Annotated in this window: 110 protein-coding genes, 2 tRNA genes and 1 pseudogene (1 of these 113 running past the window's edge); 57 read left to right on the top strand and 56 right to left on the bottom strand. The window is 64.9% G+C overall.

The features are described from left to right. Both WHZ77_RS33160 and tsaD read right to left on the bottom strand, forming a co-directional pair. Positions 1–803, bottom strand: partial view of an NAD(P)H-dependent glycerol-3-phosphate dehydrogenase gene (locus tag WHZ77_RS33160; RefSeq protein WP_375311766.1) — the 5' portion only. The gene continues 178 nt to the left of window position 1, outside the view; only the first 803 of its 981 coding nucleotides appear in the window; it begins with the start codon at positions 801–803; its stop codon lies off the left edge, out of view. A gap of 2 nt (positions 804–805) precedes the next feature. Continuing rightward, on the bottom strand, positions 806–1,879 hold the full coding sequence (tsaD, locus tag WHZ77_RS33155; protein WP_375311765.1) for a tRNA (adenosine(37)-N6)-threonylcarbamoyltransferase complex transferase subunit TsaD: 1,074 nt from the start codon (positions 1,877–1,879) through the stop codon (positions 806–808). Positions 1,880–2,030: 151 nt separating this feature from the next. On the opposite strand from tsaD, the gene WHZ77_RS33150 reads away from it, so the two are divergent. From WHZ77_RS33150 to WHZ77_RS33125, 6 genes are all read left to right on the top strand, one after another. Further along, on the top strand, positions 2,031–2,792 hold the full coding sequence (locus WHZ77_RS33150) for a uroporphyrinogen-III synthase (protein WP_375311764.1): 762 nt from the start codon (positions 2,031–2,033) through the stop codon (positions 2,790–2,792). A gap of 65 nt (positions 2,793–2,857) precedes the next feature. After that, positions 2,858–4,063 (top strand): COG4223 family protein, encoded by a 1,206-nt coding sequence (locus WHZ77_RS33145; RefSeq protein ID WP_375311763.1) that lies wholly within the window; start codon positions 2,858–2,860, stop codon positions 4,061–4,063. A gap of 36 nt (positions 4,064–4,099) precedes the next feature. Continuing rightward, on the top strand, positions 4,100–5,830 hold the full coding sequence (locus WHZ77_RS33140) for a heme biosynthesis HemY N-terminal domain-containing protein (RefSeq protein WP_375311762.1): 1,731 nt from the start codon (positions 4,100–4,102) through the stop codon (positions 5,828–5,830). Positions 5,831–5,930: 100 nt separating this feature from the next. Beyond that, positions 5,931–6,006, top strand: a tRNA-Thr gene (locus WHZ77_RS33135). A 183-nt stretch (positions 6,007–6,189) separates the two neighbouring features. Further along, the gene (locus WHZ77_RS33130) at positions 6,190–7,704 is read left to right on the top strand and encodes a hypothetical protein (RefSeq protein WP_375311761.1); all 1,515 of its coding nucleotides are present in this window, start codon (positions 6,190–6,192) and stop codon (positions 7,702–7,704) included. 109 nt (positions 7,705–7,813) lie between these two features. Then, the gene (locus tag WHZ77_RS33125; RefSeq protein ID WP_375311760.1) at positions 7,814–8,209 is read left to right on the top strand and encodes a hypothetical protein; all 396 of its coding nucleotides are present in this window, start codon (positions 7,814–7,816) and stop codon (positions 8,207–8,209) included. A 71-nt stretch (positions 8,210–8,280) separates the two neighbouring features. On the opposite strand, the gene WHZ77_RS33120 is transcribed toward WHZ77_RS33125, so the two are convergent. Next, positions 8,281–9,342: a polysaccharide deacetylase family protein gene (locus WHZ77_RS33120; RefSeq protein ID WP_375311759.1), complete on the bottom strand. Its 1,062-nt coding sequence runs from the start codon at positions 9,340–9,342 to the stop codon at positions 8,281–8,283. A gap of 254 nt (positions 9,343–9,596) precedes the next feature. Between WHZ77_RS33120 and WHZ77_RS33115 the strand changes: the two genes are divergently transcribed. Beyond that, positions 9,597–9,929, top strand: a complete 333-nt coding sequence (locus WHZ77_RS33115) for a hypothetical protein (protein WP_375311758.1) — start codon at positions 9,597–9,599, stop codon at positions 9,927–9,929. Positions 9,930–10,113: 184 nt separating this feature from the next. Then, entirely contained in the window at positions 10,114–10,329 is a 216-nt protein-coding gene (locus tag WHZ77_RS33110; protein WP_375311757.1) for a hypothetical protein, read from the top strand. Between the two features lie 53 nt (positions 10,330–10,382). Here the strand turns inward: WHZ77_RS33110 and WHZ77_RS33105 are convergent, their stop codons facing one another. Then, a complete protein-coding gene (locus WHZ77_RS33105; RefSeq protein WP_375311756.1) occupies positions 10,383–12,071 on the bottom strand; it encodes an MFS transporter in 1,689 nt (562 codons plus the stop codon). A gap of 151 nt (positions 12,072–12,222) precedes the next feature. Here WHZ77_RS33105 and WHZ77_RS33100 point away from each other — a divergent pair, with 151 nt between their 5' ends. From WHZ77_RS33100 to WHZ77_RS33070, 7 genes are all read left to right on the top strand, one after another. Beyond that, positions 12,223–13,593, top strand: coding sequence for a hydrolase (locus tag WHZ77_RS33100; RefSeq protein ID WP_375311755.1), 1,371 nt, complete (start codon positions 12,223–12,225; stop codon positions 13,591–13,593). 35 nt (positions 13,594–13,628) lie between these two features. Next, positions 13,629–14,996 carry a cytochrome P450 gene (locus WHZ77_RS33095; RefSeq protein WP_375311754.1) on the top strand — a complete coding sequence of 456 codons (1,368 nt, stop codon included), beginning with the start codon at positions 13,629–13,631 and terminating at the stop codon, positions 14,994–14,996. Positions 14,997–15,045: 49 nt separating this feature from the next. Further along, entirely contained in the window at positions 15,046–16,455 is a 1,410-nt protein-coding gene (locus WHZ77_RS33090) for an adenylate/guanylate cyclase domain-containing protein (RefSeq protein ID WP_375311753.1), read from the top strand. A gap of 175 nt (positions 16,456–16,630) precedes the next feature. Continuing rightward, positions 16,631–17,119, top strand: coding sequence for a TerB family tellurite resistance protein (locus WHZ77_RS33085; protein WP_014438913.1), 489 nt, complete (start codon positions 16,631–16,633; stop codon positions 17,117–17,119). Between the two features lie 227 nt (positions 17,120–17,346). Continuing rightward, positions 17,347–18,126, top strand: a complete 780-nt coding sequence (locus WHZ77_RS33080; protein WP_375311752.1) for an SDR family NAD(P)-dependent oxidoreductase — start codon at positions 17,347–17,349, stop codon at positions 18,124–18,126. Positions 18,127–18,243: 117 nt separating this feature from the next. Continuing rightward, positions 18,244–19,038, top strand: a complete 795-nt coding sequence (locus tag WHZ77_RS33075) for a glutamine amidotransferase (RefSeq protein ID WP_375311751.1) — start codon at positions 18,244–18,246, stop codon at positions 19,036–19,038. 137 nt (positions 19,039–19,175) lie between these two features. Further along, complete coding sequence (locus WHZ77_RS33070) at positions 19,176–19,988, top strand: enoyl-CoA hydratase (protein WP_375311750.1); 813 nt, start codon at positions 19,176–19,178, stop codon at positions 19,986–19,988. Between the two features lie 108 nt (positions 19,989–20,096). Here the strand turns inward: WHZ77_RS33070 and WHZ77_RS33065 are convergent. Beyond that, a tRNA-Ala gene (locus WHZ77_RS33065) sits at positions 20,097–20,172 on the bottom strand. Positions 20,173–20,375: 203 nt separating this feature from the next. Here WHZ77_RS33065 and WHZ77_RS33060 point away from each other — a divergent pair. Genes WHZ77_RS33060 through folD form a run of 3 tightly spaced genes read left to right on the top strand, consistent with a single transcriptional unit; the run spans position 20,376 to position 21,921 of the window. Then, the gene (locus WHZ77_RS33060; RefSeq protein WP_151646028.1) at positions 20,376–20,666 is read left to right on the top strand and encodes a YggT family protein; all 291 of its coding nucleotides are present in this window, start codon (positions 20,376–20,378) and stop codon (positions 20,664–20,666) included. A gap of 15 nt (positions 20,667–20,681) precedes the next feature. Further along, the gene (locus WHZ77_RS33055) at positions 20,682–21,026 is read left to right on the top strand and encodes a DUF167 domain-containing protein (protein WP_375311749.1); all 345 of its coding nucleotides are present in this window, start codon (positions 20,682–20,684) and stop codon (positions 21,024–21,026) included. A 10-nt stretch (positions 21,027–21,036) separates the two neighbouring features. Next, a complete protein-coding gene (folD, locus tag WHZ77_RS33050; RefSeq protein ID WP_375311748.1) occupies positions 21,037–21,921 on the top strand; it encodes a bifunctional methylenetetrahydrofolate dehydrogenase/methenyltetrahydrofolate cyclohydrolase FolD in 885 nt (294 codons plus the stop codon). A gap of 174 nt (positions 21,922–22,095) precedes the next feature. Here folD and ppa read toward each other — a convergent pair whose 3' ends face one another. Continuing rightward, complete coding sequence (ppa, locus tag WHZ77_RS33045) at positions 22,096–22,635, bottom strand: inorganic diphosphatase (RefSeq protein WP_375311747.1); 540 nt, start codon at positions 22,633–22,635, stop codon at positions 22,096–22,098. Between the two features lie 177 nt (positions 22,636–22,812). Next, positions 22,813–23,322, bottom strand: a complete 510-nt coding sequence (locus tag WHZ77_RS33040; RefSeq protein WP_014490714.1) for a GNAT family N-acetyltransferase — start codon at positions 23,320–23,322, stop codon at positions 22,813–22,815. A 260-nt stretch (positions 23,323–23,582) separates the two neighbouring features. On the opposite strand from WHZ77_RS33040, the gene WHZ77_RS33035 reads away from it, so the two are divergent. Both WHZ77_RS33035 and WHZ77_RS33030 read left to right on the top strand, forming a co-directional pair. Then, the gene (locus WHZ77_RS33035; RefSeq protein WP_375311746.1) at positions 23,583–24,482 is read left to right on the top strand and encodes an alpha/beta hydrolase family protein; all 900 of its coding nucleotides are present in this window, start codon (positions 23,583–23,585) and stop codon (positions 24,480–24,482) included. Beyond that, positions 24,482–24,889, top strand: a complete 408-nt coding sequence (locus WHZ77_RS33030) for a thiol-disulfide oxidoreductase DCC family protein (RefSeq protein ID WP_375311745.1) — start codon at positions 24,482–24,484, stop codon at positions 24,887–24,889. The genes WHZ77_RS33035 and WHZ77_RS33030 overlap by 1 nt, the downstream gene beginning before the upstream one ends. 49 nt (positions 24,890–24,938) lie before the next feature. Here the strand turns inward: WHZ77_RS33030 and WHZ77_RS33025 are convergent, their stop codons facing one another. The 3 genes from WHZ77_RS33025 to WHZ77_RS33015 all read right to left on the bottom strand — a co-directional run bounded on the left by WHZ77_RS33025 (position 24,939) and on the right by WHZ77_RS33015 (position 29,289). Then, entirely contained in the window at positions 24,939–26,186 is a 1,248-nt protein-coding gene (locus tag WHZ77_RS33025) for a flavin monoamine oxidase family protein (protein ID WP_375311744.1), read from the bottom strand. Between the two features lie 207 nt (positions 26,187–26,393). Beyond that, positions 26,394–28,220 (bottom strand): translational GTPase TypA, encoded by a 1,827-nt coding sequence (gene typA, locus WHZ77_RS33020; protein ID WP_375311743.1) that lies wholly within the window; start codon positions 28,218–28,220, stop codon positions 26,394–26,396. Between the two features lie 298 nt (positions 28,221–28,518). Beyond that, positions 28,519–29,289: a Crp/Fnr family transcriptional regulator gene (locus tag WHZ77_RS33015; RefSeq protein ID WP_375311742.1), complete on the bottom strand. Its 771-nt coding sequence runs from the start codon at positions 29,287–29,289 to the stop codon at positions 28,519–28,521. A 185-nt stretch (positions 29,290–29,474) separates the two neighbouring features. On the opposite strand from WHZ77_RS33015, the gene WHZ77_RS33010 reads away from it, so the two are divergent. Next, the gene (locus tag WHZ77_RS33010; protein WP_375311741.1) at positions 29,475–29,858 is read left to right on the top strand and encodes a response regulator; all 384 of its coding nucleotides are present in this window, start codon (positions 29,475–29,477) and stop codon (positions 29,856–29,858) included. 18 nt (positions 29,859–29,876) lie between these two features. Here WHZ77_RS33010 and WHZ77_RS33005 read toward each other — a convergent pair whose 3' ends face one another. Both WHZ77_RS33005 and WHZ77_RS33000 read right to left on the bottom strand, forming a co-directional pair. After that, positions 29,877–31,418: an alkaline phosphatase D family protein gene (locus WHZ77_RS33005; protein WP_375314864.1), complete on the bottom strand. Its 1,542-nt coding sequence runs from the start codon at positions 31,416–31,418 to the stop codon at positions 29,877–29,879. A gap of 129 nt (positions 31,419–31,547) precedes the next feature. Then, positions 31,548–32,993: a TAXI family TRAP transporter solute-binding subunit gene (locus WHZ77_RS33000; protein ID WP_375311740.1), complete on the bottom strand. Its 1,446-nt coding sequence runs from the start codon at positions 32,991–32,993 to the stop codon at positions 31,548–31,550. Between the two features lie 151 nt (positions 32,994–33,144). Between WHZ77_RS33000 and WHZ77_RS32995 the strand changes: the two genes are divergently transcribed. The 3 genes from WHZ77_RS32995 (at position 33,145) to WHZ77_RS32985 (ending at position 35,241) form a co-directional block, all read left to right on the top strand. Continuing rightward, the gene (locus WHZ77_RS32995) at positions 33,145–33,447 is read left to right on the top strand and encodes a 4a-hydroxytetrahydrobiopterin dehydratase (RefSeq protein ID WP_375311739.1); all 303 of its coding nucleotides are present in this window, start codon (positions 33,145–33,147) and stop codon (positions 33,445–33,447) included. Positions 33,448–33,537: 90 nt separating this feature from the next. Beyond that, a complete protein-coding gene (locus WHZ77_RS32990; RefSeq protein ID WP_375311738.1) occupies positions 33,538–33,930 on the top strand; it encodes a YkvA family protein in 393 nt (130 codons plus the stop codon). A gap of 135 nt (positions 33,931–34,065) precedes the next feature. After that, a complete protein-coding gene (locus WHZ77_RS32985) occupies positions 34,066–35,241 on the top strand; it encodes an IS481 family transposase (protein WP_375311030.1) in 1,176 nt (391 codons plus the stop codon). Between the two features lie 173 nt (positions 35,242–35,414). Here the strand turns inward: WHZ77_RS32985 and WHZ77_RS32980 are convergent, their stop codons facing one another. From WHZ77_RS32980 to WHZ77_RS32970, 3 genes are all read right to left on the bottom strand, one after another. Beyond that, entirely contained in the window at positions 35,415–36,575 is a 1,161-nt protein-coding gene (locus WHZ77_RS32980) for a TAXI family TRAP transporter solute-binding subunit (protein WP_375311737.1), read from the bottom strand. 18 nt (positions 36,576–36,593) lie between these two features. Beyond that, positions 36,594–37,439, bottom strand: a complete 846-nt coding sequence (locus WHZ77_RS32975; RefSeq protein WP_375311736.1) for a hypothetical protein — start codon at positions 37,437–37,439, stop codon at positions 36,594–36,596. Positions 37,440–37,837: 398 nt separating this feature from the next. Beyond that, positions 37,838–38,812 (bottom strand): NADPH:quinone oxidoreductase family protein, encoded by a 975-nt coding sequence (locus WHZ77_RS32970; RefSeq protein WP_375311735.1) that lies wholly within the window; start codon positions 38,810–38,812, stop codon positions 37,838–37,840. A gap of 271 nt (positions 38,813–39,083) precedes the next feature. Here WHZ77_RS32970 and WHZ77_RS32965 point away from each other — a divergent pair, with 271 nt between their 5' ends. From WHZ77_RS32965 to WHZ77_RS32935, 7 genes are all read left to right on the top strand, one after another. Next, on the top strand, positions 39,084–39,923 hold the full coding sequence (locus tag WHZ77_RS32965) for an SDR family oxidoreductase (protein WP_375311734.1): 840 nt from the start codon (positions 39,084–39,086) through the stop codon (positions 39,921–39,923). 107 nt (positions 39,924–40,030) lie between these two features. After that, positions 40,031–40,690 carry an invasion associated locus B family protein gene (locus WHZ77_RS32960; RefSeq protein ID WP_375311733.1) on the top strand — a complete coding sequence of 220 codons (660 nt, stop codon included), beginning with the start codon at positions 40,031–40,033 and terminating at the stop codon, positions 40,688–40,690. Positions 40,691–40,878: 188 nt separating this feature from the next. After that, on the top strand, positions 40,879–42,081 hold the full coding sequence (gene rlmN / locus WHZ77_RS32955) for a 23S rRNA (adenine(2503)-C(2))-methyltransferase RlmN (protein WP_375311732.1): 1,203 nt from the start codon (positions 40,879–40,881) through the stop codon (positions 42,079–42,081). Positions 42,082–42,155: 74 nt separating this feature from the next. Beyond that, entirely contained in the window at positions 42,156–42,650 is a 495-nt protein-coding gene (locus tag WHZ77_RS32950; protein ID WP_375311731.1) for a hypothetical protein, read from the top strand. Positions 42,651–42,707: 57 nt separating this feature from the next. Continuing rightward, positions 42,708–43,484 carry a phosphatase PAP2 family protein gene (locus WHZ77_RS32945; RefSeq protein WP_375311730.1) on the top strand — a complete coding sequence of 259 codons (777 nt, stop codon included), beginning with the start codon at positions 42,708–42,710 and terminating at the stop codon, positions 43,482–43,484. 93 nt (positions 43,485–43,577) lie between these two features. Continuing rightward, complete coding sequence (gene argG, locus WHZ77_RS32940; RefSeq protein WP_375311729.1) at positions 43,578–44,915, top strand: argininosuccinate synthase; 1,338 nt, start codon at positions 43,578–43,580, stop codon at positions 44,913–44,915. A 103-nt stretch (positions 44,916–45,018) separates the two neighbouring features. After that, positions 45,019–46,776, top strand: a complete 1,758-nt coding sequence (locus WHZ77_RS32935; RefSeq protein ID WP_375311728.1) for an alkaline phosphatase — start codon at positions 45,019–45,021, stop codon at positions 46,774–46,776. A gap of 65 nt (positions 46,777–46,841) precedes the next feature. Here the strand turns inward: WHZ77_RS32935 and WHZ77_RS32930 are convergent, their stop codons facing one another. The 10 genes and pseudogenes from WHZ77_RS32930 to sdhC form a co-directional block, all read right to left on the bottom strand. Then, entirely contained in the window at positions 46,842–48,944 is a 2,103-nt protein-coding gene (locus tag WHZ77_RS32930; protein WP_375311727.1) for an OmpA family protein, read from the bottom strand. Between the two features lie 180 nt (positions 48,945–49,124). Next, a complete protein-coding gene (locus WHZ77_RS32925) occupies positions 49,125–49,367 on the bottom strand; it encodes a hypothetical protein (RefSeq protein WP_375311726.1) in 243 nt (80 codons plus the stop codon). Beyond that, complete coding sequence (locus tag WHZ77_RS32920) at positions 49,367–49,852, bottom strand: pyridoxamine 5'-phosphate oxidase family protein (protein WP_143842509.1); 486 nt, start codon at positions 49,850–49,852, stop codon at positions 49,367–49,369. The genes WHZ77_RS32925 and WHZ77_RS32920 overlap by 1 nt, the downstream gene beginning before the upstream one ends. A 73-nt stretch (positions 49,853–49,925) precedes the next feature. Next, positions 49,926–50,312: a VOC family protein gene (locus WHZ77_RS32915; protein ID WP_375311725.1), complete on the bottom strand. Its 387-nt coding sequence runs from the start codon at positions 50,310–50,312 to the stop codon at positions 49,926–49,928. Between the two features lie 24 nt (positions 50,313–50,336). After that, a pseudogene (locus tag WHZ77_RS32910) lies at positions 50,337–51,160 on the bottom strand (FkbM family methyltransferase). 123 nt (positions 51,161–51,283) lie between these two features. Beyond that, the gene (locus tag WHZ77_RS32905; RefSeq protein ID WP_375311724.1) at positions 51,284–53,242 is read right to left on the bottom strand and encodes an ABC transporter ATP-binding protein/permease; all 1,959 of its coding nucleotides are present in this window, start codon (positions 53,240–53,242) and stop codon (positions 51,284–51,286) included. A gap of 62 nt (positions 53,243–53,304) precedes the next feature. Further along, positions 53,305–54,087: a succinate dehydrogenase iron-sulfur subunit gene (locus WHZ77_RS32900; protein WP_375311723.1), complete on the bottom strand. Its 783-nt coding sequence runs from the start codon at positions 54,085–54,087 to the stop codon at positions 53,305–53,307. A 104-nt stretch (positions 54,088–54,191) separates the two neighbouring features. After that, positions 54,192–56,027, bottom strand: a complete 1,836-nt coding sequence (sdhA, locus tag WHZ77_RS32895; RefSeq protein ID WP_375311722.1) for a succinate dehydrogenase flavoprotein subunit — start codon at positions 56,025–56,027, stop codon at positions 54,192–54,194. A 3-nt stretch (positions 56,028–56,030) separates the two neighbouring features. After that, entirely contained in the window at positions 56,031–56,435 is a 405-nt protein-coding gene (gene sdhD / locus WHZ77_RS32890; RefSeq protein WP_375311721.1) for a succinate dehydrogenase, hydrophobic membrane anchor protein, read from the bottom strand. Beyond that, on the bottom strand, positions 56,432–56,830 hold the full coding sequence (gene sdhC, locus WHZ77_RS32885) for a succinate dehydrogenase, cytochrome b556 subunit (RefSeq protein WP_375311720.1): 399 nt from the start codon (positions 56,828–56,830) through the stop codon (positions 56,432–56,434). Before sdhC ends, sdhD begins: the two co-directional genes overlap by 4 nt. Positions 56,831–57,333: 503 nt before the next feature. On the opposite strand from sdhC, the gene WHZ77_RS32880 reads away from it, so the two are divergent. Continuing rightward, positions 57,334–58,194: a sulfite exporter TauE/SafE family protein gene (locus WHZ77_RS32880; RefSeq protein ID WP_375311719.1), complete on the top strand. Its 861-nt coding sequence runs from the start codon at positions 57,334–57,336 to the stop codon at positions 58,192–58,194. Between the two features lie 98 nt (positions 58,195–58,292). Here WHZ77_RS32880 and WHZ77_RS32875 read toward each other — a convergent pair whose 3' ends face one another. Then, positions 58,293–59,822 (bottom strand): malonyl-CoA synthase, encoded by a 1,530-nt coding sequence (locus tag WHZ77_RS32875; RefSeq protein ID WP_375311718.1) that lies wholly within the window; start codon positions 59,820–59,822, stop codon positions 58,293–58,295. Between the two features lie 114 nt (positions 59,823–59,936). Between WHZ77_RS32875 and WHZ77_RS32870 the strand changes: the two genes are divergently transcribed. The 4 genes from WHZ77_RS32870 (at position 59,937) to WHZ77_RS32855 (ending at position 63,226) form a co-directional block, all read left to right on the top strand. Continuing rightward, positions 59,937–60,698 carry an SDR family oxidoreductase gene (locus WHZ77_RS32870; RefSeq protein WP_375311717.1) on the top strand — a complete coding sequence of 254 codons (762 nt, stop codon included), beginning with the start codon at positions 59,937–59,939 and terminating at the stop codon, positions 60,696–60,698. A 308-nt stretch (positions 60,699–61,006) separates the two neighbouring features. Then, positions 61,007–61,561, top strand: a complete 555-nt coding sequence (locus tag WHZ77_RS32865) for a fasciclin domain-containing protein (protein WP_375311716.1) — start codon at positions 61,007–61,009, stop codon at positions 61,559–61,561. Positions 61,562–61,742: 181 nt separating this feature from the next. Continuing rightward, entirely contained in the window at positions 61,743–62,372 is a 630-nt protein-coding gene (locus WHZ77_RS32860) for a cytochrome b/b6 domain-containing protein (protein ID WP_375311715.1), read from the top strand. 71 nt (positions 62,373–62,443) lie between these two features. Further along, positions 62,444–63,226, top strand: a complete 783-nt coding sequence (locus WHZ77_RS32855; RefSeq protein WP_375311714.1) for a molybdopterin-binding protein — start codon at positions 62,444–62,446, stop codon at positions 63,224–63,226. Between the two features lie 98 nt (positions 63,227–63,324). Here the strand turns inward: WHZ77_RS32855 and WHZ77_RS32850 are convergent, their stop codons facing one another. Then, entirely contained in the window at positions 63,325–64,527 is a 1,203-nt protein-coding gene (locus WHZ77_RS32850; RefSeq protein ID WP_375311713.1) for a YbfB/YjiJ family MFS transporter, read from the bottom strand. A gap of 237 nt (positions 64,528–64,764) precedes the next feature. On the opposite strand from WHZ77_RS32850, the gene leuB reads away from it, so the two are divergent. Further along, on the top strand, positions 64,765–65,877 hold the full coding sequence (gene leuB / locus WHZ77_RS32845) for a 3-isopropylmalate dehydrogenase (RefSeq protein ID WP_375311712.1): 1,113 nt from the start codon (positions 64,765–64,767) through the stop codon (positions 65,875–65,877). Positions 65,878–66,010: 133 nt separating this feature from the next. Further along, complete coding sequence (locus WHZ77_RS32840) at positions 66,011–66,649, top strand: DapH/DapD/GlmU-related protein (RefSeq protein ID WP_375311711.1); 639 nt, start codon at positions 66,011–66,013, stop codon at positions 66,647–66,649. Positions 66,650–66,723: 74 nt separating this feature from the next. On the opposite strand, the gene WHZ77_RS32835 is transcribed toward WHZ77_RS32840, so the two are convergent. Then, positions 66,724–67,116, bottom strand: coding sequence for a hypothetical protein (locus tag WHZ77_RS32835; RefSeq protein ID WP_375311710.1), 393 nt, complete (start codon positions 67,114–67,116; stop codon positions 66,724–66,726). Between the two features lie 156 nt (positions 67,117–67,272). After that, on the bottom strand, positions 67,273–68,061 hold the full coding sequence (locus tag WHZ77_RS32830; RefSeq protein WP_375311709.1) for a hypothetical protein: 789 nt from the start codon (positions 68,059–68,061) through the stop codon (positions 67,273–67,275). Positions 68,062–68,177: 116 nt separating this feature from the next. Here WHZ77_RS32830 and WHZ77_RS32825 point away from each other — a divergent pair, with 116 nt between their 5' ends. Then, positions 68,178–69,212 (top strand): aspartate-semialdehyde dehydrogenase, encoded by a 1,035-nt coding sequence (locus WHZ77_RS32825; RefSeq protein ID WP_014438973.1) that lies wholly within the window; start codon positions 68,178–68,180, stop codon positions 69,210–69,212. A 110-nt stretch (positions 69,213–69,322) separates the two neighbouring features. Here WHZ77_RS32825 and WHZ77_RS32820 read toward each other — a convergent pair whose 3' ends face one another. Then, positions 69,323–69,967 (bottom strand): carbonic anhydrase, encoded by a 645-nt coding sequence (locus tag WHZ77_RS32820; RefSeq protein ID WP_375311708.1) that lies wholly within the window; start codon positions 69,965–69,967, stop codon positions 69,323–69,325. A gap of 111 nt (positions 69,968–70,078) precedes the next feature. Here WHZ77_RS32820 and WHZ77_RS32815 point away from each other — a divergent pair, with 111 nt between their 5' ends. Next, entirely contained in the window at positions 70,079–70,960 is an 882-nt protein-coding gene (locus WHZ77_RS32815) for an HpcH/HpaI aldolase/citrate lyase family protein (RefSeq protein ID WP_375311707.1), read from the top strand. 2 nt (positions 70,961–70,962) lie between these two features. Beyond that, a complete protein-coding gene (locus tag WHZ77_RS32810) occupies positions 70,963–71,622 on the top strand; it encodes an HAD hydrolase-like protein (protein WP_375311706.1) in 660 nt (219 codons plus the stop codon). A 506-nt stretch (positions 71,623–72,128) separates the two neighbouring features. Here WHZ77_RS32810 and WHZ77_RS32805 read toward each other — a convergent pair. The 5 genes from WHZ77_RS32805 to WHZ77_RS32785 all read right to left on the bottom strand — a co-directional run bounded on the left by WHZ77_RS32805 (position 72,129) and on the right by WHZ77_RS32785 (position 75,268). Continuing rightward, complete coding sequence (locus WHZ77_RS32805) at positions 72,129–72,548, bottom strand: c-type cytochrome (protein WP_375311705.1); 420 nt, start codon at positions 72,546–72,548, stop codon at positions 72,129–72,131. A gap of 170 nt (positions 72,549–72,718) precedes the next feature. Continuing rightward, on the bottom strand, positions 72,719–73,138 hold the full coding sequence (locus WHZ77_RS32800; protein WP_339029183.1) for a DUF6455 family protein: 420 nt from the start codon (positions 73,136–73,138) through the stop codon (positions 72,719–72,721). 122 nt (positions 73,139–73,260) lie between these two features. Beyond that, positions 73,261–74,046: a hypothetical protein gene (locus tag WHZ77_RS32795; protein ID WP_375311704.1), complete on the bottom strand. Its 786-nt coding sequence runs from the start codon at positions 74,044–74,046 to the stop codon at positions 73,261–73,263. 137 nt (positions 74,047–74,183) lie between these two features. Beyond that, positions 74,184–74,789: a 3-isopropylmalate dehydratase small subunit gene (leuD, locus tag WHZ77_RS32790; RefSeq protein WP_375311703.1), complete on the bottom strand. Its 606-nt coding sequence runs from the start codon at positions 74,787–74,789 to the stop codon at positions 74,184–74,186. A gap of 80 nt (positions 74,790–74,869) precedes the next feature. After that, the gene (locus tag WHZ77_RS32785; RefSeq protein ID WP_375311702.1) at positions 74,870–75,268 is read right to left on the bottom strand and encodes a metallopeptidase family protein; all 399 of its coding nucleotides are present in this window, start codon (positions 75,266–75,268) and stop codon (positions 74,870–74,872) included. A gap of 162 nt (positions 75,269–75,430) precedes the next feature. Here WHZ77_RS32785 and WHZ77_RS32780 point away from each other — a divergent pair, with 162 nt between their 5' ends. The 3 genes from WHZ77_RS32780 (at position 75,431) to WHZ77_RS32770 (ending at position 76,723) form a co-directional block, all read left to right on the top strand. Then, a complete protein-coding gene (locus WHZ77_RS32780; RefSeq protein WP_375311701.1) occupies positions 75,431–75,709 on the top strand; it encodes a hypothetical protein in 279 nt (92 codons plus the stop codon). A gap of 63 nt (positions 75,710–75,772) precedes the next feature. After that, the gene (locus tag WHZ77_RS32775) at positions 75,773–76,030 is read left to right on the top strand and encodes a hypothetical protein (protein WP_375311700.1); all 258 of its coding nucleotides are present in this window, start codon (positions 75,773–75,775) and stop codon (positions 76,028–76,030) included. Positions 76,031–76,183: 153 nt separating this feature from the next. Further along, positions 76,184–76,723, top strand: a complete 540-nt coding sequence (locus tag WHZ77_RS32770) for a hypothetical protein (protein ID WP_375311699.1) — start codon at positions 76,184–76,186, stop codon at positions 76,721–76,723. 69 nt (positions 76,724–76,792) lie between these two features. Here the strand turns inward: WHZ77_RS32770 and leuC are convergent, their stop codons facing one another. The 6 genes from leuC to ffh form a co-directional block, all read right to left on the bottom strand. Then, positions 76,793–78,199 (bottom strand): 3-isopropylmalate dehydratase large subunit, encoded by a 1,407-nt coding sequence (leuC, locus tag WHZ77_RS32765; protein ID WP_375311698.1) that lies wholly within the window; start codon positions 78,197–78,199, stop codon positions 76,793–76,795. A 322-nt stretch (positions 78,200–78,521) separates the two neighbouring features. Then, entirely contained in the window at positions 78,522–78,902 is a 381-nt protein-coding gene (gene rplS, locus WHZ77_RS32760; RefSeq protein ID WP_375311697.1) for a 50S ribosomal protein L19, read from the bottom strand. A 109-nt stretch (positions 78,903–79,011) separates the two neighbouring features. Beyond that, positions 79,012–79,779 (bottom strand): tRNA (guanosine(37)-N1)-methyltransferase TrmD, encoded by a 768-nt coding sequence (gene trmD, locus WHZ77_RS32755; RefSeq protein ID WP_375311696.1) that lies wholly within the window; start codon positions 79,777–79,779, stop codon positions 79,012–79,014. Between the two features lie 117 nt (positions 79,780–79,896). After that, positions 79,897–80,442 carry a ribosome maturation factor RimM gene (gene rimM, locus WHZ77_RS32750; protein ID WP_375311695.1) on the bottom strand — a complete coding sequence of 182 codons (546 nt, stop codon included), beginning with the start codon at positions 80,440–80,442 and terminating at the stop codon, positions 79,897–79,899. A 9-nt stretch (positions 80,443–80,451) separates the two neighbouring features. Continuing rightward, positions 80,452–80,784 carry a 30S ribosomal protein S16 gene (gene rpsP / locus WHZ77_RS32745; RefSeq protein ID WP_014438992.1) on the bottom strand — a complete coding sequence of 111 codons (333 nt, stop codon included), beginning with the start codon at positions 80,782–80,784 and terminating at the stop codon, positions 80,452–80,454. Between the two features lie 86 nt (positions 80,785–80,870). Continuing rightward, positions 80,871–82,418: a signal recognition particle protein gene (ffh, locus tag WHZ77_RS32740; protein WP_375311694.1), complete on the bottom strand. Its 1,548-nt coding sequence runs from the start codon at positions 82,416–82,418 to the stop codon at positions 80,871–80,873. A gap of 395 nt (positions 82,419–82,813) precedes the next feature. Here ffh and WHZ77_RS32735 point away from each other — a divergent pair, with 395 nt between their 5' ends. After that, positions 82,814–83,794 carry an MBL fold metallo-hydrolase gene (locus WHZ77_RS32735; protein WP_375311693.1) on the top strand — a complete coding sequence of 327 codons (981 nt, stop codon included), beginning with the start codon at positions 82,814–82,816 and terminating at the stop codon, positions 83,792–83,794. A 217-nt stretch (positions 83,795–84,011) separates the two neighbouring features. Here the strand turns inward: WHZ77_RS32735 and WHZ77_RS32730 are convergent, their stop codons facing one another. Together WHZ77_RS32730 and WHZ77_RS32725 are read right to left on the bottom strand one after the other, a co-directional pair. Then, positions 84,012–84,713: an SIMPL domain-containing protein gene (locus tag WHZ77_RS32730; RefSeq protein ID WP_375311692.1), complete on the bottom strand. Its 702-nt coding sequence runs from the start codon at positions 84,711–84,713 to the stop codon at positions 84,012–84,014. A 5-nt stretch (positions 84,714–84,718) separates the two neighbouring features. Further along, entirely contained in the window at positions 84,719–85,501 is a 783-nt protein-coding gene (locus WHZ77_RS32725) for a GyrI-like domain-containing protein (protein WP_375311691.1), read from the bottom strand. Positions 85,502–85,705: 204 nt separating this feature from the next. On the opposite strand from WHZ77_RS32725, the gene dapF reads away from it, so the two are divergent. Both dapF and mtaB read left to right on the top strand, forming a co-directional pair. Continuing rightward, positions 85,706–86,581, top strand: a complete 876-nt coding sequence (gene dapF / locus WHZ77_RS32720; RefSeq protein ID WP_375311690.1) for a diaminopimelate epimerase — start codon at positions 85,706–85,708, stop codon at positions 86,579–86,581. Continuing rightward, the gene (gene mtaB / locus WHZ77_RS32715; protein WP_375311689.1) at positions 86,581–87,834 is read left to right on the top strand and encodes a tRNA (N(6)-L-threonylcarbamoyladenosine(37)-C(2))-methylthiotransferase MtaB; all 1,254 of its coding nucleotides are present in this window, start codon (positions 86,581–86,583) and stop codon (positions 87,832–87,834) included. The genes dapF and mtaB overlap by 1 nt, the downstream gene beginning before the upstream one ends. A 3-nt stretch (positions 87,835–87,837) precedes the next feature. On the opposite strand, the gene WHZ77_RS32710 is transcribed toward mtaB, so the two are convergent. After that, on the bottom strand, positions 87,838–88,947 hold the full coding sequence (locus tag WHZ77_RS32710; protein WP_375311688.1) for a DUF2336 domain-containing protein: 1,110 nt from the start codon (positions 88,945–88,947) through the stop codon (positions 87,838–87,840). Positions 88,948–89,061: 114 nt separating this feature from the next. Beyond that, positions 89,062–89,763: an RluA family pseudouridine synthase gene (locus WHZ77_RS32705; RefSeq protein WP_375311687.1), complete on the bottom strand. Its 702-nt coding sequence runs from the start codon at positions 89,761–89,763 to the stop codon at positions 89,062–89,064. A gap of 60 nt (positions 89,764–89,823) precedes the next feature. On the opposite strand from WHZ77_RS32705, the gene ftsY reads away from it, so the two are divergent. Next, the gene (gene ftsY / locus WHZ77_RS32700; RefSeq protein ID WP_151646154.1) at positions 89,824–90,771 is read left to right on the top strand and encodes a signal recognition particle-docking protein FtsY; all 948 of its coding nucleotides are present in this window, start codon (positions 89,824–89,826) and stop codon (positions 90,769–90,771) included. Positions 90,772–90,773: 2 nt separating this feature from the next. Next, on the top strand, positions 90,774–91,373 hold the full coding sequence (locus WHZ77_RS32695) for a septation protein A (RefSeq protein ID WP_375311686.1): 600 nt from the start codon (positions 90,774–90,776) through the stop codon (positions 91,371–91,373). A 33-nt stretch (positions 91,374–91,406) separates the two neighbouring features. Here WHZ77_RS32695 and WHZ77_RS32690 read toward each other — a convergent pair whose 3' ends face one another. From WHZ77_RS32690 to ccmA, 5 genes are all read right to left on the bottom strand, one after another. Further along, on the bottom strand, positions 91,407–92,000 hold the full coding sequence (locus WHZ77_RS32690) for a DsbE family thiol:disulfide interchange protein (protein WP_375311685.1): 594 nt from the start codon (positions 91,998–92,000) through the stop codon (positions 91,407–91,409). After that, entirely contained in the window at positions 91,997–92,182 is a 186-nt protein-coding gene (ccmD, locus tag WHZ77_RS32685; RefSeq protein ID WP_375311684.1) for a heme exporter protein CcmD, read from the bottom strand. The genes WHZ77_RS32690 and ccmD overlap by 4 nt, the downstream gene beginning before the upstream one ends. Beyond that, entirely contained in the window at positions 92,179–92,961 is a 783-nt protein-coding gene (locus tag WHZ77_RS32680) for a heme ABC transporter permease (RefSeq protein ID WP_375311683.1), read from the bottom strand. Before WHZ77_RS32680 ends, ccmD begins: the two co-directional genes overlap by 4 nt. A gap of 91 nt (positions 92,962–93,052) precedes the next feature. Next, a complete protein-coding gene (ccmB, locus tag WHZ77_RS32675; RefSeq protein WP_375311682.1) occupies positions 93,053–93,721 on the bottom strand; it encodes a heme exporter protein CcmB in 669 nt (222 codons plus the stop codon). 277 nt (positions 93,722–93,998) lie between these two features. Next, on the bottom strand, positions 93,999–94,601 hold the full coding sequence (gene ccmA, locus WHZ77_RS32670) for a heme ABC exporter ATP-binding protein CcmA (RefSeq protein WP_375311681.1): 603 nt from the start codon (positions 94,599–94,601) through the stop codon (positions 93,999–94,001). Positions 94,602–94,855: 254 nt separating this feature from the next. Here ccmA and acnA point away from each other — a divergent pair, with 254 nt between their 5' ends. From acnA to WHZ77_RS32655, 3 genes are all read left to right on the top strand, one after another. Continuing rightward, entirely contained in the window at positions 94,856–97,576 is a 2,721-nt protein-coding gene (gene acnA, locus WHZ77_RS32665; RefSeq protein WP_375311680.1) for an aconitate hydratase AcnA, read from the top strand. Between the two features lie 217 nt (positions 97,577–97,793). Further along, positions 97,794–98,570 (top strand): DUF1223 domain-containing protein, encoded by a 777-nt coding sequence (locus WHZ77_RS32660; protein ID WP_375311679.1) that lies wholly within the window; start codon positions 97,794–97,796, stop codon positions 98,568–98,570. 561 nt (positions 98,571–99,131) lie between these two features. Beyond that, positions 99,132–99,500, top strand: a complete 369-nt coding sequence (locus WHZ77_RS32655) for a DUF2794 domain-containing protein (RefSeq protein ID WP_375311678.1) — start codon at positions 99,132–99,134, stop codon at positions 99,498–99,500. Positions 99,501–99,520: 20 nt separating this feature from the next. Here the strand turns inward: WHZ77_RS32655 and WHZ77_RS32650 are convergent, their stop codons facing one another. The 4 genes from WHZ77_RS32650 to WHZ77_RS32635 all read right to left on the bottom strand — a co-directional run bounded on the left by WHZ77_RS32650 (position 99,521) and on the right by WHZ77_RS32635 (position 104,629). Next, entirely contained in the window at positions 99,521–100,051 is a 531-nt protein-coding gene (locus WHZ77_RS32650; RefSeq protein WP_375311677.1) for a GNAT family N-acetyltransferase, read from the bottom strand. 225 nt (positions 100,052–100,276) lie between these two features. After that, complete coding sequence (locus tag WHZ77_RS32645; RefSeq protein WP_014439013.1) at positions 100,277–101,068, bottom strand: Bax inhibitor-1/YccA family protein; 792 nt, start codon at positions 101,066–101,068, stop codon at positions 100,277–100,279. Between the two features lie 271 nt (positions 101,069–101,339). Then, positions 101,340–103,910 (bottom strand): ABC transporter permease, encoded by a 2,571-nt coding sequence (locus WHZ77_RS32640; RefSeq protein WP_375311676.1) that lies wholly within the window; start codon positions 103,908–103,910, stop codon positions 101,340–101,342. Further along, complete coding sequence (locus WHZ77_RS32635) at positions 103,907–104,629, bottom strand: ABC transporter ATP-binding protein (protein ID WP_014439015.1); 723 nt, start codon at positions 104,627–104,629, stop codon at positions 103,907–103,909. The genes WHZ77_RS32640 and WHZ77_RS32635 overlap by 4 nt, the downstream gene beginning before the upstream one ends. 55 nt (positions 104,630–104,684) lie before the next feature. On the opposite strand from WHZ77_RS32635, the gene WHZ77_RS32630 reads away from it, so the two are divergent. Both WHZ77_RS32630 and thpR read left to right on the top strand, forming a co-directional pair. Continuing rightward, positions 104,685–105,329, top strand: coding sequence for an arylesterase (locus WHZ77_RS32630; protein ID WP_375311675.1), 645 nt, complete (start codon positions 104,685–104,687; stop codon positions 105,327–105,329). A gap of 174 nt (positions 105,330–105,503) precedes the next feature. Further along, positions 105,504–106,040 carry an RNA 2',3'-cyclic phosphodiesterase gene (gene thpR, locus WHZ77_RS32625; protein WP_143842465.1) on the top strand — a complete coding sequence of 179 codons (537 nt, stop codon included), beginning with the start codon at positions 105,504–105,506 and terminating at the stop codon, positions 106,038–106,040. Positions 106,041–106,070: 30 nt separating this feature from the next. Here thpR and WHZ77_RS32620 read toward each other — a convergent pair whose 3' ends face one another. Together WHZ77_RS32620 and WHZ77_RS32615 are read right to left on the bottom strand one after the other, a co-directional pair. Further along, positions 106,071–106,472, bottom strand: coding sequence for a type II toxin-antitoxin system VapC family toxin (locus tag WHZ77_RS32620; RefSeq protein ID WP_339029159.1), 402 nt, complete (start codon positions 106,470–106,472; stop codon positions 106,071–106,073). Continuing rightward, positions 106,472–106,726 carry a type II toxin-antitoxin system VapB family antitoxin gene (locus tag WHZ77_RS32615; protein WP_375311674.1) on the bottom strand — a complete coding sequence of 85 codons (255 nt, stop codon included), beginning with the start codon at positions 106,724–106,726 and terminating at the stop codon, positions 106,472–106,474. The genes WHZ77_RS32620 and WHZ77_RS32615 overlap by 1 nt, the downstream gene beginning before the upstream one ends. 151 nt (positions 106,727–106,877) lie before the next feature. On the opposite strand from WHZ77_RS32615, the gene WHZ77_RS32610 reads away from it, so the two are divergent. The 3 genes from WHZ77_RS32610 to mdh all read left to right on the top strand — a co-directional run bounded on the left by WHZ77_RS32610 (position 106,878) and on the right by mdh (position 110,629). After that, positions 106,878–108,056, top strand: a complete 1,179-nt coding sequence (locus WHZ77_RS32610) for a Shedu immune nuclease family protein (RefSeq protein ID WP_375311673.1) — start codon at positions 106,878–106,880, stop codon at positions 108,054–108,056. Between the two features lie 160 nt (positions 108,057–108,216). Continuing rightward, the gene (zapE, locus tag WHZ77_RS32605) at positions 108,217–109,401 is read left to right on the top strand and encodes a cell division protein ZapE (protein WP_375311672.1); all 1,185 of its coding nucleotides are present in this window, start codon (positions 108,217–108,219) and stop codon (positions 109,399–109,401) included. Positions 109,402–109,660: 259 nt separating this feature from the next. Continuing rightward, positions 109,661–110,629: a malate dehydrogenase gene (mdh, locus tag WHZ77_RS32600; RefSeq protein ID WP_151646186.1), complete on the top strand. Its 969-nt coding sequence runs from the start codon at positions 109,661–109,663 to the stop codon at positions 110,627–110,629. Positions 110,630–110,718: the final 89 nt, after the last annotated feature.

Genomic DNA, 110,718 nt, shown 5'->3' with positions numbered 1-110,718 from the left:
GGCTGCTCGCCACGGCCGAGTGCGAGCCCGAGTGCGAAATTGCGTGATTGCGGGCTCGCGCAGGTCAGGATCAGGTCGCCGAGACCGGACAGCCCGGTGAGTGTCTCGCTGCGCGCACCCAGCGCGCGGCCGAGCCGCGTCAGCTCGGCGAAGCCGCGAGTCGTGAGTGCGGCCTGGGCGGAGGCGCCGAGCTTGCGCCCGACGGCGATGCCGACCGCGATTGCCAGCACGTTCTTGGCGGCGCCGCCGATCTCGACGCCGCGGATGTCGGTCGAGTGATATGGCCGGAACGTCGGCGAGCCCAGCGCCTGCACCAGGCCACTTGCGAGCGCTTCGTCCTGCGCCGCCAGCGTCACCGCCGTTGGCAATCCGCGCGCGACGTCGTCGGCAAAGCTGGGGCCCGACAGGATCGCCGGCTGCGCATGCGGCGCGGCTTCGGCGATCACGTCGGTCATGAATTTGTGGGTGCCGTGCTCGATGCCCTTGGCGCAGGCGACGATCGGCACCGGCTTTGCCAGATGCGAGGCCAGCATGTTGACCGCGCCGCGCAGATGCTGCGCCGGCGTCGCGATCAGCAACATGTCCGCGCGCGCGGCTTCCGCGAGCTGGTGCGTGATGATGATCTCCGGCGCCAGCCGAACGCCAGGCAGCCGTGGATTATCGCGGGTCGATGCGATCCGCGTCGCATGCTCCGCATTGCGCGCCCACAGCGTCACGCTCCGCCCGGCGCGCGCCGCCACCGTCGCCAGCGCCGTGCCCCAGGCACCCGCCCCGATCACCCCGACCGAGTCGAACGCAGCCATCTTCAATATCCCGCCCGCGTTTTGCCGTAGCCTGCCGGCGCGGTGGCGTTCGCGTCGAGCAGCCAGCGCGCGCGGGGCTGCGCTTCCATCGTATCGGTCAGGCCGAGTGCGAGGCGTTCGGCACCGGCCCAGGCGATCATCGCGCCGTTGTCGGTGCAGAGCGCGGGCGGCGGCATGATCAGTTGCGTCCCGGCTTGCCGCGCCACGTCATGCAGCGCGCCACGAATCGCCTGATTGGCGGCGACGCCGCCGGCCGCCACCAGCGCATGCGGTGCACCGAACCGTTCGCGGAAAAGCCTCAAGCCAACCCGCAGCCGGTCGGCGGTGGAGTCCAGCACGGCAGCCTGGAAGCTTGCGCAGAGGTCGCTGATGTCCTGCGGTGTGATCTCGGCGAGCCGGCTCGCTTCGTTGCGCACCGCCGTCTTCAATCCCGACAGCGAGAAGTTGGCATCGGGGCGCCCCTGCATCGGCCGTGGCAATGCAAAGCGCGTGGCATCGCCGCCGGCCGCGGCGCTTTCGACCTGCGGACCGCCGGGATATGGAAGGCCCAGCATCTTCGCGACCTTGTCGAAGGCCTCGCCGATGGCGTCGTCGACGGTGGTGCCGAGTCGCACATACTGGCCGACGCCGGTGACCGCGACGATCTGGGTATGGCCGCCCGAGGCGAGGAACAGGCAGTAGGGAAATTCAACCCCGTCGGTCAGGCGCGGCGTCAGCGCGTGCGCTTCGAGATGGTTCACCGCGACCAGCGGCGTGTCATGAACCATCGCGATCGCCTTCGCGGTGGTGAGCCCGACGATGACGCCGCCGATGAGCCCCGGCCCCGCGGCCGCCGCGACGCCATCAAGCTGGGCGAAGCCGATGCCGGCCTCGCGCATCGCGCGGTCGATGATGCCGTCGAGCAGGTCGACATGCGCGCGTGCGGCGATCTCGGGTACGACGCCGCCGAAGCGGGCGTGCTCTTCGACCTGCGACCGAACGATGTTGGACAGGATCTTGCCGCTGCCGTCAGGCGCGCGCTCGATCACGGCCGCGGCGGTCTCGTCGCAGGTGGTCTCGATGCCCAGTACCAGCATTGGCGAATTGTTATCCAATTTGCGCCTTGCGCTCATCCATAAAGCAGAGTTCTGGTACGTCCGGTAGCATTCCGGGGTCGGTTTGCGCAATCGTCACGCGCATCCATCCTCGTCAATGCGTCACCGCCACTTGGTTTCCGGAACATCTGCGATGTCCATTCTTGTCACACGGCCGCATCCCGACAACGAGGCGACGGCGGAGAATCTGCGCGCGCGGGGGCATGTGGTGCTGCTCGCGCCGGTGCTCAAGTTCGAGCCGGTCGCCTTCCATGACGAGAGCGAAGCGAACTACAGCGCCATCATCGTCACATCGGGCAATGCGATCCGGGCCGTCGCGCCGCAATTGCAGGACCCTGGCTTGACGAACCTTGGGCTGCTGAAGCTGCCGCTGTTCGCGGTCGGCGAGCATACGGCTGCCGCGGCGCGCGCCGCCGGCTTTGCCGAGGTGATCGTCGCGGCCGGCGATGCCGCAGCCTTGCGCGACAGAGTGATGCAGAGCGCGCGCGACAAGGTACTGAAGAAGAAAAGCACGCTGCTGTATCTGGCGGGTGCTGATCTGTCGCGCGATCTCGGCGCGGAACTTGGCGCCGAAGGATTCAACGTGGTGACGCAGACGACCTATCGCATGGCTCCGGTCACGGTGCTGCCGCGCGAGGTTTGCGACGGCTTTGCCACCCATGGGATCGAGGCGGTGCTGCATTACTCCCGGCGCAGCGCGCGCGCCTTCCTGGATGCCGCGCGGGACGAAGGCGTCGAAATCTCGGCGCTGGCGATTCCGCAATGCTGCCTGTCCGAGACGGTCGCCAGCGTGCTGCGCGATGCCGGCGCGTCACAGGTTCTGGTGGCCGCGAGCCCGGACGAAAATGCCCTGTTTGATGCCTTGGAGCGTGCTTTGCGCACCCGTTTGGCGTAAGAGGTCGGGCCGAATCCGACGCAATCGGGTCCGTTTAGGGCATGTAAGTGTGAGGAACCGTCACGATGGCCGACGACAAGCCTGAAGACGCAGGATTGGCTCCCGAATCCGGCCGCGCCAAGCGCACGCCGCCCACCATCGAGCTTGAGGCGACCGAAGTCTCCACCCAGCCGCGGGAGGTGGCGGGCGAGCCCGAGGCTCAACCGCCGCCCGAGCAGGTCGCGCATGAGCAGGTTGGTGCCGACGAAGCCAAGCCTGACCTGGCCAAGCCTGACCAGCAGCCCGATCACGCCGAGGCGGCGGCCGCCGCTGCACCCGCGTCCGCGCCGGTGTCACCATGGGTCATCGCCCCATTCGCCGGAGCGGCCGGAGCTGCGATCGTGATCGCGGTCGGCTGGATGCTGGGCTGGCCTGCCGTGCAGGCGCCGCCCGCCGCGCCGCAGGTGACGAGCGCGACGGTGGACGCGCTGGGTGGGCGCGTGGCCGCGATCGAAACCAGAATTGGCAAGCCCGCGGCGGATCCGGCCATGGTGGCGCGGATCGACGCGCTGGAAAAATTGGCCGGCGCGTTGCGCGGCGACGTCGCCAATCTGCGGGCGCAATCCGACAAGACCGCGAGCGCGTTGAACGATGCGAAATCCGCGCCGCGCGATGTTGCAGCATCTTCCGATCTCGCCAATCGCGTCGCGCAGCTCGAGCGCGCCAGCAAGACCGAACGCGCCGAGCTCGCACAACAGGGCGAGAAGATGGACGACAAGCCACTGCGGCATGTGGTGGCGGCGGCCCTGCTCGACGTTGCCGTTCGCCATGGCGACCCCTATCAGTCGCAGCTGTCCGCGGCGCGGTCGTTGGCGAGCAAGCCCGATGCGCTGAAGCCGCTCGACGGCTTCGCATCGTCAGGCATCCCGACGCCGGTCGCGCTGAGCCGCGAGCTGCTCAACATCGTGCCAAAACTCTCTCCGCCGCCGGAAGCTCCCGCCGCCGGCGCCGGCATCGTCGAGCGTCTCCAGGCAGGAGCTTCGAAACTCGTCCGCATCGAGCGTACCGATGGGGTCGGCAACGACCGCGGCGCCATCGTCGCGCGGGTGACGGCCGCGGCGCTGCGCAATGACTTCGTCGAAGCGCGGCGCGAGCTCAAGACGTTGCCCGAGGCCGATCGCGCGCCGGCGCAGGCCTGGCTCGACAAGGCCGATGCCCGCGATGCGGCGCTCGCCGCGTCCCGCAAATTCGCCGACGATGCCATGGCGGATCTCGTCAAGCCCGCTCAATAAAGGTTCGCGCAACAATCTGCGCGTATAGGGATCGTCATGCTTCGCATCGTCCTCTTCCTCGTTCTGATCGCGCTGGCAGGCGCCGGCGCGGCCTGGATTGCCGATCAGCCCGGCGATCTCGTCCTCACCGCGGGCGGCTTCCGCGCCTCGACGACACTTCCCAGGTTCGTGTTCCTGCTCGGCCTCTTTGCCGCGGCCGTCGTGCTGGCCTGGAGCATCCTGACGACGCTCTGGCGCACGCCGGGCCGTCTGCGCCGCCGTCGTCATGAGAAGCGCCACGCGCGCGGGCGCCACGCCATCACCCACGGCCTGCTTGCAATCGGTCATGGCGATACCGCGCTCGCCCGCCGGCACGCCGACACCGCGCGGCGGCTTGCCGGAAACGATCCGCTCGCGCTGCTGCTGCATGCGCAGTCCGCTCAGCTCGAAGGCAATCGCGACGAGGCACAGCGCGCCTTCCGCGCCATGGCCGAGCGCGAAGATACCCGCCTGCTCGGTTTGCGCGGTCTGTTCATCGAGGCGCAGCGCGCCGACGATGCGGTCGGCGCGGTGATGATCGCCGAAGAAGCGATCAGGCTGTCGCCGTCCTCGACCTGGGCCTCGCATGCGGTGCTCGGCTTCCGCTGCGCGCGCGGCGACTGGAGCGGCGCGCTCGCGATCCTCGATTCGAACCTGTCCGCGGGCCTGATCGACAAGCAGGCCTATCGCCGCCAGCGCGGCGTGCTGCTCACCGCACGGGCGCTGGAGCTCGAGACCATGGACCGCGACGTCGCGCGCGAGAGCGTGATGGAGGCGATCAAGCTGGCACCGACCCTGGTGCCGGCCGCGGTGCTCGCGGCAAAATTCGAGAGCGAGGCGCATCAGGTGCGCCGCGCGATGAAGCTGGTCGAGGCTGCATGGCTGGCCAATCCGCATCCCGATCTCGCGGATGCCTATGCGCATGTGAAGCTCGGCGATTCCGCGCGGCAGCGCTTGCAGCGGGTCGAGACGCTTGCCGCCAAGACGCCGGCCGACAAGGCCGGCCATGTCGAGGGCCAGCTCGCGATCGCGCGCGCGGCGATCGATGCCTCCGAGTTCGACCGCGCGCGAGCGGCGCTGGCGCCTTACGTCAACGATCCGACCCAGCGCGTTGCGCTTTTGATGGCCGAGATCGAGCGCACCGAGCATGGCGATGGTGGCCGCGCCCGCGCCTGGACCTTGCGGGCCGTGCGCGCCCGCCATGATCCGGCCTGGACCGCGGACGGCTATGTCAGCGATCGCTGGCGTCCGGTCTCGCCGGTCACCGGCCGGCTCGATGCTTTCCAGTGGCAGACGCCGGTCGCCAGCCTGCCCTCGGACAGGGGTACGACGATCGAATCCTCGGCGTTCGAGGAAGCCATGCTGGCAGCCCCGCCGCCCAAGCGGGTGACGGCATCACCGAGCGAAAGCCCGGTGGAACCTGCTCCAGCTGCGCCGATCCCTGCCGCACAGGACAATTCGCCTGCGGCCGCGCTGGAAGAGCCGGCGGTCACGCCCGCCGAGCCAGTCGATCCGGTCCCCGCGCCAGCCGAATCAGCGCCCGTGGCGGCAACCCCTGTGTTCCGGACCCGCACCGACCTCGGCAAGCCAGCGCCCGCCCCGATCCCCGCCGTCGTCCCGATCGTTCGCGCTCCGGATGATCCCGGGATCGATGACGAGGGCCCGAGCGACGAATTTACGGAACAAATCGGCACGCCCAAAGCCCAGGCCGGCGGCTGGCGCGGATTCTGGTCCCGCTGGGGGGCGTGAGGCGCATTTCGCGCCCCGCTTGTCCTTGCCAATTCGGGCCATGCCCGATATCAGAAGCGCGCGTATCGGGGCCGGCATCGCCCGGGCCCCGGCAGGGTTAGCCGCAATAGCTCAGTTGGTAGAGCACGTCATTCGTAATGACGGGGTCGGGGGTTCGAATCCCTCTTGCGGCACCAGCGCCCCAATTCATCCGATCGTCACAAGCCGGCATTTGACCGCGCTTCCAGCCGGCATGAGCACGCGCGTTGCACGCGCTTACGGTGTCACTACGATGCGCTGGCGACGAATTGCGCGTGATGGGGCAAGTGGTGGGCACGGAGAACAGGGACAGGACAACGAACCGGAATGTATGGTTCCGAATGTCCGGTCTCGCCATTCTCGCCTTGGGCATCACCGCCATCGTTGCTTCGCGATCGCTCGAAGCCTCATACCTGCACGGCCGGCTGTCCGCTCCTCCGCTCTATGACGACATTTCATATTTTCTCGACGCCGTGCGGTGGACGAATGCTGCAAAAGATCAAAGTATTTTCGTCAGCCTCTGGGACTTGCTGCGTCAGCACGCGCCTTTCTCGTCGCTGGTCGCCATCATCGGCCTCGGGCTTTTTCCCGGCAGCTTTATCGGGCCCTATCTCGTCCACGCCGTGGTCGTCCTTGCATTCCTGCTCGGGATCGTCTGGCTGATCTGGCGCAGACCCGTGCTAGAGATCGCGGCGGGCTTGATTGCGGCATCTTGCGCGCCGGTGCTGTGGCACACGGTCACCGAAGCACGCCCCGATCTGCCCTCGGGTCTTGCCATTGGCCTTGCCGCCAGCATCAAGCCGACGGCGTTCCCCGCCGCACTCGCATTGCTCGGCAGCGCATATGCGATCCGGCTGCTTGTCGATTGCATCCAGGCCGGTGGATTGCGGCTGTCGATGCGCACTGCGTTCGACGCGCTGCTGTGGTTCGTGCTGCCGTTGATCGCGATAGTGGCCGTGCTGATCGGGCCTGCCTTGGTCGAGACCGTCGCCTACATCTTAAATGTGTTCGTCGGCCAGCGCGATCTCTGGACAACAGGTGAAAGTTTTTGGGCTGGGTTGCTGCGCTTCTCGATCGGTGGCGAAGGACAGTTCGGCCTGCACTATTGGTTCGCCATCGGGCTGATCTTGATGCTGCTGCGTCTCGTGCTCGCGGCCATTCACGGTCAGGGCGCACTGCTGGATGCCGTCGTTCTGCTCGCGGCTGTTCTGATCTCCTACGCCATTCCTTCGGCGGCGGAGATCAAGACCTATTATTTCGGCGCAATGTTTTATGGCCTGTTCGTCGTCGCGATGGTCCTTAACGGCTGCGCCTGCCTGGCGCTCGGGGAAGCCCTCCTCGACCGCTTCGGGGACCGACATCCGCCGTCATCTTCTCACGGCTGGCCGGGTGCTTGCGCTGGTGTTTCTCGTCCAGCTGTTCGTCAGGCACGTCGTCACCGGCCAGATCAGCACGGCGACACCGGTGAGCCCGCAGCAGCAGCAGGACATAAGCCTTGCGACCGAGCGACTCTGGTCGCTCTGCGCGACATGAAACCCGAAAAACCCGGCCCGCTCTACGTCGCCTTTTCGAGCCCCTATCCGGTGACCTCGGCGACCATCCAGCTCTACGCCGAACGGGCGCGGATGAATCTTATCGTGCGCAACGAGCTGTATCATCGCACGGCACAGGCTACGGGCGATGCGCTGTTGCAGTCGGAAATTCTCGTGCTCTCCAGCTCGATCCCGCACACGCTGGTCGGACCGCGCGTTGGCGACGAGCTCATCGCCCGGATGGACGCGGAAAAAGGCCTTTGCCTGCTTGAGTCCCAAAAGTTTCCAGACGTGACGCTGCGGGTCTATCGGCGCGGATGCTGACCGCGGCCTGGCGGGTTCGAACGGATCGGCAGTCCGTGTGAGGCTGATCACATAATCCCGGCCGCATCTCCCATAATGTCCCGGTTACGCAAACACGGGGAGATTTCACATGCGCAAGATCATTCTGGTTGCCGCCATGGTGCTGGCTTCCGCGTCTGCCCATGCGGGCGACCGCAGCCTGTCGCTGTCCACGGCAACGGCGGCGCCGCCAGCCGCCACGACCACCACGCCGACGACGCAAATCAGCGAGGTCGGGCCGGCCGTCGAGGCTCCGAAATATGTCGATCGTCCGCCGGCGATCCCGGCTCCGCCTGCTCCAGCCGCGGCCCCCGCTCCTGCGCCCGCTTCAGCGATCGCGCCCGCCGTGATCACGACGGCTTCGGCGCCGGTTGCAACTCCGCCTGCGCCGAAGACGACGGCGAAGGCCAGCAAGCCGAAGCACCAGCGTAGCTCGACCGAGCGCCGCATCATCAGCGAGCTGCATCGCCACGGTATTTATTGGTAAGTCGTGGTTTCCCCACAAAAGCAAATGGCCGGGCGAAGGCCCGGCCATGCGCGGCTTGAAGAGTGATTTTGTTACTGCGAAACCGTCTGCACCACGCTCGAGATCGGACGCGTGTTGGTGCTTGCCGTCGGCACCTTCATATCCTTCAACAGCGCATCGTCGTATTCAGGCAACGACTGGAAGGTCGTCTTGGCCTTGATCTGCACGATCTTGTAACCGCCGGCCTTCAGCCGCGCGAGCAGGGTCGGCAGCGCCTCGCCCGTGTGCTTCTGGAAGTCGTGCATCAGGATGATTCCCTTGCCGAGCTTGTCGAGCTTGGTCATCACCGTGTTGACGATCTTCTCCGGGGTGGCGCCCTTCCTGAAGTCGAAGGAATCCAGATCGGTCGACCACATCGCGACGTTGCGGGTGCCGAGATAGCTCACCATGGCGGGATTGTGCTGAAGCTGCGGAAAGCGGAAGAACGGCGCCGGGTTGGTGCCGAGCGCGAGCTTCACGGCGCTGAAGCCCTTCTCGATTTCGTCCTTGGCCTGCTGCTCCGTCAACTTCTTGCTGTTGAGATTGAGGTGCGACCAGGTGTGGGTGCCGACCGTGTGGCCCTGGGCCAGCACCTGGCGCAGGATTTCAGGATGCCAGGTCGCATGCTTGCCGACCGAGAAGAACAGGCCCTTGGCGCATTCTTCCGCGAGCGCCTTCAGCACCGCGGGCGTGTTGACCGGCCAGGGGCTGTCGTCGAAGGTCAGCACGACCTCCTTGTCGGTGAGGAAGTCGAATTGCTTGAACGTTTCGAAGCCGAAGCCGGGGCCGCCGGTGGTGTCGATCTCGACCACGCGGGAAACGCCCAGCGCGTTCGGATTGGCGCAGGCCTGATTCGGCTGCACCGGCATCGCCGGAGCGGGCGCAGGGACCGCTGCCTGAGCCATTGCCGTCGGCTTGGCCGCGATCGTCGCGGTGGTTGAGACGTCATCCTTGGCGGCGAGCTTGGCCGGTGCCGGCAATGGATCGGCGACACGGGCGGCAATTGTCTTGGGAGCGCCCTGATCGGCGATCGAGGAATAATAAAACCAACCGCCGGCGGCGATCACGACCGCCGCAACTACACTGGCCAGCATCAGGCCCAACGCATTACGCATCGCTACTCTTTCCAATTACGCAACCAAACCGGCGGATTTTCCCGCGCGCCCGGTTATTAATGCGAAGGAACAGTTAACGTGACACCAACACGACAGCGTTTGCGCCGGTTTTTCAGCAGGGTGCGCCAACGTGACCAATGTCACAGTCCGGGTGCGGCCCGTGACCGTCATCACAGTAGAAAGTGTTTTGCCGGAGCATCGTCAGTCCCATCAACAACGGGCGTTCGCCACGGCGGCGCCAATGGGAGCTTCAAATGACCGCCTCGCTGAACACCAAGTCGTTCTCTACCAAGTCCCTGACTAGCAAGATCCGCGACACCAGCCTGGCTCTGGGCTTTGCCGCGATCGTCTCGATCGTCTCGATCGTCTCGACGACCTCGAGCTTCGCCTTCTCGGCCGAAGCACAGCAGCAGTGCACGGGCGACGCCTTCCGCCTGTGCTCGTCGGAAATCCCCAACATCCCGAAGATCACGGCGTGCATGATGAGGCACCGCTCGGATCTGAGCGCCGGCTGCCGCGCCGTGATGGACAAGGATCTCGCCAAGGGCGCCTCACGCAAGGTCGCTGACGCCCAGGACAGCCAGTAAGAGACAGCCAGTAACGCGCGTGACGCATCGCGCGTCGCCGTCATCGAGCTCCCCTCGCGATGTGCCCCGGCGTCAAGCCGGGGCCACGCGGCGGCGCCCCGTAGTCCGCCAATAAAGCCGTTGCGGCTGGGAGATCGTCGCACTAGCTTCGCCCGCACATCTTCCGGGTAAGAGGCATTACGCGATGACCAGATTCCTTTTCATTCTTCCTCTGCTCCTGTGCGCATCGGGCGCATCGGCGCAGCATCAGCCCGGACAGGACGCCTGCGCGCGCGATGTCACGCGCTTCTGCCGCGCCGTGATGAACAATGGCGATAGCGCCGTGCTCGCCTGCCTGAAGCAGAATCGCACGAAGCTGAGCAAGGGCTGCGAAAAGGTGCTGACCGATCACGGGCAGTAAACTACCGCCGTCATCCGGGGCGCGCGAAGCGCGAACCCGGAATGACGAGGGCCCTACGTACTGCTCCCCGCGGCGGTCGCGACCACGGGCAGCACCTCGGCGCCGGCACGATCCGGCGTCTCTTCCTTCCAGCGCACCGACCCGAACGGACGCTCCAGCATGCGGCGAATCCGCACCGGATCGGGGCCGACGTGGAAATCGATCGCCTGCTGATGCAGCGCACGCTCGGATTGGGTCGAACGGTTGCGCTGGCGCAGATAGTCGAACCAGGTCGGGCAATGATAGCGCTCGGTCCACAATTCGGGATCGGCGATGTCGCGTGCGATCGACCAGCCATAGGCGCCGTTGCGCTGCCGGGAGAGCTGCACGTCCTGCATCACGTTGTGGAAGGCGCGCGCGTTCTCTTGAGCGACTCGGTATTCGATCTCGACCACCAGGGGCCCGCTGCGGCCGGTGAGCGATAGCTTCACCTCGGGATCGGCCAGCACGTCGGCGTCCTCGTTGCGGGCGCCGACGCGCGGCATCGTGAGCCAGAGTCCGAGCACCGGCGAGATCAGCATCAGACCGGCGGCCGTCAGTAGCGCGATTTCGACGCCGGCATAGTCGGTGAGACGGCCCCAGCCCCAGGCGCCGATCGCGATGCCGCCGGAGATCGAGGCCTGGAACGCCGCGAGCGAGCGGCCGGCGACCCAGCGCGGCGCCGAGAGCTGCACGCCGATATTGAACAGTGCGATCGCGGCCATCCAGACCGCGCCCGCGAGCACCAGCGCAGCTGCGGTGAGCACCGGCTCGTTGCTGACCGCGAGCGCTGCCATCGCGAACGCCATCGAGATGGTGCAGGCGCGGATCGCGGCCTCACCGCTCATGCGCTTGCGCAGTTCGTGAATGTTGAGCGCGCCGACGACGGCGCCCATGCCGAAGGCGCCGAGCATGATGCCGTAGGTCTGCGCGCCGCCATGGAGCAGGTCGCGCGCGACTAGCGGCATCAGCGCCATCACGGCGCCGCCGATCAGCCCCATCACCAATGTGCGCAACAGCACGATCTTGATCGGCGGCGAATTGGTGATGTAGCGGAAGCCCGAGACCATGGCGCGGTTGAGCTTTTCCCGCGGCAGGCGTGACGGCTCGGTGTTGCGCCGCCACAGCAGCAACACCACCAGCAGCGGCAGGTAGAGGATCGCATTGCAGGCGAAGGCGGCCACCGCGCCGAGCGAGGCGACGATGACGCCGCCGACCGCGGGACCGAAGCTGCGTGCGATATTGTAGCTGATGCCGTTCAGCGCGACGGCCGACGGCAGGGCTTCGGGCGGAACCTGCTCGCTGACCGAGGATTGCCACGCCGGTCCGAACAGCGCATTGCCGCTGCCCACCACGAAGCAGAAGACGAGCAGCGTTTCCGGGGTGATCAGCTGAAGCCAGGCCAGCACCGTCAGCGCGGTCGCACCGATCAGCGCGATCGCGAGCGAAATCAAGGTCACGATACGGCGGTCATACATGTCAGCGATGGCGCCGGCCGGCATCGAGATCAGCATGATCGGCAGCATCAGCGCGGTCTGCACCAGTGCGACCTTGTCGGCCGAGGCCGCCATCTGCGTCATCGCCCAAGCCGCGCCCACGCCCTGGATCAGCAGGCCGAGATTGGAGAGCAGGCTGGCGAGCCAGATGCGCCGGAACAAGGTGTACCGCAGCGGGGCGGTGATGCCGTCGGCCGCAATTTTCTGACGGTTCGTCTGCTCGGTCATATCCCCTTCCATATCGGATGGCAGAAGTGCTCTGGGAGCGGTCTTTGGGTGATTCCGGCACGTTCAGTGATGCCTGTGAAAGTCCTTCGCTGTCCAGTGGTTAGGCCGGTATAAGCGGTGCAAAGACACGAGGTTTTGCCGGGAGGAACACATGAAGCTGTCGCGACGCACAATTCTGCAAGGAGCGGGCAGCCTGCCCTTCGCAATTGCGAGCTTGCGAACGGGCGCGCTGGCCCAGAGTGCGCCCGCGGCGCAAAGCGCCGAGGTGCCTCCCGTTCTGTTCGTCCACGGCAATGGCGATTACGACGCGCTCTGGATGACGACGCTGTGGCGGATGGAATCCAACGGCATTGCGCGCGATCGCATGATGGCGATCAATTTCACCGATCCCAATGCGCGCAGCGACGACAAGGTCGAGCAGGCGAACCGCTCCTCGACCGAGGACCAGCGCCGCGAGCTCGCCGCCGCCATCGCCGAGTTGAAGCGGCGCGCGGGCGCGTCCCGCGTGGCGCTGGTTGGCAGTTCGCGCGGCGGCTATGCCATTCGCAATGTCATCAAGAACGGCGGTTCCGCGGATGTCAGCCACGCCGTCTTGTGCGGCACGCCCAATCACGGCGTGTTCGCGACCGACGATCAGCCCAACAGCGAATTCAACGGCCGCGGCGCGTTCCTGCGCGGTTTGAACGAGGGCGAGAGCGAGGTGACGCCGGGTACGGCCTTTCTCACCCTGCGCAGCGACGGCATGGACAAATATGCGCAGGCCGACGGCCGCTTCATCGGCAAGCCGGGCACGTCGACCGGCGTCACCGTCGAAGGCCCCGAACTGAAGGGCGCGACCAATCTGGTGCTCGGCGCGCTCGATCATCGCGAGGTGGCGTTCCACCCCAGAGCCTTCCGCGAGATCTACAAGTTCATCGCGGGGCGCGAGCCTGCACGGATCGCGATTATGCCGGAGCAGAGCGTCCGGCTGAGCGGTCTCGTTTCGGGCACGCCGGGTGGCGTGTCGACCAATCGGCCGGTGGCGGGCGCAACCGTCGATATCTTCCGCGTCGACCCCGAAACCGGTGAGCGCAAGGGCAATGCCGTGCACAGCGCGAAGACCGGCGCGGACGGCCGCTGGGGTCCTGCGCAGGTCGAGCCGTCCTGGTCGCTCGAATTCGTCCTGACGTCGCCGGATGCGCCGATCACGCATATCTACCGCTCGCCCTTCGCGCGCTCGTCTGACGTTGTCCATCTGCGCGCTGCGCGCCCGCTCGGGACGGCGGACAAGGATGCCGGGGCGGTCGTGATCATGTCGCGGCCGCGCGGCTATTTCGGGCTGCCGCGGGACGTCGTGCTGCTGGACGGCAAGGAGCCCAAGGACGTCAAGCCGGGCGTGCCCACGGATTCGGCAACGACCCTGCGCCTTCCGGCGAGCGAGGTCGGGCGTAACATCGTGGCCCAGTTCGGCGAAGAACGAATTGTGGCACGTCTCTGGCCTGCGTCCGAGAACAGGATTGCGATTGCCGAACTGACTTATTAGCTATTTGCCTGCGTCACATCTCTCGGGAGGGAGCCATGAATATCGCCAGTGTGCGTCGGCCCATCGTCCCTCCGACCCCGCCGCGTGCGCCCGATGACATGTCGTTCCTCGGCCGGGTCGCGCTCCTCCGGCAGAACATGATCGCGACCTGGGGGCAGCGCGCCTATGAGGAAGACGTCATCAAGGGACGCTTCTTCCTGCAACACAGCTTCATCCTGAATCGTCCGGATGCGATCCGGCATGTGCTGCTCAGCAACTATGAGAACTACACGCGCACGCCGGCCGGCATCCGCATGCTGCGTCCCGTGCTCGGCGAAGGCCTCCTGATCGCGGAAGGCCAGGCCTGGACATTTCAGCGCCGCACGCTCGCGCCGGCCTTCACGCCGCGCGCGACCGCGAACCTCGTTCCGCACATGACGGCGGTGCTGGACGAGACCATTGCGCAGCTTGATGCGCAGTCGGGTGCGCCGGTCGACCTGCGCGAAATCATGCAACGCATGACGCTCGAGATCGCCGGGCGTACGATGTTCTCCTTCGGCATGGACCGGCACGGCCCGACCTTGCGCAACTTCGTCGTGGAATATGGCGAGCGGCTCGGTCGGCCGTATTTCCTCGACATGCTGTTGCCGGTGTCCTGGCCGAGCCCGATGGATTTTCCGCGCGCCCGTTTCCGCAAGCGCTGGACCGAATTCGTTGCGATGCTGATCGCCGAGCGGCGGGCCGCCGGCAAGAAGGACGGCGCGCCGCCGCGCGATCTGTTCGATCTCATGGACGCGGCGCGTGACCCCGAGACCGGCAAGGGCTTTTCCGACGAACAGCTCGTCGACGAGGTCGCGACCATGATTCTCGCCGGTCACGAGACCACCGCGACGGCGCTGTTCTGGGCGCTCTATCTGCTCGCGCTCGATCCGGACACGCAGGAAGAGGTGGCGTCCGAGACAGGCGGCGAACATCTCGACAGCATGACCGACATCGATCGCCAGAAATTCACCCGTGCGGTGATCGACGAAACGATGCGGCTCTATCCGCCCGCCTTCCTGGTCGCGCGGGCCGCGCGCGAGAAGGACAACGCGGCCGGCGTCGAGATCGGCAAGGGCGACATCGTCATGATCGCGCCCTGGCTTCTGCACCGGCACGAGAAGCTGTGGGACCAGCCGAACGCGTTCATTCCGAAGCGTTTCATGTCCAAAGAGGCGCCCGATCGTTTTGCCTATTTGCCGTTCGGCGCTGGTCCGCGCGTCTGCATCGGCGCGCCGTTCGCACAGGCCGAATCCGTGCTGGCGCTGGCGCGGTTGATCGGCGCGTTCCGCGTCGAGCTTGCCGACAGCATTCCCGTGATCCCGCATGGCGTCGTCACGACCCAGCCGGATCGTTCACCCCTCTTTCGCATCACGCGTCGGTGACAGACGTTGGTCTGGCCGATGGCGCGATCCATCCTGATAGAGTTAAGCCATGAGCGACATCCAGGCCCAGTTCTCCGTTCTGAAGCAGACCGCCGACGCGAAGGTGGTCGATGCGATCGCGCGTCTCATCGACGATGGCGAGGATCACGAGCTCAACCGCGTCAATGTCCTCGATTTTTCCAGGGAGCGCGGTCTGGACGAGGAGCGGGCGATCGCGGGCTTCCTGCATTCGGCGCGGCTCGGGCTGTTCGATCTCGGCTGGAATGTGCTGTGCCCGGGCTGCGGGGGCGTGCTGGGGGCGCATTCGACCCTGAAGGCGCTCAAGCCCGACGACTATCATTGCGCGCTCTGCGCCTGTGGCTACAAGGCCTCGGTCGACGATCAGGTCGAGGTCTCCTTCACCGTGAACCCGCGCGTGCGGCGCATCGCGGCGCACGATCCTGATACGCTTCCCGTGTGGGATTATTTCAGGCAGGTGTTCTGGAGTTCCGGCGTCGATTTCAACAAGGAATCGTTCGCGACGCTCACCAACGAGGTGACGCTCGATACGATGGAGCTGCCGGCGGGCGAAAAGGCGACCATGTCGCTGCAGCTGCCGAACGACTTCATCATCATCTTCGAGCCGGTGACGCACGCCGCGCATTTCATCGATGTGCAGGGCGAGCCGACCAAGGACCGCCAGCAGCTCGCCATCATGTACAACAAGGTGCAGGCCCCGACGGGGAACGCGACCTTCCGGCCGGGGCCGTTGCGGCTGTCGCTGGAGAACCAGGCCGGCGTGCGCGTGCTGCCGTCGGTGTTCATCGCGGCCGAGGCGCTTCATCATCTTATCGGCAGGCGCAAGCCGTTTCTCACCGCCAAGCGGATGCTGTCGAACCAGACCTTTCGCGACGTGTTCAAGGCGGACAATCTCAGCCTCGACCAGCGTCTGCAGATCACGTCGCTCACCTTCCTGTTCACCGATCTGAAGGGTTCGACCGCGCTCTACGAGCGCGTCGGTGATCTCGCCGCCTTCGATCTCGTGCGTGCGCATTTCCACGCGCTGCTCGAGATCATCTCTTCCGAGAAGGGCGCGGTGGTGAAGACGATCGGCGATGCCGTGATGGCGACCTTCGTCCGTCCCGAGCATGCCATCGTCGCCGGCCTGCGGATGCGCGCGGCGATGGACGAGCTCAACAAGAAGCGCGGCACCGACGATCTCATCGTCAAGATCGGCATCCATGAAGGCCCGTGCCTCGCGGTGATGCTCAACGAGCGGCAGGATTATTTCGGTCAGACCGTCAACATCGCCGCCCGCGTGCAGAGCCTGTCGACCGCGCAGGAGATTCACATCACGGGCCCGGTGCTCGATGCACCGGCTGTGGCGGAAGTGCTGAAGCAGCGCGAGATCAGGCCGATCCAGAAGCAGGCCGCGCTGCGCGGCATCGCCGACAAGATGGTGGTGTACGAGATTCCGTGAGCCTTAACCGGTCATTCCGGGTTCGCGCTTCGCGTGCCCCGGAATGACAGTACCCAGATTGCCGAAACGTAATGCAGCGCGCGGAACTGACGCACGTTGCGCCGGTTGAGTTTCCTGCTCATATGATGCTGGTAACGCCGCACCCCAGCGGCTTCATCGATTTCGGTAGGACCCTATGCTCGACGGCCTGCGCCAATTCATCGCCGATATTGTTGCGCCCCAGGCCGGGGACCGCGCATTCGGCGACAGCGACTACCGGCTGGCGGCGACCGCGTTGCTGGTTCACGTGGTCTCGCTGGACGGTCAGCCGACGGCGGCCGAGCAGCGCAAGCTGCACAATTTGATCGAAAGCCATTTCGGGCTCGATCGCGGCACTGCGGATCGGCTGATCGCGGATGCGACCCAGGTCGAGGGCGAGGCGGTCGACCTCTATCACTTCACCAGCGTCATCATGCGCTCGCTCGACGAAGAGGGCCGCAAGCGCATCGTCCAGATGATGTGGGAGCTGGTCTATGCCGACGGCCAGGTCACGGAGTTCGAGGACAACGTGGTCTGGCGGGCCTCCGACCTGCTCGGGATTTCGCAGCGCGACCGGATCGACCTGAAGCATGCAGTCGCGGACCGGGTCGGTGGCCAGGTCAAGGACGGCGCTGTCGGCGGCTGAACCGCGCCACCCAGGGATATTGCCGGTTGTGCGGACCACATGACAAAACTTTGATGTAGTCCGGGCCGCCCGGGTTCCGGATTCCCCTCCGAATCCGCGGGTTTCCTGGTTTCCCTGCCGCCCGCTCAAGCCGCCATGCTGTCAGCGCCGCTTGCCTGCCGCGCACGGCCTATGCTCTCGTTCCGCTATTGCCGGACCAAAAAACTTCAATTCAAGAGACTTCGATCGTGACTGAACGGGTAACGTTGATCACTGGTGCCTCTGCGGGCATTGGCACGGAGCTGGCGCGTGTGTTCGCCGCGAACGGACACCGCTTGGCGCTGACGGCGCGGCGGGCGGACCGGCTGGAGACGCTCGCGAACGAGCTCGCTACCAAGGGCGGCAAGAAGCCGATCGTGATCGCCTGCGATCTCCAGCAAGCCGACGCCGGCGAGAAGATCGCCGCCGCGCTCGCCGCCGAAGGCGTCGAGCTCGATCATCTCGTCAACAATGCCGGCTTCGGCGTGTTCGGCGATGCGATCGAGTGCGATCGCGCCGAACAGGTTGGCATCGTCGATGTCAACGTCCGGGCTCTGACGGATCTGTCGCTGCGATTTGCCGATCAGCTGATCAGGAACAAGGGCGGTCTTCTCAATGTCGGATCTGTCGCCGGCTTTCTGCCCGGCCCCGGCATGGCGGTCTACTACGCGTCCAAGGCCTATGTGATTTCTCTCACCGAGGCTTTGCGGGCGGAGCTCGCGCCGCACGGGGTTCGTGTCACGGTGCTTTGCCCGGGTCCGGTGCCCACCGAATTCCAGGCCCGCGCCCGCGTCGGATCCGGACACAATACGGCCCTTCTCAACGTTCCCGCCGCCGATGTTGCGCGGGAGGCTTATCGTGGGCTGATGGCGAATAAACGGGCAGTGCTGCCCGGCCTCGGCATCAAGATCGTGCCGTTCGCGCTGCGTTTCTTCCCGCGCGGCTTCATCCTGTCCGCCACCAGTCGGTTCCAGCGGCAGAGACACTGAAGCGTCCGTAGTGGCCCGGAGCTTGCTTCATGCGGATGCGTGTGTGCGCGAACTCACACGATGTTAACCATCGCTTAGCTATGCTGATGGTCTGAACCGATAGCACTCGCAGAGGCCATGTCGTTCCGGACGGACAGGTTTGGTGGCGCAGAGGTGGTGCCCTTCACGAGAAGGACGCCGGGCACGGCCGCCTCCGAAACGAAGTTGCCGGTTCTCATCATTCTGCATCAGGAATCTTCGACCCCGGGCCGCGTTGGCAATGCGCTCCGCGCGCTCGGCCATCGCCTCGACATCCGCCGTCCCCGTTTCGGCGATGCTCTGCCCGAGACGCTCGACCGGCATGCGGGCGCCGTGGTCTTCGGCGGCCCGATGAGCGCCAACGATCCCGACGACTACGTCCGCCGGGAGATCGACTGGATCGAAATTCCGCTTCGCGAACAGCGGCCGTTCCTTGGCATCTGCCTTGGCGCGCAGATGCTGGCGATGCAGTTAGGGGCCCGCGTCGCGCCGCATGCGCAGGCGCTGACCCAGATCGGCTACTACCCGATCCGCCCGACCGCCGCGGGGCACGCGCTCTGCCCGGCCTGGCCGGCGCAGGTCTACCACTGGCATCGCGAAGGCTTCGAGCTGCCCATTGGCACTGAGCTGCTTGCGGAAGGCGATGATTTTCCGGTTCAGGCGTTCCGCACGAGCAATGCCTTTGGCGTGCAGTTTCACCCTGATGTGACCTACGCGATGATGCATCGCTGGACCACGCGCGGCTATGACGGTCTCAGCGCGCCGGGCGCGCGGCAGCGGCATCATCATTTCGCGGATCGTGCTGTCTACGATGCCGCCGAACGCGCCTGGCTCGCCCATTTCATCGACGGCTGGCTGGCGTGCCGGCCCGTGCTGGCCCAAGCCGCCGAGTGATCGCGGCTTCGCGCAGATCCTTTGCCCAAGCCCTTCGCCCAAGCCCTTGGCGCAAGCCCTTGCCTCATCCCTGGATATGCTAGGCTCGCTGCCAACGAGCGCGCGCGAACGCATGCCGGTAGCAAAGGGAGAGCGTCATGGCCTACGAACACATTCTCTATGAGGTGATCGACAAGATCGCGACCATCACGCTCAATCGCCCCGATCGCATGAATGCGTGGACGCCGATCATGGAGCGCGACGTGCGTCACGCGATGGAAGCATCGAGCGCAGACGACAATGTCCGCGTCATCGTGCTCACCGGCGCGGGCCGCGCCTTCTGCGCCGGCGCCGACATGGATGCGCTGAAGGGGCTCGATCCCAATGACGTCAGGCGCGCGTCGAATTTGCCGCCCTTCGACATGAACCGCCGTCCGGACTGGCAGACGCGCTACGGCTTCTATCCGTCGATTGCAAAACCGGTCATCGCCATGCTCAACGGCGCCACCGCCGGCATCGGCCTCGTCCACGCGCTCTATTGCGACCTGCGCTTTGCCGCCGACAACACCGTGTTCACGACAGCCTTCGCGCGGCGCGGCCTGATTGCCGAACACGGCATGTCCTGGATGCTGCCCCACATCGTCGGCCACGCCAATGCGATGGACCTGTTGTTCTCGGCCCGCCGCGTGGGAAGCGATGAGGCGCTGCGGATCGGCCTGGTCAACCGGCTCTGCTCGCCCGAGAAGCTGCGCGAGGAGACCTATGCCTATGCGCGCGACCTCGCGGACATGGTTTCCCCGAGCGCGATGGCCGTGATCAAGCGGCAGCTCTACGAGGTGCCGTTCCAGACCCTGGCCGAGGCCACGATCGAGGCGAACCGGGAGATGATGGTGGCGCTGAACGGCAGTGATTTCCGGGAGGGCGTCGCCAGCTTCATGGAGAAGCGGCCGCCAAGGTTTACGGGGAAGTAGGGGGGAACTTCGAACAGTCCGTCTTCGCCCTTTGGGCTTCGCCGGACACCACGCTTCGCCCTTCAGGCTCCTGGTGGCTGCGCCACGCGTAGCCCGAAGGGCGAAGCGTGGTGGAGCCAGGCGGGATCGAACCGCCGACCTCGTCATTGCGAACGACGCGCTCTCCCAGCTGAGCTATGGCCCCTTTGCTGGCCGCTCTGGTTAATGCGGCCGACAACCGGGCGCCATTTAAGTCCCCGGCAAGGTCAAGTCAAGGACGGGTGTAACCCGGTTTTAGCCATCCCGGCACCGACTTCCCTTGTTTGGGTCGGGGGGAACCGATATCTAGCAAAAGGCGTCAATCCTGACCGCAGCCAGAGTTTTCAAAAGCCAGAGTCTGCAAAAATCATGCGTGCCGTTCTCGACATCGTCATCATCGTGCTCGACCTCTATGTCTGGCTGCTGATCGCCTCCGCGATCCTGTCCTGGCTGATCGCCTTCAACGTGGTGAACACCCGCAACCAGTTCGTTTCGGCGGTGGCGGAGTTCCTGTACCGGATCACCGAGCCGGTGCTGGCGCCGATTCGCAATTTCCTGCCCAGCCTCGGCGGCCTCGACATCTCGCCCATCATCCTGATCCTGCTCATCATGTTCACTGAGCGGGTGATCCTGTATTACATCTACCCGAACGTGATCTAAGCAGGCGGGAGCGCCTTGGTTGCGAAAGAGCCTTTCAAGGAACCTTGGCGCTATGCGGCCGCAGGAATCAGCATCGCGCTGCGGGTGACGCCGCGCGGCGGCCGGGACGCCATCGACGGGATCGAGCAGTTGGCCGATGGCCGCAGCGTGCTCAAGGTGCGGGTGCGCGCGATCGCCGATGGCGGCGAAGCCAACAAGGCCGTTCTGGTCCTGCTGGCGAAATCGCTTGGTGTCCCCAAGGCCGCTGTCAAATTGCTATCCGGGGCGACCTCGCGGCTGAAGCAGATCGCGGTCGACGGAGATCCGGTGCGGCTCGGCGAAGCCCTGCGCCAGCTCGCATCAGCCAAATCGACCGACTGAGGGAACTGACATGACCGCCAAGATCATCGATGGAAAAGTCATTGCCGCGGAGCTCCGTGGCCGCGTCGCGGGCGAAGTCGCCCGCGTCAAGCGCGAGCACAATCTGGTGCCGGGCCTCGCGGTGGTCCTGGTCGGCAACGATCCCGCCAGCGAGGTCTATGTCCGCTCCAAGCACACCCAGACCCAGGCCGCCGGCATGGCCTCGTTCGAGCACAAGCTGCCGGCCGACGTGTCTCAAGCCGACCTGCTGGCCGTCGTCGCCAAGCTCAACCGTGATCCCGCGGTGCACGGCATCCTGGTGCAGTTGCCGCTGCCGAAGGGGCTGAACACCGAGGCCGTCATCAACGCCATCGACCCCGCCAAGGATGTCGACGGCTTGCATCCGAACAATGCCGGCCGGCTCGCCGGCGGCTTTGAGGCGCTGTCACCCTGCACGCCGCTCGGCTCGATCATCCTGACCAAGAGCGTTCACGCTTCGCTCGAAGGCATGAACGCCATCGTCATCGGCCGCTCCAATCTGGTCGGCCGTCCGCTGGTGCAGCTGTTGCTGAACGAGAACGCCACGGTGACCATCGCGCATTCGCGCTCACGCGATCTGCCCGGGCTCGTGAAGCGCGCCGACCTCGTCTATGCCGCTGTCGGCAAGCCGGAGATGGTGCGTGGCGACTGGCTGAAGCCGGGCGCGACTGTGATCGACATCGGCATCAACCGTATTCCGAAGGAGGATGGCAAGACGCGCCTCGTCGGCGACGTCGCCTATCAGGAAGCACTCGCCGTCGCCGGCGCGATCACGCCGGTGCCGGGCGGCGTCGGCCAGATGACCGTGGCGTGCCTGCTGGTGAATACGCTGCGCGCGGCGTGCGCGATCGCGGGGCTGCCGAAGCCGGCGGTGTAGGTTTCTTACCTCGCCCCGCTTGCGGGGAGAGGTCGGATTGCGCTCGGCGATGCGAAGCATCGCTCGAAGCAATCCGGGTGAGGGGGAGTCTCCACGTGGACGGTGAGAGTTGGACTCGCGGAGAGTCCCCCTCACCCCGACCCTCTCCCCGCAAGCGGGGCGAGAGAGAAGAGCTTACGCCTTCTTCTTTTTCTTCTCGCGCTCGATGCCTTCGAGGATCAGCTTCTGCGCGTCTTCCGGGCCGCCCCAGCGCAGGATCTTTACCCACTTGCCTGGTTCGAGATCCTTGTAGTGCTCGAAGAAATGCTGGATCTGCTGCAGCGTGATGTCGGGCAGATCGGAGTACGACTTCACCTTGTCGTAGCGCTGCGTCAGCTTCGACGACGGCACCGCCAGGATCTTCTCGTCGCCGCCGGCTTCGTCTTCCATGAACAGCACGCCGACCGGGCGCACGCTCATGACGGCGCCGGGGATGATGGCGCGGGTGTTGATGATCAGCACGTCGCAGGGGTCGCCGTCATCGGACAGCGTGTGCGGGATGAAGCCGTAGTTACCGGGGTAACGCATCGGCGTGTAGAGGAAGCGGTCGACCACCAGCGTACCGGCTTCCTTGTCCATCTCGTATTTGATCGGTTCGCCGCCCACGGGGACTTCGATGATGACGTTGACGTCGTGGGGGACATTTTTCCCGATCGAGACCGCATCGATACGCATTCAAGGCTCCGTTGTTGCCGAGGTTAAATCGCGCCCGGCAGCGATTTTGGCGCTGTCATACGCGGGCTTGGCCCGCCAATCCATCGCGTTTTTGTGAAATAATGAATCCAGCGATCACCGGCGCAAAAGGCAACGGTATCGACAGATGGGGAACGCCGCCGGCCAGAGTTCAGCAGCTCAATTGGTCCAGGCGAAGGCAACCTTGTCGAGCGACTTCGGCCCGAATCGCTCCGAGGAGCGCGCCACCATGCGGCCGCCGAGCGCCCGATAGAACTCGGTGGCGGGATCGTTGTCCGAGAGCGCCCACACCACCATGCTCTTGAGGCCGCTCTGCATCAGGTCGCGGCGCGCGGCGGTGAACAGGCGACGGCCGAAGCCGAGACCCTGAAATTCGGGACGCAAGTACAGCTCGTAGATCTCGCCGTCGAAATGCAGGCTGCGGGCGCGGTTGCGGCCGTAATTGGCGTAGCCTGCGATCTTGTCGCCGAACACGAGCACGCTGACGCGGCTGCCCTTGCGGATGGCGCTGTCCCACCACTGCGGACCGCGGCGGTTGATCAGCTTCTCCAGCTCGCCGCCGGGAATGATGCCCTGATAGGCGGAACGCCAGGCTTCGTCATGGGTGGACGCCACCGCAGTTGCATCTGCAGCTTTGGCCGGCCGGACCTCGATCAGGGTTGTGCTCATGGGCGCAATCAAACCAAGTCGCCGGGCCGGCGGCAAGACCTATCGTTAATTATCGGTTAACGTGTGGACTTTCTGCATCAGTCTTTAACCATGGTGTGCCGAAAAAAGACAGCGCGCCATTTCGATGGTACTTGCCTGCCATGCGTCGGTGCAAAACGGCCTCTCGGCAACGAATGAATGGTGACGACAACGCAGAAAGTCCGCCCGGAATGATTCGTTCCGACTAGCCTGTCGTTGTCCGTGTTCGCCTCCGGCAATTCATGCGTCTCTTCAACGCCCTTTCAGTCCTGCCTCTGCTGTTTCTGCTGAATGCGCCGCCTCTGTGCGCACAGGTCACGCTTGGGTCATCGGGAGCGGAGGGCGAACCGTTTCGCCGGCAAGAGTGGCGTGTGCCGTCACCTGATACCGACACCGCCGCGCTTGCGCTGCTGTTCCGCCCGCCCGGCACGGGTCCGTTTCGGCTCGCTGTCATCGCGCATGCCTCGACGCAGAACGTGCTCCGTCGCGCGCAAATGCCGCAGCCGGAATACCGCGCGCTCGCAGCGTTTCTGGTCGCGCGCGGCTTCGCCGTGCTGGTGCCGGAGCGGCTCGGCCACGGCGCGACCGGCGGGCGCTATGTCGAGGACCAGGGCGGCTGCGACGAAGCGGATTATGCGCGTTCTGCGCGCGCCACCGCCGACGAGATTTCACGCGCACTGGAGTTTCTGCAAAAGCAGGATTTTGTTCGCAAGGATGCCGCCGTCGTGATCGGCCATTCCGCCGGCGGCTGGGGCGCGCTGGCGCTTGCCGGCGCCGATCCAAAGATGATCTCCGCGATCATCGCGTTTGCGCCGGGGCGCGGCGGCCATGCCAATGACGAAGCAAACCGGATCTGCGCGCCGCAGACGCTGCTTGCGGCTGCGGCCGAGCTCGGCAAGGCGGCGCGCATTCCGGTCACATGGCTCGTTGCGGCCAATGACAGTTATTTTGCGCCGGCGTTTTCGCAAAAATTGGCGGATGCGTTTCGCGGCGGTGGCGGCAAGGTCGATTTCCGTACAATCCCAGCCGTAGGCGGCGAGGGCCATTGGATGATCGAGCTCGAGGCCGGCGTCAAAGCCACCGGCGGCGCGCTCGACGCCGCCCTCAACCAAGCCAGGTCTGCGAGGTCCAACAGGCCGTGATGCCAAAATGGCCCGACGACGACGTGATCCTGTTCGACGGCGTCTGCATCTTCTGCTCGCGCTGGGTTCGGTTCGTCGCCAAGCGCGACACGGCCAAGCGGTTTCGCTTCACGCCGATCCAGTCGGACTACGGCGCGAAGCTCGCGCGCAACTTCGGTATCGATCCCGATGACCCCGACACCAATGCCGTGGTCCATGGCGGCGAGGTGTACATGAAGTCGGACGCCGCGCTGACGGTGCTGTCGCAGCTCCCCGGTTGGGGTTGGGTGCGCACGCTGTTCGCCGTGTCAAAATCGCTGCGGGACCCCGTCTACAGCTTCATCGCGCGCAATCTCTACCGCATTTTTGGAAAGTACGATGCGTGCTTCGTGCCCGATGCTGATTTGCGGGCACGGGTGATCGAGTGACTCGTCATTGCTTTGCTGCGCGCTGAGCTCGCAATGACGGAGTTCGTGGTTACGGTTTGCGGAGAGCCGCGAGCACTTCTCCCGCCGCCCGCTCGCCGCTGTCTCGCGCCCCATGCGCCGTCGTGAAGAAATTTGGCGACGTCGCTTCCCCGGCAAAAAACAATTGCCCATCGACCGGCGCAGCCAGCACGGCACGGTCGCCGGCGTGTCCAGGCAGGGCGTGCGAGTAGGAGCCACTCGCAAACGGATCATGGGCCCAGCGTGACTCGTAGAGCGGCTTCAGCTTGCTGCGGATGTCGTTGCCGAGAAAGCCTGCGATTTCGTCGATGCTGTGCGCGGCGATGGCGCCTGCGCCGGCATCTTCCAGCTCGCGGGCAAAACTGCCGCCGAAAAAACCTTCGATGCAGGGTTGGCCGAACGGGCGGATGTGATAGGTGCCCATCTCGGTGCGCATGGTGGCACCGCGCAGGTTGCCTTCTTTCGGGAAAGCTTCGGCGTCGCCAAGCGCCAGCGTCACCTTGTCGTCGACGCCGAGCGGCAGGCCGGCCGCCGCATCGACCTTGGCGGGGAGCGGCGGCGAGAAACGGATTGCTTCCCCGGCGATCAGATTGGTCGGCACCGTCACGATCGCCTTGTCCGTGGTCAGCGTGCCCTGCGATGTCTCGAGACGGATGCGCTGGCCGGAATGATCGATCAGCGTGACGCTGCAATTCAGCGCCACCGGGCAGGGCGCGCCATAGGCGGCGATCAGGGCGCCGTAGCCGCGGCGGACGCGCCAGTTGAGGTCGCTGTCCTCATAGGCGTCCCAGTCCAGCGTCGACATGTCCTTCAGTTCGCAACCGTTGATGTAGGTCGAGACCGCGTCGATCATCGGGTTCCAGCGATTGCCGGGCTCAAGGCTCCGGCTCGCGGGCTCGTCCTTGCCCTTTTGCGCGGCCTGCCAGAGACGCTGATAGAACGCGTCCATCGCGCGCATGAAATCGTCGCGCTCTCCTTTCGGAAACGCATTGCCGAAGGCGCGCTCGCGCCAGGGTGGCAGGTCCTTGTTGACCTCGAAATCGAGTTTTCGTGCGATAGCGACGAAGGAATTTTTGTCCGCCGAGTGCAGCCAACCACAGCCGACATCGAAGGTGACGTCCGGCGAGGCCTGCACGGTCCAGGCCCGGCCGCCGAGGCGGTCGCGGGCCTCCAGCACGATCACAGAGAGGCCGGTGTCTCGCAGCGCATGCGCCGCGCCGAGGCCGGCGGCACCGGCGCCGATGATGGCGACGTCAACGGATGACGGGAGGGAGCCCATGGACGGGCTCTAGCACGTTCGCTATACACGCTAAAGTCACCACAAAGCGAGCCGCTGTCACCCGCGGAGTGCCCTGGGCGTTACGGCTTCAGCTTCGTAGGGTGGGCAAAGGCGCACTTGCGCCGTGCCCACCATTGTCGTCCGGGATTTCGAGTGGTGGGCACGCTTTCGCTTTGCCCACCCTGCGGCACTACGGGGTGAAGTGGCTTACGCCACCGCTTCCTTGGACTTCTCCGCGCGCTTGCGCTCGTTCGGGTCGAGGTGCTTCTTGCGCAGGCGGATAGACTTCGGGGTGATCTCCACCAGCTCGTCGTCCTCGATATAGGCCAGCGCCTTTTCCAGCGTCATCCGGATCGGCGGGGTCAGCCTGACGGCTTCGTCCTTCGAGGTGGTGCGGATGTTGGTGAGCTGCTTGCCCTTCAGCACGTTGATCTCGAGATCATTGTCGCGGGTGTGCTCGCCGACGATCATGCCCTTGTAGACCTTCCAGCCCGGCTCGATCATCATCGGGCCGCGGTCTTCCAGCTTGAACATGGCATAGGCCACCGCCTCGCCCTGGTCGTTGGAGATCAGCACGCCGTTGCGGCGGCCCTGGATCGCGCCCTTGTAAGGCAGGTAGTTGTGGAACAGGCGGTTCATGATCGCCGTGCCCTTGGTATCGGTCATCAGCTCGCCCTGGTAGCCGATCAGGCCACGGGTCGGGGAGTAGAACACCAGCCGCAGGCGGTTGCCGCCGGACGGACGCATCTCGATCAGCTCGGCCTTGCGCTCGCTCATCTTCTGTACGACGACGCCGGAGTGCTCCTCGTCGACGTCGATCACGACTTCCTCGACCGGCTCCAGGGTCTGCCCGGTCTCCGGGTCCTTCTGGAACACGACGCGCGGACGCGACACGGAGAGCTCAAAGCCCTCACGGCGCATGGTCTCGATCAGGATCGCGAGCTGCAATTCGCCGCGGCCGGACACTTCCATCGCGTCCTTGTCCTGGGATTCGACCACGCGCAGCGCGACGTTGCCTTCGGCCTCGCGCAGCAGACGGTCACGGATCAGGCGGCTGGTGACCTTGTCGCCTTCGGTGCCGGCGAGCGGCGAGTTGTTGACGATGAACGACATCGACACCGTCGGCGGATCGATCGGCTGGGCCTGGATCGGGGTCTCGACCGTGGGATCGCAGAAGGTGTCGGCCACGGTGCCCTTGGGCAGGCCGGCGATGGCGACGATGTCGCCGGCTTCCGCGATCTCGACCGGCTGACGCTCGAGGCCGCGGAACGCCAGAATCTTGGAGATGCGGCCGGTTTCCACCAGCTTGCCGTCACGCGACAGCACCTTCACGGCCTGGTTCGGCTTCACGCTGCCGGACGCGATGCGTCCGGTGATGATGCGGCCGAGATAGGGGTTGGCTTCGAGAATGGTGCCGAGCAGCCGGAACGGGCCTTCCTCGACCACCGGCGGCGCCACGTGCTTGATGACGAGATCGAACAGCGGCTGCATGCCGACGTCGTGGGAGGCGTCGGGCGAGTCGGCCATCCAGCCGTTCTTGCCCGACCCGTAGAGGATCGGGAAATCGAGCTGCTCGTCGGTGGCGTCGAGCGCCGCGAACAGGTCGAACACCTCGTTGACGACTTCGGAGATGCGCGCGTCGGGACGATCGACCTTGTTGATGGCGACGATCGGCTTCAGGCCGAGCTTGAGCGCCTTGCCGACCACGAATTTGGTCTGCGGCATCGGGCCTTCAGCGGCGTCGACCAGCACGATCACGCCGTCGACCATCGACAGGATGCGCTCGACCTCGCCGCCGAAATCGGCGTGGCCGGGGGTGTCGACGATGTTGATCTGGGTGTCTTTCCATTGCACCGAGGTGCATTTGGCCAGAATGGTGATGCCGCGCTCGCGTTCCAGATCGTTGGAATCCATGGCGCGCTCAACCTGGCGCTGGTTGTCGCGATAGGTGCCGGATTGCTGTAGCAGTTTGTCGACCAGTGTCGTCTTGCCGTGGTCGACGTGGGCGATGATGGCGATGTTGCGGAGGTTCATGCGTGAGCTTCTTTGCGGTCGGACAATGGGTTAAGCGCGATCTCGCCGGTCAAGCCGGGACCTCTTCACGGACAACGCTGAAACGTGGAAAACGGGGCCTATTACGCCCAAAAGGGCCGCTCGGCTAGATCAGCCGGGCACCCTGTACGTTTGCAGCGCAATATAGGCAAAAACCGCCAAAAAACAATGCGTTCTTTCGGGATTGGTTGATCGAATTTTGCCCGGGAATCCCCGGGACTTAAGGGCAACCCCGTCCGAAACCGGCCGTTTCACCGGGGGACGGGCACATCGATCAGCCCTATACCGGGCTGGGGGCCGCTCCCTCCGTCGGGTAGACCCCGCGCAGCACCTCCTCGAAATGCAGCTTCACGGCATCGTTGCAGAGGCAGGCGCGCAGGCGCAGGCCATCGTGGTTGCGGACCAGGATCGAACCGCGCCGGGTGTCGAGCACGCCTTCGGCCTTGAAGGACTGGAGCACGCGGCTCGCATAGCTGCGGCCGACGCCGAGCAGTGTCGCGAGCTGCTCATGTGTCAGCGGCACGCTGCTTTCGTCGCCGGTCCGCTCCATTGCCGCGAGGATCCACTTCGCCGTGCGCTGCTCGATCGAGTGAATGGCGTTGCAGGCGGTGGACTGGAAGATCTGCGCCAGCATGCAGTCCGCGTAGCGGGCGAAGATGTTGCGCAGCGAGGCTGAGCGAAGCTTTGCCGCTTCCAGCTTGGCGACGTTGACGCGCGCAAACGGGCCGCCGAATTTCACGCAGATGCGGGTGTAGGCCGGCAGAAATCCCTCGCTGACGATGCCGCCCACCGCGCCTTCGCGGCCGACCAGAATGGTCTCGACGTCGCGACCGTCTTCATTGGGAACGAGGAAGGTCGCGAGCGCCGGTCCGCAAGGAAAGTGCACGACCTGGACATCGTCGCCGGGACTGTAGAGCAGCTCATTGGTCGCGGCGTCGTCCACCGTGATGTGCGGCCCGAGCAGCCCGTAGTCCGCCGGGTTCAAACGTCGCAGCAGATTGTTGGCCGGCCGGCTGTCGACCTCGGTTGTCTTGCTGGTGCGCACGTCCATCGTAAATCCCCTGCTCTCCTCTCGACACTAACGAGGTCCGTTCGTCCGTTGTGTGTACAAGTGGACAGACGGCAAAACTGTTGTGTGGTGAGTTTCGTTCCGGGAACCCTCCGATGCGCTGGGCGCAGGCGTCAGGATGAGGCTGTCCTGATCGGAAAATGATGCAGACCTCGATAGCCAGGATCATGATACCTGCTTCCCCGGACGGCTTGGCCGATGTCCCCGCCGATGTCCTCATCGTTGAGGACGATCCGATCATTGCGATCGATTTCGAGGATCGCCTGCTCGGTTTCGGCGTGACGAGCGTGCGCACCGTGGGATCGGTGGCGCAGGCGCTGGCCGCGATCGCGGCGCGTGCGCCGGATTTCGCGCTGCTCGACGTCGAGCTTGGCCGCGAGAAGAGCTTTGCCGTCGCCGATCGGCTGACGGCGGCGCAAATTCCCTTCGTCTTCGTGACCGGCTACGGCGCCGAAACCAGCATCCCGGCCGCATTCAAGGCGCGGCCTCGGCTGCAGAAGCCCTGCTCGACCGACGCCCTGGAGACCGCGCTCCGCAGGGGCGGAGCGTGATCGGCTGTCGCGAACGGCTCAAGCCAATTTCGGATCGAGCGTGATTGACCAGAGCGCGACATCGGCGCGGTCGCGCAGCGTCACCGTCATCTGGCCGGAGGCGCCGTCGATCTTGACGTGGCCGAAGAACTGCATGCCGGCGGATGGCGGCAGGTTCTGGTTGTCCTTGCCCGGCGCTTTGACGAAACGCACCTCAGGCCCAAAGGTGTTGTCGAGCGGGGCTGGACCGAACGTGCCCGCATGCAGCGGGCCCGAGACGAACTCCCAGAACGGCTCGAAATCCTGGAACTGCGCCTTGTTGGGATCGTAAAAATGCGCGGCGGCGTAGTGCACGTCTGCGGTCAGCCATACCGTGTTGCTGATCGGCGCCATCTTGATGAAGCGCAGGAGGTCGGCGATCTCGAACTCGCGGCCGCGCACTGGGCCGTCTCCTTGCGCGAACGCTTCAGATCCGCCCTTCGGTGTGTCTGAAACAACCAGGCTGAGCGGCATGTCTGACGCGATCACCTTCCAGGTCGCGCGCGAGTTCAGAAGGCCGCGCTTGAGCCAGGCGATCTGGTCCGGGCCGAGGAAGTAGCTCGCGGCACCGTAAGCGGTCTCGAGATTGGGGCCGTTCGGGCCGCGATAGCTGCGCTCGTCGAGCATGAACACGTCGAGATGGGGCCCGTAGGAAATCTGGCGGTAGACCCGGCCCGGCTCGCTGATGCTCTCGCGCATCGGATACATCTCGTGGAAGGCGCGCGCGCCGCGCGCTGCGAGCAGCGCGATGTCGCGCTCCCTGTAGGTCGCCGGCAGCTCCTTCGACAGCGACCAGTTGTTGGTCACCTCGTGGTCGTCCCACTGCACGAAGATCGGCACTTCGGCATTGAAGGCGCGGAGATTGTCGTCGGTGAGATTGTATTTGTGCGCGGCGCGGTACTCGTCCAGCGTCTCGGCGACCTTGGCCTTCTCCGGAATCGTGACGTTCTTCCAGATCTTGCCGTCGGCGAGCTTCACCTCGGATGCAATCGGGCCGTCGGCGTAGATCGTATCGCCGGAGTGCAGGAAGAAATCCGGCCGATGCTTGCGCATCGCGGAGAAGGTGAACATGCCGCCGTCATCCGGATTGATGCCCCAGCCTTGTCCGGCAACGTCGCCGCCCCAGACGAAGCTGACATCGCGGCGGTCGGCGGGCGCGGTGCGGAAGCGGCCGACCACCGGCTCGCCCTCGACCGCGGTGTGCGAGAGATCGCGGAAGCGGACTCGGTAGAAGATGTCCTGTCCGCCCGGCAGGTTCTCGATCAGCATCTTTGCGGAGAAGTCGCTCTCGGGCAGCGCGGCGATCGGCGGCAGCGCGCGGGCGTCCTTGAACGACTCGGTCGTCGCCACGTCGACCAGCATTTGCGCGGGCCTGTCAGTGCGCGCCCAGACCACGCCGCCATCGACGGTGACATCGCCCGACTGCACGCCATGCGTCACCACGGGCCGGTCGGCCGCGCGCGACAGATGCGGCATCGCGATCGCGCCGAGTGCGCCGGCGCTGGTGGTGAGGAAGCGGCGGCGGGAGAACTTGATCTTCATGGAGAGTTCGCTGGTTGTCTCGCGCGCATCTCGCGCAGTCATTCCCGGGGGCGCGCTCCGCGCGAATCCGGAAGGACAGCGAAAGCTATATTGAGACAATGTGACGCGGCAATTACGCCGCGCAAGCGGTTACGCGTTGCCGGCGGCCCGGAATTGCGGGCCTGTGCGTTGCGGGTTTTGTGGCATGGTGAACAGCACCGCCTTGCGGTCGGCAACGGCTGCGTGGAACTGATCGAGCACGATGTTGAAGGCTGTGAGCGCACCCTCTTCAATCGCGCCGTGATCGTAGCAGCGCAGCGTGTCGCGCAGGATCTCGTCGGCTTCGGTTTGCATCAGGTCGAGCTCTTCGGTCGTCTCGCTCTTGCGCGCCGTCGCGATCATGTCGAACAGGCGTTCGCGCAGATGACTGTTGTTGTCGCGCTCGTCCTTCTTCAGATAGCCCGCGAACCAGGCGCCGATCGAGCCCATGGCCGAGAGCCCCATCAGGCTCCACCAGATGTAATCGCTGTATTTGTCGAGGAAGGTCTTCTCCTCGCCGTCGACGAAGGCGGCGGCGCCGGGATGCACGGGAATCACCGCATCCTTGTCGGTGTCGGGCGTTTCGATCTTCGCCGCCAGCGGGAATTCGGTCACCAGTTGCTGCCGCACGGCGAAGAGCTGGCGCGTGAACGCGGCGATGGTGGTCTCGGGGACACCCTTGCGTGCGACGATGTGGTGCGCGAAGCTGATGGTCTTGACTTCATCCTCCGGTCGAGCCGGCGAGCCGCCATAGGTGCCGGCGGGAATCTCCGAGGCTTCGTAGACCGGGTGGTTCTGCGCGATCGCGTCGGCGGAATCGACGGCGAGGAAGATCGGCGTGCCGCCGTCCCTGGCGGATGCCGCGATCGCATCCGACGTGATCTTGCTGTTGACGGGACCCGCCGCGAGGTAAGCGTCGGCTTTCTGGGCCTTGATCGCCTCGGCGGCCTCGTTGGCCGGGAACTGTATGATCTCGACCTTGGCGGGATCGACGCCGTATTGCTGCAGAATCACCTTGAGCAGATTGACGTTGGCCTGGGTGCGGCCAACCACGCCGACGCGATGGCCGGCGAGCTGCGCGATCTTGGTGATCTTCGCGCCCTTCTTCTTGCCTTTGCCGGGCACCGACCACAGCACCACGACGTTCTTGCGCAGGGTCGCGACCGCCTGCGCATTCTTCGGCACGTCGACGTCGCCTCGCACGATGGCGAGATCGACCTTGCCTTCCGCGAGCGCCTCCGCACTGGCGGTGGCACCGTCGGTCTGGATCGGCCGCAGCCGCACAAAGCTCTTGTTCTGTGTGAATGCCTGCGTCAGCGCCTGCACGACCTTGAGGTCATCGCTGTTGGCCGGACCGACCGCGATCTTCAGCGCCACTGGCCGCATCGCGAAATAATAACCGCCGGTGAGCCCGCCGATGATGGCAAGCACCAATGCGAGAGAGACGAGCGCCGTCCGCCGCGCTGCGGATCGCGGCGACGTCGGGACGGGCGTTTCGGCCAGGTCCAATCCCCCGGTCATCGATCTCCCAAACAGGCGCTTCAGGCTCAGTTTCATCTTGGCCGGCGATTTACGCCCGTAATTGTAGCAAATTTCTTGTCCGGCGGGGTTACATCTCCGTCATGGTTAGCGGATGGACGAAATCGCGGTTGAACCCGGGCCCTACGCACGGTGTTAGGGTAAAGTTCCCCTGAAAACGGAGGCCATCATGGCAGAGCGGCTGACGGCGGACGCACGCAAGCAGGCACTGGGCGCCATCCCGGGCTGGACTGACATTCAGGGCCGGGACGCCATCGGGAAAACCTTTGTCTTCAAGGATTTCAACGAGGCTTTCGGCTTCATGACCCGCGCGGCGCTGGTGGCCGAGAAGATGGACCATCATCCCGAATGGCGTAACGTCTACAAGACGGTGGAGGTGGTGCTGTCGACCCATGACGCCGGCGGCGTCACCAAGCTCGATATCGCACTCGCCCAGGCCATGAATACCTTCGCCAAGCTGACACCAGGCTGACATCTTGCGGAGAGCGGCCGCCTCCCCATGTTGTGATCGACACCGGATGCGGCCATCGGCCGCGCCGGACTGAACGGAGAGTTTTGGACCATGGCTGCCGAGCACAGCGTCGGTTTCGAGCCGGCCGATCGGCTCGCGGAAGATCGCGAGAGCGTGCGCCGCCGCTTCTGGCGCAAGCTGAAGCGCGTCGCTGCGCAACTGCCCTTCGCGGAAGATCTGCTCGCCGCCTATTACTGTGCGTTCGACCGGCAGACGCCGCGCCATGTCCAGGCGTCGCTGCTGGGCGCGATCGCCTATTTCATCCTGCCGTTCGATTTCGTCCCCGACGTGATGCCGATCCTCGGCTTCACCGATGACGCCGCCGTGCTCGCCACCGCGCTCCGCATGGTCGCCAGCCACATCACGTCGGAGCACCGCGAAGCCGCCCGCGCCGCGCTGAAGCGCGGGGTGGATGAGGCCGCGGTGGACGCGGAAGCGGCGTAGCTGACGCGCATTCAAACACACCCACCTCGGTCATTCCCCGCCTTCTGTTTAGCCCGGACAGATCACTGACGGGTGTTCGGAGACATAGCTGACACATCAACATTGGCTGGATTGGTCCGATTCGGGAGGCCGTCCATGCCCTGGAGTGAGGTGTCAGTAATGGATCAGCGCCATGAGTTCGTGCGGCTGGCCTTGCAGGAAGGCGCCAATCGGCGCGAGCTGTGCCGGCGGTTCGATATTAGTCCTGACGTCGGCTACAAATGGCTGCGGCGCTGGCTGGCTGGCGATCGGGAGCTGGCCGACAGCTCGCGGCGGCCGCATGCGATGCCCAGGCGCAGCGAGCCTGCGGTCGAGACGCAGGTGCTCGCGGTGCGTGACAAGCATCCGGCCTGGGGCGCGCGCAAGATCGCCCACTGCCTGAAGCGGAACGGCCAGACGGTACCTGTGCCGTCAACGGTGCACCGGATCCTGTGCCGGAACGGCCGGGTCAAACCGAGCGAGAATGCGCCGCCCAATCCGGGACACCGCTTCGAGAAGGAAGCACCCAACCTGCTGTGGCAGATGGACTTCAAGGGCCACATGCCGCTCGCTGACGGCACGCGGTGCCATCCGCTGACCATCGTCGACGATCACTCGCGCTATGTCCTGTGCCTGAAGGCGTGCGCCGACGAACGGCGTCTTACCGTGCAGGATCACCTGACGGCGACGTTCCGTTGCTATGGCCTGCCGGAGGCCTTCTACACCGACAACGGCTCCCCCTGGGGCGATACGTCCGGCGTCCGCTGGACCGGATTGAAGGTGTGGCTGCTCAAGCTGGGCGTCAGGGTGGTGCATGCCCGGCCATGTCACCCACAGGCCCGCGGCAAGAACGAACGCTTCCATCGCACGCTGAAGGCTGAAGTCTTTGCGATGCGTCGCTTCCGCACTCTCCCGGAAGTCCAACGCGCCCTTGATGCCTGGCGGCCGGTCTACAATCTGGAGCGCCCCCACCAAGGCCTCGATATGCACGTTCCCGCCGATCGCTTCCGACCGAGTGCCCGTGCCATGCCGGCCCGTGTCCCGAACGTCGAGTACGACAGCGGCGAGATCGTGCGCAGGGTCTCATCGACAAGACCCTACATCTCCTTCAAGGGACGCTTCTGGAAGGTTCCTCAGGCCTTCGCACGCGAACGGCTTGCCATCAGGCCGCTGGATCGTGACGGCCATTACGGCATCTTCTTCGCCAGCTGGCAGGTCGCATCAATCGACTTGACTAACCGCCAACCTGTCAGTGATGTGTCCGAACAGGTGTCAGCCATGTCTCCGGACTAAACACTTCGCGGGCGATGACAGCTGATGTGTTGATGCCGCTTGCCCCAACCACCGTCATTGCGAGCGAAGCGAAGCAATCCAGACTGCCTCCCCGGCGAGAGACTGGATTGCTTCGTCGCTTCAGCGCAAAATTGCTCTGCAATTTTGTCGCGAGCTCCTCGCAATGACAACCCTCACTTCTTCTCCGCCTGCGCCCTCGCCTTCTCCGCGTCCCACGCCTGGAATTGCCTGAACAGCGCCTCCCTGTCCGTATCGGTCACCTTCGCGGCCGCGGGGCTCTGCTTCAAGAACGCCTCGAAACGCTGGCGTGTCACCGGTTCGACGCCGTGCTTGTCGAGCCATTGCTGCGCCACCGGCAATCTGTTCCAGCCGGACAGCGGCGCCGAGAGCGAGACCTCCTTCCACTTGGGATGGAAGGGCGGGTTCTGGAGCGCGGGGAATTTCGTGAAGAACGCGTCCACGAACAGGGCGAGCTTGCGATAGCGCTCGGTGTTCGGCGCCCAATTGTAGGCCGCCAGCACCGCGGGCACCGCGATCGTGTCGACGCTCTCGCCCTCCCTGATCAGGTTGGGATAATCCTTGGCCGTCAGTGTCGCCGGCAGGTAGTCGCTCTGGAGCGGCTTGGCATAGTCGACCTTCGCGAGATGGAAGCGGCCGTCATTGCCGAAGGTCGAGACCGACTTGTACGGCTTGCCGCCGACCACGATGACGGCGTCGATCTCGCCGGCCTTCAGCTTCTCCATCGCGATGCGCTGCTCGACATAGACGAACTTCGCCTTGATCCCGAGACGCTCGAACACGGTGAGCGCGGTGACGAAGGTGCCGCCGTTCGGCAGATCCACGCTGACCGTCTTGCCCTCGAGGTCTTTCAGCGTCGCGACCGATTTCGGCGCGATCACCTGCATCTCCTCGTTGTAGAGCTTGGTCACGTAGGTGAACTGCCGCTTGATGTCCTTGGCAAAGCCCTTGCGCTCGAGATAGTCGAGCGTATCGGCCCGGACGATTCCGAGGTCGACACCCTGCAGGAACAGGATGTCGGCAACGCTCTGCACCGAGCCGCGGCCGACGATCGGCAGCACGCGGATCCTGTTGCCGTCGTCGAGCACGGAGGCGAGATCGGCACCGAATTGCACATAGGTGCCGCCGATGGTGCCCGTGATCAGCGTGACGGTGTTGGCGTTCAGTGCCTGTTTGGTCGACGTCGATCCGAACTGGAAGATCGCCTTCAAACTGTCGGAGACCTTGGCCGGATCGTATTCGGTCTGCTCGGCGCGCGCCGCGAAGGCGCAGATGGTCATGATGGCGGCAAGCGCCATGCTCAAAGCGTTACGCATGATGTCCCCTGGAGATGTCTAGTTCGAAAGCCGGGCAAGGCGCTGCTGCGCCTCCGCCGATCCGAGCGTTGCGGCCCGCTGGTACCAGTCGCTTGCGACAGCCGCGTCGGCGATGATGCTCCGCGCGTCGCTGGTCCCCAGCACCGCGGGATCATAGGTCTGCGCCAGCAGCAGCGCGGCCGCTGCGTCGTTCGCGTTGGCCGCGCGTTCGAGCAGCAGGCGCGCCGCGACGATGTCGCCGACGCCGATCATGCTCCTGGCGCGCGTCATCAGCCCTGTCAGCGTGTCGGCGTCGAGCGTCCTCACAGGCGCGGGCGGTGCCGGCTGTGCTGCGACAGGTGCCGCCGCGGGGACGGGGATTGGCGCTTGGGCTTGCAGCGCAATCTGATAGGCGCTTGCGATCGCCTCGCGGCTCGGCTCCGGCGGTGCAGGATGGTTCTGTGTGTCGGCGCTCGCCAGCTTCGTGTCGGTCACGCGGGCGGGATCCTTGAGTGGGGCCTGCCGCGCGACCGGTGGATTGACCGGAGCGACGGTCTGCTCGGAAGCCTTGCCGGTGTTGTCGGCGATGAGATTCAGCAGATCGGCCTGAAACAGGACGGTCAGGATTGCCGTGGCGGAGATCGCGAGCGCAGCAGCGAAAAGGAGCTGGAGCATCCCTGTTCTGGAACGCAGTCCCAGCGGCGCATATTCCCGCGGATCCGGCTCCCCCAGCGGATCGGACAGGAACAGCGGCATTGGATCGTCGGAAAAGTCGGCCCGTGCGGCGCGCGCACGGATATAGGATCTGGCAGGCGGACGTGATGCGAATTGATCGGAGTCGAACGCCCGCGACTCCCTGGACGGACGGTATGCCGTCGTCTCCATGGTGATGCTCCCCATTACTGACGCAACGCAGGGGCAGTCCCGGCTTCAGTCTTCTTGTTGTTGTCCAGAAGCGCCCCGCAAACTGGAACCGGTAAATCGCCGTCCGATTCAGCCCAAAAGACGACGGCGGTTTGAGCGAATCTGGAGATATTTGGGTTTCATTACGGCGAGGCGGCGGAATGCACCGCAATTTTGGCGGCAATGGTTGGGGGAATTTTACCAGGCGGCCGTGGGTACCACTGCGCGTCCCGCACCCACTGTCGTTCCCCGCGAAGGCGGGGAATCCAGTACGCCGCGGCCCATCGGTTAAATCTCTGACGTCTCTGGAATACTGGGTCGCCCGGGCAAGCCGGGCGACGACAGTTGCGTGCGCTGAAGCAGTTGCGATGGCTTCGCTTTCACGGGTGCAGGATCACCTTGCCCATGGCCTGGCGTCCCGCCAGCACCTTCAGTGCATCGGCGGTCTGCGCCAGCGGGAAGGTGCGGTCGACATGCGATGAAATCTTGCCTTCCGCGGTCCACTTCACGAGCTTCTCGAGATTGGCGCGGTTCTTCTCCGGATTCTGCCGGGTCCAGGCGCCCCAGAACACGCCGCGGATGTCGCAGCCCTTCAAGAGCGCGAGGTTGAGCGGCATCTTCGGAATGTCGCCGGCGGCAAAGCCGATCACGAGGAAGCGGCCTTCCCAGGCGATCGAGCGCAGCGCCTGCTCGGCATACGCGCCACCCACGGGATCGAAGATGATGTCGACGCCCTTGCCGCCGGTGAGCTTGCGCAGGCCTTCCTTCAGATCTTCCTTGCCGTAGTTCAGAGTCAGCTCGGCGCCATGTGCTTTCGCGAATTCGAGCTTCTCGTCCGACGAGGCGCAGGCGATGACCTTCAGGCCCATCAGCTTGCCGAGCTCGCAGGCGGCAAGTCCGGTGCCGCCGGCAGCACCGAGCACCGCGAGCGTCTCGCCGGGCTTGGGGCTGGCGCGATCTTCCAGCGCATGCAGCGCGGTGCCGTAGATGATGATGATGCCGGCCGCGCGGTCATAGTCGAGATTGTCGGGGATTTTCACGATCGACGCCGCCGGCAGCGCGATCTTCTCGCGCGCGCCGTTGTGGCCGCAGGAGGCGACGACGCGGTCGCCGACCTTCACCTCGGTCACGCCGGGACCGACGCTCTCGATCACGCCGGCGACTTCGGCGGCCGGCGAGAACGGGAACGGCGGCTTGATCTGGTACTTGCCCTGAATCATCAGGATGTCGAAGAAGTTCAGCGCCGCCGCCTTGATCGCGATCACCGCTTCGCCGGGGCCTGCCATCGGATCCGGTACATCAGCCAGAACGAGGTCGTCGGGCTGGCAATATTGCGAGCAGAGTATGGCTTTCATGGCGGTACCTTCTTGAGAAGTACTGGGCGTTTCGAGTGGAATTATAGTTGACCCGTTTCTGCCGGATTTAGACCCGGGCGACAATCCGGTTTCTTTGCCCAAAGCGATGCGCAGGCCTATCCTGGCGTCATTGCGAGCCAACGGGTCCGCGCGAAGCGCGGCCCGATGACAGGCTCCGCGATGCAATCCAGACTATTTCCGCGAGACGGGCTCAGGATTGTTTCGCTGCGCCCGCAATGACGAAGCAAGAACAAGAAGAAGGATTCAAACGATGTTTGAAACAGGTCTGCTCAAGGACAAGCGCATCCTCGTCACCGGCGGCGGCTCGGGTCTCGGCGCGGCGATGGGAACGCGCTTTCTCGCGCTTGGCGCCGAACTCGTGATCTGCGGTCGCAAACTCGATCGGCTCGAGGCCACGGCGAGCGAGATGCGCGCGCAGACCGGCGGCAAGGTCACCACCATCGCCTGCGATGTTCGCGACGGGGGTGCCGTCGAGAACATGATGGACGCGATCTGGCGCGAGGCGCCGCTCGATATCCTCGTCAACAATGCTGCGGCGACCTTCATCGCGCAGAGCGAGCACCTGTCCTTCCGCGCGGCCGGCGCGATCCTCGCGCCGACGCTGCACGGCGCGATGTACTGCACGCTCGCCGCCGGCAAGCGCTGGATCGACGGCGAGCACAACGGCGTCGTGCTCTCGATCCTCTCGACCTCGACCATCACCGGCCGCGCCTTCACCGTGCCGTCGGCAATGGCGAAGTCGGCGGTGCTGGCGATGACGAAGAGTCTCGCGGTCGAGTGGGGTCCGAAGGGCATCCGCACCGTTGCGATCGCGCCGGGGCCGTTCCCGACAGCCGGCGCATCCGGCCAGCTTCGCCCGGAGGGCCGCGACGAAGGCTGGACCGCGCGTAACCCGATGGGCCGCACCGGTGAGCACGGCGAGCTCGCCGATCTCGCCAGCTTCCTGGTCTCGGACCGCGCCGGCTACATCAATGGCGAGATGGTGGTGATCGACGGTGGCGCGCATTTGCGCAGTTCCGGCGCCGAGGATCTGTTGCGCTGGACCGACGCACAATGGGCCGAGCAGCGCGCCGCGCGCTCCCGCGGCTGACCCGCTAACTGCCTTCCCAAATTGAGCTTTCCCCGCTATTCCTGCTGCGGGGACAAAGCGCGGCCGGGCCATCTTCCAGTCACAATATTGAGGGAACCACTCCAGGCATGTGGCGGGTGCTGATTCTAGCTTTGACGACTGTTGTGGCCTGGGGAGTGACCGATCCTGCGCGGGCGCAGACGGCGCAACCGGCACCCAAGGCTGCACCGAAACCGGCTGCACCGAAAGCGGCGGCGCCGGCGGCCAACCCGGCTGCGAAGAGCGCGGCAAAACCCGAGAGCAAGCCAGCGGCCCTGCCCGCAGCAGTTGCTGGCGGCGCCGAGCCGACCCTGATCGGTCAGTTCGGCACCTGGGGCGCCTATTCGGCAACGCCCAACGGCAAGAAAGTCTGCTTCGCGCTGGCCAAGCCGTCGTCATCGAAGACCAACCCGCCGAATCGGCCGCGCGATCCCGCCTATGCCTTCGTTTCGACCCGGCCGTCGGAGAAGGTGAACAACGAAGTCTCGGTCATGATCGGCTACGCGCTGAAGCCGGGCTCGGAATCCTCGGTCGAGGTCGGCGGCGCTGCCTTCGCGATGTACACGCAGGGCGACGGGCTCTGGATCAAGAACGCGGCCGAGGAGGAGCGGATGGTCGAAGCCATGCGCAAATCCGCCGATCTCGTGGTCAAGGGCGTCTCGGCCAAGGGCACGGAGACGACAGACACGTTTTCGCTGAAGGGTCTTGCCCAGGCGCTGGACCGGATCTCGCAGGATTGCCGGCGTTAAGGCTGCACGTGGTATCACGGTCGCAATCGGCGGTTCCGGTTGCTATATAGGGCCGGTTCCAGATTTTTCGCCGTCATGGCCGGGCCTGTCTCGGCCATCCACGCGTTACCGTCACTGAGGAAAGACGTGGATGCCCGGGTCAAGCCCGGGCATGACGAGTTTAGACAGCAATAGTTCTAGGCCATTCAATGCAACCGACGACCGAGCCGCACAACGCAATCCTGGTGGAGAAGACTCCACTCGAAACCTATGTGCCGCCGGCCAAGCCGTCGCTGATCGGCCTGTCGCGCGCCGAGCTTGCCGACCGCCTCGGCGAGATCGGCGTCGCCCCGGCGCAGCGCAAGATGCGGGTGCAGCAGCTGTGGCACTGGATGTATTTCCGCGGGGCCCAGAACTTCGACGAGATGACGTCGGTCTCGAAGGGCATTCGCGGCGAGCTTGCGCAGCACTTCACGGTCGACCGTCCCGAAGTCGTGGCCGAGCAGATCTCCAACGACGGCACCCGCAAATGGCTGCTGCGTCTGCCGAGCGGCGACAATGTCGAGCGTGCCCATGAAGTCGAGTGCGTCTACATCCCCGAGACCGATCGCGGCACGCTCTGCGTCTCCTCGCAGGTCGGCTGCACGCTGAACTGCTCGTTCTGCCACACCGGCACGCAACGCCTGGTGCGCAACCTCACGGCGGGCGAGATCGTGGGTCAGATCATGGTCGCGCGGGATCGTCTCAACGATTGGGCCGATCGCGAGGACGGCACGCGCCGCGTCACCAATGTCGTGATGATGGGCATGGGCGAGCCGCTCTACAATTTCGACGCGGTGCGCGATGCGCTGTTGATCGTCGGCGACAATGAAGGCATCGGCATTTCCCGCCGCCGCATCACGCTGTCGACCTCGGGGGTGGTGCCGAACATCGTGCGCGCCGGCGAGGAGATCGGCGTCATGCTCGCGATCTCGCTGCATGCGGTGCGCGACGAATTGCGCAACGAGCTGGTGCCGCTCAACCGCAAATATCCGATCAAGGAACTGCTGCAGGCCTGCCGCGACTATCCCGGCGCCTCGAACGCCCGCCGCATCACCTTCGAATATGTGATGCTCAAGGGCGTCAACGATTCGCTCGACGATGCCAAGCTGCTGGTGAAAATGCTCAAGGGCATCCACGCCAAGATCAACCTGATTCCGTTCAATCCATGGCCCGGCACCGCCTATGAATGTTCGGACTGGGACCAGATCGAAAAATTCTCCGAATACATCTTCAACGCCGGCTATTCCTCGCCGGTGCGCACCCCGCGCGGCCGCGACATCCTCGCCGCCTGCGGCCAGCTCAAATCGGAGACCGAAAAGCTTAGCGTCCGCGAACGCGAGGCGCTGCGCGCCATGGCGATGACGGATTGATGGATCATGCCCGCGCTCTCGCATCCCCATCATTGCGAGCGTAGCGAGGCAATGACGAAAACGACGGCTTCGGCATGTCCCTGATCGGTCGCCTCATCGTCATCTTCATCGGCTTTCTCGCCGCCTGCTTCGTCGGCGGCATGATCGTGGTCGTGGCGCTGCTGTTTCCGGAATTCGCCGATCTCGGCGCAGGTCCCGTCGATCAGGGCACGATCGACATCCTGCTCGGCTTTGGCTTCATCTTCGTCTCTGGCTTCGCGCTGGTGCCAGCGGCGGTGATCGTCGCTATCACCGAAGCGCTCTACATCCGCAGCGCGCTGGCCTACGCCGTCGGCGGCGGCATCGTCGGGCTCGCCTGCTATCTCGGCCTCGTCCCCTTCCACTCCGATACGTTTCAGTTCGAAGGCATCGTGCGGCGTCACCTCGAAATCATGACCGGTGCCGGCATCGTCGCCGGCGTCGTCTACTGGCTGATTGCCGGCCGCAATGCGGGGGCCTGGCGCATCCCACTGCCGCCACTCAAGCCGCCTCCGCCGCTGCCGTCGAATTCAAGGCGCGATGCGCGGTGATTTTCTTGCCGTTTCCCGGGGTTTTCATCTCCGCTTCACTCCGCTAAACCGCGCGCCATGAACCGGACTGGACTCTTCATCGCCCTGGCATTGTGGCTCGTGATCGGCGTCGTTTTCGGCCTCTATCCCGAGCTCGATCTCAAGCTCGCCGCGCTGTTCTTCGACCCCCAGACGAAGACGTTTCCGCTCAAGCTGAACGACTGGGCGGGCTTTGCGCGTGACGCGGCGATGTGGGTCGCCTGGGCGTTCGTGCTGCCGCCGCTGGTCGCGCTTCTGGTGAAGATGATCCGGCCCGACCGGCCCCTGATGGTATCGGGGCGCGCGATCGTGTTCCTGCTGGTCACGATCATCCTGTCGGCCGGCATTCTCACCAACCTCACCTTCAAGACCTATTGGGGCCGGCCGCGACCGGTGGTGGTGACGCAGTTCGCCGGCGACCAGCAGTTCGTGCCGTGGTGGGACCCGCGCGGCGATTGCGCGCGCAACTGCTCGTTCTTCTCGGGCGAGGGCGCGACCGCGTTCTGGACGCTGGCGCCGGCCGCGCTGGCGCCGCCGGTCTGGCGGCCACTCGCCTATGCGGCAGCCGTGGTGTTCGGTCTCGTCACCAGCGGGCTCCGCATGGCCTTCGGCGGGCACTTCTTCACCGACGTGTCGATCGCCGGCCTCGTCACCTTCGTCGTGATCTGGTTTGCCTACGCGCTGATTTACCGCTGGCCGCGGACCCGGTTCTCGGACGCTGCGGTCGATGCCGCCCTGACCCGGCTGAACATGCCGGCCTACCGGCTCCGCCAGCGCCTGTTCGGCCGCAAGACGGACCCCGAGACCTCGGTTTGAGGCATTAAATGCGTGCCGAGCCCCGCGAAATTTGATATTCGCGCGGTCAAACCCGCCCTGACATCAGCCCTTTGAGACCCGATTGGAAGCGCCATGACCACGATCCTGAAAAGCCTGCCCAAGGGTGAGAAAGTCGGCATCGCTTTTTCCGGCGGTCTCGATACCAGCGCGGCGCTGCTCTGGATGAAGCAGAAAGGCGCGCGCTGCTACGCCTATACCGCCAATCTCGGCCAGCCTGACGAGGCCGATTACAACGAGATCCCGCGCAAGGCGATGGAGTTCGGTGCCGAGAAAGCCCGCCTCGTCGATTGCCGCACGCAGCTCGTCCACGAAGGCATCGCCGCGATCCAGTCCGGCGCCTTCCACATCTCGACCGGCGGCATCACCTATTTCAACACCACGCCGCTCGGGCGCGCGGTGACCGGCACGATGCTGGTCGCGGCGATGAAGGAAGACGGCGTCAACATCTGGGGCGACGGCTCGACCTTCAAGGGCAACGACATCGAGCGCTTCTATCGCTACGGCCTGCTCACCAATCCGGGCCTGAAGATCTACAAGCCCTGGCTCGACCAGCAGTTCATCGACGAGCTCGGCGGCCGCGCCGAGATGTCGGCTTTCATGACCGCCCAGGGCTTCGCCTACAAGATGAGCGCGGAGAAGGCGTATTCGACCGACAGCAATCTGCTCGGCGCCACGCACGAGGCGAAGGATCTCGAAAGCCTCGACAGCGGCATCAAGATCGTCAACCCGATCATGGGCGTGCCGTTCTGGCGCGACGATTGCGTCGTCAAGGCCGAGAAGGTCGCGGTGCGTTTCGAGGAAGGCCAGCCCGTCGCGCTGAACGGCAAGACGTTTGCCGATCCCGTCGCACTGTTCCTCGAGGCCAACGCCATCGGCGGCCGCCACGGCCTCGGCATGAGCGACCAGATCGAGAACCGCATCATCGAGGCCAAGAGCCGCGGCATCTACGAGGCGCCCGGCATGGCGCTGCTGCACATCGCCTATGAGCGCCTCGTCACCGGCATCCACAACGAGGACACCATCGAGCAGTACCGCATCAGCGGCATGCGCCTCGGCCGCCTGCTCTACCAGGGCCGCTGGTTCGATTCGCAGGCCCTGATGCTGCGCGAGACCGCGCAGCGCTGGGTCGCGCGCGCCGTCACCGGCGAGGTCACGCTCGAGCTGCGCCGCGGCAACGACTATTCGATCCTCAATACCGAGAGCCCGAACCTGACCTATGCGCCTGAAAGGCTCAGCATGGAGAAGGTTGAAGACGCCGCCTTCTCGCCGGCCGACCGCATCGGCCAGCTCACCATGCGCAACCTCGACATCGCCGACACGCGCACCAAGCTGAAGCTCTATACCGACACCGGCCTGCTGTCGGGCAGCGAAGGCTCGCAGATCTTTCGGCTGGAGAACGACAAGGGCTGAGGCGTTTCGTCGTCCGACCGGGCGACGCTCGGCTTAATGACGGTGTCATGCGCGATCGCTAGGCTTCCGCTCCCATCTGGAACGGAATCGCGGAGCATCGAGCATGGTCAGGGGATCGGCACTCGCGTCTCTCATCGTCCTCTGTTGGACGTCGTCATTGTCGGCGCAGACGGTCTATCCGATCGATCGCGCCGAGCTTCTGGCCGGCGCGCAATTCGACTTCAAGGTTGAATTTCCGGGGCCGGTCGATCCGGCCAGGCTGAAGGTGACGGTGAACGGCGCGGACTATGCCGGCGTGTTCGGCCGCGCCGGGACCTTCGTCGAGCGCGAGGACGGCAAGGACCAGTCGGCACTGATCCTGCGCGACGTCACGCTGGCCAGGCCCGGCAGTGTCACGGTGGACGTTAGCGACGGCACGCATCAGCGCAGCATCGCATGGACGGTTTACGAGACCGGGCCGCGCAAGGCGAAGAACGTCATCCTGTTCATCGGCGACGGCATGTCGCCGGCGCATCGGGTCGCGGCCCGAATCCTGTCCAAGGGCATCGCGGAGGGCAAGAGCCGCGGCAAGCTCGCGATCGACGACATGCCCCATATGGCGCTGGTGGCGACCGCGGGCTCGGACTCGATCATCACCGATTCCGCGAACTCGGCCAGTGCCTACGCGACCGGCCACAAGAGCGCCGTCAACGCGCTCGGCGTCTATGCGGACCGCACTGCCAGCCCGTTCGACGATCCCAGGGTCGAAACCATCACCAGCCTCGCCAGGCGGCGGCACGGCATGGCGATCGGCGTCGTCACCAACACCGAGATCGAAGACGCGACGCCGGCCGCGATGGTCGCGCACACGCGCCGGCGCGCCGCCTATGACGAGATCGTCGAACAGTACTTTGCCGCGAAGCCGGATGTGCTGATGGGCGGCGGCAGCGCGAATTTCCTGCCGAAGTCAGCGACAGGCTCCAAACGCAGGGACGAGGCCGACTACGTCGCGAAGTTTCGCGACGCGGGCTATCAGGTCGCGACGACCGCGAGCGAGCTCAACGCTTCTGCCGCAAAGCCGGAGACGGGCAGGCTGCTCGGGCTGTTCGCTACCGGAAACATGGATGGCGTGCTCGACCGCAAATTCCTGAGGGGCGGCGGTGTGAAGAAGTTTCCGGAACAGCCCGACCTGACCGAGCAGGTGCAGGGGGCGCTGAACATCCTCTCGAAGAACGAGACCGGCTTCTTCCTGATGGTCGAATCCGGGCTGATCGACAAATACGCGCATCTGCTCGACATGGAGCGGGCGGTCTACGACACGATCATGCTCGACAATGCTGTGCGCCAGACGCGCGACTGGGCGCGTGCGCGCGGCGACGACACCCTCATCCTCGTGCTGGCCGACCACAACCATCCCAACAGCCTCGTCGGCACCGTCAACGACGACATGGGCTCGACGCCCAACGTGCCGCTGCGCGAGCGCGTCGGCGTCTACGAGCAGGCCGGATTCCCGAATTATCCTGCTCCGGACGCCGAGGGCTATCCGTCACGCGTCGATGTGAGCCGCCGGCTCGCCATCTTCTCGGCCAGCCTGCCGGACCACTACGAGACCTTCCGCCCGAAACTCGACAATCCGAACGAGCCGACCGTCAAGTCCGCCGACGACGGGACGTTCAAGGCCAACGACAAATACAAGGATGTCCCGGGAGCGGTGCTGCGTCCCGGCAATCTGTCGGCGATGATCGGTGCCAGCGTGCATTCGGGCGAGGACGTCATCCTGACGGCGACCGGGCCGGGCAGCGAGCGTGTGCACGGCTCGATGGACAATACCGAAGTCTTCCGCGTCATGGTCGAAGCGCTCGGCCTCGCCGCCGGGCAGTAGCACGTGCGGCTCAAACGAAAATGGCCGGGATTGCTCCCGGCCATTTTGTAGTCGTGTGCTCCGCCTCAGCGCGGCGGCGCGGTGCCGGGCGGGGGCGGCGGTAGCGAGGCCTGCCCGCCATTGAGCAGCGGCGTGATGTTGCGGACGGTGACACGCCGGTTGATCAGGCTCGGCCCTTGCGTCTGCTCCTTCAGATACTGCTCGCCGTAGCCCTGCGACGTCAGGTTTTCCGAGGGCACGCCGAACTGCTGGGTCAGCAATTCGGCCGCGGACTGCGCACGACGGTCCGACAAGGACAGATTGTCGACGTCGTTGCCGACCGCGTCGGTGTGACCTTCGATCAGGAACACCACGCGCGGGTTGGCCTGGATCGCACGGTTGAGACCGTCCGCGATCGACTGCAGCTTTGCCGCCTGGTCCGGCGGGATGGTCCACGATCCTGTCTCGAAGTTGATCGTGTTGAGGTCGATGCTCGGCATCTGCATGCGAACATTCGGGCTGTAGCGGATCTCGTCGAGCGTGTAGCGACGATTGATCCTTTGCACCGGCGGAGCCACCATCGTCTCGTAGATCACCTCCGGCGACGCCTCCTGGGCGTCGACGATATAGCGATCGTAGGGAATGTTCACGACCGGAGGCGGCGCGTCGACATAGAAGCCGCCGACCGACTGCGGATCACGATAGCTGTTGTCGATGATGATGATCTCGCGGCCGGCAGGGTCCCTGCGGATACGCCGCAGCAACCTTCCGTCCGGACCGACCACGGTGATGATCTGGCTGCCATCGGGACGGATCACGACGGTGCGGGTATCGGCGCCGATGGTCTCGGTGCGGATGTCGCGGGCGCCATAGCGGAAGCGATAGAGATCGTTGCCGCGGACATAGGTCTGCCCGCCCGGATCGCGGATGATGATGCGATCCGGCTCGGTGTAGACGGTGCGGCCGCCTTCGACGGTCTCGCGGCGCTGGTTGCGGTAGTCCGCGATGGTCGCGCCGATCACAGCGCCGGCGACGACGCCTGCACCGATCGCGAGCGGCGTCAGGTCACGCTGCGGCGGACGCGGCGGGGGTGGTAGCGGCGCTGTGACTGTCGGCGCGGCCCGGAAGGCCGACGAAACGGTCGGCGGAGCGTTTTGAGTCCTGTCGGGGGGCGCCGTTGCGGCTGGCGAGCCCGAGACTGTACCCGGCGCTGCGGCACCAGCGGGAGGCGCCGGCGGCCGGGGCGGAAGGCCCGCAGCAGGTCCGGCTGCGGGGCCACCGGCAGCGGGTCCGCCGGGCGGCGGCGTACCAGGACCACCCTGACGTCCTGGCGGCGGGGTCGGAGCACCACCAGCGGGAGGCGTGCCCGCGGGTGCGGGTGTTGCGCCCGGCGCAGGCGGCTGGCCCGGACGTCCGGGAGGCGGTGTGCCGGCGCCAGCCGGAGGCGTGCCGGTCGGCAAAGGCGCCGCGCCCGGAACGGTCGTCGGTGCACCGGCCGGCGGCGGAGCGGAGCGGCCCGGCGGCGGCGTGGCTCCCGGAGCCGGTGTCGCCGTCGGAGCGGGCGCAGCACTCGGTGCCGGCGTCGGCGCAGGCGGCGTTCGTCCCGGCGGCGGTGAAGCCGGGGGCGGAGGCAGCGGGGTCGGTGTTGCGCGTGTGGTCGGAGGCGGCGGTGGCGGAGCTGCCGGCGTGGGCGCCGGACCAACGCGTGCCGGCGGCGCCGATGAAGGCGGCGGAGGTGGCGTCGGTGCATGCTGCTGCGGAGCCGCGGCAGGAGGCGGAGGCGGCGCCTTCGGTGCAGCCGCGGGCGGAGGCGGCGGAGGGGCCTGATGCGTCGCGGCCGGCGGGGGCGGCGGCGTGGGACGTGACGGTGCCGGGGGCGGCGGAGGCGGCGCGGCCGGGCGCGGAGCTGGTGCAGCCGCGGGCGGCGGCGCGGTCGGTCGCGGGGGAGGCGGCGGCGGAGCTGCGGCGGGCGGCGGCGGCGGTGCGGGCGGCCTGGCCGCGGGCGGCGGCGGTGCCGCAGGTCCCTTCGGCGGTTGCTTCGGTTTTCCGTCAGGGCCGACTTCGCCTGCCGGCCCGGCCTGCGCGATCACGATCGGCGCTGCTGTGCCTTGTGCATGCGATGCCGAGCTTGCGAATGGCATCGCGGTGAGAGCCGTCGTGGCAAGCAGCACGAAGCGAAGATGAGTCATGAGAAGGAATCCCCGGAAGGTTCTTGAACGAAGTCGGGTGAATAGTCGTTCGACGATGAACGGATACGCGTTAGGCCGGATTGTGGCGGTGGGGCGCGACGCTGCTCGATTTATTTCTTCATGCGAAGTCACTCAAAACATCACTGTTCATTACGCATTCAGATGAATCTTGCAATCGCTTCACGCGCGCGTCCGCGACAATCCGGCATCCGTCGCCGGATTCGGCGTCAGCGGCCCGTTCGGCCCGCGCGACGGAATCTCCTCTGGTCCACGTCCAGGCAGTTCGTCGGGCTGCGGTGATTCGCCGGGCTCGCGCACCGGCGACGGGATTTCCGGCTGCGGATTACCCGGCGGGATTCCAGGTGGCGGCTCGGTCGGTGTGCCCGGCGTCGAGGGCGGAATCTCGGGCGGTTCGATCGGCATTACAGCGACACCTTGCGGTTCTCGCCGAGATCGGGACGCGTGTTCGTCACCGCCGCAGCCGCCATCTTGACGTAGGAAATCACCGTTCCCGGCGAATCCCAATATTCAGCGTCGTCAGGCGTGATCTTGAGCACGCGGATGTTGGGATCTTCCGCGCTGTCCCACCAGGCCTTCGCCGGTGTCGAGAACAGCTCCTTGATCTTGGCGCGGTCGTTGGACACCACCGCCGTGCCCGTCAGCGACACATATTTCTGACTGCCGGCATCTGCGAATGACAGATTGATCGACGGATTGCGTTCGATCTCCTCGTCCTTGTGTCGCCGTGCGTCCGTGAGGAAGAAAATCGTGTTGGCGTCGCGGTCGAGATAGGCGCTCATCGGCCGCGCGCGCAGCTTGTCGCCGTCACGCGTCACCAGCATCGCGAACCCGATCTTTTTCATCAGATCCCAGACGCGATCCGTGTCGCGTGCATTGTCGTTGGCCATATCGTGCTCCTTCTCTCAGGGAACGATAAACGGCCTGCGTGGAACTATGTTCCTGCCGAGCGACGGAAGTCGTCTATTCCGGGGCGTGGCAAACGGCCTCGATGTTGTGGCCATCGGGGTCGCGCACGAAGGCGCCGTAATAATTCGGATGATAGTGCGGGCGGATGCCGGGCGCCCCATTGTCGCGGCCGCCGGCCGCCATCGCCGCCTTGTAGAAGGCATCGACCGTGGCGCGGTCTTTGGCTGCGATCGCGACGTGCACGGGCTTGTTCATCGCGCCTTCGCCGCCGATCCAGAAATCGGGCTTGCCGTCGGCGCCGAATCCGGCTGCAGCGTCGTGGCCGGTCTGCTCCGCCGTCACTTCCATGATCAGGCTGTAGCCGAGTGGTGCGAGGGCCTTGATGTAGAACGCTTTCGCGCGCTCATAGTCGGAGACGGAGAAGCCCATGTGATCGATCATCGCAAACCTCCGTAGTTGGTCTCGTCAGCGAGACAGGAACGTATTGCTCCGTGTCTTGCGCGCGATCGTAAAGCCGCGCGTGACCATGTCGGCAATACAATCCTGTTGCCACTCCTTTTGTGACAGATGCTCGATCACCACCGCGCGCGGCCACAACGCTTGCGGGGCATCGCGGAAGAAGCCGATCAGCACGCGATCCTCGAATCCCTCGACGTCGATCTTCAGCGAATCGACTTGCCGACGCCGGCCTCGTCGAGGATGCGCGTCAGCCGCAGCGACGGGACCTTGATGGCTTCCGCGCTGGCCGTGCCGGTGACGACATGCGTGGCGCCGAGATTGCCGCCGCCGCTTTCGATCATCAACTCGCCGTCGCTGTCGCCGGCCGCAGCTTGCACCAGGCGCACCTGCGTGGCCTTCGATGCGGCGTGATTGAACGCGAGCCGTCCAAAGGTCAGCGGGTGCGGCTCGATCGCGACCACCTTGCCGGTGGGCCCGACATGCCGTGCCATCACCAGTGCAAAAGTGCCGACATTGGCGCCGACGTCGACGAACGTGCCGCCCGCCGGGGTGTGCAGGCGCAGGAAGTCGAGCTCGTCGAGATTGTAGTCGGGGTTGAACAGCGCGCCGCGCTCGGTCGCGCTGCCCTGGTGATAGAATCGAAATGAGGCGCCCTGATAATCCACGTCGACCGGCCCGCCGCGCAGCAGATTGACCAGCCGCGACATCCACGGGCGGAATGCGCCGCGCTTCAAGCCCGACCGTGTCGCGAGGCGAATGATCGCAGCCTGCGCCGCGTTCGGCGCCAACGCGCCGAACGGCGCGGATGAAGGGGCGTTGTCGGGCGTCAAGCAGGGGTCCTCATGGTAAGCGGCGCATGCATAGCCGGTTTTGCCGAGGACTCCAATCTCAGTGTCGTCCCGGGGCGCGAAGCGAACCCGGGACGACAGTGAGAGTGCGTTACGCCGATCTCTTTACGCCGCCTTCTTCGGCGGCGCCTTCCGCTGCCGCAGGAATCGTCCGAGCAGCTTGCGCTTGCCCTTGCGCGGGATCAGTTCGATGTCGCTGACGAGCTTGGCGCCGCCTTTGCGGCGCTCCAGCACGATCTTGCGGCTGTGGAAGGCTTCCAGCTCGACGCGGTGCGCAACGCTGACGATGGTTGCCTTCGGCAGCTCGTCGGTCACCATCTGCATCATCTTGTCCTGGCTCTTCTCGTCGAGCGCGGAGGTCGCTTCATCCAGCACGACGATATCAGGGTTGTGCAAGAGCAGCCGCGCGAAGGCGAGGCGCTGTTTCTCGCCGCCGGACAGCGTCTGGTCCCACGGCGCTTCTTCCTCGATCTTCTCCTTGAGATGATCGAGCCCGACCTTGTGCAGGGCCTCGCCGATCTCGTCGATGGTCCAGTCGTCTTCGGCGCCGGGATAGGCGACGGCTCTGCGTAAGGACCCGGACGGCACGTAGGGCCGCTGCGGCAGCATGAACAGCCGCCGGTCCGGATGGAAATTGATGCTGCCGCCGCCCCATGGCCAGAGACCGGCGATGGCGCGCACCAGCGTGCTCTTGCCGGTGCCGGATTCGCCGGCGACCAGCAGCCGTTCACCGGGCTCGATCGCGACCTCGGTCTCGCCGACCACTGCGGTGCCGTCGTCAAGCGTGACCGAGAGGTCCTTCAGCTCGAGCATCGTCTCGTTGCTGGTCTCGCCGCGCTTGATGCGGCCAAGGCCGTCACCCTGCTCGGCGCGCTCGAGACCGTCGAGCGACATCATCAGCGAGGCGATGCGGCGCGCGCAGGCGTTCCAGTCCGCGAGCCGGGGATAATTATCGACCAGCCAGCCGAACGCGCTCTGCACGATGGTGAAGGCCGAGGCCGCCTGCATCACCTGTCCGAGCGTCATGCTGCCGTCGAGGAATTTTGGCGCGCAGAGCAGCAGCGGCACCACCGGGGCAACCAGGCTCGATCCCTGCGACACCAGCGTGGTGCGCATGTGTTGCCCGGCGAGCCGCGCCCATTGCCGCAGCACGCTGGTGAAATTTCGGTCGATACCGTCGCGCTCTTCCTCCTCGCCGCCAAGCAGCGCGATGCTCTCGCCGTTCTCGCGCACGCGCGTCAGCGTGTAGCGGAAATCCGCCTCGGCCTGGTTCTTGTCCTCGGAGACCTGCACGAATTGGCGGCCGATCACCAGGATCGAGCCGGAGGCGATCGCGGCATAGAGGATCGCGGCAATCACGAGGAAGCCGGGAATGGTGATGGCCGATCCGCCGAGCGTGACGGTGAGCGCGCCGCCGATGGTCCAGAGCACCACGATGAAGGTCACGGCCGACAGCATTGCGGAAGTGACGCCGGCGAGAAAATCGACCGGCGAATCGGTCGCGATGCGCAGATCCTCTGCGATCCGGTACTCGGGGTTCTTGTGATCGCCGCCAACGAGGTTGAGCTGGTAGTAGCGCCCGTTCGTCAGCCAGCGCGTCAGCACGCTGTTGGTCAGCCAGGCGCGCCAGCGCCGCTGGATGCCCATCCGTGCGAACACTTGCGCGACGCCGAGCACGATGCTGCCGATCGCGAGCGGGAAGAACACGGCGGTGAGATGAAACACGGTGGCCGCATCGCGCTTCTCGATCGCGTCGAAGATCGCGCGATTCCAGACATTGATGCCGTATTGGAACGCGACGGTCAGGACGATCAGCACGAAGAGGCCGATCGAGAAAGGCCAGGCCAGCCGATCGCCGTTGCGGCCCCAGAAGCCGCGTGCGCTGATCCAGAACCGCGTCAGCAGATAGCTCTTGCGCGCCTGCTCGGCCTCCTCGGGCGACAGCTCCGGGTCGGGCTCGACCAGCTCGGGCGGCGTCGGCGTGATCTCGTCGCCGTCCTCACCCTTGATTTCAACGATGGGCGGCTTCTTGCCCTGTTCGCGCTTTCCGGCCGGCTTTTGCATGGCCGGATAACGCAAGGGAAATCAAACGGTTCCCTTGCGGTTCCAGCGTTGATTCGACTGGCTTATATCTGCCGCTCGACCATCTTGAGCTTGAGCTCGGCGATGGCTTCCGCCGGGTTCAGGCCCTTCGGGCAGGCCTTGGTGCAATTCATGATGGTGTGGCAGCGATAGAGCCGGAACGGGTCCTCGAGATTGTCGAGACGTTCGCCAGTGGCTTCGTCGCGCGAATCCGAGACCCAGCGGTTGGCCTGGAGCAGCGCGGCGGGGCCGAGATAGCGGTCGCTGTTCCACCAGTAGCTCGGGCATGAGGTCGAGCAGCAGGCGCAGAGGATGCACTCGTAGAGGCCGTCGAGCTTCTCGCGGTCCTCGTGGCTCTGGCGCCATTCCTTCTGCGGCGTCGGCGAGGTCGTCTTCAGCCACGGCTCGATCGAAGCATACTGCGCGTAGAAATTGGTGAGGTCGGGAACGAGGTCCTTCACGACTGGCTGATGCGGCAGCGGATTGACCTTGACCGCGCCGTCCTTGACGTCGTGCATCGAGCGGGTGCAGGCCAGCGTGTTCTGGCCGTCGATGTTCATCGCGCAGGAGCCGCAGACGCCTTCGCGGCACGAGCGGCGGAACGTCAGCGACGGATCGATGTGGTTCTTGATCCAGATCAGGCCGTCCAGCACCATCGGACCGCAATCGTTGGTGTCGACATAATAGGTGTCGACGCTCGGATTCTTGCCGTCGTCCGGATTCCAGCGATAGACGCGGAATTCGCGCACGTCGGTCGCGCCCGCGGGCTTCGGCCAGGTCTTGCCGCCGGTGATCTTGGAGTTCTTCGGAAGTGCGAATTCAACCATTAGTCCTGCCTCTGGTTTTCCGCGTCATTGCCGGGCTTGACCCGGCAATCCATCGCTTTGGAAAGATGGATGCGCGGGTCAAGCCCGCGCATGACGAATCCTGATCAGTACACGCGCGCTTTCGGCGGAATGTACTGCACGTCGTTGGTCATGGTGTAGTCGTGAACCGGGCGGTACTCGATCTTGACCTTGCCGGCATCATCCAGCCAGGCCAGCGTGTGCTTCATCCAGTTCTTGTCGTCGCGATCGGAGAAGTCCTCGCGCGCATGCGCGCCGCGGCTCTCGGTGCGGTTTGCGGCGGAGTTCATCGTTACCACCGCCTGCGCGATCAGATTGTCGAACTCCAGCGTCTCGACGAGGTCTGAATTCCACACCAGCGAGCGGTCTGAGACGCCGATGTCGGTGATGCCGCTGTGGACCTTCTCGATCAGGTTCTGACCTTCGGTCAGGATGTCGCCGGTGCGGAACACCGCGCAATTGTTCTGCATCACGTGCTGCATGCCTTCGCGCAGCTTCGCGGTCGGCGTGCCGCCGGAGGCGTAGCGGTAACGGTCGAGACGGCCGAGCGCGAGCTCGGACGAGTTCGCCGGCAGCTCCGGCTGCTTGGCATTGGGCGTGAGCTTTTCGGCGAGGCGCAGCGCCGCGGCGCGGCCGAACACGACGAGGTCGATCAGCGAGTTGGAGCCGAGGCGGTTGGCGCCGTGCACGGACACGCAGGCGGCTTCGCCGATCGCCATCAGGCCGGGGATGACGGCGTTGTCGTCGCCGTCCTTCTTGGTCAGCACCTCGCCGTGATAGTTCGTCGGGATGCCGCCCATGTTGTAGTGGACCGTCGGCACGATCGGGATCGGCTCGCGCGTCACGTCGACATTGGCGAAGATCTTCGCGGATTCGGAGATGCCCGGCAGGCGCTCGGCGAGCACCGCGGGATCGAGATGGTCGAGGTGAAGGAAGATGTGGTCCTTCTTCTTGCCGACGCCGCGGCCTTCGCGGATCTCGATGGTCATCGCGCGCGAGACGACGTCGCGCGACGCCAGATCCTTCGCGGAGGGCGCATAACGCTCCATGAAGCGTTCGCCCTCGGAGTTAACGAGATAGCCGCCTTCGCCGCGCGCGCCTTCGGTGACGAGACAGCCCGAGCCGTAGATGCCGGTCGGGTGGAACTGCACGAACTCCATGTCCTGCAAAGGCAGGCCGGCGCGCAGCACCATGCCGCCGCCGTCGCCGGTGCAGGTATGCGCCGAGGTGCAGGAGGCGTAGGCGCGGCCGTAGCCGCCGGTGGCGAGAATCACGGTCTGGGCGCGGAAGCGGTGCAGCGTGCCGTCGTCGAGCTTGAGCGCGATGACGCCGCGGCAGGTGCCCTGGTCGTCCATGATCAGGTCGATGGCGAAGAACTCGATGAAGAACTCGGCCGCGTGGCGCAGCGACTGGCCGTACATCGTGTGCAGCATGGCGTGGCCGGTGCGGTCGGCGGCGGCGCAGGTGCGCTGCGCCTGGCCCTTGCCGAAGTCCATGGTCATGCCGCCGAACGGACGCTGGTAGATCTTGCCGTCCTCGGTGCGCGAGAACGGCACGCCCCAATGCTCGAGCTCATAAACCGCGTCGGGCGCGTTGCGCACCATGTATTCGATCGCGTCCTGGTCGCCGAGCCAGTCCGACCCCTTCACGGTGTCGTACATGTGCCAGCGCCAGTCGTCCTTGTGCATGTTGCCGAGCGAGGCGGAAATGCCGCCCTGTGCCGCGACCGTGTGCGAGCGGGTCGGAAACACCTTGGTGATGCAGGCGGTTTTCAGGCCGGCCTCGCTGCACCCGACGGTGGCGCGCAGGCCCGCGCCGCCGGCGCCGACCACGACGACGTCATAGGTGTGGTCCTCGATCGGATAGGCTTTTCCGTTGGTGGCGGGAGCGCCGTTGCCCTTGCCATTTGTCTCAGCGGCCATGGCTTACACTCCGGAAGAAAGCTTCACGATCGCGTAGGTCGAGGCGAGCGCGACGGCGACCGAGAAGAAATTGTTGAGCATGATCGAGACGAGCTTCAGCTTCTCGTTGTGAACGTAGTCTTCGATCACGACCTGCATGCCGATCTTCATGTGCCAGGTGCTGGCAACGATGAAGAGCAGCATGATGATCGCGATCGGCAGCGAGCCGATGGTCTGCGCCGCGAAGGCCTGGTTGCGGCCGAACAGCATCATGATGACCACGATCACCGGGATCATCAGCAGCGTCATCGCGACCGCCGTGAGGCGCTGGCGCCAGAAATCGGATGTGCCGGAATGGGCGGCGCCGAGGCTGCGGACGCGGCCAAGCGGGGTGCGCATGCTGCGCTTCGGCGTATCGGCTGCGCTCATTTTCCACCTCCGACCGCGTAGGCGATGATCCAGACCAGCACCGTCAGCACGATGCCGCCGATCGCTGCGCCCCAGGTCAGGGCCTCGCGCTCGTTGGCCTTGAAGCCGTAGCCGAGGTCCCACACGAAGTGCCGGATGCCGCTCAGCATATGGTGCATCAGCGCCCAGGTGTAGCCGAACACGATCAGGCGCCCGATGATGCTGCCGGTGAAGGCCTGGACATGGGCATAGGCGGCGGGGCCGGAGGCCGCGGCCACCAGCCACCAGACCAGCAGCAGGGTTCCGACATAAAGGGCGACACCGGTGGCGCGATGGACGATGGACAACGCCATCGTCAGCGTCCAGCGGTAGACTTGCATGTGGGGTGAAAGCGGTCGTTCGATCCGTGCGGTCATGGGCTTTTGATGTTTATTGTGGCCCAGCGTGGGGCACATGGGGATCGCGGAAGGTCGGCTCTATTTACGGAGTCGATTTCGCCTGCGCAATCACCAATTCGCCATAAATCGAACGAGCGTTCAGCACTAGAGCCCTGATGAACCAAGCCCAATCAGAGGCTTGGTATACCAGCAGGTCGGCCTGCCAGCCAAGTAAAGAATTGAAATTCATATGTTCCAGTAGCGTCCGATGCATTGAAATTACTATTGGAACGCCTCTAAACGGACCATACCGTCCAAGCCGGTTGAGGGGGGCCGCCCCTCACCTCGCCAGCCTGTCGAATGGCGCTGGGCTGGCCTCCTGCCGATCCCGTCCGCCCGCCGGCGGTTATGCGCATCCTGCAATCCACCCCAGCCGGGAGGTGGAGCGTGTCGACCGCGGGAATCAGATCGCCTAAAGCTCCACACGCAGCTCCCGGCATCGACGAATCGGAGAGGCTGCGACCCGCCGGGGCAGATCAGGGGTGATTGCAGGTCTTGATATCAGGGAGATCGTCGAGCTCGCGCTGTTGCTGATCGCAACCGGCGCGCTCTCCGGATTCCTGGCCGGCGTGTTCGGCATCGGCGGCGGCGCGATCCTGGTGCCGGTGTTCTACGAATGCTTCCGAATCGCCGGCGTGCCGCTCGAGGTGCGCATGCCGCTCTGCGTCGGCACCTCGCTTGCCGTGATCATCCCGACCTCGATCCGCTCGTTCCAGGCGCACTACAAGCGCGGCGCCGTCGACCTGGGCATCCTGCGCGTCTGGTGGCTGCCGATCCTGATCGGCGTCGTCGTCGGCAGCGTGGTCGCGCGTTACGCGCCGGAGCGGCTGTTCAAGATCGTGTTCGTCTGCGTCGCCTGGTCCGCCGCCGTGCGCCTGATCTTCGCTCGTGATACCTGGAAGCTCGGCGACGATCTGCCGAAGGGGCCGCTGATGCGAATCTACGGCTTCTGCGTCGGCATTCTCTCGACGCTGATGGGCATCGGCGGCGGCCTGTTCTCGAATCTGCTGATGACCTTCTACGGCCGGCCGATCCATCAGGCGGTCGCGACCTCCTCGGCGCTGGCGGTCTTGATCTCGATCCCCGGCGCGCTCGGCTACGTCTATGCCGGCTGGCCCGCGGCAGCGAACTATCCGACGGTCGCAGCGCTGCAGATCCCGTTCGCGCTCGGTTATGTCTCGCTGATCGGCGCCGTGCTGGTCATGCCGATGAGCCTCGTGACAGCGCCGCTCGGCGTGAGAGCCGCGCATGCGATGTCGAAGCGGACGCTGGAAATGGCGTTCGGGTGCTATCTGTTTGTCGTTGGCAGCAGGTTTGTGATGAGCTTGGTCGGCGGACAGTAGCCGGCTTGGGCCGAACCCTGCGATTCACACTCCGCTGTCATCGCCCGCGAAGGGACTTTCCAAATTTGCCCTTTGAAGGCGAGAGAGCGAGCCGTCCCCTATTTCTTCGCGTAGATATCCTTGTACGTATCGCGCAAGATATTCTTCTGCACCTTGCCCATCGTGTTGCGCGGCAGCTCATCGACGACGAAGACGCGTTTCGGCATTTTAAACTTTGCTAGCCTTCCGTCGAGTGCCTTCAGCACCGCGCCTTCGGTGACATCGGCGCCCTTGTTGCAGACCAGCACCGCAGTGACGCCCTCGCCGAAATCGGCATGGGGCACACCGATCACGGCGGATTCGATCACGCCGGGCATGGCGTCGATCTCGCTCTCGATTTCCTTGGGATAGACGTTGAAGCCGCCGGAGATCACGAGATCCTTGCCGCGGCCGAGAATGTGGACATAGCCCTTGTCGTCGATCTTGCCGAGATCGCCGGTGATGAAGAAGCCGTCGGGCCGGAATTCGGACTTGGTCTTCTCCGGCATGCGCCAGTAGCCCTTGAAGACGTTCGGGCCCTTCACCTCGATCATGCCGATCTCCTCGCGCGGCAATTCCTTGCCGGTCTCGGGCTCGGTCACACGCACGGAGACGCCGGGCAGCGGAAAGCCGACCGCGCCGGGCACGCGCTCGCCATCGTAAGGATTCGACGTGTTCATGTTGGTCTCGGTCATGCCGTAGCGCTCGAGCACGGCATGACCCGTTCGCGCCGACCATTCGCGATGGGTTTCGGCCAGCAGCGGCGCCGAGCCTGAGATGAACAGCCGCATGTGTTTCGTGGTGTCGCGCGACAGCGCGGGGTTTTGCAGGAGCCGCGTGTAGAAGGTCGGCACGCCCATCAGCACGGTGGCGCGCGCCATCAGCTTGATGATGAAATCCGGATCGAGCTTCGGCAGGAAGATCATCGACGCCCGCGCGAACAGCGTCACGTTGGTCGCCACGAACAGGCCGTGCGTATGGTAGATCGGCAGCGCATGGATCAGCACGTCCTTGTCGGTGAAGCGCCAGTAGCCGACGAGGCTGAGCGAGTTCGACGCCAGATTATCGTGCGTCAGCATCGCGCCCTTGGAGCGCCCCGTCGTGCCGGAGGTGTAGAGAATCGCGGCGAGATCGTCGTTCGCGCGCGCCACGGTCGCGAATTCGGGGCTGGCCTTGTCGGCGGCGTCCGTCAGCGAGCCGTTGCCGTCGGGCCCGAGCGTCTCGACCTTGGCCTTCACCTTGGCGGCGATCGGGGCGAGGCCCTCGGCCTTTGAGGGATCGCAGACCACCAGCGACGGCTCGGCATCGCCGATGAAATAGTCGAGCTCGTTGAGCGTATAGGCGGTGTTGAGCGGCAGATAGACCGCGCCGGCCCGCACAGTGCCGAGATACAGCACGATGTTGGCGACGGATTTCTCCACCTGCACCGCGACGCGGTCACCGGGCTTGACTCCGCGCGCGACCAGCACGTTCGCCATCTGGCCTGCCCGCGCGATCAGCTCGCCATAGCTGATATGGGCGCCGTCCTGCGTCTCGATCGCGAGGCGCGCAGGGTCGTCGAGGCCGTCGAACAGGCGGGAAAACAGATTGGCGTTGGCAGCTTGGTTCATGCAAGATTTCCTCGACCGCAAGGCTTGTACTTCATGGCTTGGAGGACAAGGCCGGTCAAAACCGAGGGCTGGATTAGCAAAAACCGCCCCGATGAAGCAACGGAGACAGTTTGCATGACCAAGAACGGGAAACGCGTGGCCTGGGTCACGGGCGGCGGCAGCGGGATCGGGGAGGCCGGCGCCGAGGCGTTGGCTGCCGACGGCTGGACGGTGGTGGTGTCGGGCCGCCGCAAGGATGCCCTGGATACCGTGGTTGCGAAGATCAATGGGGCGGGCGGGGTGGCCGAGGCTATCGCGCTGGACGTCTCCAACGCCGCCGAGGCCCAGAAGGCGGCCGATCAGATCGTCGCCAAGCACGGCCGGATCGACCTGCTCGTGAACAATGCCGGCATCAACGTCCCCAAGCGCAGCTGGAAGGATATGGAACTGGAGGGCTGGGACAAGCTCGTCCAGGTCAATCTCAACGGCGTGCTCTATTGCATGCGCGCGGTGCTGCCGACGATGCGCAAGCAGCAGGACGGCTCGATCATCAACGTCTCGTCCTGGGCCGGCCGCCACGTCTCCAAGATGCCGGGCCCGGCCTACACCACCACCAAACATGCGGTGCTCGCACTGACCCATTCCTTCAACATGGACGAATGCGTCAACGGCCTGCGCGCCTGCTGCCTGATGCCGGGCGAGGTGGCGACGCCAATCCTGAAACTTCGCCCAGTGGTGCCGAGCGAGGCGGAACAGGCCAAGATGCTGCAGTCCGAAGATCTCGGCCGCACCATCGCCTTCATCGCGTCGATGCCGCCGCGCGTCTGCATCAACGAGCTGCTGATCAGCCCGACGCATAATCGCGGATTCATCCAGACGCCGAACAACAGGGATTGAGGCGAGCATACTGCCGTAGGGTGGGCAAAGCGAAGCGTGCCCACCACGTCAATTGCGAAGAGATGGTGGGCACGGCGCTTCGCGCCTTTGCCCACCCTACGCATCGAAGACCTGAGCGCTCACACACGGACGCGCCACCCCATAGTTTCACGCATCACGATAAATTATTCCCCGAAACCACTTCGCGAGCCCTCCCGTAATTCGGACCAACGACGCGTGACTGCTTCACGTCAAACTGTCGCAGGCGCCGTTGTTGCCCAACGCAAACGCCGGCCATCGCCGGTCACAATCCAATCGGGAGTCTCTCCATGTCGAAGCGCATTGCCTATCTCACCGCCGCTGCCTTCAGCGCCCTGGCCATTACCGCGACCGTCGTCGCGCCCGCCCGCGCCGAGGAAAAGACCGTCATGGTCGGCGGCGCCGCGATGTTCCCGTCGAAGAACATCGTCCAGAACGCGGTCAATTCGAAGGACCACACCACGCTGGTGGCGGCGGTGAAGGCCGCCGGTCTCGTTCCGACGCTGGAAGGCAAGGGCCCGTTCACAGTGTTCGCGCCGACCAACGCCGCCTTCGGCAAGCTGCCGGCCGGCACCGTCGACAATCTGGTCAAGCCCGAGAACAAGGCGACGCTGACCAAGATCCTCACCTACCATGTCGTGCCCGGCAAGCTCGAGGCCTCCGACCTTTCCGACGGCAAGAAGCTGAAGACCGTCGAGGGCGAAGAGCTGACCGTCAAGAAGTCGGGCAGCTCGGTCATGATCGTCGACGCCAAGGGCGGATCCTCGACCGTCACGATCCCCAACGTCAACCAGTCGAACGGCGTGATCCACGTCGTCGACACCGTGCTGATGCCCGCGTCGTAACACCGCGGCTTCCTGTTTCATCCCCGACGGGGTGCGACCAAACGGCGAGCCGGGGCGACCCGGCTCGCTTTATTGTGACCACGATAGCTCGCGGGCATCGATTCGATGTCCGGCCGGGCGTAACGAAAGCGGAAGCATCGGCGTATAACTGCTGTCACACGACGTTCAGGACGGAACCGCCATGTCGAGCCTCACAGTCACCGACGAACAGGTCAGCGCCACCCCGGCCAAAGTGATCCAGCCGGCCTGGGTCCGGGTCATGCACTGGACCAACGCCGTCGCCATGATCCTGATGATCCTGTCGGGCTGGCAGATCTACAACGCCTCGCCGCTGTTCGGCTTCAGTTTTCCGCGCGAGTACACGCTGGGCGGCTGGCTCGGCGGCGGGCTGCTCTGGCATTTTGCCGCGATGTGGCTGCTCATGATCAACGGTCTCGCCTACCTCGTCACCGGCTTTGCCACCGGCCGCTTCGCCAAGAAGCTGCTGCCGATCACGCCGTCGGGCGTGCTTCACGACGTCAGGGCTGCCCTGACCTTCAAGCTCGGCCATGACGACCTCAGCGTCTATAATTACGTGCAGCGCGCGCTCTATGCCGGCATCATCCTGGTCGGCGTGCTGATCGTACTGTCGGGCCTGGGGATGTGGAAGCCGGTCCAGCTGCATTGGCTCGTCATGCTGTTCGGCGACTATCCGACCGCGCGCTACGTGCATTTCTTCTGCATGGCCGCGATCTGCGCTTTCCTCGTCATTCACGTCGCCCTCGCGCTGCTGGTGCCGAAGAGCCTGCGCGCGATGATCATCGGCCGTTGAGAGCATGATCCGGAAAAGTGGGAACCGGTTTTCCGACAAGATCATGCTCAAATAGATAAGCGAGAACAGTCATGGCCAAGCGCTCATTCCTGATCCCCGGCGTCGACAAGCGGCTGCTGATCAAGGACTCCATCAAGACGATGCCGGACGTCACCCGCCGCCGCTTCATCGCCGGCGGCGCCAGCCTCGGTGCGCTGACGCTGCTCACCGGCTGCGACGTCATCGACTCGTCCTCAGCCGAGGAGATGCTGAAGAGCGTCTCGAAGTTCAACGACGCCGTGCAGGATTTCATCTTCAATCCCGACGCGCTCGCGCCGACCTTCCCCGAAAGCGCGATCACCAAGCCGTTCCCGTTCAACGCCTATTACGATCTCGACGACGCGCCCGAGGTCAATGGCGATGACTGGAAGCTCGAAGTGCGCGGCCTCGTCGACAACAAGAAGCCGTGGACGCTTGCCCAGCTCTACAAGCTGCCGCAGGTGACGCAGATCACCCGCCACATCTGCGTCGAAGGCTGGAGCGCGATCGGCAGCTGGACCGGCACGCCGTTGCGCGATTTCCTCAAGCTGATCGGCGCCGATACCCGCGCGAAATATGTCTGGTTCCAGTGCGCCGACAAGGACGGCTACAATTCGCCGCTCGACATGCGCACCGCACTGCATCCGCAGACGCAGATGACGTTCAAATACGCCAACGAGATCTTGCCGCGTGCCTACGGCTTCCCGATGAAGATCCGCGTCCCGACCAAGCTAGGCTTCAAGAACCCGAAATACGTGGTGTCGATGGAAGTCACCAACGACTACAAGGGCGGCTATTGGGAAGACCAGGGGTACAATTCGTTCAGCGGGAGTTAGCCCCGCTGCCGTAGGGTGGGCAAAGCGCAGCGTGCCCACCGATCTTTATCGATGTCGACGGATGATGGTGGGCACGGCGCTTCGCGCCTCTGCTCACCCTACAGCACCGATTGTTTGGCCGGCCCCACCTTGCGCTGGCACAACGCTGCCACCGCTCCGAGCGCCAGCAACCCCGCAGACACGTTCAGCGCGTAACTCAAGCTCCCGAGCGCATCGGTGATCGCGCCGACCACGATCGGCCCCAGCGTCTGGCCGACGCCGAACGAGATCGTCATTGCCGCGATGGCGCGCGGCCAGACTTCAGGCGGATAGTTGAAGCGCACGAACGCCGTGGTCGAGCCGACCACGGCGAAGAAGGCGACGCCGAACACCACCGCCGAGGTCGCAAGCCACGCGGTCGAATGTCCCAGCATCGGCAGACCGGCGCCGATCGCGTTGGTGCCAAGGATGATTGCGGTGGCGAGACCGCCGCGGTCGAGCGCGAGCACACCGCGCCAGACCCAGGGCGTGACGAAGGCGCTGAGACCAATCAGGCCCCAGAACGCCGCCTGCGCCGCGGCGCCGCCGCCGCCGTCGCGCACATAGGCGATCATGAATGTCATGTAGGCGATGTAGCCGGCGCCGAACAGGAAGTAGCCGGCGAGGTAGATCAGCACGGGCATAATGGCGAAGGCGGCGTGGCTGCCTTCGGAGAAACGCGCGCCGCTCTCGATCCGGACCAGGAACAGCGGCACGGTCATGATGGCCGAGAGCAGTGTCAGCGCCCACCAGACGATCCACCACGAACCCGGCCCGAAATACTGCAGCGTGAACGGCGCGACCAGTCCCGATGACAGGATGCCGATGCCGGGCCCGGCATAGTACAGGCTCAGGAGGAAGTTGGCCCGCTCGGGGCGTGTCTGCGCGATTGCAGCGGCCAGCGCGCCGCCGGCGACGAAGCCGGCCGCGGCGCCAATGCCCAGCACGAGGCGCGCCAGGCTCAGCGCGACGAAATTGCCTGATAACGCGCAGGTGGCGAGCGCGGCGACACAGGCCAGGGTTCCCAGGCGAATCGTGGCCGACCAGCCGACGCGCTGGATCAGCCGGGACGCAACCAGCGCGCCCGCGAGGTAGCCGACGGCATTGATGGTGTTCATGAAACCGGCCGCCGAGTAGGACCAGCCGAGGTCCTCCCGCATGTCGGGCAGCACCAGCGCATAGGCAAAGCGACCGATGCCAAGCCCGACCGTCGCCGCCAGCGACAGGGTCAGGATCAGCCGCGCGGGATGTGCGTCGGGCGGGGGGCGATCAGGGGCGTGCAAGGGATACTCCGGCACACGCAGTGTGGCAGGCCCTGCCCGTCTTGCACAGCCGCGAGGCGGCAATGGTGTCTTGCCAAGCGCGCAACGCCGCTCTAGCACTCCGGCCGGCCGTCATTCCGGGGCGCACGCGAAGCGGGCGAGCCCGGAATCCATAACCCCGGCTGGTGCTTATGGATTCGGGCCCGCGCCAAGAGGCGCGTCCCGGAATGACGAGAGAGGATCGAGAAGGAAACGACCATGGCGACCCACAAACTGCTGCTGCTCCCCGGCGACGGTATCGGCCCCGAGGTGATGGGCGAGGTGAAGCGGCTGATCGACTGGCTCAATACGGCCGGGATCGCCAAATTCGAGACCGATACCGGCCTCGTCGGCGGCTCCGCCTATGACGCACACAAGGTCTCGATCTCCGAGGGCGACATGGCCAAGGCGCTTGCCGCCGACGCCATCATCTTCGGCGCGGTCGGCGGTCCGAAATGGGATGCCGTGCCCTACGAGGTGCGTCCCGAAGCCGGCCTCCTGCGCCTGCGGAAGGATCTCGCCCTGTTCGCCAACCTCCGTCCCGCCGTCTGCTATCCGGCGCTCGCGGATGCCTCGAGCCTGAAGCGTGAGGCGGTCGAGGGGCTCGACATCATGATCGTGCGCGAGCTCACCGGCGGCGTCTATTTCGGCGAGCCCAAGACCATCACCGATCTCGGCAACGGCCAGAAGCGCGCCATCGATACCCAGGTCTACGACACCTATGAGATCGAGCGCATCGGCCGCGTCGCCTTCGAGCTTGCCAGGAAGCGCAAGAACAAGGTGACGTCGATGGAGAAGCGCAACGTCATGAAGTCGGGCGTGCTCTGGAACGAGGTCATGACCCAGGTTCACAAGCGCGAATATCCCGATGTCACGCTCGAGCATCAGCTCGCCGATTCCGGCGGCATGATGCTGGTGAAGGCGCCGAAGCAGTTCGACGTCATCGTCACCGATAATCTGTTCGGCGACATGCTGTCCGACATCGCGGCGATGCTGACCGGATCGCTCGGCATGCTGCCCTCGGCCTCGCTCGGCGAGGTCGACGTCAAGAGCAAGAAGCGCAAGGCGCTGTACGAGCCCGTGCACGGCTCGGCGCCCGACATTGCCGGCAAGGGTCTCGCCAATCCGATCGCGATGATCTCGTCCTTTGGCATGGCGCTGCGCTACTCCTTCGACATGGGCGCGCTCGCCGACAAGGTCGATGCCGCGATCGCCGCGGTGCTCGCCAGCGGCCTTCGTACCGCCGACATCAAGTCGGAAGGCACCACGTCCGTCTCGACCACGCAGATGGGCGAAGCGATCCTGAAGGAATTGCAGAAGCTGCACGCGTAGGCAGACGCACCGCTATCGTAGGGTGGGCAAAGCGCTAGCGTGCCCACCGCTTCTATCGCGATTGCCGCAAGATGGTGGGCATGGCGCTTCGCGCCTTTGCCCGCCCTACGGCACCTGATCCCGGAGCCACCTCATGGATGCCTCGCCCCGCCCCAAGATCGCGGAAACAATCATCCATGACACGGTCCGCCAGCGCGAGGCGCAGATCGGACGCCGCTGCGAAATCCTGAGCAACACGCGCATCGAATATGCCGCGCTCGGCGACTACTCGTATCTCGGCGAGAACTGCGACGTCGCCGATGCGGTGATCGGAAAATTCACGGCCATCGCCAATTCGGTGCGGATCGGCGCGCCGAACCATCCGATGGGCCGGCCGTCCCAGCACCGCTTCACCTATTGCCCTGAATATTATGATGCGAGCGCGACCCGTGACCGCGACTTCTTTGCGGATCGCCGTGGCGACCGGGTGATCGTCGGCAATGATGTCTGGATCGGGCACGCCGCGATCCTGCTGCCGGGCGTCACCGTCGGCGACGGCGCGGTGATTGCCGCGGGCGCGGTCGTCAGCCGCGATGTGCCGCCCTACACGATCGTCGGCGGCGTTCCCGCGCGCGCCATCCGCAAGCGCTTTGACGATACCGTTGCCGAAAGCCTGCGCCGCATTGCCTGGTGGGATTGGCCGGACGAACTCATCTTCGAGCGCCTGGGCGATTTCCGCTCCGAGGCGATCGAGGACTTTTGCAGGCGCTATGATCCGGCAGCCAACGCGTAAGAAGGGCGCATCTCGCACAAACAAAAATGGCCGGGCGTGAGCCCGGCCATTTTGATTCGGAAGATCAGTCCGCTTCAGTACAGCGGAAAATTCTGCGGATAGCCGCCGACGTCGGACGGCGGGCTCAGCGGCTGGCGATCGATCGGACGATTGAGGTTTTCGCGCGCGAAGGACGGATAGCCGACGGCCGGCGGGAAGGCGTAGTCGGAGAACTTGCGATCGCCCGGATTGACCTCGGTGCCGCCATCGAGCCAGGAGCGCTTGCTCACATAGAGGCGGGTGCGGCCCTGCTGATAGACCGCGTTGGGGCCGGTCGGGCCGTAATAGTGGCGGCCGCTGTCATAGCGCTGCTTCTTGGTGTCGGCCGAGGCAGGCGTCGCGAAGCCCAAAGAAGCGGTCATGGCAATCGCGGCGCCCGCCGCAAGCCAGGTCGCCAATTTGTTCGCGGCAGAGAAATTCGAGCTCATCACGTCCCCTTCAGGCGGCACGCCGCCAGTCGATATCGTCCCATACTAGCCCGGCCGGGGTGTCCGCAACTAGGTCAATTGGGTCACACCAGCTCGGAATAATCGTGCGCGCCGGCAAAAGTTGCATGAATACCAGCCACTTGAGCTTGATGCGGGTCAAAGCGCGCCGCGCAATTGCGCGTTCGCGGCGCCCAGCAGCCAGTCGGACGAGCCCACAGGCGCGCAACCCCTGCGCCTGAGCTCGGCATGGGCGAACAATTCCGCCAGCTTCGGCTCGTTGCCGGAGGCCAGCAGCGTCAGCCGGTTCAGCGTGCAGGCGATCGCCGTGCGCCGCGCAGGCAGGGTCTCGCCCTGACAGGTGAACCCGGAGATCTGGAGCGGCGGCTCCTCGCTGCGCTTGAGGTAGCCGAGGCAAGCCTGGGTCCCTTCCGCTGCACCCGTTGGCCGGAACAGGGCGACGGGGCCAAATTTGGTGTCGATCAGGCCGGCCTGCTCGAGCGGGGTGGCCGCGCCCAGTCCCATCTGGACGGCCAGATCCGCTGTCGCCGGACGGGCCACGTCGAATTCGCCGCCCTCCCGGTAAATCTCGAGCTCGGCAACGGGCCTGTTGGCCTCGCCCGCCCAGCGCATCACATCCCTGCGGCCGCCTTCGGGATGCCGAAGGATGATGTAAGAGGCTGTTTTTTCAGATGAATCGAGGCGGCTGAGGGCGAAGGCCGGATGCGAACGGCCGGCGACACTCCACCCCGGCTTGTCCGCGGGGTCGTCGTCGCGCAGGCTGGGCAACCGGCCGAGCGCCGCAACCGCGAGGATGGCAAACAGCGCGAGCACCCCCACATAGGCGAACAGGCGCGCCAGCGTTCCGACGACCTCGTCGGCGAAGGCTGCGAGCGCCAGATGGATCTGGGTGGGGCTAACGGCCGTGCCGGCCTCAGGCGACTGCATCCACGGCCTTCAGGCAGGGGCCAACATTGTCTTGAGGCCGGTTCTCGCATAGAAGCGCTGCTCTTCCTGTTTAAGCATCAGCTTCAGGAACGGGCTTTTTCATCGGAGAGTGAACGATGGGTTACAAAGTCGCAGTCGTCGGCGCGACCGGCAATGTCGGACGGGAAATGCTCAACATTCTCGATGAGCGCAAATTCCCGGCGGACGAGGTCGTGGCCCTCGCGTCACGCCGCAGCATCGGCGTCGAGGTCTCCTATGGCGACCGTACCCTGAAGGTCAAAGCGCTCGAGCATTACGACTTCTCCGACGTCGACATCTGCCTGATGTCGGCGGGCGGCACGGTGTCGAAGGAATGGTCGCCGAAGATCGGCGCCGCCGGCACGGTCGTGATCGACAATTCCTCCGCCTGGCGCATGGATCCGGACGTGCCGCTGATCGTGCCCGAAGTGAACGCGGACGCGACGGCGGGCTTCAAGACGAAGAACATCATCGCCAATCCGAACTGCTCGACCGCGCAGCTCGTGGTCGCGCTGAAGCCGCTGCACGACAAGGCGACGATCAAGCGCGTCGTCGTCTCGACCTATCAATCGGTGTCGGGCGCCGGCAAGGACGCGATGGACGAATTGTTCTCGCAGACCAAGGCCGTCTACACCAACCAGGAGCTGGTCAACAATAAATTCCCGAAGCGCATCGCCTTCAACGTCATTCCCCAGATCGACGTCTTCATGGAGGACGGCTACACCAAGGAAGAGTGGAAGATGATGGCGGAGACCAAGAAGATTCTTGATCCCAAGATCAAGCTCTCCGCGACCTGCGTGCGCGTTCCGGTGTTCGTCGGCCACTCCGAGGCCGTCAACATCGAGTTCGAGAACCCGATCAGCGCGGATGAAGCGCGCGACATCCTGCGCAAGGCGCCCGGCTGCCTCGTCATCGACAAGCATGAGCCCGGTGGCTACGCCACGCCGTATGAAGCGGCCGGCGAGGACGCCACCTACATCAGCCGCATCCGCGAGGACGCGACGGTCGAGAACGGCCTCGTGCTGTGGTGCGTGTCCGACAATCTGCGCAAGGGCGCCGCGCTCAACGCGATCCAGATCGCGGAAGTCCTGATCAACCGCAAGCTGATCAGCGCGAAGAAGAAGGCGGCGTAAGCGCGCTACCGCAGGGTGGATTACGCCTTCGGCTAATCCACCTCTTCTGTCTCCACGGATACGAACAGCGGCGGATTACGCTTCGCTAATCCGCCCTACGCGTAACGAATTCAGACCGCGCTGCGCACGCTCTTGAATTCCTTGCTCGCCTTGTCCAGCACGAACAGCGATCCCTCCGCGACGCCGAAATAGGCGCCGTGGGTCTGCATCTGGCCTGAGTCCACCGCCTTCTGCACAAACGGGAAGGTCATCAGGTTCTCCAGGCTGCGGAACACCGCGGCCTTCTCGATGCGCTCGACGAACTGCGCCATGGTCTCGCGGTCGCGCTGCTCGACCACCTCGCCCGGCTTGATGAACATCTGCATCCATTTGCCGATGAAGTCGCCCGGCGTGAGCGGCTCGATCTTGTCGACGAAGGCGCGGATGCCGCCGCACTGCGCGTGCCCGAGCACCACGATGTGCTTCACCTTCAGCACCGTCACGGCATATTCCAGCGCGGCCGAGACGCCATGCGCGTTGCCGTCGGGCTGATACACCGGCACCAGATTGGCGATGTTGCGAACGACGAACAATTCGCCCGGCCCGACGTCGAAGATCACTTCGGGCGAGACGCGGCTGTCGCAGCAGCCGATCACCATCACTTCCGGGAACTGCCCCTTCACCGACAGTTCGCGATAGCGGGTCTGCTCGGTCGGCAGCCGCTGGGTGGCGAAGGCCTGGTAGCCTTCCAGCAAATGCTCAGGGAATGTGATCATGGCCTATGCCTAACCATAGACCGCAGGGGCGAACAAGCCTTTCGAACAGGCATGCCAGATGCTATCGGCTTCGGCCAGAATACACCTGAGAAAACCGGAAGGAACGCTTGCATGACCCGCCCGCGCCGCAGCCATCTGTTCATGCCCGGTTCCAATCCGCGCGCGCTGGAAAAAGCGCGAAATCTGGCCGCCGACGGCCTGATCCTCGATCTGGAGGATTCCGTCGCGCCCGACGCCAAGGCGGCGGCGCGCGACGGAATCGCCGCCGCGATCGCTGCCAAGGGGTTCGGCAGGCGCGAAATCCTGATCCGGACCAACGGCCTCGACTCGCCATGGTGGGCCGAGGACGTCGCGATGGCCGCCAAGGCCTCGCCGGACGGCATCCTAGTTCCAAAAGTTTCAAGCATCGAGGATCTCCAGACCATCGGCCGCGATCTCGCCGCGCTCGGCGCCGCGCCGACTGTGAAAGTCTGGGCCATGATCGAGACCGCGCGCGCGGTGCTGCATGCCGAGGAGTTGGCCGCGGCGGGACGCGATCCGAAAACGCGCCTGTCAGGCTTCGTGTTCGGCCCGAACGACATCTCGCGTGAAACCCGGATCAAGATGCTGCCCGGCCGTGCCGCGATGATCCCGATGATCACCCATTGTATCCTGGCGACGCGCGCCCATGGCCTCGAAATCCTCGACGGCCCCTACAGCGACATCAACAATCCCGACGGTTTTGCCACCGAATGCGCGCAGGGCCGCGACCTCGGTTTCGACGGCAAGACGCTAATTCATCCCTCGCAGATCGAAGCCTGCAACGTGATCTTCACGCCGCCCGAAGAGGACATCGCGCGCGCGCGAAAAATCATCGCGGCGTTCGAGCTGCCGGAAAACGTCTCGCGCGGTGCGATCCGGCTCGATGGCGCGATGGTGGAGCGCCTGCATGCCGACATGGCGAGGCGCACGATCGAAATCGCGGACGCGATCGCTGCGATGGGGAAGGGCTGAATGTGTCCCTGGCCCGTTCCGTCCTTCTGGATCTCGACGGAACGCTGGTCGATTCGAAGGCGGGCATTGTCGCGAGCTGCTCAGCCGCCTTGCGTGTGCTCGGGCATGATCCCGGCAAGGCACCAGACATAGCGATCGGGCCGCCACTCGAAGAGATCTTGCGGACGTTGCTGCAGGCATATGGCGACGACCGGGTCGACGAAGCCGTCGTCGCCTATCGTCAGCACTACGGCGAAAGTGGTCTGCTTGGAAGCGAGACCTATCCTGGAATTGGTGACTCGCTCGAGAAGATGCGTCGTGCCGGATTGGGGATCTACCTCGCGACTTCGAAGCGCGAAGTCTTTGCGCGTCGGATTCTGGAGAACCAGGATTTGGCGACACATTTCAACGGAATCCACGGCTCGGTGCCGGGCGGCAAGCTCGATCATAAGCCGGAGCTGCTCGCCCATATCCTGTCTGAACACGGTATCGCCGCATCGCGCAGCCTCATGGTCGGCGATCGCAGCCACGACATCGTTGGCGCCCGCACCGTCGGGATGCGCGGCCTCGGCGTGCTCTGGGGATATGGCAGTCGCGACGAACTCGAAGCGGCCGGTGCGGATCAACTGGTGGAGCAGCCTGCCGATCTCGCAAGCGAGGTGTTATCGATGTTGGGGCGATAGCCTCCCCTCTGTGTGAAGTCATGCACATTCATCTGCGGCGATGTCGAGCATGATCCCATTCACGCGCTGCGCGGTGCAGCTCAAGAAAACGGGATAACAACCATGACCTCTCGCGTCGCGCTTTTCGCCCTCGCTGCCATCATCGGCTTCGGCTCACTGGTCGGCTCCACCTCCAGCTAGCACGCTTACACCACCGATTTCGCGGGGCCAACAATTCAGGCTACGTCACCTGCGTGCGCGGCGTGAACCAACGTGCGCAAGCGATGCGTCCCCAAGCTCGCGGCGCATACTTGGTCGATGGCACCAGCGGCTGCAACCGCATTTTCTACGGCCGCAGCTGAGCTCCGGTTTTCGTTCGCCAATTCAAAGCACGAACCGATCGCCCGCCTTGCGCGGGCGATTCGTTTGGTGGCCAGCGAAGTCACCCGTGGTCCCGACGCGCATCAGTGGTGAGGAACGATCGGCCCAGCGACTCCAGCGTCGAGCCGTTCTTATCTCCACCCATCTCATTTTTGCTGGATTCGGTTGAGGTAGTCGATGACCGAGAGAGCCTGGGCGCGTATGTAGGCTTCCTGATCATAGGGGGCATCAACGTAATGCTCGGCCGCGTTCACGGCCCATCGCCTGCCCCAGATGGGCATGTCGCGTGAGCCGTGGGCGGCGATCTGAGTGCGCCCATCGATGACCTTGGTGATGCGGTCGACCGGAAACACGCCACCATTCTTCTTCGACAGGGACGTCAGGTCCGACGGAGCCACCTTGAGGCTCGCGGTGTAGAAGCCATTACCCTTGGCGTCCAACCCGTGGCAGATCGAGCACTGGATCTCGTACGCTTGCTTGCCGACATCTTCCACTTTTGCCTTTTGAGCGAATGCGGGAAGCTGTGAAGCGACGGATATGACGATCGCGATGGCAACCTTCCTCATGGTTCATTCCCTCCGTTTAGCTTTGATGACGCGGCTTCACCTCTTACGGGCGTATGATGTCTACAAGGCCCCGAACAGCGTTCGAGGCACACGTCGCTGCAGCCTTGATGTCGAGAACGTGCTGACCCAGTTGCGCCAAGGCAGGCTGCCTGCGCTGGCGCTGCCGCCGCTCAGTGGTGAGTGTGATCGGCGCGATCGAGCGATTCCAGCGTCGACGCGTTGGCGCAATAGCCCTGGTAATTCTCCGCAGCGGTGCCGTCGGCGAGGTCGCGATCGCACTGCGCCTTGTGCGCACAGAGCGAACAGACCCGTTCCATGTCGCGCAGCAGCAGCGGCTGTACGCGGCCTAATTTCTCCGCGCTGATGCCGAGTTGTTCTAGCATTTTCGGCAGCTCGTCGGCGGCGTGCCGGCCGTGCCGGACCAATTCTTCGAGATCATCAGGCGCGATCCTGAGATCGCCTGCGATCCGATCGAACTCGGAGCGGTCGAGCTGCCGCATCTCGTTCAGCTCACGGCGATGCTTCAGCCACGCGGCAAAGGACTCGATGAGATCCTGGACGATGGGATATGGCCTGCTTGCTGTGCTCATGAGGAGCTCCATTCGATCAGCGGAACTGGAGCAAGATTAGGCACAATGATGCAGGAGCGCGTTGCGCTGGATCAAATAGCGATAATCCGGCCGGGGCCTCCGCTTCACCTCTCCCGCGGCAACTAGCCAAACCGCTCCGTCGCCCACGCATACAGGCTGCCCGGAATCGGCTTCTCGCCACCGCGGCCCTTGGGCGAGATGTGCAGGCCGATGATTTCAGGATCGGTGACGAGGCCGAGATAGCTCGAGGGATCGAAGAACAGTTTTGGCTCGGCATGCACGGCGTAGAACGACTGCTTCGGCAGCGCGCATCCCAACTCGCCGGTGCGGCGCGCGAGCGCGGTCAGCGCTGCCGGCCCGAAGATCGCAACGCGAATATCCGCAAGACGGTTCGAGCCGCCGCGCAGGCGGTGCATCATGAAGGTGATGCGATGGCGTACCGACAGCCAGTTCGGCGTCAGTTCCTCCTGCTCCACCAGCTCCTCGAAGGCGGCAACGATGCCGTGCCCGGTCGGCAGATAGATCACGGAATTGCCGAGCTGCCGGGGGCGCTCCCAGGCAAAGTAAGGTTTCGCCGGATCGATCTCGACGGGCTTCAGCAGCAGCACGTCCGCGTCGAGCCAGAGGCCGAGGCCCTTCGCCATCAGCTTCATGCGGAAGAAATCGCTGAACTGAAGCGTGGTCCAGTCGCGCCAGCTGCCGTCCGGCTGCGGCGGCCGCAAGCGTTCGGAGAAAACGTGCGGCAGGATCGCCTCGGCATCCGCATTGTCGACGCCCGCGGGCAGGCCCGGAATGGTGTCGAAACTGTACACCGTGACCCTGTGGCCGGCCGCCAACTGCGAGCGCAGACAGGTCTGGCGCAAAGCATCCATCGGGCCATGCCAAAAGGTGACGATCTCGGGCAGCATGAGGCAGAGCTTAGAGCATGATCCGGAAAAGTGTGCAGCGGTTTTCCGCAAAGATCATGCTCAAACAAAGAGGGAGAACGAGGGCAAATAAAAAGCCCCGGCACGCGTGGCGCCGGGGCTCCAAACGAAACGCGAGATCAGGCCCAGGCGCGTTCGTGCTTGAGCTTCTCTTCGTAGCTGTCGATGGACGACTTCTTCTCCATCGTCAGACCGATGTCGTCGAGGCCGTTGATCAGGCAGTGCTTGCGGAACGGGTCGATCTCGAACTTGACCTTGCCGCCGTCGGGACCGCGGATCTCCTGGTTCGGCAGGTCGATCGTCAACGTCGCGTTGGCGCCACGCTCGGCATCGTCGAACAGCTTGTCGAGGTCTTCTTGGCTGACGCGGATCGGCAGAATGCCGTTCTTGAAGCAGTTGTTATAGAAGATGTCGCCGAACGAGGTCGAGATCACGCAGCGGATGCCGAAATCCAGCAGTGCCCAGGGCGCATGCTCGCGGCTCGAGCCGCAGCCGAAATTGTCGCCGGCGACCAGCACCTTCGCATTGCGATAGGCGGGCTGGTTGAGGACGAAATCCGGATTCTCGCTGCCGTCGTCCTTGTAGCGCTGCTCGGAGAAGAGCCCCTTGCCAAGGCCCGTGCGCTTGATGGTCTTGAGGTACTGCTTCGGAATGATCATGTCGGTGTCGACATTGATGATCTTCAGCGGCGCCGCGACGCCTTCCAGCGTGGTGAACTTGTCCATGGTTGCGCTTTCCCGGGGTGGTCAGAGGAACCGGAATTTATCGCGACCGGGGCCGGAATCCTAGGCCGAATTCGGCAGGTCTACTCTGCCTGAGCCTCAATCGCCGCCATATCGTCGTCCGACAGGCCGAAATGGTGGCCGATCTCGTGGATCAGGACGTGGCGGACGATGTGGCCGAGGCTCTCGTCGTGCTCGGCCCAGTAATCCAGGATCGGCCGCCGGTAGAGCCAGACCATGTTGGGCAGCCGCGCCACGTCGCCGAAACTCTGCTGGGGCAGGCCGACGCCCTGGAACAGGCCGAGCAGGTCGAACTCGCTCTCGCACTGCATCTCGTCCATGACCTCCTCGGTGGGGAAGTCGTCGACGCGGAGGATCACGCCCTCGCAGAGAGCGCGAAACTCCGCCGGCAGGTGATCGAAGATCTCATGCGCCGTCGTTTCCATCTCGGCCAGCGAGGGCGCTTTCAATTCGGTCCACATATACGCCTCTTAGCGCGGCTTCCCCGGCGATGCATCCGGCTTTATAGGATCGGGGCGTTGACGGCGCGCGCGAAAACGAGGAGCGTACGGCGCTTCAGGGGGATAGCTCAGGTGAGTGGTGGTGCGATGCGGGCAGGAACAGCGGTCCTGGTTCTACTGTGCATGGGGTTGTTTTCGCGGTTTTGCGTTGGCGCTGAAGCCCAGACGGTTGGCACCGAAGTCCGCATGGCCCAGGCGGCCTCGCCCGATGCTCCGCCGCCGCGCAAGCGGCGCCCGGCCCGGCTCCGCGTCACGCCCTATTACAGCCCTGATGGCGTCTATCCGCGTTACAACCCGGGGCCGGATGCTGTCCGCGAGTGCAACGCCACCTATGTGCAGGAATACCGCCCCAGCGGCACGGTGATCGTGCCGCATATGAGCTGCTACTGGCGCCGGGGCTGAGACGCCCTAAATTCGCATGTCGCGCGCCGATGATGCGGCCTGTTGCAGGCGGAGGTCGTCGTCATGACGAGATGGATCGCATTGGCCATTGCTGTCGGGCTTGCCGCAGGCCTGCCTCACGCTTCCGCTGCGCACAGAGTGACGAAGCTGTCGGATGCTGCGGCGGGGCGCGCGGTGTTCGATGGGCGACACCATGTGCGGTACAGCACCGTGCGGTACTCTCCGCGTCCTGATCCGCATTATTACGCGCGGCCCGTATTCTACCGTCCCTATCCCTACGCTGTGCCCGCGCCGTTCGTGTTCGGCTTCGGGCCGTGGTGATGACGTCACGCGCGTTGCGAAGGCGCGGTTCATTCATGAGGCGTTCACGTCGCTGTCCCTAATTTCATCTTGGGAGCGACCGCAAATGAACAGTGGTGACGCGAGCGGGAACGCGGCGCGGCAGTTCCGCTGTCCAGATTCAGGGAGAATTCCATGCTGAGAGTTTTAGGTCTCGGGACCAGCCCGATGCGCTTGCTCGGGCTCGCGGCCGTGGCCACGCTGTTGCTGTCGGCGGGAACCGCGCGTCGTGCAGAAGCGATGACGCCGATCAACCCGACGGCGTTGCCGGCGGCGAAGGCTGCAAGCGACGACATGCTCACGCAGGTGCGCCACGGCGGTGGTGGGCCTGGCGGGCATGGCGGCGGCTTCCACGGCGGCGGAGGTTTCCGCGGTGGTGGCTTCCACGGTGGCGGGGCGCATTTCGGTGGCTTTCGCGGCGGCGGCTTTCGCGCTGCGCCCGCCTTTCATGGTGGCGGCTATCGCTATGGCGGAATGCATCGCCACGGCGGATTTCACCGCTACGGAATCTATCGCCCGCACTACTATGGCCATCGCCATTTCCACCGGCGCTATTACGGCGGCTACTATCCCTATTACAGCCATCCGCGCCGCTGCCGCGTGATCTGGACCTATTACGGTCCGCGCCGCGTCTGCCGCTGGCATCGCTGGCACCATCCGTACCGCTATTGGTAAGCACGGTTTGAAATGAAAAGGGCGCCTCGACGGCGCCCTTTTTGCGTTAGTGCCTTCGGAGGAAGTGGCTCAGCGCCACTCCCTGACGTCGACGAAGTGCCCCGCGATCGCCGCAGCTGCCGCCATCGCCGGCGACACCAGATGGGTGCGGCCCTTGAAGCCCTGGCGGCCCTCGAAATTGCGATTCGAGGTCGAGGCGCAGCGCTCTTCCGGGGCCAGCTTGTCCGGGTTCATGGCGAGGCACATCGAGCAACCGGGCTCGCGCCATTCGAAGCCGGCCTTGATGAAGATCTTGTCCAGACCTTCGGCCTCGGCCTGCTCCTTCACGAGGCCGGAGCCCGGCACGACCATGGCGTTGACATGCCCCGAGACCTGCTTGCCTTCCGCGATCTTGGCGGCGGCGCGCAAGTCCTCGATGCGGCCATTGGTGCAGGAGCCGATGAAGATGCGATCGACCTTGATGTCGGTGATCTTCGTGCCCGCGGTCAGGCCCATATATTTCAGCGCGCGATGCTTGGAGAGACGTTTGGCTTCGTCCGCGATCTTGTCGGGATCCGGAACGAAGCCGGTCACCGAGATGACGTCCTCAGGCGAGGTGCCCCAGGTCACGATCGGCGGCAGCTTGGCCGCATCGAGGCGCAGCTCGTGGTCGAAATGCGCGCCTTCGTCGGAGCGCAGTTTCTCCCAATAGCGCATCGCCGCGTCCCACGCCGCGCCCTTCGGCGCCTTCGGACGGCCGCGCAGGAAGTCGAACGCCTTCTGGTCCGGCGCGACCAGGCCGGCGCGCGCGCCGCCTTCGATCGACATGTTGCAGACCGTCATGCGGCCTTCCATCGACAGCGCCTGGATCGCGTCGCCGGCGTATTCGAGCACGTAGCCGGTGCCGCCGGCGGTGCCGATCTCGCCGATGATCGCCAGGATGATGTCCTTGCCCGTCACGCCGTCCGGCAATTTGCCGTCGACGGTGACGCGCATGTTCTTCGCCTTCTTCTGGATCAGCGTCTGCGTCGCCAGCACGTGCTCGACCTCGGACGTGCCGATGCCGTGCGCGAGCGCGCCGAACGCGCCATGCGTCGAGGTGTGGCTGTCACCGCAGACGATGGTGGTGCCGGGCAGCGTAAAACCCTGCTCGGGGCCGATGACGTGAACGACGCCCTGGCGCTTGTCGAACTCGTTGTAATATTCGATGCCGAATTCCTTGGCGTTCTCGGCGAGCGCCTTGATCTGCTCGATGCTCTCCGGATCGGGATTTGGCTTGGTGCGGTCGGTGGTCGGCACGTTGTGGTCGACGACGGCGAGCGTCTTCTCGGGGGCGTGCACCTTGCGCCCGGTGGCGCGCAGGCCTTCGAACGCCTGCGGCGAGGTCACCTCGTGCACCAGATGGCGGTCGATATAGAGCAGGCAGGTGCCGTCGTCGGCTTCGTGCACCAGATGGTCGTGCCAGATCTTGTCGTACAATGTGGTGGGCTTGGACATGAGCTTGAGCTCCGGAATGTGTGTCAGCGAAGAGCGCGGGTGGCGCGCCGGGCAACAAAATCGTCAGCGCAGCTTTTAGGCTGCGCGCGTAAGCTCTGACGTTGCCGAAGTCGCGAAGCGTCCGAAGAACCGGCCAGGCAGCCGCGAGCGATCGTCGATGACGATGCGCTTGACGGGCTCCATGCTGGTCTGATCTGGAAACATTCTACGAATATATAGCAGGCGGAACCGGAATCGCGAAGGCTTTGACGCGCACGGCTGACGCAACAAAAAAGCGCGGGGTTTTGCCCCGCGCTTTCTAGAACTCGACTGTAAGCGGAGCTTACTCGTTGACGGCCTTGGCGTGCTCGGTCTTCTCGACGATACGAGCCGACTTGCCGCGCAACTGGCGCAGGTAATAGAGCTTGGCGCGACGCACCTTGCCGCGGCGCACCACCTTGATCGAGTCGATCATCGGCGACATCACCGGGAACACGCGCTCCACGCCCTCGCCGTAGGAGATCTTGCGGACGGTGAAGCTCTCGTTGAGGCCACCGCCGGAACGGCCGATGCAGACGCCTTCATAGGCCTGCACGCGGCTACGGTCGCCTTCGACCACCTTCACGTTGACGATCACGGTGTCGCCGGGGCCGAACTCCGGAATCTCCTTGTTCGCGGAGAGCTTGTCGAATTGCTCTTTTTCGAGCTGTTGGATCAGGTTCATGGGTAAATCTCCATCGGCGCGCCCAGCCTTGGAAACGGGGGCTGCGCGAAATTCGTTTATCCAGCCATTGCGGATGTGGCCGCTCCTATAAGGCAAGCCGGAGCGTTTGTCACCCGTCTGTCTTGTCTTTTGGCGTTTTTTGGCGGCCGGCCCGATTCGGGGCCTTGTTCGAGATCTTGGCCGGGATTTGGGCCCACAAATCGGGCCGCCGGGCCGCCGTCAGCGCTTCGGATTGTGCCCGCCGCCAGGCCGCAACCTTGGCGTGGTCGCCGGAGGTCAGGATCCCCGGGATCGGAGCCCCCTCGAACAGCTGCGGGCGGGTGTATTGGGGGTATTCGAGCAGGCCGTCCGAAAAGCTTTCCTCGGTTCCCGAGGCTTCCTTGCCCATCACGCCCGGCAGCAGCCGAACGCAGGCGTCGATCAGCGCCAGTGCGGCGATTTCGCCGCCCGAGAGCACGTAATCGCCGATCGAGACTTCCTCCAGGTCCCGCCCGTCGATCACCCGCTGATCGACCCCCTCGAACCGCCCGCAGACGATCAGGGGGCCGGGGCCCTTCGCGAGCTCTGTGACGCGGGCCTGGGTCAATGGCCGACCGCGCGGGCTCATCAGGAGGCGGGGCCGCTGAGGGCCGATCTCCGCGGCATCGATCGCTGCGGCCAGAACATCCGCACGCAGCACCATGCCCGGCCCGCCGCCTGCGGGGGTGTCGTCGACGCTGCGGTGGCGATCGGCGGCGGAAGCCCGGATGTCCCGGGCCTCGATCTCCCAGAGCCCTGAGGCCAGCGCCCGGCCGGCCAGGCTCACGCCGAGCGGTCCCGGAAACATCTCCGGAAACAGCGTCAGCACCGTCGCGCGCCAGAGTGAGGGGTTGGTCATTGTTTCCCGATCTCGTCGTCCCGGGGCGCGCGGAGCGCGAGCCTGGGACCCATAATCACCGCAGCCAGTTTTGCGATGATCGGAGCCGCCAGCTTAGCCAAAAACCACGGTCTTTGGTTATGAGTCGCCGCCCTCGCGGGGACGACTAGTGGAAGGATCCTCGCCCTCGATCTCCTGCGGCAGCGCGATCACGACGCGTCCGCTTGCGAGATCGACCTCGGGCACCACCGCGTTGGTGAACGGCAGCAGCATCGTTCCGCCTTTAGGTGGCGCGATCTCGATGATGTCGCCGGCGCCGAAATTATGGATCGCAAGCACGCGGCCGAGCGCCTCGCCGTCCGTGGTGACGGCGGCGAGACCGATCAGATCGGTGTGGTAATATTCGTTCGCGTCGGTCGCAGGCAGCTTGTCGCGTGCGACGTAAAGCTCGATGCCGTTGAGCCGTTCGGCCTCATCGCGGGTCGCGACGCCCTTGAACGTCGCGACCAGATGGTCCTTCGCTTCGCGCGCCTGCGCGACCTCGAACTGGCGCTTGCCGTCCTTGGACAGCAGCGGACCATAGCGCTTCACGGCAAAGGGATCTTCGGTGAAGGTCCACAGCTTGACCGCGCCGCGCACACCATGCGCGGCGCCGATCCGCGCGACGCAGACCAGCGCCGACATGGTCTGGCCTTAACCCTTCGCGGCGGCTTCGGCCTGCGCCTTGCGCTCCTTGCGCGGCACGGCCTTTTCCGGGTTGTTGCGCGCTTCGCGCTTCTTGACGCCGGCGGCGTCGAGGAAACGCGACACGCGGTCCGACGGCTGCGCGCCCTTGGCGAGCCAGGCCTTCACCTTGTCCATGTCGAGCTTCAGGCGGGTCTCGTTGTCCTTCGGCAGCAGCGGGTTGAAATAGCCGAGACGCTCGATGAAGCGGCCATCGCGGGGAAAGCGGGAGTCGGCGACGACGACGTGATAGACGGGACGCTTCTTGGTGCCTGCGCGGGCGAGGCGGATAACGACGGACATCTTAGTTCTCCTTCAAGTACGTTTTGTTCGGTTGATTGGTATTTTCGCGTCGCGCGAGACCGATGCGATCCCGTGCGACGAATTCCTCATTTCTTCTTGCCGGGAAAACCGCCGAGCCCAGGAAGGGTCGGCTTGCCGCTGAGGCCCGTAAGCCCCGGCAAATTCGGCAGGCCCGAGCGAAGACCGGGCGGCAGATCCTTCGGCAGGCTGGGCAGACCCTGTCCGCCGCCGCTCTGCATCTGCTCCTGCATGGCCTTCATCTCTTCGGGCGAAGGCATCTTCATGCCGCCGCCAAAGCCCATCGCTTGCGCGATGCCGGCGAGCGGGCCGCGCTTGCCCGAGCCCATCGCCTTCATCACGTCGGCCATGTTCCGGTGCATCTTGAGCAGCTTGTTGACTTGCTCGACGCTTTGGCCCGAGCCCGCGGCGATGCGCTTCTTGCGGCTGGCCTTGAGCAGGTCGGGATGACGGCGCTCGTCGCGCGTCATGGAATCGATCACCGCGACCTGCCGCTTCAGGATCTTGTCGTCGATACCGGCGGCCGCGATCTGGTTCTTCATCTTGGAGATGCCGGGCATCATGCCCATCAGCCCGCTGATGCCGCCCATGCTGGCCATCTGCAGCAGCTGCTCGCGCATGTCGTTGAGGTCGAACTGACCCTTGCGCATGCGCTCGGCAGTGCGCGCGGCCTTTTCGGCGTCGATGTTGGCGGCGGCGCGTTCGACCAGCGAGACCACGTCGCCCATGCCGAGGATGCGGCCGGCGATACGGTCAGGGTGGAAATCTTCCAGCGCGTCGGTCTTTTCGCCGGTGCCGATCAACTTGATCGGCTTGCCGGTAACCGCGCGCATCGACAGCGCCGCGCCGCCGCGGCCGTCGCCGTCGACTCGTGTGAGCACGATACCGGTGAGGCCGACGCGCTCGTCGAAGGCGCGCGCAAGGTTCACGGCGTCCTGGCCGGTCAGGCTGTCGGCGACGAGCAGCACCTCATGCGGGTTGGCGGCAGCCTTGATGGCTGCGGCCTCCGCCATCATGTCTTCGTCGAGCGTGGTGCGGCCGGCGGTGTCGAGCAGCACGACGTCGTAGCCGCCGAGCTTGCCGGCTTCCAGCGCGCGCTTGGCGATCTGAGCCGGCTGCTGGCCGGCGACGATCGGCAAGGTCGGAATGTCGAGATCGCGGCCGAGCACGGCCAGCTGCTCCATCGCCGCCGGGCGGTAGATGTCGAGCGACGCCATCAGCACCTTGCGCTTGTCGCGCTGAACCAGGCGGCGGGCGAGCTTTGCTGTGGTGGTGGTCTTGCCGGAGCCTTGCAGGCCGACCATCATGATCGGCACCGGCGGCACGGAATTGATGTCGATGGTCTGGCTTTCCGCGCCGAGCGTGTTGATCAGCTCGTCATGGACGATCTTGACCACCATCTGGCCGGGCGTGACCGACTTGACGACGGTGGCGCCGATCGCCTGCTCGCGGACGCGCTCGGTAAAGCTGCGGACCACTTCGAGCGCGACGTCGGCTTCCAGCAGCGCGCGGCGCACCTCGCGCATCGCGGCATCGACGTCCTTTTCGGTCAGCGCACCGCGCCCCGTCAGACGATCGAGAATGCCACCAAGCCGTTCCGACAGATTGTCGAACAATGCCGTTGTCCTTGTCCTGCTCGCGAGAAACGCGATCTTCCAAACACCTTTGCGCCCGAGGGCGCATAGCGCTGTCGGGCGTTGGCCCCTGGCCTCCAGGGCCAGTGGGCGGGTCGAAAAGAAAGCCTTTCCGAGAAAGTGGCGGGGTTAAACGCCGCTCCCGCCCAAAAGTCAAGGAAAGTTAAGGTGGCGGAGCGCAATTGGGAGGGCAAGGCATTGAAAATGCACCCTTTCCTGCCACGGGTTCCTTTTCATCCGGCCCTGCCCATATAGCCGGTGATGTCTTACCGCCGACCATCCCTGAAGCCTATCCGTGCCAATCACCCGCCGCCGTCTGTCGAACTACCTGCCGGGGCCGGCGCGCTGGTCAGCATGCCCTCCCTCTGGTGTCCCGCATGAAAACCTATGACGGCCCTGTCTCCGACCATTTTGACGGCTCGAACTTCTTCGATCCGGACGGCGTGCCGCCGAAATCGCTTGGCGAGGTCCTGCGCTGGCAGTTTGGCGGCGGACGGAAACGCGAGACCTGGCCGGAGTGGGCTCCGAGCCCCCATGCCGATACCCCACCGACGCGCGTCGAGGGCGACAAGGTCCGCCTCTCCTTTGTCGGCCACGCCAGCTGGCTGATCCAGACCGGCGGCCTCAACATCCTGGTCGATCCCGTCTGGTCGGAGCGGGTGTCGCCCGTCAGCTTCGCCGGACCGAAGCGGCGCAACGATCCCGGCATCGCCTTCGACGCGCTGCCGAAGATCGACGTCGTGCTGGTCTCGCACGGGCATTACGATCATCTCGACATCGCGACGCTGTCGCGGCTCGCCAGGAATTTCGCTCCGCGTGTCGTGACACCGCTCGGCAACGATTTGACGATTCGCAGCGCCGATTCCGCGATCAAGGTGGAGGCCTTCGATTGGCACGATCGCGTCGAACTCGGCGGCGACATTGCCGTGCATCTGGTCGCGACCCGGCACTGGACGGCGCGCGGCATGTTCGACCGCAACAGGGCGCTATGGGCGAGCTTCGTGCTGGAGACGCCGGCGGGAAAAATCTACGTGGTCTGCGATTCCGGCTATGGCGATGGCACGCATTTTCGCCGCGTCGCCGAGAAGCACGGGATGCTGCGTCTGGCGATCCTCCCGATCGGCGCCTACGAGCCGCGCTGGTTCATGCGCGACCAGCACATGAATCCGGAAGATGCGGTGAAGGCGCTATTGGATTGCGGCGCGCAACAAGCACTCGGGCATCATCACGGCACGTTCCAGCTGACGGACGAAGCGATCGATGCGCCGGCGAAGGCGCTTGTGGAAGCGCTGGATGCCGCGAAGATTCCGCAGCAGCGGTTCGTGGCGATGAAGCCCGGGCAGGTGGTGGAGATTTAGCCCCGCTGTTGCCGCACACGCAGCTCGTCGTCCCGGGGCGCGACGAAGTCGCGAGCCCGGGACCCATAACCACAGGGAGAGGTTTGGCGAAGATTCGGAGTTATCTGCGTCGTGCGATAACCACCGCCTGTGGTTATGGGTCCCAGCCCCCGTGCGCAATTGCGCACTAGGCGGGGACGACAGCGGGATTCGCAGCAGGCAGTGTGCCTCTTACCGCTTACTGCTCTTTCCCCTTGATCGCCCAGCTCACATTCACCGTCACCGACAGCGTTTCCTCGCCCGGCGCAACGGCGGCTGGCGCCATTTGCGGCGTTGCCATCCGTGCCTTGAACAGCGGGACAGGCGCGCCGCCTTCGGAGACGCTGAGCGGAGCACCCAGCGTCACGCCGGTAGCCTTGGCGTAGATCTCGGCCTTGCGGCGCGCATCGGCGACCGCCTGCTCACGCGCATCGTCGAGCAGCTTCGAGGCCTGCGTCACCTCGAAGGAGATGTTGCCGATGTCGTTGGCGCCGGCACCGACCAGCGTGTCGATGATGCCGGCCACCTTGGTCACGTCGCGAATTTTGACGGTGACGCGGTTGGAGGCGCGGAAGCCGACCACGGGGGAGGCGCCGGTGGATTTGTTCTGGCCGTATTGCGGCTGCAGCGACAGGCGCGAGGTCTGGTAGTCCTTCTCGGCGATGCCGGCGCCCTTCAGTGCCAGCAGCACCTTGCCCATCGCGGCGTTATTGGCGTCGGACGCTTCCTTCGCCGTCCTGGCGTCGTTGGCGACACCGGCGTCGATCTGCGCGAGGTCGGGCGCCACGGAGACGGTGGCCTCCCCGCTGACCGTAATGGCGGACGGAAAATCGTCGGCGCGTGCGGGCGTTGCCAGCAGCATGGCGGCGAAAGCGGCGGCGAGCAGGGCAGGCTTCTTCATCATTCTCACTTCAGCGGCACGAATACGTTGATCACGAGCTTGTCCTCCGCCGTCTTCAGGGGATCGGTGAGGTACTCCTCGACGAAGGTGTCCTTGGCTTCCAGCTTCTTGTCGTCGAGGTGATTGGTGATCGCCTCATAGGTGTTGTCCATGTTGTCGTAGGAGCCGCGGTGGACGAATTTCAGCGCCTTGCCCTCGGGCGATTTGCCGATGCTCATGTCCTTGGGCAGTTTCTGCGGGTCCTGATCGACCGGGATCTCGGCGAGGAAGGTGAAGCCCGTGTCGTCGGTCGAGGTGTAGACGATCATCGAATTGCCGGCGTGCTTGATGCCCTGCTTGTCCAGCAGCGCGTTCAGCGCCTTGAAGGCATCGATCAGTGTGTCGAAGGCCGAGTCCCAATTGGCGGTGCCCTTGACCATCACGACCTTCCTGGGCTCGAGCGTGGTCTCGAGGCCAAAGGGATCGGCGGTCTGCACCGGGGCGGGGGTGGCGGCCACGGCGGGCGGCGGCGCCGTCGGGCTGGGTGAGGCGCTTGCTGCGGGCGATGGCGAGGCTGCCGGAGCCGGCGAGGCACTGGCCGCTGGCGACGGGGTCGCCGCGGGTGCAGGTGAAGCGCTCGTGGTCGGGGAGGGCGAAGCCGACGGGGCCGGGGCTGGGCTTGTCTGGGAGGGGCTGGCCGAGGCGGCCGGCGCCGGGCTCGGGCTCTGTGCCAGAACTGCCGACAGGCCAAACGACAAGGCCGCTGCCGGGATCAGCGCGGCCAGAGCAAGACGACGAAAAACAATCATTTTATTCTCCCCAGACCTTGCCCACCAAGGCCTTAACCCGGCCGCGCATCCCGGCCCGCGCGAACCGCAATCTTCTAACACGCGAGCGCCGAATTCGTCCCATGACAGATGCGTCATGGCCTTCCACCTTGGCTGCGGACGCCAAATCTCTGGCCAAGAGGCCTAAGGATCGCCATATAAGGCGGGCGAAATTCAGGAATTTTCATGAGCGCGCTGGCCAACCACGCATTTGCCAAGATGAACGGCATCGGCAACGAGATCGTCGTTGTCGACATGCGTGATTCCGCCTCACCGGTGACGCCGGACGACGCCCGCGCGGTGGCATCCGCGCAAGGCGGCGTGCCTTACGACCAGCTCATGGTGCTGCAGAAGCCGCGGCTGGACGGCACCGAAGCCTTCATCCGCATCTACAACAATGACGGTTCCGAGGCCGGCGCCTGCGGCAACGGCATGCGCTGTGTCGTGCGCCGCATCTTCGAGAAGACCGGCCAGGCCACGGCCACGTTCGAGACGGCGGCGGGCTTGCTCAATGCCTGGCAGGGTCCGGCGCCGGATCTCTACACCGTCGACATGGGCGTGCCGAAGTTCGGCTGGCAGGACATTCCGCTGGCGGAAGAGTTTCGCGACACCCGCTACATCGAATTGCAGATCGGGCCGATCGACAATCCGATCCTGCATTCGCCCTCGGTGGTGAGCATGGGCAATCCGCATGCGATCTTCTGGGTCGAAGACGTCAACGCCTACGATCTCGAGCGCTTCGGTCCGCTGCTGGAGAATCACCCGATCTTCCCGGAGCGAGCCAACATCACGCTCGCCCGGATCGTCGATCGCGAGCACATTACGATGCGCACCTGGGAGCGCGGCGCCGGCCTGACCAGGGCCTGCGGTTCGGCGGCCTGCGCCACGGCCGTTGCGGCGGCGCGGCTGAAGCGCACCGAGCGCAAGGTCGAGATGACGCTTCCCGGCGGCAAGCTTGGCATCGAATGGCGCGAGCGCGACGACCACGTGCTGATGACGGGCACCGCGACCTTCGAATACGAAGGCAAGTTCGATCCGGCGCTGTTCGCGCCGGTCGGCTGATGCCTGTCGACATCGTCACCTTCGGCTGCCGCCTCAACGCCTTCGAGGCCGAGGTGATCCGCCGCGAGGCCGAAGGCGCGGGGCTCGAAGATACCATCGTCATCAACAGCTGCGCCGTCACCAACGAGGCGGTGGCGCAGGCGCGCCAGTCGATCCGCAAATTGAAGCGCGAGCGGCCCGGTGCGCGCATCGTCGTCACCGGCTGCGCCGCGCAGACGCAGAGCGGCATGTTCGCCGAGATGGCCGAGGTCGATCGCGTCGTCGGCAATGACGACAAGCTGCGTGGCAGCGCATGGCGGCAGGCGCGCGATGCCTTTGATCTTGGCGCCAGCGAGAAAATCGCCGTCGGCGACATCATGGCTATCAGGGAGATGGCGCCGCATCTGATCGACGGTTTTGCGGCCGGCCTGCCGCGCGTGTTCGTGCAGGTGCAGAACGGCTGCGACCATCGCTGCACCTTCTGCATCATTCCCTATGGCCGCGGCAACTCGCGCTCCGTGCCGATGGGCGCGGTGGTCGATCAGGTGCGGGCGCTGGTTGAACGCGGCCATGTCGAGATCGTGCTGACCGGCGTCGACCTCACCAGCTACGGCGCCGATCTGCCGGGCGCACCGAAGCTCGGCATGCTCACGAAGCAGATCCTGCGGCATGTGCCGGAGCTGAAACGCCTGCGCATCTCCTCGATCGATTCGATCGAGGCGGATGCCGACCTGCTCGACGCCATCGCCCACGATTCGCGCCTGATGCCGCATCTGCATCTGTCGCTGCAAGCTGGCGACGACATGATCCTGAAGCGCATGAAGCGGCGGCATTCGCGGCAGGATGCGATCGCGTTCTGCGACCAGGTCCGCCGCCTGCGCCCGGACATCGCCTTCGGCGCCGACATCATCGCGGGCTTTCCGACCGAGACCGAGGAGATGTTCTCGCGCTCGCTGGATCTGGTCGAGGAATGCGGCTTGACGTTCCTGCACGTCTTCCCCTATTCGCCGCGCCCCGGCACGCCCGCCGCGCGGATGCCGCAGGTCGCGGGGCCCGCGATCAAGCAGCGCGCGAAGCGGCTGCGTGCGGCTGGTGAAACGGTGTTACGGCAGCGGCTGCAGGCCGAAATCGGCGCGACACGCAACGTGCTTATCGAGAGCGACAGTCAGGGTCGCACGGAGCACTATCTGCCGGTGGCGATTGCGGGCCAACGTGTCGGCGGCATCATACCACTTGGGATCTGCGGCAGTGATGGCGAGCGGCTGACGCTCTAGCTGTTACGACGCCCGGACCTGCCAGAACCGCAGCGTTCGCCGCGCATCCTCCGGCGTCATCCTCGTGTAATTTCCTTGGGCTCTCGCGATATCAGCCGGCTTCATCGCACCTGTCGCGAAGCGGCTTTCGAGCACGGCGGCGGTCGTTTCCCAGCTGAGCTGCGCTGCCTTGCACGGCACCAGCAGGCCGTCTTCGCGCAGGCTCTGCATCAGCGGACGAATCACCTCGACGGTCGATCCGGCCAGCGCGGCCAGCGCCGCCACGGCTTCTTCGTAGCGTCGTTGCCTGGCGAAGCCGAGCAGCACCGCCTCGGTGAGCTGGCCGGTGGCCTTGAGATTTGCGATGGCGCGCTTGGCGCCTTCGAAATCGCGGACACCGGACATCTCGCGCTCGACACCGACGGTGACGGCGGCGATTGCGCTCTGGATTTCCTCGAACAGGTGCTTGGGCGCGCGGGACAGCAGCCGCGCCCGCACGGCATCCGTTGCCGAGCGCAGCAATTGGCGGCGCAGGTCCGACGGCAGATCGACGCGGACGCCAACGCTGACGGCGAGTTCCGGATCGCTTTCGGCTTGGCCGACGATGACGGCGAACCCTTTTCCGGAGACGCGCGCGCCGGGATTGGCGGCGAGGCGCCGGCTGACGCTGGGATAGCGGCGGGCCAGCAGCGCGTCGGTGACGATCTCCTTCAGCCACCAGCGGCCGGCGACCGCGAGCAGATGCGGCTCGCCCTTGGATGCTGCGATCTTGACCAGATCGCCATCGTCGAGGCGCGCGGATTCCTGCAGCACGGGACCGGCGATGCGGATCTCGTCGTTGTTGGCGAGGCGGCGGATCACGGACGGCGGCGCCTGGGCGATCGGCGCAAGCTGCGCGCTGATCTCGGCCAGCGCAATGCGCGCGCCCATGTCGGCGATGGCGCGCAGCTCGATCGTGCCGATCAGGCGCTCGAGCACGTCGTCGAACAGGGCGATCTGCTCGTCGTCAAAACTGCCGGCGGAGGACAGGAACAGGTCGGTGACGCGCCGGGCCGTTTCCAGGCCCTTTTCCGCCGAGCCGAGCCGAATCGCGGATTCGACTTCGTCGATGATCGATAACTCAGCCGTGGACATGACGCGCAGCTCGTCCTGAGCAGATTGACGGAAGCTTGTTCTAAGCAACCGCTATCATTAGCGACGAGCACTGAACGTTTCGTAAACCAAGGCTACGGGCGAATACGGATGCGGTTACTCCCCATTCCACCCGCAAGCCCTGAGTTTCTCGTGCATGTGGGGTGGGGCCGGCGCGACCACGCGGACCGGCTCCTTGTTTCGCGAGATCGGCACCACGATCTCGCGGGAATGCAGGTGCAGCTTCGGCTCACCGAAGCGGGGGCCGTTGCCGTAAATGTTATCGCCGAAGATCGGCCAGCCCGTTGCGGAGGAGTGCACCCGCAATTGATGGGTCCGCCCCGTGACCGGTTCCATGGCAAGCCAGGTCAGGCCGTCGCCCCGGCCCATCACTTTCCAGTTGGTGATCGCCTTCTGGCCTTCCGGGTCGGGCTTCTGCCACCAGCCTCGTTCGGCATTGAGCCGGCCGAGCGGCATGTCGATGGTGCCTTCATCTTCGGCGGGGCCGCCCTCGACCACGGTCCAGTAGGTCTTGCCGATCTTGCCGTGCTTGAACAGGAGGCCGAGCGAGGCGGTGGCTTTGCGATGGCGGCCGAGCACGAGGCAACCGGAGGTGTCCTTGTCCAGCCGGTGGGCCAGCACCGGCGGCCGGGGCAGGCCGAAACACAGCGCTCCAAAGGATGCTTCCAGATTGGCGCCGCCCTTGGGGCCGCGATGCACCGGCAGGCCGGACGGCTTGTCGATGACCAGCATCAGCCCGTCGCGATGGAGCACGCGCGCCAAAATCTCGTCGGCGGTCAATTCGGGAACATCGAGCAATTGCAGGACTTTCGGTCAAGACTTTCGTTTGGGGGCGGGAACGGCTAACACACCGCCATCATGAACGATACCACGTCAGATCCCCCCAAGCTGAGCTGGTGGCGCCGCCTGTCCGACGGGCTGAAGCGCACCTCGTCCTCGCTCGGGACCGCGGTCGCCGACCTTGTCACCAAGCGCAAGCTCGACCGCGCCATGCTCGACGACATCGAGGACGTGCTGCTGCGCGCCGACCTCGGCACCTCGGTTGCGGTGCGGATCGCAGACGCCGTCGGCACCGGCCGCTACGACAAGGCGATCTCGGCGGACGAGGTGAAGGACGTCGTCGCGACCGAGGTCGAGAAGGTGCTGACGGCGGTGGCGAAGCCGCTGGTGATCGATACGGCCAGGAAGCCGTTCGTGATCCTCGTGGTCGGCGTCAACGGCTCCGGCAAGACCACGACCATCGGAAAACTCTCGCAAAAATTCGCCTCCGAAGGCCGCAAGGTGATGCTGGCCGCCGGCGACACGTTTCGCGCGGCCGCCATCGAGCAGCTCAAGGTCTGGGGCGAGCGCACCAGGACGCCGGTGATATCAGGGGCGCAGGGCTCGGATTCGGCGAGCCTTGCCTTCAACGCGCTGACGGCGGCGAAGGAGCAGAAAGTCGACGTGCTCCTGATCGACACCGCCGGGCGCCTGCAGAACAAGGCCGAGCTGATGAACGAGCTCGAAAAGGTCGTGCGCGTCATCCGCAAGGTGGACGACACTGCGCCGCATGCGGTGCTGCTGGTGCTGGACGCCACGGTCGGCCAGAATGCGCTGTCGCAGGTCGAAGCTTTCCATCGCACCGCCGGGGTCACCGGCCTCGTGATGACCAAGCTCGACGGCACCGCGCGCGGCGGCATCCTGGTGGCGCTCGCGGAGAAATTCAAACTGCCGGTGCATTTCATCGGCGTCGGCGAAGGCGTCGACGATCTCGCGCCGTTCACCGCGCGCGATTTCGCCCGTGCCATCGCCGGAATCGAAAGCTGAGAATGGACAAGACCCAGCCGCATCCGATGTTCAAGCTTGCGACCGAGCTCGGTCCGCTGCTCGTCTTCTTCTTCGTCAATGCGAAGTTCAATCTGTTCGCGGCGACCGGCGCCTTCATGGTCGCGATCGTCGCGTCGATGATCGCCTCCTATGTGGTGACGCGCCACATCCCGATCATGGCGATCGTCACCGGCGTGATCGTGCTGGTGTTCGGCACGCTGACCCTGGTGCTGCACGACGAGACCTTCATCAAGGTCAAGCCGACCATCATCTACGGCCTGTTCGCCGCGATCCTCGGCGGCGGCCTGCTGTTCGGTCGATCCTTCATCGCCGTGATGTTCGACCAGATGTTCAACCTGACGCCGCAGGGCTGGCGCATCCTCACGCTGCGCTGGGCGCTGTTCTTCGCCGGTATGGCGGTGCTGAACGAGATCGTCTGGCGCACCCAGAGCACGGATTTCTGGGTGAACTTCAAGGTGTTCGGCGTCACGCCGCTGACGATGGTGTTCGCCATCGCCCAGATGCCGCTGACCAAGCGCTATGGCGTCGAGCCGGTGTCGCTTGAGGAGAGCGAGGCCGATGCGGGGGATGTGCGGAAGTAGGTCTCGAAGCGGACGCGCGAAGCGCGAGCGGAGCTAACTCCCCGCTGCCAGCGCCTTCTCCATCTGCGGCAACAGCACCGTCCGCAGATTGTCCGGCGTGATCGGCCCGACCAGCTTGTAGACGATGGTGCCTTCACGCCCGACGACGAACGTCTCGGGCACGCCATAGACGCCCCATTCGATCGAGGCGCGGCCGTTGGCGTCGACGCCGACGCGGCCGAACGGGTTGCCGTAGCGCCCCAGGAAGCGGCGCGCATTGTCGGCCGCGTCCTTGTAGTTGATGCCGACGAGCTGGAAGCGCTTGTCCTTGGCGAGCTCGGTCAGCAGTGGCGCCTCGTCGTGGCATGGCACGCACCAGGATGCCCAGACATTGACCAGGCTGACCTTGCCCTTGAACGCCGCCGGATCGAGCCCCGGCACCTGGGCGTTGTCGGCCTTCAATCCCTCAAGCTGTGGCAACGCGGTCTGTGGCGCCGGCCGTCCGATCAGCGCGGAGGGGATCCGCGAGGGATCGCCGCTGCCGAGCCGGAACCAGAACAGCAGCGCCAGCGCAATGAAGGCGATCAGCGGCAGCACCATCAGGAAGGTGCGGCGCTGCGGGGATGCGGACGTCGATTGCTCGCTCATGGTGTATCGGTCGCGCTGCGGCCCGAGCGGCGGGTGACGCCGCTGCGGTCGAGCTCGCGGAGGCGCTCGGTCTGGCTGCGATAGTCGAGCGCGATCCAGCCGATCAGGATCACGACCACGAGCGCCGCTGATGCATAGGACGTCACGATGAAGGAGGCGTAGGGACCGAGCGACATCATCATGCGGCCCCGGCTTCCTTCGATGCGTTGCCCTGACGCGAACCGGTGTCCGAAAACGCGACGCGGCTCGCCTGCATCATCTGCAGCGAGCGGACGCGCCGGCGCAAAATCTCGTTGCGCATCGCCGCCAAATGCAGCGTCACGAACAGCAGCGTGAATGCGATCGCCATCACCAGCAGCGGAATCAGGAACGATTTGTCGAGCGCCGAGCCGCCCATGCGCATCACCGAGGCCGGTTGGTGCAGCGTGTTCCACCAGTCGACGGAGAACTTGATGATGGGCAGGTTGATGGCGCCGACCAGCGTCAGCACCGCGGCGGCGCGCGCCGCGCGGGAGGGATCGTCGACCGCGCGCCACAGCGCCATCAGGCCGAGATACATCAGGAAGAGAATCAGCACCGAGGTCAGCCGCGCGTCCCACTCCCAATAGGTGCCCCACATCGGCCGGCCCCACAGCGATCCCGTGAGCAGCGCGAGGAAGGTGAAGGCGGCGCCGATCGGCGCTGCCGCCTTCGCGGCGACGTCGGCGAGCGGATGCCGCCACACCAGCGTGCCCAATGAGGCGATGCTCATCACGCCCCACACGAACATCGACAGCCACGCATTGGGCACGTGGATGAACATGATCTTCACCGTTGCGCCCTGCTGATAATCGTCGGGCGCAAGCGCGGACTGATAGAGGCCGATGGCGAGCAGGACGACGGTCGCGGCCGCGAGCCACGGCAACACCCGCGCCGTCAGCGCGAGGAACCGGGTCGGGTTGGCGAGGTCGATCAGCGTCATGGTATTCTGATAATCACAGGTAAGCGCTCACGCAATCAGCACGAAAGCCCGCAGCGAAAATTGATCGGGGTCAAGGTCAGTCGAGCCCGTGTCAGTCGAGCCCTTGCCGCAGGCTCGCCGCCGCCGCGAACGGTCCGATCACGAGGCTGACCAGCGACAGCGCGCACAGGATCGAGAACGGCGCGCCGAATGTCATGGGACCGAAGATCACCGCCTGGGAGGCCGCGACCCCGAAAATCAGGACGGGAATCGACAGCGGCAGCACCAGCACCGCCATCAACAGCCCGCCGCGTTGCAGCGTCACCGCCAGCGCCGCGCCGATCATGCCGGTAAAGGTCAGCGCCGGAGTGCCGGCCAGCAGCGTCAGGGCCACCGCACCGGTCGCGACCATGTCGAGGTTGAGCAGCAGGCCCAGCACCGGGGTTGCGACAATCAGCGGCAGGCCCGCCGCCAGCCAATGCGCCAGCGCCTTGCCGGCGCAGGCGAGTTCCAGCGGCGTCCGGCTCATCGTGATCAGGTCGAGCGAGCCGTCCTCATGGTCGGCCATGAACATCCGGTCGAGGGTGAGCAGGCTCGCCAGCAGGGCCCCGAGCCACAGGATCGCCGGCCCCAGCCGCGACAGCAGCGCCAGATCCGGGCCGACCGCGAACGGCATCAGCACCACCACGGTGAGGAAGAACAGCACGCCGATCAGCGCGCCGCCGCCGACGCGGAGCGCGATCCGGATGTCCCGGCGGATGAGGGCGGACAGGGCGGTCATGGGATGGCCCTTCCGGCGAAATGGGAGCGTTCAACGGCTTCGAGCCGCAGGCACAGTGCGCTCCCTCCCCCCTTGTGGGGTAGGGCGGGGGAGGGGGATAGCCCCGGGAGAGATGCTCGTTCGAGGCGGGTCGCCAGCAACAGAGCGCTCGCTTTCCCAGCGCTAGAACCGACAGGCCGCGTCGTGTGGCACCCCCCTCCCTGACCCTCCCCCGCAAGGGTGGAGGGAACGGACAGGCCGGTACCCAGCCGCTTAGAAAGCTGAGGGTCAGTGAATCTCACGCCATCCCCCCGATCCGCAGCTCTCGCGAATCAATCCCCAGCGGAGCGTGGGTGGCGGCGATGATCATGCCGCCTCGGCCGAGATGCTCCCGCATCAGGCCGCCGAACATGTCCTGCCCGACCACGTCGAGCGCCGTGGTCGGCTCGTCCAGCAGCCAGACCGGCCGGCGGACGGTCAGCAGCCGGGCCAGCGAGAGTCGTCGGCGCTGGCCGGCGGACAGGAAGCCGGCCGGCAGGTGGGTGGCATGGTCGAGCCCGACGGTGGCGAGGCTTTCGACGGCATCGCAGCGCTCGCCGCCGAGGAAATCGGCCCAGAATGACAGGTTTTCCGCCACGCTCAGCGCCGGCTTCAGGGCGTCGCGATGGCCGAGATAGTGGCACTGCTCCGGCAGCGTCAGCTCGGCATCGCCCCCCTCCAGCACGATTGTCCCGCCGGCGGGAACGAGCAGACCCGCGATCAGCCGCAGCAGCGAGGTCTTGCCCGAGCCGTTGCGACCCATCACCGCCACGGCCTCGCCGGACGTGGCCGCGAAATCGAGCCCGGCGAACACCTCGCGGCCGCCCCGCACGCAAACCACCCCGTGTCCAGAAAGCTGCATCCTGCCTTGGTCCGATCCTTGGTCCGATCCGCTCAAAGCAGGCCTCAGGAAATCTTGGGGTAGCGCATGGGAATTTTTGGCTCGCGAGTTGCTACGGTACGATTGTGGCTGTGGCGGCGCGGTTAGAAAGCTTCTATAAGCCCGGAACTACTTGATGCAGCAACTCAACCTGCCCCTGCAAGCGATCCAGCCGGCTTCGCTGACGGTGTTAAAATACCCCTTGCCGGGTATAACTAACAATTGGGATTTCCTACATGACCTCGCTCGACAGCTTCAAATGCAAAAAGACTCTCAAGGTCGGCGCCAAGACCTATGTCTATTACAGCCTGCCCACGGCCGAGAAGAATGGTCTGAAGGGAATTTCGAAACTCCCCTATTCGATGAAGGTGCTGCTCGAAAACCTCCTCCGCAACGAGGACGGCCGCACGGTCAAGAAGGCTGATATCGTCGCGGTCTCGAAGTGGCTGCGCAAGAAGTCGCTGGAGCATGAGATCGCGTTCCGCCCGGCGCGCGTGCTGATGCAGGATTTCACCGGTGTTCCCGCGGTGGTCGACCTCGCCGCGATGCGCAACGCGATGCAGAAGCTCGGCGGCGATGCCGAGAAGATCAACCCGCTGGTGCCGGTCGATCTCGTCATCGACCACTCCGTGATCGTGAACTTCTTCGGCGACAACAAGGCGTTCGGCAAGAACGTCACCGAGGAATACAAGCAGAATCAGGAGCGTTACGAGTTCCTGAAGTGGGGCCAGAAGGCGTTCTCGAACTTCTCCGTCGTCCCGCCCGGCACCGGCATCTGCCACCAGGTCAATCTCGAATATCTCTCCCAGACGGTCTGGACCAAGAAGGAGAAGATGACGGTCGGCAAGAAGACCGGTACCTTCGAGGTCGCCTATCCCGACTCGCTGGTCGGCACCGACTCGCACACCACCATGGTCAACGGTCTCGCCGTGCTCGGCTGGGGCGTCGGCGGCATCGAGGCGGAAGCCTGCATGCTCGGCCAGCCGCTGTCGATGCTGCTGCCCACCGTCGTCGGCTTCAAGCTCAAGGGCGCGATGAAGGAAGGCGTCACCGCGACCGACCTCGTTCTCACGGTCACGCAGATGCTGCGCAAGCTCGGCGTAGTAGGCAAGTTCGTCGAGTTCTTCGGCCCCGGCCTCGATCATCTCTCCGTCGCCGACAAGGCCACCATCGCCAACATGGCGCCCGAATATGGCGCGACCTGCGGCTTCTTCCCGGTCGACGCTGCCGCAATCGACTATCTCAAGACCTCCGGCCGCGCTCCGGCGCGCGTCGCGCTGGTGCAGGCCTATGCGAAGGCGCAGGGCCTGTTCCGCACCGCCAAGTCGGCCGATCCGGTGTTCACCGAGACGCTGACGCTCGACCTCGGCGACGTCGTGCCCTCGATGGCCGGTCCGAAGCGCCCCGAAGGCCGCATCGCGCTGCCGTCGGTCGCAGAAGGCTTTTCGCTTGCCCTCAACACCGAATACAAGAAGGCCGAAGAGCCGAACAAGCGCTTTGCCGTCGAAGGCAAGAATTTCGACCTCGGCCATGGCGACGTCGTGATCGCCGCGATCACCTCCTGCACCAACACCTCGAACCCGAGCGTGCTGATCGGCGCCGGCCTCCTGGCCCGGAACGCAGCCGCGAGGGGTCTCAAGGCAAAGCCGTGGGTGAAGACCTCGCTTGCGCCGGGCAGCCAGGTGGTCGCGGCCTATCTCGCCGATTCCGGTCTCCAGAAAGATCTCGACAAGGTCGGCTTCAACCTGGTCGGCTTCGGCTGCACCACCTGCATCGGCAATTCCGGTCCGCTGCCGGAGGAGATCTCGAAGTCGATCAACGACAACGGCATCGTCGCGGCCGCCGTGCTCTCCGGTAACCGCAACTTCGAAGGCCGCGTCTCGCCGGACGTGCAGGCGAACTATCTCGCTTCGCCGCCGCTGGTCGTCGCGCACGCGCTCGCGGGCAGCGTCACCAAGAACCTCGCCGTTGAGCCGCTCGGCGAAGGCAAGGACGGCAAGCCAGTCTACCTGAAGGACATCTGGCCGACGACCAAGGAGATCAACGCGTTCATGAAGAAGTTCGTGACCGCGGCGATCTTCAAGAAGAAGTATGCCGACGTGTTCAAGGGCGACACCAACTGGCGCAAGATCAAGACCGTCGAGAGCGAGACCTATCGCTGGAACATGAGCTCGACCTACGTGCAGAACCCGCCCTATTTCGACGGCATGAAGAAGGAGCCGGAGCCGGTCACCGATATCGTCGAGGCCCGCATCCTCGCCATGTTCGGCGACAAGATCACCACCGACCACATCTCGCCGGCCGGTTCGATCAAGCTCACCTCGCCCGCGGGCAAATATCTCAGCGAGCACCAGGTGCGTCCCGCCGACTTCAACCAGTACGGCACGCGGCGCGGCAACCATGAAGTCATGATGCGCGGCACCTTCGCCAACATCCGCATCAAGAACTTCATGCTCAAGGGCGCCGACGGCAACATTCCGGAAGGCGGTCTCACCAAGCACTGGCCCGACGGCGAACAGATGTCGATCTACGACGCCGCGATGAAGTACCAGCAGGAGCAGGTGCCGCTGGTGGTGTTCGCCGGCGCCGAATACGGCAACGGCTCCTCGCGCGACTGGGCCGCGAAGGGCACGCGTCTGCTCGGCGTGCGCGCCGTGATCTGCCAGAGCTTCGAGCGCATCCATCGCTCCAACCTGGTCGGCATGGGCGTGCTGCCGCTGACCTTCGAGGAGGGCACCTCATGGTCGTCGCTCGGCCTGAAGGGCGACGAGAAGGTCACGCTGCGCGGCCTCGTCGGCGATCTGAAGCCCCGTCAGAAGCTGACCGCGGAGATCGTCTCCGGCGACGGTTCGTTGCAGCGCGTTTCGCTGCTCTGCCGCATCGATACGCTGGACGAGCTCGATTACTACCGCAACGGCGGCATTCTGCACTACGTGCTGCGCAAGCTCGCGGCCTGAGCGCGAATTTGTGAACGGTGGCTCACTGCGACGTGAGTAGAAGGTTAAACGAGGGCGGCCTATCACAAGGCCGCCTTCGTGCGTTACGGCGCGCTTTCGATGGCCCCGCCCGGCGGAAAGCCTCGCCCTGGACGGTTTGATGCGCGATGCCCGTAAGACTACGGTGACCATCAGGCGATAGGATATTCCGCAACGCGTGCGAGGTGTGACGTTCGACATGACTGCAATGATGGCCTCTAATCTGGTTTCGCGCTGGTCCGGTGCACTCTGGTCGGGAGCACTCGGCATCTGCGCTATCGTCGCCGTCATTCGTCCCGCGCACGCCGATCCTCGTGCCGTTGTCGAATTGTTTACCTCGCAGGGCTGCTCGTCCTGCCCGCCCGCCGACAAGATCATCGGCGACCTCGCCAACGATCCCTCCGTCATCGCACTGAGCATGCCGATCGATTATTGGGACTATCTCGGCTGGAAGGACACGCTGGCGGATTCCCGCTTCTCGGCGCGGCAGCGCGCCTATTCGCGCATGCGCGGCGACCGTGAGGTCTACACGCCGCAGGTCGTTGTGAACGGCTCCACGCATGTCATCGGCAGCGACCGCGCCGGCATCGAGAATGCGATCGGCAAAACTGATAAGGGCACGGGCGTGATGAGCGTGCCGGTGACGATGTCGCTCTCGGGCAAGCAGATCAACGTCTCGGTGGCCGCGAGCAATGAGCCGGCGGTATCGCATGGCGAAGTCTGGATCTGCTCGATCGCCAGGTCGGTGCCGATCGCGATCAGCCGCGGCGAAAATCGCGGACAGCAGGTCACCTATCACAACGTCGTGCGCAACCTGCTGAAGGTCGGCGACTGGACCGGCCGTCCGGAGAGCTGGACCGTGCCGATCGAGAACCTCACGCGCGACGGCGTCGACGGCGCGGTGGTCTATGTCCAGGACGGCAGCCGCGAGAAGCCGGGGCCGATGCTCGGCGCGGCGTACACATCGCTGCACTGAAGCGTAAAGATCGTCACAGAAAAAGCAGCCTCTCGTCATTCCGGGGCGCGCCTCTTGGCGCGAGCCCGGAATCCATTTCTCAGCTCACATTGTTGATCGATGGATTCTCAGGTGCGCAATTGCGCACCATAGCTCGCGCTACGCGCGCCCCGGAATGACTGCAAATCGAAACATCCCGACACAAACAAAAAAGGACCAACTTGCGTTGGCCCTCCTTGTCGTGCGTACAGACCCGATCCTGTTCGACCCCGGGGGGCTGGGGGCTGAGGAATCCGGAACCGAAAGGACCGGGCCAACGCACACAGCTCTTTTCGCAATGCAGGGCGGCGGGCGCTTGGCGGAAAAGCGGCGATACTATGATTCCTGCTAACGATCCCGTGACGGTTCGTCGCGACAGAGTTCCACTCTTGCGTGTGCTGTGATTCGCACGCGATTCAATGAGTTGAGTGAGGAGCCTCTTGCGGCCGGGAACAGTTGGCGCGATCATGCAATTGTCATGATCCGCGGTTCCGGGGACGGTCTTCGCGGAGGCGATCATGTTGATGCGACAGGAGGCGTTCCATGAGTCTGTCGGAGGATGCCGATCCGAGCGAGCAGCGCGCGGCGGCGCGCCCCGCCGCTGCGAACACGCAGCTGACCCGGGTGACCTTCAACCGGCTCGAGCTGCACCGTATTCTCAATCTCTACGGCCGCATGGTCGCCGACGGCGAGTGGCGCGACTACGCCATCGACTTCCTGAGGGATCGCGCCGTGTTCTCGGTCTACCGACGTGCCTCGGAAGTGCCGATCTATCGCATCGAGAAGGATCCGCGGCTCGCGCGCAAGCAGGGCATGTACAGCGTGATCTCGGCGACCGGCCTGATCCTGCGCCGTGGCCACGAACTCGAGCGCGTGCTGCTGGTGATCGATCGGAAATTGGCGGTGGTGTAGCCGCCATCGGAATGACAATCCTACTTCCCCGGTACCGTGCTTGCGCCCTCGCCGAGGTCGCGCTGCATCATCACCGTGTCCAGCCAGCGGCCGAATTTAAGCCCGACACTGGGATGCGTGCCGATCATCTTGAAGCCGCCTTTGGTGTGCACGCCGATCGAGCCGGCATTGGCGGAATCGCCGATCACCGCGATCATCTGGCGGAAGCCGCGCGCCTCGCATTCGGTGATCAGCCGCTCCAGCAGAAGCCCCCCAATGCCGCGGCGGTGGAAGCTGGGGTCGAGATAGATCGAGTTCTCGACCGTGAAGCGATAGGCCGGCCGCGGCCGGTAGGCGCCGGCGTAGGCGTAGCCGGCGAGGCGGCCGTCGAGGATGGCGACGAAATAGGGGTAGCCACCGTCGATCAGCGCGCGATAGCGCCGCGTCATCTCGGCGAGGTCAGGAGGCTCCAGCTCGAACGTCGCGGTGCCCTCGCGGACAGCCTGCTGGTAGATGGCGGTGATGGCGGGGAGGTCGGCCTCGAGCGTGGGCCTGATTTCGGGTGCGGACATGGGGCAAGATTAGAGCCTTCCCGCGACGGCTGGAAGAGGCAACGACGCTGCCCCACCCGTCATTGCGAGCGCGGCGAAGCAATCCAGAAATGCGTCCGCGGAGGGACTCTGGATTGCTTCGTCGCAAGAGCTCCTCGCAATGACGGTCGCTTGTGGCCGCGCCCGGCCCAAACAAAAACCCCGGCCTCTCGGCCGGGGTTCGTGTCCGTTCTCTCAGGCTGGCGCTTAGTCGCGCTGGCCGAGGAGCTGCAGCAGCAGCGTGAACAGGTTGATGAAGTTCAGGTAGAGCGACAGTGCGCCGGTGATGGCCGCACGCTCTGCGATGTCGCCGCCGGCCGAAGCGTAGCCGTAGATGTAGTCGTTCTTCAGCCGCTGGGTATCCCAGGCGGTGAGGCCCGCGAACACCAGCACGCCGACCACCGAGACGATGAACTGCAGCATCGTGCTCGCCAGGAACAGGTTGACCAGGCTCGCGAGGATGATGCCGATCAAGCCCATGAACAGGAACGAGCCCATCCCGGTGAGATCACGCTTGGTGGTGTAGCCATAGAGGCTGAGCGCGCCGAAGGTCGCTGCCGTGATGAAGAACACCCGAACGATCGAGGTGTGCGTGAACACCAGGAAGATCGAGGACAGCGAGATGCCCATCAGCGCCGCGAACACCCAGAACAGGATCTGGGCGGTCGACGGGGCCAGGCGGTTGATGCCTGCCGAGATCACGAACACCATGGCGAGCGGCGCGAGCATGAACAGCCACTTCAGGGGGCTGACGAACATCGCGTAGCCGAACGGCGTCAGGAACAGCTTGCCGACGCGGACGGCTTCCGGGGTCGGAACGTCGGTCACGGCGGCCATGTAGACGCCGAGCGCGGCCAGGCCGGTGATGGCCAGGCCAATGCTCATGTAATTGTAGATGCGCAGCATGTAGGCGCGCAGGCCGGCATCGACCGTCGCGGCGTCAACACGCCCGGCGGCCCTGCCGAAAGGAGAAGCGTAGTTACGGTCTAGGTCCGACATGGTCGAATTCCCATTGGTTGGTCCGGTCCGGCACGAGGGTCGCCATGCCGCCGGTTCGTCAAATTCTATCTCGGATACCGCTGTGGGCCGTCATTAAATTTGGCTCACAATCGGGGCTCCGAACCCACTCGATATGTGGGAAACTAACACATTCGCCGCAACGGTCCACGCGCGGCTGAATGTCGCCCTCTCCTGCAATCTCGGCGAGCGGACGTGGTTAATCGCAGGAATCGTGCGATTTCGCTCCCACAAGGCCAGCCGCTACCATTTGTCACAAATTGCGCAACACCGTGGCGGGCTTTTTGTTCAACGCCAGGAGCGTGCCGGCGAGCCCAAGCCCGACCGTGACGATGAGGGCGGCCGCGACCACGCCGGCCGCGCTGCCGGCCTGCCAGACGAACGTCAGCGTCATCAGCCGCGTCACGATCATCCAGGCCGCGACGCTGCCGGCGATCACGCCGAACACCGCGGTCGCGAGCCCGATCAGGAGGTATTCGAGGGCGTAGGCGCCGAGCAGGCGCAGCCGGGTCGCTCCCAGGGTCTTCAGGATCACCGCATCATAGACCCGGTGGCGATGGCCGGCGGCGAGCGCCCCGCCCAGCACCAGGATCGCCGAGATCAGGGTCACGGCGCTGGCGCCGCGGATCGCGAGCGCCAGATTGGTCACGACCGCGCCGACCGTCTCCATCACCTCGCGCACGCGCACGCTCGTCACCATCGGATAGGCGTCGGCGACCTGCTTGATGATCTTGCCGTCGCCCGCGGCAGTGCCGCCGGATTCCGTCAGGGTCGCAATATGGGTGTGCGGCGCGCCCTTGAAGGCGTTCGGCGAGAACACCAGCACGAAATTGATGCCGAGCCCCTGCCAGTCGATGGTGCGCAGATTGCCGATTTTGGCGGGAATGTCGCGGCCGAGCACGTTGACCACGACCTCGTCGCCGAGCTTCAGGCCGAGGCCGTCGGCGATCTTCTTCTCCATCGAGACCAGCGGCGGGCCGGAATAGTCGGCGCGCCACCATTCGCCCTCGACCACCTTGGAGCCCTTCGGCAGCTCGGCGGTATAGGTCAGGCCGCGGTCGCTCTGCAGCACCCACTCCGAATCGGTGGTCGGCTTGAGCTCTTCGGCGCGCAACCCGCGCGCTCCGACGATCCGCCCGCGCAGCATCGGGACGTCCTCGACCTTCGCACCGGGCGCGATCCGGCGCAGATAGCCGTCGAACTCGGCGGCCTGCGTGCTCGGGATGTCGATGAAGAAGAACGACGGCGCCTGATCGGGCAGGGCCGCGAGAAACTGCCGGCGCAGATTGCCGTCGATCTGCGTGATGGTGACGAGCACGGCGAGCCCGAGCCCCAGCGACAGCACGACGGAGGGCGTCAGCGCGCCCGGCCGGTGGATGTTGGCGATCGCAAGCCGCAGCATCGGCAGCCGCGTCCGCGGCAGCCGCCGCGCGATCGTCATTAGCAGCGCGGCGATGCCGCGGAGCAGGGCGAACACGACGACGGAGGAGGCCACGAACACCGCGGCGATCCGCTTGTCGAAGGAGAGGCCGATCACGACCGCGATCAGCAGCGCGACCACGACGGCCATGAAGACCAGGTAGCTCCAGCGCGGCCGGTGCCAATCCGAGCTGATGGTGTCGCGGAATAGCGCGGCCACCGGCACGTCGTGCACGCGCCCGAGCGGCCACAGGCCGAAGGCCAGCGCGGTCAGGATGCCATAGACGAAGGACAGCGCGAGCTCGTCGGCATGCACCGCCGCCACCACCGGTAGCGGCAGCAGCTTGCCGAACAATCCGACGATGGCGAACGGCATCGCCGCGCCGAGCGCCAGGCCGATCACCGAGCCGATCGCGGCGAGCAGGATGACCTGCGCCAGATAAATGCCGAACACGTCGCGCCCCGTCGCGCCGACCGCCTTGAACGCCGCGATCACCTCGAGCTTGCGGTCGATATGGCTCTTCACGGCATTGGCGACGCCGACGCCGCCGACCAGCAGCGCGGCGAGGCCGACCAGCGTCAAAAACTGCGTGAAGCGGCTGATGTTGCGCTCGAGCTGCGGCGAGGCATTGGAGCGGCTGCGGATTTCCCAGCCAGCCTGCGGCGCGGCGTTGCGCGCGTCCGCGATGAAGGCGTCGGTGGCGCGCTCGCTGTTGGCGGTATCGGGCAGTTTCACCCGGTAGACCCAGCGCACCAGGCTGCCGGGCTGGATCAGGCCGGTGGCGCGCAGGCCCGCCTCGCTGATCAGGAAGCGCGGTCCGAAGCCGATGCCGCCGGCGAGCTTGTCCGGCTCGGCCTCAACCGCGCTGCGGATCTGGAACGTCGCCGAGCCAATGGTGACGCGGTCGCCGGTCTTGAGGGAGAGGCGGGCGAGAAGGGTCGGATCGGCGGCCGCGCCGAACGCGCCGTCGCGCTCCGCGAGAATCTCGGACATCGGCAGTGGCGGCGCCAGCGTCAACTGTCCGAGCATCGGATAGGTGTCGTCGACGGCCTTCATCTCGACCAGCGCCAGCTGGCCGTCGGCCGCGCGCGCCATGCCGCGCAGGGTGGCGGCGGCGGAAACGGCGCCGCGGGAGCGCAGGAAGGCGACCTCCTCGGGCTTGGCCTCGCGCTGGAACAGCACGAAGGAGACATCGCCGCCGAGCAGCGTGCGGCCTTCGCGGGCGAGACCGTCGCTGAGGCTTGCCGACACCGAGCCGACGCCGGCGATCGCCATCACGCCGAGCGCGATGCAGGCGATGAAGACATAGAAGCCGCGCAGGCCGCCGCGCAATTCGCGCAACGCGTAACGCAGCGATAGCGCGACGCCGCTCGGCCGCGCGAACGGTTCGACAGCAGCGCTCATGCCGGCGCAGACTGTGTGTCGATGCGCCCGGAGCGCAGCCGGATCACGCGGTCGCAGCGATGCGCGAGCGAGGAATCGTGCGTGACCAACACCAGCGTCATGCCGCGCTCGGCATGCTTGCCGAACAGCAGGTCAACGATCTGTTTTCCCGTGGTCTCGTCGAGATTGCCGGTCGGCTCGTCGGCGACGAGGATGGCGGGATCGGGCGCCAGCGCGCGGGCGAGCGCGACGCGCTGCTGCTCGCCGCCGGAGAGCTGGGTCGGATAATGATGCAGGCGGTCGCCGAGCCCGACTGATTGCAGCTCCTGCGCCGCGCGCCTGGCGGCATCGGGATTGCCGGCAAGCTCGAGCGGCACGGCGACGTTCTCCAGCGCCGTCATGGTCGGGATCAGATGGAAGGACTGGAAGACGATGCCGACCTGGCGGCCGCGGAAGCGGGCGAGCGCGTCCTCGTCGAGGGCATTGAAAGGCGTGCCATTGACCACCACCTCTCCGCTATCAGGACGCTCCAGCCCCGCCATCACCATCAGCAGCGTGGATTTGCCCGAGCCTGACGGGCCGATCAGGCCGATCGTCTCGCCCGAGCCGACGCGCAAGCTGATATCCTTGAGGATGTGAACGCGTGCCGCCCCCGTTCCCAATGAGAGATTGACGTTGGAGATGGCGATGGTGTCCGGCGTGGTGCCGGCGAGCGAAGAGGATTCGATGCGAGTGTCCATGGTCCGGTCATATGGCAACTCCGATAGCGCGGTCGAGAGGCGTTACGGATTGTTCATGCACATAGCCGTGTTGATGCTCGCTTTGATGACAATTGCGACGACAGCGTCGGCACAAGCACAGCCGGCCGCCAAACCGATCAAGCTCGTGGTCCTCGGCGATTCCTTGAGTGCCGGCCTCGGCCTCCCGGCCCAGGAGGCATTCCCCACGAAGCTCCAAAAAGCCTTGCAGGCCAAAGGCATAGCCGTCGACATGACGAATGCCGGGGTGTCCGGCGATACTTCCTCCGGCGGCCGCGACCGGCTCGACTGGTCGGTGCCTGATGGAACCGAGGGCGTGATCATCGAGCTCGGCGCCAACGACGCGCTGCGCGGCATCGATCCCGATTTGACGCGTGCCGCGCTGACCGACATCGTCACGCGTCTCAAGGCGCGCAGGATTGCGGTGATGCTGTGCGGCATGCTGGCGCCGCCGAATTACGGCGCCGAATACGCTGCGCGCTTCAATTCGATCTATCCTGATCTGGCGAAAAAATTCGACGTGCCACTCTATCCGTTCTTCCTCGACGGTGTCGCCGCCGACGCCAAGCTCAACCAGGCCGACGGCATTCATCCGACCGCGGCAGGCGTCGACATCATCGTTGGCAACATCATGCCCACCACCGAGGCATTTTTGCGCACCATAAGCGAGCAACGGAGTTGAAAAGCAGGCAGCGCTAACCCTAACCCCAAGGGTTATCCCGTGAGTTCACGGGTCGTGCTTCGCAGAGTCACACAAACGCGATAGGAATCAGGGTACCGGTGATTCGTCGCCGGCTCTAAAATTTGGATATGATCCTTCCCAGGGGTCATGCCCAAGCATCGGGAGTACGAAACGATGCCGCGTTTGTTCACAGGTCTGGAAATTCCGGCCGAGGTCGGCCAGACGCTTTCCAATTTGCGGGGCGGCCTTCCCGGCGCCCGCTGGATCGATCCCGAAAATTATCACGTCACCCTGCGCTTCATCGGCGATATCGACGGCATGTCCGCCAACGAGATCGCCTCGATGCTGTTTCGCGTCAACCGCAAGCCGTTCGAGGTGAAGGTGCAGGGGCTGACGAGCTTCGGCGGCCGCAAGCCGCGCGCGGTGGTCGCCACCATCGCGCCGAGCAAGCCGCTGATCGAATTGCAGGCCGAGCTCGAACGCATGATGCAGCGGATCGGACTCGACCCGGAGGGGCGCAAGTTCATCCCGCATGTCACGCTGGCCCGGCTGCACGACGCCACCGACCGTGACGTCGCCGACTATCTCTCGCTGCGCGGCTACTTCCCGAGCAAGGCATTCACGGCCGAACGCTTCGTGCTGTTCTCGTCGCGAGCCTCGACCGGCGGCGGCCCGTACGTGGTCGAGGATGCCTACGAGCTGTGTGAGTGAGTCTTCATCGCGCTCCGGCTTGTCGCGTCGTTATCGCGGCGCCACGCCAGGGCGAGCGACGTCTGTCTTCGCGAAGTCCGCGCCCTTGAACAACAGCGGCTCGCTGCGCGTAATCGCCAGCGCATAGGAGAAGCAGTCGCCATAGTTCAGGGCCGCAACGTGACGTCCCTTCCCATAGCGCCGCCAGGCGCGCCGGGCCGCATCGGTTTGTTCTGCGTCGACCGGGACAATCTCGGCGCCGATCTTGAGTAGCCAAAGGTCGAACTCGCGACCTCCCGCGTCACCCATCCGCGTTTCGATCACCATCGTGGTTTCGAGCACGGTTGCGGCAGAGACCAGCCGGACCGGATCGTCTGCGATCTGCTGCTCGATCTCTGCTGCATCGGCTTCATTGAGTGCGATTGCAACGATCGCCGATGTGTCGATCACCATCAGCGCGGCAGTCCGTGCTCGTCGTATCCGAGAATCTGCTCCGGCATGCGGTCGTCCACGACTTGCATCTCGCTCCAGCGTCGCCTGATCTCGGCCATGTCTTCCAGCAGCGTGTCTTTGCGAGTTTGACCGCCGAGCCGGCGCAATCGCTCCTCGATGGCTCGCTTGGTCGCGGTCGTGATGTTCTCGCCGGTCAATTGCGCCAAGCTCCGCGCCAACTGCTCGGTTTCCGGGTCCTTGATACTTAGAGCCATGTAAGGTTCCTTGGTTCCTATTTAGGTGTCTTCTACCTCCTATCCAGGCGCGGATACAGTTGAAACATATGTAGAACATGCGGTTCAGAGCTGGTCATCAACGCCGAATCGTAGGGCTCCGGTAAACTGCTTCCTGCGGGAGGAAATGCGCATGGAAGACCCCGACGAACTCACCATCCATCTGCGAAGCAGGTCCGACAAGACCTACGTTGGTCCTTCCTTTCCGACCTTGAGCGGCCAACGGCTTCGGATAGCCAACAAAATAGACGGCGGCGAGGCCTACGAATTTACCACCGTCAAAGATGAAGTTGTTCTCCGCAACACCCCGGCTGGCCGGCTCCAAATAAAGGCGACCTTCATCGAGGATGATCGCTCATTCCGCACCGTTACCATTCAGAAATTCACTGGTAGTGGCCGGGCGCGCGAATATTTCACCTTGCTACCAGCCGAGGTCGCAACGCTTCTGAAATTCCTCTCCAACATCAAGCGCATCCACTTTCCAAACGAAGGAAAGATCAACGTCACGGGTTCCGACCTAGAGGAGCTTCTCCTCAGCCCCGCCCAGATAAAGCGGCTCGCCACTGACCATCAGGAATTGCTGGCGGCTCTGGCGCGCACTGAGGTTACCAGCGAGGATATCGTCGCGCTTGGCTATCGGCGCAACCAGTTGCGTATTTTCAAACGGTTGCTGACCGAGCCTTCGTACTTCGAAGAGGCCCTGCGCCAGCATCCAAAAGGTCCTGAAGACGTTTGGCAGAAATTTTTCGAGGCTAATCCGTGGATTTTTGGCTGCGGCTTGTCGCTGATCTCGTTTGGCCCGTTGGATGAACGCAAGCTCGAACAGGCTGTGCGAGGGTTCGATCTCACCGGGCCGGGCAAACGCGTTGATGCATTGCTGAAATCACACGCGATACTGAGCACGACCTGCTTTGTGGAAATTAAGCGTCACAATACAGACCTTGTCGCGGAGAGCAGCTACCGCGCCGGCGTGTGGCAACCGTCCAAAGAATTGTCGGGAGCCGTCGCCCAGATACAGGGAACGGTGTCGGCTGCCCTCGGGCTATGGCAGGCGCGCGAAACGATCATGGGCACGGATGGCAACCCGACCGGAGAAACCCTGTTCACGACGGAGCCTCGATCATTCGTAATCTGCGGCAACCTTGGTGAGTTTCAGGCAGAACACGGCATCAACGAGAGAAAATTTCGCTCGTTCGAAATGTACCGCCGGAATCTGATTCGGCCTGAAATCATCACATTTGATGAACTCTATGAACGCGCCCGCTTCATCGTTGAAACTGAGCACAATAACGCTGTCGGGACGGCCTCGTGATCCCTAACCAGAGACGCTCGTATCGAGCTGTGATCAGATATGGAGGGCCATAGGCCGAATATGATTGTCCTGAAATCAATCGCGAGGGGGAAAGGAAACGCATAGCGCCTACATCAATTCCCACCTTGCAATTTCCGCCGGTCTCTGGCGGTAAAGGGCCATGCTCTCCACCCCCAGTTCCACATTCCGCGAGGCATACCAGGCCGAGATCGCCTCCGGCGCGATCGAGCCCGATGCCGCACAGGCCGAGGTCGCCGAGGCCTATACGGCGCTCGACCAGCGGCTCGCGAATTACAAGCCGCAGCGCAAGCAGGGCCTGCTCGCGCGCCTGTTCAGCAGCGACAAGGACGAGGCGCCGCGCGGGCTCTACATCCATGGCGAGGTCGGCCGCGGCAAGACCATGCTGATGGACCTGTTCTTCCAGCACTCCACTGTCGAGCACAAGCGCCGCGCGCATTTCCACGAATTCATGGCCGATGTGCACGAGCGCATCTACGACTATCGCCAGGGCATCTCGCGCGGCGAGATCGCCGATGGCGACGTCATCGCACTGACCGCGACCGCGATCTTCGAGGAGAGCTGGCTGCTCTGCTTCGACGAATTCCACGTCACCGACATCGCCGACGCGATGATCCTCGGTCGCCTGTTCGCAAAGCTGTTCGAGCTCGGCACCGTGGTGGTCGCGACCTCCAACGTCGCACCGGACGATCTCTACAAGGGCGGCTTGAACCGTTCGCTGTTCCTGCCCTTCATCAAGCAGATCACCGACCACATGGACGTGGCGCGGCTCGATGCGCGCACCGACTTCCGGCTGGAGAAGCTTCAGGGCGTGCCGATGTGGCTGACGCCGGCCGACAGCGATGCGGACGCCGCGCTCGACCGCGCCTGGTCGAGGATGTCGGGCGGCGCCAGATGCAAGTCGCGCGATATTCTGATCAAAGGCCGCATCCTGCACGTGCCGTGCTCGGCCCATGGCGTGGCGCGGTTCTCGTTCGCTGATCTGTGCGAGAAGCCGCTCGGCGCATCTGATTACCTCAGGCTGGCGCACGACTATCACACCATCCTGGTCGACCATATTCCAGTGATGGACGTCTCCCAGCGCAATTCCGCCAAGCGCTTCATCACGCTGATCGACGCGCTCTATGACAATGCCGTGAAGCTGATGGCCTCGGCCGATGCCAACCCGATCTCGCTGTACCTCGCCCACGAGGGCAACGAAGCCAACGAGTTCAAGCGGACGGCCTCGCGCCTGATCGAAATGAGCTCGGAATCCTATCTGGCGCTGCCTCACGGCCGCAAGGATTCCACCGCCAGCGGCTCGACCAAGGGTCTCGTGGAGACTTAAGTCCTATTTCACCATTTTCTCCGGTGTCGTTCCGGGGCGCGACGAAGTCGCGAGCCCGGAATCCATCGCGCCGCTAACTCTGCCGCCCGATGGATTCCGGGCCTGCGCCTATCGGCGCATCCCGGAATGACGGCCGGGGTGTGCTGGCTCCCATCTCGGCAAGCTCGACAATTGGGCATCCGGCGACTTGAACGGGGAAAGCGAAAGGGATAACCACCCACTCAGTTTTCCCTCCTGGATGTCTAGAGGACAGGTTCACATGGCGCGCGACAAGATTGCTTTGATTGGCTCCGGTCAGATCGGCGGAACGCTGGCTCACCTCATCGGCCTGAAAGAACTCGGCGACGTCGTGATGTTCGACATCGCCGAGGGCGTGCCGCAGGGCAAGGCGCTCGACATCGCGCAGTCCTCGCCGGTCGACGGTTTCGACGCCCACTACACCGGCGCCAACTCCTACGAGGCGCTCGACAACGCCAAGGTCTGCATCGTCACCGCCGGCGTGCCGCGCAAGCCCGGCATGAGCCGCGACGACCTCCTCTCCATCAACCTCAAGGTCATGGAGCAGGTCGGCGCCGGCATCAAGAAGTACGCCCCCGACGCCTTCGTCATCTGCATCACCAACCCGCTCGACGCGATGGTCTGGGCGCTGCAGAAGGCCTCGGGCCTGCCGCACAAGAAGGTCGTCGGCATGGCCGGCGTGCTGGATTCGGCGCGCTTCCGCTACTTCCTGGCCGACGAGTTCAACGTCTCGGTCGAAGACGTCACCGCCTTCGTGCTCGGCGGCCACGGCGACACCATGGTGCCGCTGGTGAAGTATTCCACCGTCGCCGGCATCCCGCTGCCCGACCTCGTCAAGATGGGCTGGACCTCGCAGGCGCGCCTCGACGAGATCGTCGATCGCACCCGCAACGGCGGCGCCGAGATCGTCAACCTGCTCAAGACCGGCTCGGCCTTCTACGCGCCGGCGGCCTCCGCGATCGCGATGGCCGAGAGCTATCTGCGTGACAAGAAGCGCGTGCTGCCCAGCGCCGCCTACCTCAACGGCGAATACGGCGTGAAGGACATGTATGTCGGCGTGCCCGTCGTGATCGGCTCCAAGGGCGTCGAGCGCGTCGTCGAGATTGAGCTCGCCGGCAAGGACCGCGAGGCCTTCGACAAGTCGGTCGGCGCGGTGCAGGGCCTGGTAGACGCCTGCAGGAAGATCGCCCCCGACCTTCTCGGCCGCTAAGGCGCAAACAATCCCGCCGAAGATCGAAAAACGGTCTTCGGCGGTTTCATTTCCGGGGCCCGCCAAACCTTGTTCAAGGCTGGGCGGGT

The sequence above is a fragment of the Bradyrhizobium sp. A5 genome, from assembly GCF_042076515.1.
GTDB classification, from domain to species: domain Bacteria; phylum Pseudomonadota; class Alphaproteobacteria; order Rhizobiales; family Xanthobacteraceae; genus Bradyrhizobium; species Bradyrhizobium cosmicum.
The sequence above is the reverse complement of the archived record's forward strand: the minus strand, read 5'-3'. Positions and strand labels throughout refer to the sequence as shown.

Bases quoted from the DNA above. Each gene is read 5' to 3' on its own strand.
- tsaD (WP_375311765.1), bottom strand. From the start codon at position 1,879: ATGCTGGTACTGGGCATCGAGACCACCTGCGACGAGACCGCCGCGGCC.
- WHZ77_RS33150 (WP_375311764.1), top strand. From the start codon at position 2,031: ATGTCCATTCTTGTCACACGGCCGCATCCCGACAACGAGGCGACGGCG.
- WHZ77_RS33145 (WP_375311763.1), top strand. From the start codon at position 2,858: ATGGCCGACGACAAGCCTGAAGACGCAGGATTGGCTCCCGAATCCGGC.
- WHZ77_RS33140 (WP_375311762.1), top strand. From the start codon at position 4,100: ATGCTTCGCATCGTCCTCTTCCTCGTTCTGATCGCGCTGGCAGGCGCC.
- WHZ77_RS33130 (WP_375311761.1), top strand. From the start codon at position 6,190: ATGTCCGGTCTCGCCATTCTCGCCTTGGGCATCACCGCCATCGTTGCT.
- WHZ77_RS33125 (WP_375311760.1), top strand. From the start codon at position 7,814: ATGCGCAAGATCATTCTGGTTGCCGCCATGGTGCTGGCTTCCGCGTCT.
- WHZ77_RS33120 (WP_375311759.1), bottom strand. From the start codon at position 9,342: ATGCGTAATGCGTTGGGCCTGATGCTGGCCAGTGTAGTTGCGGCGGTC.
- WHZ77_RS33115 (WP_375311758.1), top strand. From the start codon at position 9,597: ATGACCGCCTCGCTGAACACCAAGTCGTTCTCTACCAAGTCCCTGACT.
- WHZ77_RS33110 (WP_375311757.1), top strand. From the start codon at position 10,114: ATGACCAGATTCCTTTTCATTCTTCCTCTGCTCCTGTGCGCATCGGGC.
- WHZ77_RS33105 (WP_375311756.1), bottom strand. From the start codon at position 12,071: ATGACCGAGCAGACGAACCGTCAGAAAATTGCGGCCGACGGCATCACC.
- WHZ77_RS33100 (WP_375311755.1), top strand. From the start codon at position 12,223: ATGAAGCTGTCGCGACGCACAATTCTGCAAGGAGCGGGCAGCCTGCCC.
- WHZ77_RS33095 (WP_375311754.1), top strand. From the start codon at position 13,629: ATGAATATCGCCAGTGTGCGTCGGCCCATCGTCCCTCCGACCCCGCCG.
- WHZ77_RS33090 (WP_375311753.1), top strand. From the start codon at position 15,046: ATGAGCGACATCCAGGCCCAGTTCTCCGTTCTGAAGCAGACCGCCGAC.
- WHZ77_RS33085 (WP_014438913.1), top strand. From the start codon at position 16,631: ATGCTCGACGGCCTGCGCCAATTCATCGCCGATATTGTTGCGCCCCAG.
- WHZ77_RS33075 (WP_375311751.1), top strand. From the start codon at position 18,244: ATGTCGTTCCGGACGGACAGGTTTGGTGGCGCAGAGGTGGTGCCCTTC.
- WHZ77_RS33070 (WP_375311750.1), top strand. From the start codon at position 19,176: ATGGCCTACGAACACATTCTCTATGAGGTGATCGACAAGATCGCGACC.
- WHZ77_RS33060 (WP_151646028.1), top strand. From the start codon at position 20,376: ATGCGTGCCGTTCTCGACATCGTCATCATCGTGCTCGACCTCTATGTC.
- folD (WP_375311748.1), top strand. From the start codon at position 21,037: ATGACCGCCAAGATCATCGATGGAAAAGTCATTGCCGCGGAGCTCCGT.
- ppa (WP_375311747.1), bottom strand. From the start codon at position 22,635: ATGCGTATCGATGCGGTCTCGATCGGGAAAAATGTCCCCCACGACGTC.
- WHZ77_RS33040 (WP_014490714.1), bottom strand. From the start codon at position 23,322: ATGAGCACAACCCTGATCGAGGTCCGGCCGGCCAAAGCTGCAGATGCA.
- WHZ77_RS33035 (WP_375311746.1), top strand. From the start codon at position 23,583: ATGCGTCTCTTCAACGCCCTTTCAGTCCTGCCTCTGCTGTTTCTGCTG.
- WHZ77_RS33030 (WP_375311745.1), top strand. From the start codon at position 24,482: ATGCCAAAATGGCCCGACGACGACGTGATCCTGTTCGACGGCGTCTGC.
- WHZ77_RS33025 (WP_375311744.1), bottom strand. From the start codon at position 26,186: ATGGGCTCCCTCCCGTCATCCGTTGACGTCGCCATCATCGGCGCCGGT.
- typA (WP_375311743.1), bottom strand. From the start codon at position 28,220: ATGAACCTCCGCAACATCGCCATCATCGCCCACGTCGACCACGGCAAG.
- WHZ77_RS33015 (WP_375311742.1), bottom strand. From the start codon at position 29,289: ATGGACGTGCGCACCAGCAAGACAACCGAGGTCGACAGCCGGCCGGCC.
- WHZ77_RS33010 (WP_375311741.1), top strand. From the start codon at position 29,475: ATGATACCTGCTTCCCCGGACGGCTTGGCCGATGTCCCCGCCGATGTC.
- WHZ77_RS33005 (WP_375314864.1), bottom strand. From the start codon at position 31,418: ATGAAGATCAAGTTCTCCCGCCGCCGCTTCCTCACCACCAGCGCCGGC.
- WHZ77_RS33000 (WP_375311740.1), bottom strand. From the start codon at position 32,993: ATGAAACTGAGCCTGAAGCGCCTGTTTGGGAGATCGATGACCGGGGGA.
- WHZ77_RS32995 (WP_375311739.1), top strand. From the start codon at position 33,145: ATGGCAGAGCGGCTGACGGCGGACGCACGCAAGCAGGCACTGGGCGCC.
- WHZ77_RS32990 (WP_375311738.1), top strand. From the start codon at position 33,538: ATGGCTGCCGAGCACAGCGTCGGTTTCGAGCCGGCCGATCGGCTCGCG.
- WHZ77_RS32985 (WP_375311030.1), top strand. From the start codon at position 34,066: ATGCCCTGGAGTGAGGTGTCAGTAATGGATCAGCGCCATGAGTTCGTG.
- WHZ77_RS32980 (WP_375311737.1), bottom strand. From the start codon at position 36,575: ATGCGTAACGCTTTGAGCATGGCGCTTGCCGCCATCATGACCATCTGC.
- WHZ77_RS32975 (WP_375311736.1), bottom strand. From the start codon at position 37,439: ATGGAGACGACGGCATACCGTCCGTCCAGGGAGTCGCGGGCGTTCGAC.
- WHZ77_RS32970 (WP_375311735.1), bottom strand. From the start codon at position 38,812: ATGAAAGCCATACTCTGCTCGCAATATTGCCAGCCCGACGACCTCGTT.
- WHZ77_RS32965 (WP_375311734.1), top strand. From the start codon at position 39,084: ATGTTTGAAACAGGTCTGCTCAAGGACAAGCGCATCCTCGTCACCGGC.
- WHZ77_RS32960 (WP_375311733.1), top strand. From the start codon at position 40,031: ATGTGGCGGGTGCTGATTCTAGCTTTGACGACTGTTGTGGCCTGGGGA.
- rlmN (WP_375311732.1), top strand. From the start codon at position 40,879: ATGCAACCGACGACCGAGCCGCACAACGCAATCCTGGTGGAGAAGACT.
- WHZ77_RS32950 (WP_375311731.1), top strand. From the start codon at position 42,156: ATGTCCCTGATCGGTCGCCTCATCGTCATCTTCATCGGCTTTCTCGCC.
- WHZ77_RS32945 (WP_375311730.1), top strand. From the start codon at position 42,708: ATGAACCGGACTGGACTCTTCATCGCCCTGGCATTGTGGCTCGTGATC.
- argG (WP_375311729.1), top strand. From the start codon at position 43,578: ATGACCACGATCCTGAAAAGCCTGCCCAAGGGTGAGAAAGTCGGCATC.
- WHZ77_RS32935 (WP_375311728.1), top strand. From the start codon at position 45,019: ATGGTCAGGGGATCGGCACTCGCGTCTCTCATCGTCCTCTGTTGGACG.
- WHZ77_RS32930 (WP_375311727.1), bottom strand. From the start codon at position 48,944: ATGACTCATCTTCGCTTCGTGCTGCTTGCCACGACGGCTCTCACCGCG.
- WHZ77_RS32925 (WP_375311726.1), bottom strand. From the start codon at position 49,367: ATGCCGATCGAACCGCCCGAGATTCCGCCCTCGACGCCGGGCACACCG.
- WHZ77_RS32920 (WP_143842509.1), bottom strand. From the start codon at position 49,852: ATGGCCAACGACAATGCACGCGACACGGATCGCGTCTGGGATCTGATG.
- WHZ77_RS32915 (WP_375311725.1), bottom strand. From the start codon at position 50,312: ATGATCGATCACATGGGCTTCTCCGTCTCCGACTATGAGCGCGCGAAA.
- WHZ77_RS32905 (WP_375311724.1), bottom strand. From the start codon at position 53,242: ATGCAAAAGCCGGCCGGAAAGCGCGAACAGGGCAAGAAGCCGCCCATC.
- WHZ77_RS32900 (WP_375311723.1), bottom strand. From the start codon at position 54,087: ATGGTTGAATTCGCACTTCCGAAGAACTCCAAGATCACCGGCGGCAAG.
- sdhA (WP_375311722.1), bottom strand. From the start codon at position 56,027: ATGGCCGCTGAGACAAATGGCAAGGGCAACGGCGCTCCCGCCACCAAC.
- sdhD (WP_375311721.1), bottom strand. From the start codon at position 56,435: ATGAGCGCAGCCGATACGCCGAAGCGCAGCATGCGCACCCCGCTTGGC.
- sdhC (WP_375311720.1), bottom strand. From the start codon at position 56,830: ATGACCGCACGGATCGAACGACCGCTTTCACCCCACATGCAAGTCTAC.
- WHZ77_RS32875 (WP_375311718.1), bottom strand. From the start codon at position 59,822: ATGAACCAAGCTGCCAACGCCAATCTGTTTTCCCGCCTGTTCGACGGC.
- WHZ77_RS32870 (WP_375311717.1), top strand. From the start codon at position 59,937: ATGACCAAGAACGGGAAACGCGTGGCCTGGGTCACGGGCGGCGGCAGC.
- WHZ77_RS32865 (WP_375311716.1), top strand. From the start codon at position 61,007: ATGTCGAAGCGCATTGCCTATCTCACCGCCGCTGCCTTCAGCGCCCTG.
- WHZ77_RS32860 (WP_375311715.1), top strand. From the start codon at position 61,743: ATGTCGAGCCTCACAGTCACCGACGAACAGGTCAGCGCCACCCCGGCC.
- WHZ77_RS32855 (WP_375311714.1), top strand. From the start codon at position 62,444: ATGGCCAAGCGCTCATTCCTGATCCCCGGCGTCGACAAGCGGCTGCTG.
- leuB (WP_375311712.1), top strand. From the start codon at position 64,765: ATGGCGACCCACAAACTGCTGCTGCTCCCCGGCGACGGTATCGGCCCC.
- WHZ77_RS32840 (WP_375311711.1), top strand. From the start codon at position 66,011: ATGGATGCCTCGCCCCGCCCCAAGATCGCGGAAACAATCATCCATGAC.
- WHZ77_RS32835 (WP_375311710.1), bottom strand. From the start codon at position 67,116: ATGAGCTCGAATTTCTCTGCCGCGAACAAATTGGCGACCTGGCTTGCG.
- WHZ77_RS32830 (WP_375311709.1), bottom strand. From the start codon at position 68,061: ATGCAGTCGCCTGAGGCCGGCACGGCCGTTAGCCCCACCCAGATCCAT.
- WHZ77_RS32825 (WP_014438973.1), top strand. From the start codon at position 68,178: ATGGGTTACAAAGTCGCAGTCGTCGGCGCGACCGGCAATGTCGGACGG.
- WHZ77_RS32820 (WP_375311708.1), bottom strand. From the start codon at position 69,967: ATGATCACATTCCCTGAGCATTTGCTGGAAGGCTACCAGGCCTTCGCC.
- WHZ77_RS32815 (WP_375311707.1), top strand. From the start codon at position 70,079: ATGACCCGCCCGCGCCGCAGCCATCTGTTCATGCCCGGTTCCAATCCG.
- WHZ77_RS32805 (WP_375311705.1), bottom strand. From the start codon at position 72,548: ATGAGGAAGGTTGCCATCGCGATCGTCATATCCGTCGCTTCACAGCTT.
- WHZ77_RS32800 (WP_339029183.1), bottom strand. From the start codon at position 73,138: ATGAGCACAGCAAGCAGGCCATATCCCATCGTCCAGGATCTCATCGAG.
- WHZ77_RS32795 (WP_375311704.1), bottom strand. From the start codon at position 74,046: ATGCTGCCCGAGATCGTCACCTTTTGGCATGGCCCGATGGATGCTTTG.
- leuD (WP_375311703.1), bottom strand. From the start codon at position 74,789: ATGGACAAGTTCACCACGCTGGAAGGCGTCGCGGCGCCGCTGAAGATC.
- WHZ77_RS32785 (WP_375311702.1), bottom strand. From the start codon at position 75,268: ATGTGGACCGAATTGAAAGCGCCCTCGCTGGCCGAGATGGAAACGACG.
- WHZ77_RS32780 (WP_375311701.1), top strand. From the start codon at position 75,431: ATGGGGTTGTTTTCGCGGTTTTGCGTTGGCGCTGAAGCCCAGACGGTT.
- WHZ77_RS32775 (WP_375311700.1), top strand. From the start codon at position 75,773: ATGACGAGATGGATCGCATTGGCCATTGCTGTCGGGCTTGCCGCAGGC.
- WHZ77_RS32770 (WP_375311699.1), top strand. From the start codon at position 76,184: ATGCTGAGAGTTTTAGGTCTCGGGACCAGCCCGATGCGCTTGCTCGGG.
- leuC (WP_375311698.1), bottom strand. From the start codon at position 78,199: ATGTCCAAGCCCACCACATTGTACGACAAGATCTGGCACGACCATCTG.
- rplS (WP_375311697.1), bottom strand. From the start codon at position 78,902: ATGAACCTGATCCAACAGCTCGAAAAAGAGCAATTCGACAAGCTCTCC.
- trmD (WP_375311696.1), bottom strand. From the start codon at position 79,779: ATGACCAACCCCTCACTCTGGCGCGCGACGGTGCTGACGCTGTTTCCG.
- rimM (WP_375311695.1), bottom strand. From the start codon at position 80,442: ATGTCGGCGCTGGTCTGCGTCGCGCGGATCGGCGCCGCGCATGGTGTG.
- rpsP (WP_014438992.1), bottom strand. From the start codon at position 80,784: ATGTCCGTCGTTATCCGCCTCGCCCGCGCAGGCACCAAGAAGCGTCCC.
- WHZ77_RS32735 (WP_375311693.1), top strand. From the start codon at position 82,814: ATGAAAACCTATGACGGCCCTGTCTCCGACCATTTTGACGGCTCGAAC.
- WHZ77_RS32730 (WP_375311692.1), bottom strand. From the start codon at position 84,713: ATGAAGAAGCCTGCCCTGCTCGCCGCCGCTTTCGCCGCCATGCTGCTG.
- WHZ77_RS32725 (WP_375311691.1), bottom strand. From the start codon at position 85,501: ATGATTGTTTTTCGTCGTCTTGCTCTGGCCGCGCTGATCCCGGCAGCG.
- dapF (WP_375311690.1), top strand. From the start codon at position 85,706: ATGAGCGCGCTGGCCAACCACGCATTTGCCAAGATGAACGGCATCGGC.
- mtaB (WP_375311689.1), top strand. From the start codon at position 86,581: ATGCCTGTCGACATCGTCACCTTCGGCTGCCGCCTCAACGCCTTCGAG.
- WHZ77_RS32710 (WP_375311688.1), bottom strand. From the start codon at position 88,947: ATGTCCACGGCTGAGTTATCGATCATCGACGAAGTCGAATCCGCGATT.
- ftsY (WP_151646154.1), top strand. From the start codon at position 89,824: ATGAACGATACCACGTCAGATCCCCCCAAGCTGAGCTGGTGGCGCCGC.
- WHZ77_RS32695 (WP_375311686.1), top strand. From the start codon at position 90,774: ATGGACAAGACCCAGCCGCATCCGATGTTCAAGCTTGCGACCGAGCTC.
- WHZ77_RS32690 (WP_375311685.1), bottom strand. From the start codon at position 92,000: ATGAGCGAGCAATCGACGTCCGCATCCCCGCAGCGCCGCACCTTCCTG.
- ccmD (WP_375311684.1), bottom strand. From the start codon at position 92,182: ATGATGATGTCGCTCGGTCCCTACGCCTCCTTCATCGTGACGTCCTAT.
- WHZ77_RS32680 (WP_375311683.1), bottom strand. From the start codon at position 92,961: ATGACGCTGATCGACCTCGCCAACCCGACCCGGTTCCTCGCGCTGACG.
- ccmB (WP_375311682.1), bottom strand. From the start codon at position 93,721: ATGACCGCCCTGTCCGCCCTCATCCGCCGGGACATCCGGATCGCGCTC.
- ccmA (WP_375311681.1), bottom strand. From the start codon at position 94,601: ATGCAGCTTTCTGGACACGGGGTGGTTTGCGTGCGGGGCGGCCGCGAG.
- acnA (WP_375311680.1), top strand. From the start codon at position 94,856: ATGACCTCGCTCGACAGCTTCAAATGCAAAAAGACTCTCAAGGTCGGC.
- WHZ77_RS32660 (WP_375311679.1), top strand. From the start codon at position 97,794: ATGACTGCAATGATGGCCTCTAATCTGGTTTCGCGCTGGTCCGGTGCA.
- WHZ77_RS32655 (WP_375311678.1), top strand. From the start codon at position 99,132: ATGAGTCTGTCGGAGGATGCCGATCCGAGCGAGCAGCGCGCGGCGGCG.
- WHZ77_RS32650 (WP_375311677.1), bottom strand. From the start codon at position 100,051: ATGTCCGCACCCGAAATCAGGCCCACGCTCGAGGCCGACCTCCCCGCC.
- WHZ77_RS32645 (WP_014439013.1), bottom strand. From the start codon at position 101,068: ATGTCGGACCTAGACCGTAACTACGCTTCTCCTTTCGGCAGGGCCGCC.
- WHZ77_RS32640 (WP_375311676.1), bottom strand. From the start codon at position 103,910: ATGAGCGCTGCTGTCGAACCGTTCGCGCGGCCGAGCGGCGTCGCGCTA.
- WHZ77_RS32635 (WP_014439015.1), bottom strand. From the start codon at position 104,629: ATGGACACTCGCATCGAATCCTCTTCGCTCGCCGGCACCACGCCGGAC.
- WHZ77_RS32630 (WP_375311675.1), top strand. From the start codon at position 104,685: ATGCACATAGCCGTGTTGATGCTCGCTTTGATGACAATTGCGACGACA.
- thpR (WP_143842465.1), top strand. From the start codon at position 105,504: ATGCCGCGTTTGTTCACAGGTCTGGAAATTCCGGCCGAGGTCGGCCAG.
- WHZ77_RS32620 (WP_339029159.1), bottom strand. From the start codon at position 106,472: ATGGTGATCGACACATCGGCGATCGTTGCAATCGCACTCAATGAAGCC.
- WHZ77_RS32615 (WP_375311674.1), bottom strand. From the start codon at position 106,726: ATGGCTCTAAGTATCAAGGACCCGGAAACCGAGCAGTTGGCGCGGAGC.
- WHZ77_RS32610 (WP_375311673.1), top strand. From the start codon at position 106,878: ATGGAAGACCCCGACGAACTCACCATCCATCTGCGAAGCAGGTCCGAC.
- zapE (WP_375311672.1), top strand. From the start codon at position 108,217: ATGCTCTCCACCCCCAGTTCCACATTCCGCGAGGCATACCAGGCCGAG.
- mdh (WP_151646186.1), top strand. From the start codon at position 109,661: ATGGCGCGCGACAAGATTGCTTTGATTGGCTCCGGTCAGATCGGCGGA.